The organism is Ensifer sp. VA4 (genome assembly GCF_055710065.1).
The window spans coordinates 113805-227101 of sequence record NZ_JBVQPO010000003.1; the positions used below are offsets into that span (position 1 = coordinate 113805).

The window sequence follows — 113297 nt, forward strand, 5'->3', positions numbered from 1 at the left end:
GTCGATACCCTTGGCTTCCATGGCAATGCGCGTTTTTTGAAGACGCGCTTCATACTCCGGAAGTGAGAACTTCAGGTTCGCTTGTTTCATCGGTTTTTCCTCTATACCCGGCGAAAAGCCGGTCTCAACTCTCGAAGATCGTGCCGGCGCCCGCCGTTGCCGCGCGGGCGGCAGCAAGTGTTGCGATGGCCGTATCCTGAATGCCCGTGCCGGTAAGGTCCGCCACGGTGATCTCATCGGGGCCGCTGCGGCCCGGCTTACGCCCGGCGATGATCTCGCCGAGTTCGGGGAAGATCGCGCTGTCCTTCACAAGGCCCGCCTCTATGGCATGATGCAGTTCGCCGAGCTTGCGCGTCTGCTTGAGGCTATCGGCGACATAGAGGCCGGCGCCGGCAATCACGGCGGGCTCGATCTCATTCTTGTGCTCAGCATCCGAACCCATGGCCGTGACATGCTGGCCAGGCTGGAGCCATTCGGCCTTGAGCACCGGTGTTTCCGAAGGGGTCGTGGTAACGACGATGTCGGCGCCATCGACCGCTGCCCTGCCATCGACTACTGTGCGAACGGGAAAACCGAGGCTCCTCGCCAGCTCCGTTGCCGCGGCTTCGGCCTTTGCTGCGTCCCTCGCCCAGATGCGGGCCTCGCGGATCGGCCGCACCAGCCGTAAGGCTTCGAGCTGAAGCCGGGCCTGCATGCCGGCGCCGAAGATGGCAGCAACCGCGGCATCCGGGCGCGCGAGATGCCGAGCCGCGACCGCCCCGGCGGCCGCGGTGCGCACATCCGTCAGATAGCCATTGTCGAGCAGCACGGCCTGTACCAGGCCGGTCTTCGTCGAAAGCAGCACCATCAGGCCGTTGGTGCTCGGCAGGCCGATCTTCGGATTGTCGAAGAAGCCGGGGCTGATCTTGATGGCAAAACCGTCGAGGCCCGGCACATAGGCGGTCTTCACATCCACTTCGCCGCGCGCTTCGGGCATGTCGAGCCTGAGGATCGGCGGCATGGCGACTGCCTTGGTGGCGAGCGCGTGGAACGCTTCCTCCACACAGACAATGGCTTCAAGATCGAGCGGGACGATGCGCCGGAGTTCCGCCTCGGTGAGAATTTTCATCGTCGTCATGCCGCTGTCTCCTGCAACGCATCGGCACTCCCATTGATGACCCGCCGGTGCAGGTCCATGTCCACATTGCGACCGGAGAGGATCACCGCCACCGGCCCGTCCAGTCGGCCGAGCCGGTCGGAAAGCAGCGCCGCGATGCCGACGGCCCCGGCCCCCTCGATCACCTCGCGCTCCTCGGCATAGGCGTGCCGCATGCCGGCCGCGATCTCGTCTTCCGAAAGCAGGATCACCCCGTCCAGCAGAGCGCGGCACATCTTAAAGGTCACGGCATTGTCAAGGCCGATGCCGCCGCCCAGCGAATCGGCAAGGCTTGCCACTTCCTCGACCTGCACCGGCCGCCTGGCATCGAGGCTGGCCTTCATCGCCGCGCCGCGCTCCATGGTGAGACCGATGACGCGGGTTTTCGGCAAACGTCCTTTCACCGCCGCAGCAACACCGGCCGCAAGCCCACCGCCGGAGAGCGGCACAAGAACCGTTGCCACATCCGGCATTGCCTCAACGATCTCCAGGCCGAGCGTGCCCTGCCCCGCCACGACGGCTCGATCGTCGAAGGGCGGCACCATGACGAGGCCGTCTTCGGCCACCAGCCGGTCGACCTCGACCTGCGCCTCGTCCTGCGATTTGCCGACGATGCGGACATTCGCGCCAAGCCGGCGGATTTCCGAAACCTTGTTGTCAGGCACGAGCCGCGACATGCAGATCATCGCGACCGCGCCTTCCGACTTGGCGGCATGGGCAAGCGCCCGGCCGTGATTGCCTGTCGAAGCGGCGACGACGCCCCTCGCCCGCTCTTCCGGCGTCAGCGAAAGCACCGCGTTCGTCGCGCCGCGCAGCTTGAAACTACCCGTCGTCTGATGGTGTTCGAGCTTGAGGCCGACAGGCACGCCACAGCGTTCGGAAAGCGAAGAGGAAGGCACGAAGGGCGTATGCAGAACCCGGCCCTTGATACGCCGGGCCGCCTGTTCGATATCCGCCAATGTCACGGGAAGGTTCGACATGGGTCACCGGTCCGAATAGGCAAGCGTCATCAGGCGGCCGCGCTCCGGTCGCACCGTCTCGTCGCCGCAAAGGCGCAGGCAGGCCCAGGCGGTGGCAAGGTTGCTGGTGACGACCGGCTTGCCGATCGCAGCCTCGATTTCGGCTGCCACCCCCGCCGCGCGAACCGCCGTGCAGGAGATGAAGAGTGCGTCGCTATCGGGCGCAGTCGCTTCCTTCGCGAAGGCAACGATTTCCTCCGGGGAAATGCGTGCCATCTCCCGATCGTCGGTGAGGCCAAGGCAGGTGAAGCGGGCGAGGTCGAAGCCGAGCGCCAGGAAATAATCGGCCATCGGCTTGCTGGTTTCGATCGTGTAGGGCGTCAGCACCGCAATCCGCTTCGCGCCGAGGGCCCTGAGGCCCGAGGCAGCAGCAGCCGTCGGCGTGACGACGGAGGCGGTGGGCTTGGCGGCCCGGATGGCCGCCCGCACCTCCGCGTCGCCTATGACGACGGAGGCGGAGGTGCAGGAATACATGACGACGTCGAGAGGTTCGTCCGGCAGGATCAACGCAGCCGCCGATGTCAGCGAGGGCTGCATGGCGCGGAGGTTTGCCGGCGTCACCGGGTTGGCGTAGGGGATGCGGGTCGCGTAGACGCCGATCCGCTCGTTCGCCACCATCCGCTGGAAGTCCACTTCCGTCGTGTGATCGGTCGCAAGGGCGATCAGGCCGACGCGTTTGTCAAGCGGGCGATCGTCCAATTTCGGCGCTCGCGCGGCGAGCTTAAGGTCGAGCGTCTGCATCAGTGTTCCTCCACCCGGGCGTAACGGTCCTCCAGCCAGCGCAGGAAGACGACGGAGATCAGGCTCATAATCAGAAAAAACACACCGACCAGCGTCATCGGCTCGATATAGCGATAGCTGCTGTTGGCGACGCTTTTCGCCTGATTCATCAGTTCGAGCACGGTGATGGCCGAGAGCAACGGCGTCTCCTTGAACATGGCGATGAGATAGTTGGCGAGCGCCGGGATCATTGGCGGGATCGCCTGCGGCAGGATGACGTGGATCCAGGTCTGGCGTCCCGTGAGGTTCGTCGCCTTCGCCGCTTCCCATTGACCGCGCGGCACGTTCTCGATGCCGGCGCGGTAGACCTCCGCCGCATAGGTGCCGTAGTGCAGCCCGAGCCCGATGATGCCGGCGAGCAATGCCGGCAGCCGAATGCCGATGTCCGGCAGCACATAGAAGATGAAATAAAGCTGCACGAGCAGCGGCGTGCCGCGAATGAACTCCACGACGAAAGCCGTGGCGCGGGCGATCGGCTTTGGCGCAGTCATGCGCAGGATGGCAAAGACGAGGCCGATGGCGGCGGCGAGCGCCGCACCGAACACGGTGGCCAGAATGGTGATCTTCAGGCCCTCGATAAGGGTCGGCATGATTTCCCAGACGAAGTTCCAGTCCCATTCCATCGTCAGGTCCTCACGCCATCGAGGCCGCGTGTAACCCGGCGTTCCAGCCAGCGCATGCCGTGGGAGATGGCAAGCGCCATCAGGAAGTAGAGCACGAGGATCGTTGCGAAAGGAACGAGCGTGCTGCCGGTCTGGGCGCGCACCACCTGCGCCTGGAAGGTCATGTCGGTCAGCGAAATCAGCGAGACGACGGCCGTGCCCTTCAAAAGTTCGATCGCATTGTTGCAGAAGGTCGGAAGCATCAGCGGCAGGGCCTGCGGAAGAATGACGTAACGCATCGACTGATAACGCGAGAGATTGAGGGCAATGCAGGCTTCGCGCTGCTCACGGCCGATCGCCTTGACGGCGCCGCGTACGACTTCGGCCCCATAGGCACCGACATTCAGCCCCAGCGCCAGGACACCCGCTTGAAGCGGCGACAGCGTGACTCCGGCGAAAGGCAGGACGAAATAGACCCAGAAAAGCTGGACGAAGATCGAAGTACCGCGGAAAAATTCGATATAGGTGGTAGCGAGCGCGCGAACCGCCAGGAAGCGGCTGACGCGCCCGAGGCCGGCGACGAACGCCATGACGAGAGCGAGCACGGAGCCGAGCACGGTGAGCTCAAGCGTCACGAGCGCACCCTGCAGGATCAGTCCTATGTAACCGGGCCAATCGGTCATCGTTCTTCCATATAGCAAGGAGATGGCTGCCTCTCCCCGAACTGGGGAGAGGTCGGATTGCTGCGGCGCTTACTTGGCGGCGCAGAGCTTCTCGCGTGTCGTTGACATCGCGGCCGCAGCCGAGAAGCCATAGGGTTCGATGATCTTGGCGAACTCGCCCGACTTCTTGAGCTTGGCGAGTTCCACGTCGAAGGCGTCGCGCAGCGCTTCGTCACCCTTCTTGAAGGCCGCGCCGTCGCAATAAACCGGCGCGCCTTCGACCGGCGCCACGACTTCGACACCGGGATCGTTCGCCTTGGCGACGAGATCGTTGATCGAAAGCACCGGCAGCGAATAGACGTCGATACGGCCATCCTGCAGCATCTTCAGTCCGCTCTGGCCATCCGGCACGACAATGACGCGTTCGCGCGGCACGCCGGCTTCAAGCGCGAGCTTCTCTTCCGTACCGCCACCGGGCGCCCCGATCTTGGCATCCGGATTGTCGGCGATATCCTTGTAGCTCTTGAGCTTGAGCGGGTTGCCCTTCTTCAGCGCGAAGGCCTCGGCGTCACAGAGGATCGGCTCGGAATAGGCGACGGCGGCGCAACGTTCCGGCTTCATGAAGAGGCCGGCGGTGATGACATCGTGCCGGCCGGCCTGAAGACCCGGGATCATCGCGCCATATTCCGAGATCGAGGCAACGATGTCGTTGACGCCGAGGTGCTTGAAGACCTCACGCGCCACATCAGGTGCAGCACCTGAAACCTTGCCATCGGCGGCGACCGCCGTGAAGGGCGGTTCGTTCGCGATCGCGACACGGGCGAACCCCTGTTCCCGCAGTTCCTCAAGCTTGCTGTCGTCGGCCGAAGCGGGCGCCGCGGCGACAATCGCCGTCAGGACGCCCGCGCCGGCGGTCATGGTCAAAAAGGTCCTCATGCTCATTGTTCCGAACTCCTCTCGCTGTCCCTGTTGTTGTTTGGAGCATTGTTTCCGGGTGGCGAAACCACTCAGACGCGGTGCCCTGCCGCGATGATCTTGCGCAGGAAGGTCTGCGTGCGCTCCTGCTTGGGATTGCGGAAAATCTCGTCCGGCTTGCCTTCCTCGACGATCTTGCCGCGATCAAAGAAGAGGATGCGGTCGGCAAAATCATGGGCGAAGCCCATCTCATGCGTGACGAGCAGCATGGTCATGTCGGTCTCGACGGCGAGCTTGCGCATGACGTTCAGCACTTCTTCGACCAGTTCCGGGTCGAGCGCGGAGGTGACCTCGTCGAACAGCATGATCTTTGGCGAGAGCGCGAGCGCACGGGCAATGGCAACGCGCTGCTTCTGTCCGCCGGAGAGTTGCGCGGGCATGCTCTTCGCCTTGTCGGCCATGCCCACCATGTCGAGAAGTTCCATCGCCCGTTTCTCGGCCGCCGCCCTTGCCACGCCTTTCGTCAACATCGGAGCCAACGTGACATTGTCGAGAACGCATTTGTGCGGGAAGAGATTGAAGTGCTGGAAGACCATGCCAATCTTCTCGCGCATCCTGTGAAGATGGCGGTCGTCGGCGGGCGCGAGGCTGCCATTCTTCGGTATGTGATAGAGCTGGTCGCCATCGACCTCGATATGGCCGCCGCTGATCGCCTCCAGCGTCATGAGAATGCGCAGGATCGTCGTCTTGCCGGAGCCGGAAGGGCCGATGAGCGCCAGCTTTTCGCCTGGCAGCACCTCCATCGACAGACCGTCGAGTACGGTCAAGGGACCGTAGCGCTTGGTGATGTTGTCGATGCGGATGATCGGCGCGACCATGCATGTCTCTCCCTGTTGAGACAAGTGATGGAGCAACGATGCGCGGCAATCAAAATCATGTCAATCCGAATAATAATATCAGTACAATTATTGTTGTACTGCCCAATTGGCAGGCATCTTCCTCAGATCGCGAGCAGCAGCGCCTCCGGGTTTCCGCTGGCCAAAGAGGCGAGAATGCCGAGGCCAGTACGCAGTTCCTGCTCGGTCGTCGAGCCGAGCGAAATGCGCACCGCCGGATGCCAGCCCTGGTCCGCGGTGCGGAAAGAAGAGCCAGGCGCGATCGCAACGCCGCGCAGACGTGCCTGAGAAACGAAACCTTCTTCCGTATGCCCTTCCGGCAGCGGCAACCAGACATGCAGGCTCTGCGGGTGGGAACAGTGAGGCAGGCCCGCAAGGGCCTCCTCCGCAATGGCATGGCGAACGGCGAGCGCCCGGCGTTGCCAGTTGACGAGCTCCATTGCCGTGCCGTCGCTGACCCACAGCGTCGCAATCTCCGCGATCGAGGGCGTCGCCATCCAGTTGGAGACGAGGTGTCGGTTGGCGACGGCCGCGACGTAGCGGTCCGGCGCAGCAAGATAGCCGATGCGCAGGCCCGGCACCGTGATCTTAGTGAAGCTCGTGACGTAGAGAGTGCGCTCCGGCGCATAAGCCGCGATCGGCGGTGCCCGCCCCTCCACCAAGGGCCCCAGAATGTCGTTCTCGATGATCGCGATATCGTGGCGCCGCGCGACCTCCGCGAGCGCCTGCCGACGCTCGGCACTCATCAGCGCCGCGGTCGGATTGATCACCGAAGGCTGGAGAAATACGGCACGGATGACACCCTTGCGGCAGGCCTCGTCAAGCGCCTCAGGAACCATCCCTTCGCGGTCGATCGGCAAACCTTCGAGGTGGAGGCCGAGATAGGTGGACAGCGGAACGAGCGTGTGATGGCTGATCGCCTCCGTCGCAACGGTGGAACCGGGCGGCGCAACGCTCATCAGCGCGACCGTCATGCCCGAGGTGGCACCGTTCGTGAGGCTGATGTTGAGCGGTGAAATATCGAGGCCGCAGCGCGCCAGCCAGTCGGCCGCGACATTGCGATGGCGCGGGAAGACCATGTTCGGCCGGAAGGAGAGCGCCGAACTCGAGGGCAGGTTTTCCGCCAGCCACCCGAAGGCCCCCCGCATGCGCTCCAGGTGGAGCTGCTCGCAGACGGGCTTAAGGATCGAGAGATCGACCAGCTCGCCGAGCCGCTCGGGCAAATAGGGCGGCTCGGGTTCCTTCGGCCTTGTCTGAACGAAGGAACCGCGCCCGATCTCGCCGGAAATGAGCCCGCGCCGAATAAGCTCGTCATAGGCGCGACTGACGGTTTGCACGGAAAGCTTCAGGTCGTCGGCAAGCTTTCGATGCGGCGGAAGGCGCGTCCCGTTCGGCAAATGGCCTTCCTGGATGGCGCGGGCGATCTGCTCGGCAAGGGAGAGATAGGCCGGCCGGCGCAATTGGGATATGTCGGGTCGCCAATTTGTCATGATTTTAACAGTGCGCAAAATCAGTTCAATTGACAACGCCAAAATGCCTTCCCATTGTCTTTTTCTCCACTTTGACGTGATCTTCGCCCGGAGGGCGCCGGAATGAAACTCGACGCCATTGACCTGCGCATCCTCGAAGCGATTCAGCAGAACGGGCGAATTACCAAGCTGGCACTGGCGGAAAAGGCGGGCCTTTCACCAACCCCTTGCTGGCTGCGCCTGCGAAAGCTGGAAAAGGCGGGCATCGTGACGGGCTATCATGCCCGCGTCGCCGTGCGGCGCGTCGCACCGGTCGCCAGCGTGATGATGGAGGTGACGCTCGCCAACCATCGGCAGGCGGATTTCGAACGATTCGAGCGGGCGGTCGCGGCAACGCCTGAGATCGTCGCTTGCTGGTCGGTCGGCGGCGGCGTCGATTACATCCTGAAGATCATGGCGCCCGACATCGACGCCTATCAGCGCCTCGTCGACAGCCTGCTCGACCGCGAACTCGGCATCGACCGTTACTTCACCTACATCGTCACCAAGACGGTGAAGGAGGAGACCGTACTGCCGCTCGAGACGCTGCTTCCCGCCTCTGAATAGAGAGATTGTCTACGACCGCACCTGTCTTTGGCTCAAGTCTCTGCCGACCACCCTGGCTATAGACAATCTGTCGCCGTTGCTCTGGCAGACTTCCTTTACACAACAAGAGGAGGCCGCCATGACCGCCGTATTTGCCCGCACAACCTTTCACGACGCCCTCAGCCGCCTTGCCGACCCGCACCTCTTACGGGAGCTTTCCTATGTCGGGGGCCGCTGGATCGCCGGTCGTGAAGGCGCGAGCTTCAAGGTTACCGATCCTGCGTCCTCGGCAACACTCGCCTGGGTCGCGGCCCTCGATGCCGAGCAGACCGGAGAGGCCATCTCGGCCGCCGCCGATGCGCTTGGCGCCTGGCGCAGCATGCTGCCGCAACAGCGCGCCCAGATCCTTCGCAGATGGCATGCCCTGATGCTGGAAGCCCGCGAGGACCTTGCGCTCTTGATGACGCTGGAACAGGGCAAGCCGCTTGCCGAATCCCGCGGCGAGATCGACTACGCGGCGTCGTTCATCGAGTGGTATGCCGAAGAAGGAAAACGGCTTAACGCCGAAGGCGTCACCAGCCACCTTCCCGGAGCCGAGATGATCATCCGCCGCGAGGCCCTCGGCGTGGTCGGCATCGTGACGCCGTGGAATTTTCCCTCCGCCATGATCACCCGGAAAGCGGCGGCCGCACTTGCTGCCGGCTGCACCGTCGTTGCCCATCCCTCCAGCGAAACACCGCTTTCAGCACTCGCCCTTGCCGAACTCGGCGAACGAGCCGGCATTCCAGCCGGTGTCTTCAACGTGGTGACGGGAGACGCCGCCACGATCGTCAGGCGCATGAATGCCGATCCGCGCATTCGCGCCATGAGCTTCACCGGGTCGACGGAAATCGGCAAGCTGATTGCGAGCCAGTGTGCATCGACCATGAAGCGGCTGATCATGGAACTCGGCGGCCATGCGCCGCTGATCGTCTTTGCCGATACCGACATCGGGAAGGCCGTCGACATGGCAATCGCCGCAAAATTCGCGACGTCCGGTCAGGACTGCCTTGCGGCGAACCGCATCTATGTCGAGCGTTCCGCACTCGCGGACTTCACGGCGGCCTTCAAGGCGCGCGTCGAAGCGCTGAAGGTTGCTTCAGGCCTTGAGCCGGGTGTCGAGATCGGCCCGCTGATGCACGAGCGCGCCATCGCGAAGGTCGAAGAACAGGTCGCCGATGCGGTGAAGCGCGGCGCAAAACTCCTGACCGGCGGCAAGCGCCACCGGACAGGCACGCTCTTCTACGAGCCGACGCTTTTGACTGATGTACCCGACGATGCGCTGATCATGCGTGAAGAGACCTTTGGCCCGGTTGCCGCCATCACCGCCTTCGACAGCGAGGACGAAGTGATCGCCCGCGCCAACGACACCGACTACGGCCTCGTCGCCTATGTCGTGACCGAGAACGGCGCACGCCAGTTTCGCCTTGGCCAAGCGCTCGAATACGGAATGGTCGCGATCAATCGCGTGAAGATCACCGGCGCGCCAGTCCCCTTCGGCGGCTGGAAACAGTCGGGTCTCGGCCGCGAAGGCTCGCGCCACGGCATCGAGGCCTTCACCGAACTCAAATATCTCTGCATCGACACGGCCGCCTGAGCCCGGGCGCCACATCCATACGCGAAAGGAAAGACCATGCTCGACAGAAGCAACGAACTCACGGCCTGGGACCGCGATCACTTCTTCCACCCATCCACGCATATGGGCATGCATGCCCGCGGCGAGACGCCGACCCGTGTTATCGGCGGCGGTGAAGGGGTCTATATCACCGACACGAACGGCAGGACGAGCCTCGACGCCTTTGCCGGCCTCTATTGCGTCAACGTCGGCTACGGCCGTCAAGAGATCGCCGATGCGATTGCCGCGCAGGCCAAGAACCTCGCCTATTATCACGCCTATGTCGGCCACGGCACGGAAGCCTCGATCACGCTTGCCAAGATGATCATCGACCGTGCGCCTGAGGGCATGAGCCGCGTCTATTTCGGTCTCTCTGGCTCGGATGCCAACGAGACCAACATCAAGCTGATCTGGTACTACAACAACATCCTCGGCCGGCCGGAGAAGAAGAAGATCATCTCGCGCTGGCGCGGCTACCACGGCTCCGGCGTCATGACCGGTTCGCTGACCGGCCTCCATCTCTTCCACAACGCTTTCGACCTGCCGCGTGCGCCGATCCTGCACACCGAAGCGCCCTATTTCTTCCGCCGCCCGGACCGCTCGATGGATGAAGAGCAGTTCTCGCAGGATTGCGCCGACAAACTCGAAGAGATGATCCTGGCCGAAGGCCCGGAGACGATCGCCGCCTTCATCGGAGAGCCGATCCTTGGCACTGGCGGCATCGTGCCGCCACCGAAGGGCTACTGGCAGAAGATCCAGGCCGTGCTCGAAAAATACGACATCCTGCTCGTCGCTGACGAGGTCGTCACCGGCTTCGGCCGGCTCGGCACGATGTTCGGCTCCGACCACTACGGCATGCGGCCCGATCTCATCACCATTGCCAAGGGTCTCACTTCGGCGTACGCGCCGCTTTCGGGTACGATCGTCTCGGACAAGGTGTGGCAGGTGCTGGTCCAAGGCTCCGACGAGCTGGGCGCAATCGGCCACGGCTGGACCTATTCCGCCCATCCGATCTGCGCGGCCGCGGGCGTTGCCAATCTCGAGCTGATCGATGAGTTGGGGCTCGTTGAGAATGCTGGCGGCACGGGTGCTTATTTCCGCTCCGAACTGACGAAAGCGCTTGGCGGCCACAAGCATGTGGGCGAGGTGCGCGGCGACGGATTGATGGCCGCGATCGAGTTCGTCGAGGACAAGGACGACCGGATCTTTTTCGACCCGGCAAAGAAGGTCGGCCCGCAGGTCGCGGCAGCCCTTCTCGAACGCGGCGTCATCGGCCGCGCCATGCCGCAAGGAGATATCCTCGGCTTCGCACCACCACTCTGCCTCACAAGCGAAGAGGCAGACATCGTCGTGAAAGCAGCCTCTGACGCGATCACGTCCGTGCTCGGCTCGTAGTAAACCCGGCGAGCACGAAACCGTGACAAATGAGGCGAGGCCCAATGGCGCGATCGTGCGTTCCCAATCCTCGCCTGCCCGGCCGCGCGAGCGGCCGGGCCTAAGCTCGAATCTGGTCGAGACACTCCCGGATTATCCTTCCCCTGAGTCCCCTCCCCGTCTGCTGTATCGCAAGCAACGATATCCATCGCCGCGACGATGACCTATCCGGCGTCTGCAGGACCCGCCCCTCCGGGCGCGCTGCACGATCTTCCCAAAACATCAGGACGAGGGCCATTCCCCCGCTCGTGCCCGCTGCCTGACCAGGCGTCTTGGCAGCGAAAAACTGTCCGTCTTTGCGCTAGTTCAAAGAACCCGGCCCCACTTGCTCTTAGGCTCGACGCCGAGAGTGCCGGATCGAGCTTGCCCAGAGGCGGAAGTGCCGCCACGCAACCTTGGACATGGAACAAATGCAATGCGAACAGCGGACCCTGCGATGACATTGGCCCAAACCAAGGAGGAGATCAGCGGCGCGATTGGGCGCATGCATGGTGCGGTCCTGAGCAGCGCAATCGACTGCGAATGCCGAGACCGCGTGGGCAAGGCGCTGCGCGACCTCGAAAGGCTCGAGCGAGAGCGGATCGAGCGGAACCTGCTCGCCGCGGCCGGCGGGCAACGCCAAAGGATCGAAGCGCTTCTGGAACTGCTTGGTGATTTCGACCCGAACGAAACAGACGCGATTGACGATGGCACCCTGGCTGAGGCGGGCCTGCTCTTCGCCGATATCGCTGCAGCCGCAGAGTTGGGGTCCCATCTGCTACGACAGTCGCGCCAGGTGCGCCATTCATGCGAGGTGATGCAGGAGGCTACCGATCGTGCCGCGTCCGAAGAGTGATCTTCGCACAGTTCAATTTGAAGGGTTTCAGCGACGCGAGGCCTCACAGCGGAGCCGGTTCAGGGACGCGCTACTGGACATCGCCATGTCTCAAACAATTGCACTCGGAGAAATGAGTGTGGTTCTTGAAACGCTGCAAGACGATAGCGGTGCCGGCGGCTCTGACTGGCGCTGACGCGGCCAGCCCTCCGGCGATTGCGCCGCGAATCTGGCGCGCAAAATCAGTTGGCAGCGAGATTCTCATGCCTGCGCACTATCCCCTCAGCGACGTCGATGGGCCTACCAGTGGTCGGGAGTTTCGTACCCATATGACCCGTGCTATCTTCCAGCCAGGGTCGTTGGGGCAGGCGAGTGCAATCGTCTTCAGAGCAATATTTCGAAAAGCTGGATCACGTGCGAGCGTTCGCCGCCTTCATGGTGTTCACTTGGCTTCATCCATGCTGCCGGAGTTCCAGTAGATTACGTCCCGGCTTTGCCGCTGCTCTCATTACTTGAGGAAGGGCATACGGGCGTTTCGCTATTCATGACGCTGAGCGGCTACCTGTTCGCCAAGCTCCTGGACGGGAAACAGATCATCTATAAGAACTTCCTGCGGAACCGGGCCGTCCGCCTCCTGCCCTTGCTGGCAGTCGTCCTGTTGCTTAAGGCAACGATCTGGGTCGCCAACGGAACCCCGGTTCAAGAGGCTGCGGCATGGATCGCGCTTGGAAGCATCCTCCCAAGGTGGCCGAACGGTGCTTGGAGCATCGCGGTAGAATGGCACTTCTACCTGATCCTTCCTGCTCTTCTCTTCGCCGTCGGCATACGACGGGAATCGGCTTTGATGCTGGTCTTTGCGGCGATCGTCTTGCGCCTAAGCCTGTTCATGGCTGGCTGGGAGATCCAGCCGATCGGCTACTGGACAATCATCGGTCACATCGACCAGTTCGTCGCCGGGATATATGCTTGGCATTTCTACCGAGGCGGACGCGTGAGGCCCTTGGTGGTCATTGCGGTCGCCATGGCGTTCGTCACCTGCTATCACTGGTTCAACATCGGCGGCGGTTTCTATGGGACTCAAGCGTCGCCGGTGTGGATCTATCTTCCTGCCGCCGAGGCCGCGTTCTACGCCGTGATGATCGCCCCCCTACGACGGATCGAAATTGACGCTGCCTAAGCGGCTATCGGCCTCGGTCTCCTTCGTGGGCACGGTCTCCTATTCGATCTACCTGCTCCACTTTTGGTACTACGGCCCCGTTGCAAAAGCCGTGATGCATTATGTTGGCCCGCTATCCTTTGGCTTTCGCTTTTGTTTCCCCTGCTGGCTTTTGTGTTCTTCCTGCCTATCGCAGCGCTCAGCTATCGGTGCATCGAACAGCCGTTCTTGAAGCTCCGCACAGATACGCAAGGCGCGGCCCTTCTGCGCCACCAACTCATCACGCCGACGTTTCCGCGCCGATCGTGCAGAAGCTTCCGCTCGCGTTCAGGTTTAAGTATTCCGCCGCAGCCCAGGCGTCGAAAAGTGTGCTGGCATCACCCACCAAGTTGCCGCCTCACTTTCAAGAGTCCGGGTTGAAGCATGCCGACCAGCCGACCGCAAAGAGTTACTCCGGGTTCGTCGCTCATGCTGTTCTGCCTTTCGACAGGTGTTCCTTCCAGGCCCGATTACCCTTTTGCGACGAGAAACAGATGGCGCCCCGCAGGTGTGAAGGATGTTTCACCGAGATGCGCAAATGTGTGGAAGTCTGCCAAGGTCAGGGACGGATGCACGCTGATACGAAGGCGGCCGTCCGTCCCGGTGCGCTCAGCTACCCACCGATGGGCGGCCCTGGCCGGGCCGCGCCACATGGCGCCGGGCGCGTTCCCAACGCCCATCGGCGCGCGAAAGAACGCGGGACCGGCGAACCGGAACCAGCGCTTCCACGTCTGCGGGAGAAAACTAGAAACGGTCGACGTCGACGACTGCCTCGGCGAAGGCGGACGGCGCCTCTTGCGGCAGGTTGTGGCCGATGCCGGCGGTGATCAGCCGATGCTCATACTTGCCGGAGAAACGCTTGGCATAGGCCGCAGGATCCGGATGCGGCGCGCCGTTGGCGTCGCCCTCCAGCGTGATGGTCGGGACGGTAATGGTCGGGAGTTCAGCGAGCTGTTTTTCGAGGTCGTCATACTTTGCTTCGCCCTCGGCGAGACTGAGGCGCCAACGGTAATTGTGGATCGAGATGTCGACATGGTCAGGGTTCTCGAGCGCCTCGGCGCTCTTGTCGAAGGTGGCATCGTCGAAATTCCACTTGGGCGAGGCAAGCTTCCAGATCAGCCTGGCGAACTCCTTGTGGTTCTGCTTGTAGCCGGCATAGCCCCGCTCGGTGGCGAAGTAGAACTGGTACCACCAGGCAAGCTCGGCCTGCGGTGACAGCGGCTTCCTGTTCGCCTCCTGGCTACCGATGAGATAGCCACTGACCGAAACCATCGCCTTGCAACGCTCGGGCCAGAGGGCGGCGATGATGTTGGCGGTCCTCGCACCCCAATCGCAACCGCCGATGACGGCCTTCTCGATCTTGAGGGCGTCCATCAGAGCGACAATATCGGCGGCGATCGCCGCCTGTTGGCCGTTGCGAGGTGTGTCGGCGGAGAGAAAGCGGGTCGTGCCGTAGCCGCGCAGATACGGCACGATCACGCGATAACCGGCATTTGCCAGCAACGGCGCAACGTCCACATAGGTATGGATGTCATAGGGCCAGCCGTGCAGCAGGATCACGACCGGAGCGTCGCTGGCGCCAAGTTCGGCATAACCGACGTTCAAGACACCCGCATCGATCTGCTTGATTGCAGCAAAGGATTTGTTCGTTCCGGGGGTGATGGCCGGCAGGCGCGCAGCCTCGCTGTTTCCCGATTGCGCTTTGGCGACGCTTGCCGAAACGAACTGCGTCGCCGCCAGCGAGAGCGCAATTGCGCTGATGAAACGACGGCGCGGGTGGTTGATTTCGTCGGACATTGGCTGCCTCCAGTGAACTGAACTGTCATCAGATATGGAGCGCCGATGTATCGCGGTCGTGTGCTCAGCGGCTCACATTGAAAGCGCATGTAGAAAAGGCAGGCCTTGGATACACGGCGATACATCATCCTGTAGCGGTCTCTGCCGTCTAAGGTCAGGCGATGCCCTCGCGCGCATTGCGCCGGATCGTCTGCGGTGGCTGTCCGAGCGTGCGCAGAAAAGCCCGACGCATGCGGTCGCTGTCGGCAAAGCCGGTTTCCTCGGCGATCACGTCCATCGAGTGGCGCCCCTGCTCCATCAGCAGGCGCGCCGCTTCCACGCGCAAATGCTCGACCGCTTTCGCCGGCGATTGTCCCGTCTCGGAACGGAAGGCCCGGCTGAACTGGCGCGCACTCAATCCTGCCGCATCCGCCAATTCCTCGACCGACAACACGTTGCGCAGGTTGGCCTTGGCATAGTTGACCGATTTCTGGATGCGATCCGACTTCGGGTCCAGGTCGAGCAAGGCGGAAAACTGCGATTGGCCGCCGGCGCGTCGCTGATAGACGACCAGCTTGCGGGCGACCTGGCGCGCGATGTCTTCGCCGTGATCCTTCTCGATCATCGCGAGCGCCAGATCGATGCTGGCCGTCATGCCGGCTGAGGTCCACACGCTGCCATCGACGATGAAGATGCGATCTTCTTCGACCCGCACCTCAGGAAAACGCTCCCGCAACTGACGCGCGAATACCCAATGGGTCGTTGCTCGACGGCCGTCGAGCAATCCGGACTCGGCCAGGATGAAGGCACCGGTGCAAGGAGCGGCCACCCGCCGCGAGGCCTTGAGCGCGTGGCGTGCGAAGGCGACCAGCCCGGGAGATACCGGTTCGATTTCGGTGCCCGCGCCAAACATGACCGTGTCATAGATCGTCCCGTCGAAGGCTTTCGTCAGGACGCCGAAGCCGGCGGACGACTTGATCTCGCCGCCCCCTTCCGACAGCAATTCGATCTCGTAGGCCTGTTCGCCGAGCGCCAGATTGGCAACCTCGAAGGCGGTGACCGCCGCGAACCCCATGAGCTGGAACCTTGGAAAGACGACGTAGCCGATCCGGTGCATGTCAAACACCCTGTCTGGAATGGTCGTTTATACCATATTTGCGCCATAGCGGAAACGCGACGGTCAAGGCCGCAGCCTATTCGGGAAGTGGCTTTCCGGCCTGCTCCGCTACCATGTATTCGGCATACCAATCCGGCCAATTGTGATCGTGCTCACCGCCATTGCGTTTCTCATGCTCGCCGTGCGCGGCGGCGGCGCGACGCAGTGCTGCTGCAAGATCGGCAACCGAAGCGAAACCCGTGACATCGCCATCGACACGTCCGGGCAAACGCTCGGTCACTTCCTGAAGCAGCCAGCCGTTACCATCGGGGTCGCTGAAGGTCGCGTAGGAGCGGTAGCTGCGGCGCGCCGGATCGCGCCCCGCGATTGGCGGTTTTCCGGGGCCTTCGCGGTGGAAGATCTCGCTCACTTCGGCGCCGCGTTCAACGAGCTCATCACGCGCGGCTTCGATATCCGAGGCGACGAGATAGAGACCATCGGCCGAGCCGGGAGTGGCCGAAGTCAGCCCCGTGCCGAAGTGGATCGACGCCGGCGAGCCCGGCGGCGTGAACTGGACGACGCGAAACGTATCGCCGACGGGAAAGTCGGCATCGAGCCGCCAACCAAGACGACCGTAGAAGGTCTTGGCGCGATCGACGTCCGAGACCGGAATGACGGCGACCTCGAACTTCAGGTCAACCGAAGGCGCTCTGTTGTTGCTATCTGCACGTGTCATGTCACTTCTCCTGTTGTTGCGACGCCGGGCGCGGTTGCGCACGCCCCTTTCCGTCAGCTCGGTTGACGCAATGACTTGAAGGAAGCTCTCAGTTCATCGACCAAGGCCTCCGGTTGTTCCCAGGCTGCAAAGTGTCCCCCCTTGGCGAGGCGATTATAATGGATGAGCTTGGGGAACGCCTTTTCTGCCCAGGACTTTGGTGCCTGATAAAGCTCGTCCGGGAAGGCGCTGACGGCCACCGGGATTTGCACGCCCTTCGGCTGGAAGAAGGCGAGCTTGTTCTCCCAATAGAGACGCGCCGACGATACGGCGGTCTTGGTCAGCCAATACAGCGTGATATTGTCGAGCACATCATCGCGCGTCAGACCCTCTGGCTGGCCATCGAAGACGCGGGCGATCAGTTCGTAGCTGCGGGCGTCATGGTCGAGCATCCAGCTCGCAAGGCCGATCGGGGAGTCTTCGATGCCATAGAGCGTCTGCGGACGCTTGCTCATCTCCTGGGCATAGGACAGCCCGTTCTTGTAGAAGAAATCGAGCTGATCATAGGCACGGCGCTCGTCGGCCGAAAGATCGGATGGTGCCGGGCCGCCAGCATCGAGGCTCTTCTGGATTTCGGTCGGAACGGTCGCCGGCATGTTGGTGTGAATTCCGAGCAAGCCGGCCGGCCGCTGCAGGGCCATCTGCTCCGTGACCGCGTCCCCCCAGTCGCCGCCCTGCGCGACATAGTGGGTATAGCCGAGACGCTGCATCAGCACCGCCCAGGCCCGCGCGATCCGGACGGGATCCCAACCGCGTTCATTCGGCTTGCCGGAGAAGCCGTAGCCCGGCAGCGAGGGAATGACGATGTCGAAGGCATCGGCCTCGCTGCCGCCATGGGCCGTCGGATTGGTCAGGGGATCAATGATCTTCAACTGCTCGATGATCGAGCCGGGCCAGCCGTGGGTGATGATGAGAGGCATCGCATTCTTGTGCTTCGACCGCACGTGAATGAAATGAATATCGACCCCGTCGATGTTGGTGACGAACTGCGGCAGGTCGTTGAGCTTCTTCTCCACCTTGCGCCAATCATACATGGTCGCCCAATAGTCGGCGAGCTTCCGCATGGTGGCGAGTTGCACGCCCTGGGTGCCGTCGTTCACCAACTCGCGGTCCGGCCATCTGGTGGCCGCGATCCGCTGCTTGAGGTCGGCAAGCGCGACGTCACTCGCATGGAACTGGAACGGCCGAATGGATTCGTCGGCCGCAGGCTTTGCGGCCACCACGATCGGAGCGCCGCCCGCCGAGGAAGCACCCGCGGCGTGGGCGGCGAGCGGAGGGAGCAGGATTGCGATCGCTCCCGACAGCGCGAAGGCGGCCAAGCGACTGCCCTTGGCGACTGGCAAATGGCGTCTGGACATCATCATTCTCCTGGTTCGAGTGTTGAGGCGATGCCGACGGCATCGCCATGCGGTTCCGGGATGGGAGGACCCGGAAGGAGATCGGAGCTATCCCCCGACGTTGTAGCGAGCGGCGGGTGCGCTCCTGGAAAGGTTCGGCATGAGTTTCTGCCGGGCCGCCTCATAGGCCGCCCAATCACCGGCATCCGGCAGCGCCGGAATGGTGATCACTTCGCCCTGATCGAGGCCGGCAAGCGCTGCATCGACCATGTCCTCGGCCTGCATGACGATCTCGCTCGGCACGTGGTCGAGCGGCGTACCGGCGATGCCCCAGAAATCCGTCGCCGTCGCACCGGGCAGCACGGCCTGGATACGGATGTTGTTGTCGGCCAGTTCTTTCTGCAGCGACAGAGTGAACGCCAATACGAAGGCCTTCGTACCACCGTAGACGCCGTTCAGGAGTTCAGGCGCAACGCCGACGATCGAAGCGATATTGATGATCGTGCCGGTACCGCGTGCGACAAATCCCGGCGCGGCCGCATAGGTCAGCCGCGTGAGCGCGCTGACGTTCAGCGTGATCATGTCCTCCATCTTGTCGACATCCGACGCCAGTAACGGCGCGGTCGCGCCGACGCCGGCATTGTTGATCAGTACCGTGATGCTCGCGTCGCTCTGAAGCAGAGCTTCGATCCGCTTCAGATCTTCCTTCTTGCCGAGGTCTGCAGGCACGACCTCAATGGCGCGCCCGGTCTCGTCGGCAAGACGATTGGCTAGGTCATTCAGGCGCTCACGGTTACGGGCAACGAGGATAAGGTCGAAACCCCGGCGCGCCAGCCGATCAGCGTAGATCGCGCCGATGCCGGAGGACGCGCCGGTGATCAATGCAGTTCCTTTGGAATTCGTGTTCACTTCAGGCTCCTTTGCCTTGGGTTTGGAGCCTCGATGGTAGGGCCGGATGGCCATGGCTCAAATGTCATAATTCCGGCATTTTCAGCCACTGCGCTCAGCAGTGAGACCGGCTTCATCCGCGAACACGGGAGGCCCTAGAGCCCAGCCTCGGCTTCCTCCTGCAGGACCTCGTCGGGAAAGGCGGCCTCCTGCGACGGCGAGGCATCGCCGCTCGCCACCTCGGACACCGAACTGGCAAAGATCGCCGCCAGGGGCCCGGGCTCTCTCGGGTCACTGTCCCATGCACAGGGCGCTGCTGCGAGCGCGGCAATGGCAAAAGCTGCGATGAAGGTGCGCATGGTCTGCTCCTGTTTTGATATGGGTTCACCGGGCCAAACCGATCTGGCCGCCAGTTTCGGGCTCGCACGTATTGCTGTTGTGTTCGGAGCGCCGCAAAATTGTATCGGCCTGTACGAAGAGAAAGGCGCCGTCGGAAATGCGGACCGCCGTCAGGCCGTGTCCGAGATCATCCAAAAGTGAAAACGAAGGCTTCGGCGCCAGGCTTGAGGAAGCGGATCTCGAAGGTCCGTTCGCGCGCTTCGCCGGATTGGCGAACGAGCTGGTAAAGGCGGGTCTCCGTGACGGTGCCCTTGCCCGCCGCATCGATATCCGAGCCATGGTCTGCGCCGGGCGGCATCCCGTCGATCGTCACCTGAAACGGTACGGGCTTGCCGCCGGCGCGCGGGCCGAGCACCAGGTGCAGGTCGCGGGCACGGAACCGATAGGTGATGCCACCGCCAGCTTCGTTGAGGCTTGCCTGTTCGGCGCCGACCGTCCAGTTGCCGGTAAGACCCCATTCATTGAGGCGCGGTTCGGCGATGGTGTAGCGCTGGGCTGTGTCAGCCGACACACCTTCCGGCGAGACGAAGTTCGCAGCCCGTGCATAGCCGATATAGGTCTCGCCGGAGCCAAGCCGGGCCAGGTCCGGCGACGCTTCGGCGCCCTTCGCATTCGGCGTGACGAACTCGTTTTCGGCCTTTTGCTTGCCTGCAGCTTCCGCCAGCAGATCCTGGATCACCCGCTCGGAACCTTCATAGTCGCCCTCGCCGAAATGGGTGTAGCGGATCTGCCCTTCGCCATCGATGAAGTAATGGGCCGGCCAGTAGCTGTTGGAGAAGGCACGCCAGATGGCGAAGTTGTTGTCGATTGCGACCGGATAGCCAATTTTGAAGTCACGAACCGCCTTTTCGACGTTTTCGATCTGCTTTTCAAAGGCGAACTCAGGAGTGTGCACGCCGATGACGACAAGGCCCTGGTCGCGATATTTTTCCGCCCAGGCCCGAACGTAGGGGATCGTGCGGATGCAGTTGATGCAGGAGTAGGTCCAGAAGTCGACGAGAACGACCTTGCCGCGAAGCTCGGCGGGCGTCAGCGGCTTTGAATTCAACCATTGAACGGCGCCATCGAGCGATGGCAACGTGCCTTCTACCGGAAGGTCGCTGCGAAAGGCCGCCTGGCGCCCATCCTTCGCGGCAAGAGGCAAGCGGGTGCCCGCGACGTCCACAGGGGCGGCATTGCCACGCAACTGATCGAGAATTGCCTGTTCGAAGCCGGTCGTGCCCGCATAGGAAAGGCGTGCCAGTAGCCCGGTATCGAGGCCAAGAGCGATCGCCGCCACGCCGGTAAGGACCGCAACGCCCAAGCCCTGTCGGATGCGGTCACCAACCCCGAGGAAGCGCTTCATCACCGCAAACACCCTGGCGCCGGCAAGAACCGCCAGTGCCAGTGATGTGGCCGTGCCGGCCGCGTAAGCCGTGAGCAGCAAGGTCGTCTGAACATTTGCCCCGTTCAACGCCGCACCGGTCAGCACCAACCCAAGCACGGGGCCGGCACAGGGCGCCCAGAGCAATCCGGTCGCAACGCCGAGGAGGATGGCGCCGCCAACGCTCCCCTTCTCCCCGGTTGCCACTTTCCTGGACAGGCGACTGCCGAGCGCGACGAGCGGGCCCGTCACGAAAGCGGCGGCACGCGTCGACAAAAGCGTCACGCCAAAGACCGCGAGCAACACGATCGCGGCGTAGCGGCCAAATGCGTTCGCCTGTACCGCCCAGTTTCCCCCGAGTGCGGCGAGCGAAGCGATGCCGGCAAAGGTCACGATCTTGGCGAGCAGCATCGGAAGAATGCTCGTGGAAAAGGGCTGCCCTGCCCGCGCAAACACAAATGGCAGAACCGGGAGGATACAGGGGCTGACGATGGTCAGCACGCCTGCGAGATAGGCTACAACGAACAGGATCATCATCGCTCTCCGCACTGGATCGATGCGCCAGGGCATCGATCGCGCTTGATATGCGCGGCAGAGAACCAGCGCGACGTATCGGCGATGTTTCCGATCGGGGCCGATTTGTATCGTAGTGCAGCGGGGCGCCTTGTTCGTCACATGATCCTCAGCACCCGGCTCGACAGCCCTGCCTTCCCGCTTTCCGCAGAATGCCCGATCAACACAGTCGGAGGGACGTAACGCCGTGCCATAGCTGTCGCGACCAGGCCTTCTCGCTATCGTGGAGCGGCACTTTCGCTGCCTGCAGGCAGGAGCGCCTCAATTGCGCAGTTCGATCCATACCGGCGCATGGTCGCTCGCGCCTTCCATACCGCGGATTTCCCGGTCGATGCCCGCGCCGATGAGTTTGCGGGAGAGCTTGCGACTGAGGAGCATATGGTCGAGCCGAAGCCCGGCATCGCGCTGCCACCGGTTCCGGCGATAATCCCAGAACGTAAAAAGCTCCTGCTTCGGATAAATCTTGCGCAGCGCATCGAGCCAACCCTGATCAAGGAGCTCGCGAAATGCTGCGCGGCTTTGCGGCTGGACCAGGGCGTTGTCATCATAGGAGGTCGTCGGGTAGATATCGCGCGGTTCCGGCACGATGTTGTAGTCGCCCGCAAGCACGACCGGCAGGTCGAGGGCGTAGAGCTCGGCGGCATGTTTGGCCAGGCGCTCATGCCAGGCGAGCTTGTAGGCGTATTTCGGGCCGGGCTGCGGGTTGCCGTTGGGCGCATAGAGACAAGCGACCAGGGTGCCGCTGACGGCGGCCTCGATGTAGCGCGCCTGGTTGTCCGACGGATCGCCGTCGAGCCCGATGCGGGTCAAGATCGGCTCGCTGCCGCGGGCGAGGATCGCCACACCGTTCCAGGCCGATTGTCCCTGCCAGACCGCTCCGTAACCGGCCGCCTCGATGGCCGATTGCGGAAACTGGCGGTCGGTCGCTTTCAATTCCTGCAGACAGACGATGTCGGGCTTGGCCTGCCCCAGCCAGGCGATCAGGTTTTCGAGCCTCTTGTTGATGCCGTTGATGTTGAAGGTGGCGATCTTCATCCCGGCGTCAAGATCATTACGTCAGCCGCGCGGCCCAGGCTGCAACCGCGTCGGCCACGGTCCTCAGGTGATCTGCCGTCGAAAAGCCGGAAATGCTCTTGCGCGGCTTGAGATCATGGTCGCCGTCCTCGAGCCACAGGACTTCGATCGCATCGGAAAGCGTATAAGCTTGAACCTCCTCGCAGGTGCCGAACTCGTCGCGGGTTCCCTGGCAGATCAGGGTCGGCGTCTTAAGGCCCGCCAGATGCTTCGTGCGCAACTGATCGGGCTTTGCCGGCGGATGGAAGGGATAGCCGAGGCAGAGAAGCCCGACGATCCTGCCGGACGCATGAAGATCGTCGGCGATCATGCTTGCAACCCGCCCACCCATCGATTTGCCGCCGATGACGAGCGGGCCTTTCGTGCCGAGCGCGTCGACGGCGGCCACATATTCCGGGTTGAGCGTCTCAGCGCGCGGCGGCGGTTTGCGTCCCTCCGACGTTCGTCTTGCCGCCATATAGCCGAACTCGAATCGCGCGACGCGAAAGCCTGCTGCGGCGAGCGCCTTGGCGGTCGCGTTCATCGAAGCGGAATCCATCGGCGCGCCGGCACCATGGGCGAGCAGAATGGTGACGGGCGCATCCTCAGGTCCATCGAACAGGAATTTTTCCCCCATGTCAGCCCGCCGTCCTTGGACGCAGATGCAGATCGACATACTGCACACCGCGTTCGGCCGTTCGCGCCCACTCGCTATCGCTGTCGAGTTCGAGATAGCGGCTCCACCAGCGTCTGGCCTCCGCAAGGTCGCCTGCATCAAATTCGAGTTTTGCCAGATTGAAAACGGCGTCGGCATAGTCACCGTCGAGCTCGATCGCCTTCTTGAGGTGCCTGCGGGCGGCATCGATCCGCCCCCGCTCGCTCATCAGCCCGGCCAAATTGAACCAGGCCTCGACAAAGGATGGATCGAGCTTGATTGCGCGGGCATAGTCATGCGCCGCATCCAAGTCCCGCCCTGCGGCCTTGAGGCAGTTGGCGCGGTTGAAAGCCGCGACTGAATCCGTTCGGTCCATCGCGAGGTAGCGCTGATAAAAGGCGGCGGCTTGCTCATAATCGCCATTCGCCTCCGCCTCCTCAGCGAGATCGAAGAGGTCCTCCAGAGCGGCATCGTCGGGCGTGCCGAGATCGAAGAGCAGTTGTCCATTCAGTTCACTCAAACCCGCGGCGCTGCGAGCATATATCGTATTGGTACCATCGTGATGGAGGGAAAGCGCCGTCAGCGAGGCGACCTGTCCGGAGCGATGCACGGACCGGGCGATTGCACTCCAGTTCGCCCCGCTGGCGATCAGTTCTGCATATTTCCTGGCGAGGATCAGGTCGCGGAACGAATAGGGTTCGCTGTCATGCTCGAAGGCATCGAACAGGGACAACAGATCGAAGACCCGCGGGGAAAGCTTGGCCTGATCAACCAGCGACTGGCGCGTGAGCGCCGATGCCACCGGCACCGACAGCAGCCCCAAGAGGCGGAGAAAGCCGTTCTCGCTGACGAGCCACCGCCCGGCTGCACGCTCCGCCTCGAAGCGGGCTTCGATTTCAGCTTCGCTCCACTTCATCAGCAGACTGCGGCCGAAGACGAGATATGTGGTCTGCCGTGTGACGCCGCGCCGCAAATGCCCGAATTGCCGCTCGACCTCCCGCGCCACGAGCCGTCGTGGGAAGGCCGAGAGAGCACCAACAATTCCGAATGTCTGGCCAGCAATCGCCATCAGGCTTTCTTCTTCGCGGTCGACTTGGCGGCCGTACGCTTGGCCGGGGCTGCCGCCTTGGCGGTTTCCTTGGCCGCCGGTTCGGCCTTGGTCTTGCTCTTTGCCGGCGGCTTCGACTGCGAAAGGCTTGCCTTCAAGGCATCCATGAGATTGATGACGTTGCCGCGTTCAGGCGCTGCCGCGATGATCGGCTTGTGGCCTTTGAGCTTCTCGCGGATCATCTTCATCAGCGCGATCTCGTAACGATCCTCGTAGTTCTTCGGATCGAAGACCGTCATCTTCTGCTGGATCAGCGCCTCGGCGAGTTGCAGCATTTCCGGGTCGGGATTCCCCACAGGGATATTGCCGAAATATTCAGCCGTTCCGCGCACTTCGCTCGGATTCCTCAGTGTGCACACGAACATCCCCGTCTCGCGTGCGCCGATGGTCACCACCCGCTCGCGGCTCGAAAGAACGAGCCGCGCTATCGCCAGCTTGCCGGTCCTCTTCAGCGCCTCGCGCAGGACCACAAAGGTTTCCTCCGCCATCGCGCCATCGGGCGCCAGATAATAGGGCGCGTCCTGGTAGATCACGTCAACGGAGCCTTCATCGACAAAGGCCTCGATGTTCATCGTGTGATTGGATTCGATCCTGACGCTTTCGAGATCGCTGTCCTCGATGATGATGTATTTCTTGTCCTCGTATTCGTAACCCTTGACCAGGTCCGAGCGCTCGACGAGCCCGAGCTCGGGGTCGACCGGCTTCATGTTGATCCGGTTATGGGTGTCCTTGTGAAGCTGATTGAAGCTGATCCGTTCGCTCGAACTGGTCGCCGGATAGAGCCTGACGGGACAACTGACGAGACTGAGTTTGAGATAACCCTTCCAACTTGCCCTGGGCGCCATGATTGTCTCCTACGCGGCCAAACGCGTTATGTCCTCGGTTCGGACAGAAGCGGCAAATCCTTGGCAAAGTCGTCGATATCCGCCCAGGGATCGCCGAAAGTATCCAGAAGTCCAGGCAGCGAAGAATAGTTCAAATCCTCCGGAGCGTCGATAGTCTCCAGATCCGCCCAGTTGAGCGGCGTCGAGGCGGGTAGATTTGTGCGTGCGCGCAGCGAATAGGGTGCGGCCGCCGTATGGCTGCGGGCATTGCGATGGAAATCGATGAAGATGCGCTTGATGCGGTTCTCCTTGCCCATCGTGGTGGTGAAGGTCTGCGGTGCGGTCGCCGCCAGCCGTGTCGCGATCGCGCTCGTCGCCTGATGCGTCTTCTTCCAGTCAAGCTTCGGCGTCACGGGCACGACGACGTGGATGCCGCTGCCGCCGGAAGTCTTGACGAAGGGGACGAGACTGAGCGCTTCCAGTTCGCCGCGGATGTGGATCGCGGCCTCGACCACGTCGCGCCAGGCGATGCCCTGGCCGGGATCGAGGTCGAAGACGATACGGTCGGGCTCTTCCAGCCGCTCGCGCTTTGTGCCCCAGCTGTGAAGCTCGATCACGCCGAACTGTGCCAGTGACAAATACCCCTTCGTGCCTTCGATCGACAGAAAGGACTTGGTTTCGCCTTCGGAATTGGTCGACTTGAAGCTGACGATCGAGGACGGCATTCCGGTAAAGGGATGACGCTGGAAGAAGCAATCCGCGCGTTTTCCTGTCGGGCAACGGAAGAGCGACACCGGGCGCCCGAGAATGTGCGGCAGCATGAAGTCGCCGACGAGCGCGTAGTAGAGGGCAATGTCGAGCTTGGTCGGTCCGGATTTGCCGAATACCCGGCGGTCGGCATTGGTGACCTGGATGCTTGCGAGATCGGCATCGGTGATCAGCCGCTTGCGCGGCGACCGCGCCGGCGCCGAAAGCTCGACATCGCGAAGCCCCTTGAACACCGCATGGCGCAGGAGATTGTCGGGGGTGCGATTGGAGTAATGGATGCGAGCGCTCAGAACCGGCCGAACCCAGGTGATTTCCCTTGGCGCGCCTTCGAGCGCGGCCGCGTCGCCGCATAACGCCTTCAACCGGGTGAGTAACTGCCCGGCGGTTTGCGCATCGAAGCCGGTTCCGACCTTGCCGCGATATTGCAGCTCGCCGTCTTGCCACTCGCCGAGAGCCAGGGAAGCAAGACCTTCAGCCGCCTGCGAGGTCGTGTACCCGGCGATTACGAAGTCACCGATCTGAAGCGCCTTCGTCTTGGTCCAGGTCTGCGTGCGGCCACTTCGATAGGGCGCCGAGGCGCGCTTCGAAACGATCCCCTCCAACCCCAATGCCGAGGCTTGATCGTAAAGCCCGTGCCCGTCGCCCTCGACATGATCGCTGAACTGGATGGCCGAGCGGCTGGATACCTGCCCCTGAAGCAGTTGCGCCAACAGCCCTTTCCGCTTTTCCAGCGGGACTTCGGTCAGGTTCCACCCATCGAGGTAGAGAATGTCGAATGCATAGAAGACCAGCTTACTGTCGGCACCGGTCGAAAGCGCGTCCTGCAAAAGCGCAAAGCGGCTGATGCCGTTGTCGTCGAGAACGACGATCTCTCCGTCGATGATCGTTTCGCGGCAGGGCAGCTTCCGAAAAGCCTCTGGCAGGTCGCCGTAGCGTTTCGTCCAGTCCAGTCCGCTGCGCGTCATCAGCCGGACTTCGCCATCCGAGATATCCGCCATCGTCCGATAGCCATCGAACTTGATCTCGTGCAGCCAGACATGCTTGTCCGTCGGACCGCCCGGCGGCTTCGGCGTCTGGCTGGCAAGCTGCGGCTCGATCCGCTGCGGCTTTGGACCTTTCACCGCGCCTGGCAGCGCGCCGGGTCTGAGAACGATCCGCTTTGCAGGCTTCTTCGGCGGCTGGACCAGTTCCTCGATCCGCCGTCCGCTTTTTACGCTTTCGGGGCGCAACGTCAGGATGTCGACCTCGGGGTCGGCGGCAAGGTCATGCTCCTTGAAGAGCAGCCAGTTGCGCTGCCCCTCCTCACCCGGCTTTGGCTTCAGCCGTGTCAGCATCCAGCCGCCGTTGAGTTTTTCGCCGGCCAGACGAAACTTGAAGGCCCCTGTCCTCAGGCTCTTCTCGATATCGTCCATCGGCGCCCAGACGCCGGTATCCCAGACGATCATCGGCCCGCCGCCATACTCTCCTTCCGGAATGACACCTTCGAAGTCGATATAGTCGAGCGGGTGGTCTTCGGTCTCGACCGCCAGCCGCTTGTCGGCGGGGTTGAGAGATGGTCCCCTCGGAACCGCCCAGCTTTTCAGGACGTCGCCGACCTGAAGCCTGAGATCATAATGATCGGCCGTGGCGTGGTGCTTGTGCACGACAAAATGATTGCCCTCCCCGCCGGTTCTTCCGGCGGGCTCCGGCGTCCTGGAAAAGTCCCGCTTCGCGCGGTAGGCCGTGAGCTTCGACGTCGCCATGTCGCAAAGCTAGGGCGTGTTCGCAAAGGCCGCAATATCCGCCGGAGCGGATGGCGTAGCGATCAAGGGTGCCCGCACGGGCACGTTCGTAAGCCGGCGGCCGGAGTGGGCTCCTTACCCTCAACGCGCCTGCCCTACCTGATCGTGATAACCGCCGACATGCCGGGCCTGAGATCGCCGAGACCGCTCTGCCCCTCGTTCAATGTGACCTTGACCGGGACACGCTGCACGATCTTGGTGAAGTTGCCTGTGGCATTGTCAGGCGGCAACAAGGCGAACTGCGCACCGCTCGCAGGCGAGATGCTTTCGATCTTTCCCTGCAACGTGACGTCCGGCAGTGCATCGACGCGGATTTCCACGGTCCCGCCGAAGCGCACGCCCGGAAGCTGGGTCTCCTTGAAATTTGCAATGATCCATTTGTCCTCGCCGACGAATGGAATGAGCGCGGTCCCCGGGCGCACGAACTGCCCGGACTTTGCCTGGCGCTCGCCGACGGTGCCGTCCGCCGGCGCGCGGATCAAGGTGTTGTCCAGTTCAATCTGCGCCAGTTGAAGCGCCGCGGCCGCGCCATCGGCGTCCGCCTGAAGTTGTGGCCGCTGGCTTTCCAGAACGTCGATCTCGGCCTTGGCCGCGGCCAGATTGGCCACGGCCTCCGAGACGCGTGCGGCCGCGTTGATGTCGGTCGAGCGCGCGGTTTCGAGGCTCGCCTGCGACACCGTGCCGGATTTGGTGAGATTTTCGATCCGGACGAAGTCGCGGGCGGCGCGGTCGGCCTCGGCTCGCGCGCCCTGAAGATTGGCCTCAGCATGTTCTATGTTCGCGCGCTGGACGCTGAGCCGGCTCTCCAGATTGGCGATCGCCGCACGCTTGCTGGCGAGGGCCGCCTTTGCGGAGGCGACGCGCGCCCGGTATTCGTTGTCTTCGATCCGGTAAAGGACCTGGCCCGCCTTGACCGGCTCGTTGTCGGCAACGGCGACCTCGGCGATGTAGCCTGTTATCTTTGGGCTCACGGGCACGACATCGCCGCGAACATAGGCATTGTCGGTCGATTGTCCGGACCAGCCGTCGACCATGGAGATTGATGTCACGCCAAAGACTGCGCCGGCAATTGCCACTGCCCCGATGGATGCTTCAAGCAGTTTCATGTCGTTGATCCTATCCTTCGATTTTTTGAGGCGCCGAATTGTCCGGCACGGCAAAGGCCACGAGTGCGGCAATGACCAAGATGACGCCGACCACCAAAAAGCTGTCGTTGAACGCAAGAACCCACGCTTGCTTGCGGGCAGCGGCGGCGACCAACGAGGCCGCGCCGGCGAGCGACGCATCACCGTCGGCAACCCGGCTGGATAGGTGCATAGCAAGGCCTGTCAGCTGGTCCGAGACCCATGGGCTGTACGGCGAGAGGTGTTCGGTGAGAACGTTGGAATGAAACTTCTCCGCCTCCGTTGCCAGGTTGGAGGCAAACCCGGTGCCGAGCGTAGTGCCGCCGATCGTCGAGATGTTGAAGGCGAACGACGCCGTGGGAAGTTCGGGCAGCTTCAGGGGAAGCGCACCGATTCTCAGATCGGCGGCAAGGAAGAGCGCCACACCGACAACGAAGCAGATCGCCACCCATTGAAGCTCCGGCCCCGACGTCAGGCTCGTGCTACGGGCGGCGGCAATCGCAGACAGACCGCACATCAGCAAGCCAAGCGTCATGATGTTCCGGCCGCGCATGAAACGATGCAGGTGCCAGGCCAAGGGCATGGACAGAAGCTGGAAGAGCACGGCCGAACCCAGCAAAGTTGCGACTTCACCGGGCCGATAGCCCTGAACGGTCGCGAGGAACTGCGGGATCAGGTAGCCGGTCACCACCAGGCCGGCACGCGCAGCAAGGTTGAGCAGGATCGGGATAGAGAAGCCGCGCCTCAGAAACAGCGCGGGTACGAGGATCCCGATCGGCGAGAACAGGGTCACGAAGATGAAGCCGGCAGCCGCCGAAACGGCGCAATTGAACGCAAGCACGATGGTGGCGCTCTCAAGCCAGAACTGACGCGTGCCTTGGCTGAGCACGATCGTCGTCGCCCCAAGCGCTGTGGCGAGAAGCAGGAGCGCGACCCATTCCGCCTTCAGTCCCGGCCAGGAGACCGGCTGGCGCGGCAGGACGAATAAGCCGGCAACCGCCATGACCGCGCCGCTTGCCACTTGCGCAACGAACAGGCTTCCCCAGCCGGCCGCCTCCTGCAGGTATGAAGCCAGCACCGGGCTCAGCGTCGGGGGCAAGACCAACACGAAACTCAGAACCGTGAGCCCCAACGGCAGGCGCTGTTTGGACATCACGATGAAGGTCGAGGCAAAGGCCATCGGGCCGAAAAATCCGGCCGTGAACCCTTGAAGCCCGCGCCACGCCGTTAGCCAAACGAGGTCCGTGGACCTCAGGCAAAGGATAGCCGTGAGCGCGAAGACGGCGGCGGCAGCGACATAGGCTCGCCTTATGCCGAAAGCCTTGACGATCGGACCGGAGAGGATCACGCCCATCAGGCTTGCGGCCAGATAGCTGGTCACCAGCCAGGAGCCTTCGTCCGGCGTCAAGCCGACGCCGCCCTGGACGTCAATGATGTTTGCCGCAACGAGCGGACCCGAGACATTCACCAGGAACGACCCGCTGAGACCAACGACCAGCATCGCCTTCTGCTGCCACGAGAGCGCGACCGATGCCGCGGGCGCCGGCTCGGCAATTGCGGCTGGAGCGGCCTCTATCGCCTTCACGGCATTATCGGCAGTCTCAGGCGGAGGGTCTTCTTCCAGAGTCACGGCAAGCGCAGACATGACCAGAAACCTATTTAGGAAAACAGTTGCTTTCCTAAATAGTCCCGATTAAGAATTTCGTCAAGAGAATTTGGAAAGTCACCATGGTCGAAAAACAGGATGAGACGCCCCGCTCTCGGGGCCGGCCCCAGATCCGCTCGGATGACGAGACCCGTCGGATAATTATCCAGGCGGCCGAGCGGCAGTTCTCGGAACTCGGCTACGGATCGGCCAACATCAACGTCATCGCACAGAACTCGGGCGTTTCTACCAAGACGCTCTACCGTCTGTTTCCGACCAAGGCGGATCTCTTCGAGCGCGTCATTTCCGTCAGGATCACCGAGTTCGTGCTTGAGGCCGACGAGGAGAAGTTGGCGAGGATGGATGTGAAGACCGGCCTGGTGCGGTTGCTGACGGCCTATGGAAACCTCGTGCTTTCGGCGCACACGATAGCCGTCACGCGTCTGGTACTCGCCGAGGCTGAGCGCTTTCCGGAAATCGCCGCCACATTCTGGGAGCGGGCTGTCGAGCGGACAAATGCAACGCTAGAGAACTGGCTCAAAACGCAATCGACTCTCGGCCGGCTTGTGATCGAAGATCCATATCTGGCGGCGGGCATGCTGCGGGGCATGATGGCGATGGAGCCGCAGCGCGCTGTCATGATGGGGCGCCTCAACGCCATCGACGCGGCAACGATCCCAGCCCGGGCCGAAAGCTGCGCCGAGATCTTCCTAACGGGTACGCTGCCACGGTAGGCTGAGACGCGGCGCCTATTTCCACAAGCATTCTTTCGTATTGTCATCCAAACGTCATCAACCTGTAATCTGAGACCGTATAACTCTCCGCGCGGGAACGCTCCCGCCGGGCGCATGAGGCGTCGCGACCAGCCCTTCGGCATGGCCCCTCTCCCTTGAAGCCCGGTGATTGTTATGCGTTTGTCCGCGAAGCTACCTTTCGCAGCGGCGGCTCTGGCTGCCTTCTCCATCGCTGCTACCAGTCTTGCCAGCCTGACGGTGAGCGGCAACCTGTCATCGCGCGCAGCAATCGAAAAGCTGGAGGCGCTCGCCGATGCCCGCCGCAACGAGCTTCGCCATTACCTCACCACGATAGAAAACGACCTGCGCAATCTCCAGGCGCAAAAATCGGTCTCCAAGGCGCTCAGCGATCTCAATGGTGCCGCCGCCAAGCTCGGCGACAGGGCAAGAAGCGAATTGCAGCGCCGTTACCTGACGGAAAACCCCAATCCCGAGGACAAGCGCGCGCTTTACAGCACCGCCGGTGTCGATGATTACGATGCGCTCCATGCACGCTATCATCCGTTCTTCCGCCGCTTCGCGGAGGCCCATGGTTATCGCGACGTCTTGCTCGCCAATCTTAGCGGTGACGTCATCTACTCCCTCAACAAGAAGGGCGACTTTGCCGTCAACCTGAAGGACCAATCCTGGAAGAATACAGGGCTTGGCCACATTTTCCGCGAGACGGCCGAGGGAACGGAAAAGAGCAAGCTGGCCTTCGCCTCCTACGAGGCCTATTCGCCACTCGCCGGCAGCCCCGCGGCATTCATCGCCATCCCGCTGGAATCGATCGACGGCAAGATCGGCACCCTGATCCTCGAGATGCCGGACGCGCGCATTGGCGAGATCGTCGGCAACCGGACGGGCCTTGGCGAGACGGGCGAGACGATCCTTCTCGACGGCAATGGATTTTTTCTCGCCGACAGCGCTGCCACACCGGACAACGATGTGCTCAACGCCCGGATCGTGGCCGATCGACTGGCGGAAGATGGCAGCAGCAAGCTCGCCGATTTCCGCGGTGAGGAAGCGCAGATGGCTGCCACCAGCCTCGATGCTTTCGGCACCCGCTGGACCATGGCCGCGGTCATGACGTCACGGGAAGCCTTTGCCGCCGTCACCGCCTTGCGCAACTGGACGCTTGCGACGGCTCTCGCCGTCCTTGCAGCGGCGCTGTCGATTTCCGTCTGGTATTCACGCCGGCTGACGCGCCCGATCACGGGTCTCGTCCGTGATATGAGCCAACTCGCTGACGGCGATACGACGATCGGCGGCGTCGGCCGGAACCGCAAGGACGAGATTGGCGACATGGCCCGGTCCGTGCTCGTCTTCCGCGATGCGCTTCTCGATCGCGCCCGCCTTGAAACCGAGGCGGCGCAAACGCGAACCATGATCGAAGAGGAACGGCAAGTGCGCGAGACGACCCAGTCCGAAGTGTCGCGCCAGATCAACGAGGCCGTGGAGATGCTGGCGTCCGGGCTGGAGCGGTTGTCTCAAGGCGACCTGACAGCACGCATCGACCGGCCCTTCGGGGCCGGTTTCGATCGCCTGCGCTCGGACTTCAACCTGTCGCTGGAAAGCCTTGCCGTCACCCTCGGCGACGTGAAGGCGAGAAGCGCTGACATCGACGGCGAAACCAGCGAGATGCGCGACGCCATCGGCCAGCTTGCCAAGCGCACCGAACATCAGGCGGCGACATTGGAGGAAGCAACTGCGGCGCTGAGCGCCATCACCGCGACCATCGAGCGCACTGCCGAACACGCCTCATCGGCCACGACGATCGCCGCTGCCGCCAAGGCCAGCTCCGACCGCTCGGGTCACGTGGTCATGAATGCCGTCGGCGCCATGGCCCAGATCGAGAAGGGATCAGCCGCCATTTCCCAGATCATCGGCACGATCAACGACATCGCGTTCCAGACCAACCTCTTGGCGTTGAATGCGGGCGTCGAAGCGGCCCGGGCCGGCGAAGCGGGCAAGGGCTTTGCGGTCGTTGCGCATGAAGTGCGGGAGCTGGCACAGAAATCCGCTCTTGCTGCCCGGGAAATCAAGGCGATCATCACCACCTCGGCCGAGGAAGTGACGAAGGGCGTCTCGTTGGTCCGGGCGGCAGGCGATGCGCTCGACGAAATCTCCGGCCAGATCCATGCGATCAACGAGCAGACGCAGCAGATTGCCGGCGACGCGCGCGACCAGGCGAACGATCTGCAGCACATCAACCAGACCATGCTGTCGCTCGACGCCGTGACGCAGCAAAACAATGCGATGGTCGAAGACAGCACCGCCATGACCCTTCGGCTCTCAAGCCAGGCATCCGGCCTCTTCGACCTCGTCGAGCGCTTCCGCACGACATCCAGCCTACGCGACCAGACGGAGACGGATGCGCGCATCCGGCTGATCGCCTAGGACCTTTACGGGCCACGTGCCGTCGCGGCCCGCATCAGAAGGCGCGATCAGCTCGCCTTGGCGAGCGCCACGGCGTCGGCGCCGGCCGGAAAGTGGAGCTGGCCGGACAGGTCGTTCGCCGCCTGCCAGACAGCCTCCGCCACATCGGCCTCAGTCGTGACCAAGGGCGCGGCCGCGAACTGCGCGAAGATGGGTGCGGCAAAATCGGCGTAGGCCGCCGGGATCAGATCCTCAACGCGCATCGTGGTGTTATGGGCGAAGCGCGTGGTCGGCGCGTAGCCGGGCTCGACCAGTTTGACTCTTACGTTGAAGGCATCCAATTCGTGGGCCAGCGAGCCGGTGAAGCCGGTGATCGCCGTCTTGCTGGCGGTATAGGCTGCGGCAAGCGGCATGGCAGCAAGCGTCACCGTGGACGTAACGTTGACGATCACACCCGTCCTGCGGGTACGAAACTGCGGTATCACCGCCTGCGCCATGGCCATCACCCCGAAGGTGTTGGTGTCGAAAACCTTGCGGATATGGGACATCGGCGTCGCTTCGAAGGCACCCACCACACCGATACCGGCGTTGTTGACGAGCGCGTCAATCGGGCCGCTGTCCTCGATCGCGGCTGAGATGCTTTCGGGATCGGTGACATCGAGAGACAAGACCCGGAGCCGCTCGGATTTCGGCAGAATGTCTCGGCGCGGGGTACGCATCGTGGCGATGACGTTCCAGCCCTCGGCATGGAAGCGCCGCGCCGTCTCCAGCCCGTAGCCGGAGGAGCAGCCGGTAATCAATACGGTCTTCATCGCAATAGCCTCAGTTGTTTCGATGGAGAACGGATAGCGTTCACGACCAGGACGATCTACGGCTTGATGTCCTGATTTCGTTTGCTATCGTCCTGAGATGATCGATCCGCTCTCACAGCTCATCCAGCTTCTTCGCCCACGCACGGTGTTCACCAAGGGCATCAGCGGCGCTGGCCGCTGGGCGGTGCGCTATGCCGAATTCGGAGAGCCGAGCTTCTGCACCGTCGTCGAGGGGGCTTGCCGGCTGGCCGTCGATGGCGAGACACCCATCACGCTGGAGGCCGGCGACTTCGTGCTGTTGCCGACGACCCCGGGCTTCACCCTTTCGGGGTTCGACCCGGTACAACCGACCTTCATCGATCCCAAGGCAGCGCCGGCGCCGGCAGACGAAGTTCGCCACGGCAGGCAACATGGCGAAGCGGACGTGCGCCTGCTCGGTGGCTATTTCGTCCTCGACTCGCCCGATGCCGGACTGCTTGTTTCACTGTTGCCGGCATTGATGCATCTGCGCGGGATCGATCGGCTTTCGACCCTTGTACGCCTGGTTGGCGAAGAGGCGCGTGACGAACGGCCAGGACGAGACCTGGTTCTGGCGCGGCTCGTGGAAGTGTTGCTCGTCGAGGCCCTTCGGTCCATTCAGGGCGAAAGAGCAACACCCGGCCTGTTGCGTGGCCTCGCAGACGCGCGGCTGGCGGTGGCCATTCGCAAAGTCCACGCCGATCCGGCGCATGCGTGGACCGTTGCGGAACTCGCAAACGAGGCGGCGCTCTCTCGCTCGGTGTTCTTCGAGCGCTTCACCCGTGCCGTCGGCGTGCCGCCAATGGAGTACCTGCTCGTATGGCGCATGGCGATCGCCAAGGACCTGTTGCGGCAACGCGATCTTGATCTCGCCTCGGTCGCCGAACGCGTCGGCTACGGTTCGGCCAGTACCTTCAGCACCGCCTTCAGCCGCCATGTCGGCCGGCCACCCGGCCGCTATGCGCGCATGGCAAGAGCCTGAGCGCTTTGGGGTTCAGATGAACACAAAGATGCTCTGGCACCTCCGTTCCGGAGCTGCGGCAAGCTCGAAACGTTCGAGCATCTGAAGGCGTCGGTCGACTCCGAAATGCTGGCCTTGCTGCTCGTCACATCAGGCTTGGCACATCTGCCGCCGATCAAGGTCGCGACCATCCTGTCGGGCGCTGCCAACATCAATCTCGGCTTTTTCATCGTGTCAGCGATCATTGCACGCGGCGCGCGCTTCTTCGTGCTTGCCTGGCTGCTGCGCCGCTTTGGCGAAGAGATCCGTGATTTTCTCGAGAGGCGGCTTGGCGCGCTTGCCGGTGGCAGCGGTCCTGATCTGCCTCTTCGCCGCCCACCGCCTTTTCTACTGATCCTTCCCTGCCCGGACTTCAGGGGCCAACCCATGTTCCGTTTCGCCCTACGCCTTTGCGGAAACGGCAGTGGGCAAGGACAACGGCGCGAGCGTCCGCATCCCGCGGCCCCTCGGGTCGTTCTCGGGCGCCTTGCGGCACGCATAGTCCTGCGCCTCCTGAAGCTTCGCGAGCGCGCCGTCATAATCGATCAGGGTCGGCCGCCCGCCGCTGACGACGCAGGTGCCGTCGACATAGACCCGTTCGATCGCCCGCTCAGCCGCGCAATGCAGAAGGTTGCGCAGTGGATCGTAGATCGGCTGCATCGCGTGATGGCGAAGATCGACCACGAGGAAATCCGCCTTTGAGCCGACGGCGATCCGCCCGATATCATCACGGCCGAGCGCTCTGGCGCCTGCGATGGTCGCGGCTTCCAGGATGTCACCGGTCGCGACGTCGAAGACGGACTTGCCGGCGAGCCGTGCGCAGATCATCGCCTGGCGCATTTCTTCGAGCATGTTGAAGGGATAGCTGTCCGTTCCGAGCGCGACATTGACGCCGGCGCGACGGTAGCGGCCGACCGATTCCAGCGCCATGCCGCTGCGCGAGAAGGTGACCGGGCAATGGGCAACGGTCGTCTTGCGGTCGGTCAACAGTCGCAGATCGACCTCCGTGCGTTGCCGGGTCCAGGAATGGCTGTCGACGAAGATGCAATGGCCGAGGATCAGGTCTTTTCCGAGCAGGCCGAGACTCTCGAGATACTGCACGGCGGTCAACCCGTGGCGACGCAGCAGTTCCTCGTGCTCGGCCATGGTCTGGGCGGCATGGATGGTGACCGGAATGCCGCGCTTGCGCGCGGCCGTCACGGCATCCTGCAGCAGTTCCGGCGAGCAGGTCTCGATCTGCGATGGCGCCACGACGCCGCCAAGGCGACCGGATGGGTGCGCAGCCGCTGCGTCGACGACCTCCAGCGCCCGCGCAAAGGCTTCCCGACCGCGCGCCTTGTCCCAGCGGAAATCGAGGCGGTGGCTGTCTTCGACATGCCATTTCGCCTCGCGGAAGCCGGGCGCGACGAAGGCACGTGCGCCGCTTCGGGCGAGCGTCGGCAGCCAGCTTTCATGCGGGCCCGCGATGTCGAGCAGCGTGGTGACGCCGCTGCGCATCAGATCGCCGACCATGACCGTCAGCGACGCCTCGATCGCGTCGTCGTCGATCTCCAGAAGGTTGGAGTATTCGTAGAGCGCGTTGCCCCAAAGGGCGGCCGTGCCCATGTCCTCGAAAATGCCCTTGGAGATCGGCTCTTCGCCGGAATGGCAATGGACGTTGACGAAGCCCGGCATGATCATCCGGTCGCGGCCGGAACTTTCACTGTCGAATGGCCCGTCGTAGTGACCGCCAACATGGACGAAGCCCTTGTCGTCATAGGCGATGTCGGCGTCGTGCAGATAGACGTGACCATCCCGCTCGCGATCGAAGGCGACGAGCGTGTGCACATTGCGGATGACGTGGATCTCTTTAGTCATGCGTGGTCCTGAAATATTGCTCGAGGAAACGGCTGTAAGCTCCCATGAGAGCGCTGAAAACGAAATAGATGACGGCAGCGAAGACATAGCCTTCCAGTACCGCGATACCCTGCCATTGCGGATCGCGCATGGCGGTACGCACGGTATCCAGGAAGTCGAGCAGGCCGACGATGGTCACGAGCGTCGTATCCTGGAAGAACCCGATAAAGAGGCTGACGAGCGGCGGGATGACCTTCTTCAACGCCTGCGGCAGCACGATCTTCCGCATGATCTGCCAGTAGTGCAGGCCAAGCGAATGGCCGGCCTCCACCTGCCCCTTGGGAACCGCCTGCAAGCCGCCACGGACGATCTCGGCAATATAGGCGGCGGCAAAGAGGATGATCGCCACCTGTGCGCGAATGAGCTTATCGACGGTGATGCCGTCTGGCATGAACAGAGGCAGCATGACCGTTGCCATGAACAGGATGCTGATCAGCGGCACGCCGCGCACGATCTCGATGAAGCTGACCCCCAGGATGCGGATTGCCGGAAGGCTGGACGCGCGGGCGAGCGCAAGCGCAATCCCGAGCGGCAGCGCGAAGGCAAGGCCGATGAAGGAAAGCATGAAGGAGAGCGGGAGACCGCCCCATTGCGCCGTCGGGACAACGGTCAGACCGAAGAACCCGCCTGCCATCAGCACATAGAGCGTCGGCAGGAAGATTGCGATCCAGGCGATGAACAGCGTCCGTCCCCAGACCTTCGGAACCATCGAGACGAGGCAGGCGCCGAGAAACAGGAGCATCGCCGTGAGTGGCCGCCATTGCTCCTCGAACGGATAGAAACCGAAGAAGATGTAGCGCATCTTCGCTGAGAGGAACGGCCAGCAGGCGCCACTCGTCGCCTTGCATTCCGCCGGCGTGCCGGAAAAGGTCGCGTCGATGAACAGCCAGCCGATTGCGAGCTTGGCAAGTGCGAAGATCGTTCCGAGGCAAAGGATGGTGATCAGCGCATTGCCTGGCGTTCCGAAATAGGCGCCGAGCCAGCGACCTTTCGGCACCGGCGGCACTTCACGATGGGCCGTGAGCGTCGAGCCGCTGATGAGGGTATCGATCTGTGTCATGGCTCAGCGCTCCCTCAGCGCGACCTTGGCGTTGTACCAGTTCATCACCAGCGAGATGAGGATCGACAGTCCGAGATAGACGCCCATGAAAATGGCAATGGATTCAATCGCCTGCCCGGTCTGGTTCATAATCGTGTTCGAGACCATCACCAGATCCGGATAGCCGATGGCGATCGCGAGCGAGCTGTTCTTGAAGACGGTCAGATAGGTGTTGGTGAGCGGCGGGATGATGATCCTGAGCGCCTGCGGCAGGATCACCAGTTTCAGGGTGCGCGCGCGTGAAAGGCCAAGCGCTGTCGCAGCCTCCCACTGCCCCTTGCTGACCGCCTGGATGCCGGCTCGCACGATCTCCGCAACGTTGGCCGACACGCTGAGCGTCAGCCCGAGCAGAAGCGCCACGAACTCCGGACGCAGGTGATAACCACCGCTCAAACGAAACCGGCCGAGCACGGGCACGTCCCAGGCAACGGAAATGTTGGCGAACAGCAGCGCCGCCGCGATCGGCAGGAAGAACGCCAGCGTGGCAATCGCGGCCACCGGCATATCCTTTCCGGTGACGACGCGCCTGCGGCCGAGGATCCGCGCGACGAAAGTGGCCGCGACGACAGCGACGATGAGAGCCGTGACCAGTGCCGCAAATCCGCTTTCCCAGTGCAGCGCGGGCATGACCAGGCCGCTGTTCGACAGGAATACCCCCGGGAGCATCTCTATCGCCTGCTTGACCGGTGGAAACGCGGAGATGATCAGCGAATACCAGAGCAGCAGGTAGAGCAGCAGCGGCACGTTGCGGAGCGCTTCCACATAGGCAAGCATCAGCCGCGACAGCACGGGGTTGTGCGACAACCGCCCAATGCCGACCAGCAGGCCGAGGATCGTGCCAAGCAATGCAGCGAGCAGCGAGACTTTGACGGTGTTGGCAATGCCGACGAGGATTGCACGGCCGATCGTATCGGTCGGCTCGTAGGTGATCGCGGTCTCCGTGATGACGAAGCCGACCTGGCGGGCCAGGAAGCCGAAGCCGGTCGCGATATCCTGCTTGGCAAGATTGGCGCTCGCGGTGCTGAACATCACCCAGGCGATGAGCAAGACGATGCCGACGGCGATCGCTTGATAGAGATAGGCGCGAATGCGCGCGTCATAAAACAGGGGCATCGGGCACCCGTCCCTTAGGCAGGACCAACAGCACCGCGGATCTCATCTGGGCGCAGAGGTCGCTTTGGCACATTGAACGTCCGCGGTTCTTCCACAAATCGGCGGCGGTCCAGGGAAACATGCAGCAGGAAGCTGGGCCCGCGCCGAGACGCAGGCCCGTCAATCCTCAACGGAACGGCGGTGCGTAGAGCAGACCACCCTCGCTCCAGCGGGTGTTCGGGCCGCGCGTCAGGCCGAGAGCGGTCTTGGTGCCGAGGTTACGCTCGAACACTTCACCGTAGTTTCCGACACCCTTGATGATGTTGTAGCCCCAGTTGTTGTCGAGGTTCAGCATCTTGCCGAGTTCTTCGTTGACGCCGAGCATGCGCTGGATCTCCGGATCCTCGCTCTTGGCCATCTCGTCGACATTGGCCTGGGTGATGCCGCGCTCCTCGGCTGCCATCAGCATCCAGGCCGACCAGGACACGATGTCGCGCCAGTTGGAATCGTTCTGGCGAACGGCGGGCGCCAGCGGCTCCTTGGAGATGGTTTCCGGCAGAACGACGTAATCGTCCGGGTTGTTGGCGACGGCGCGGATCGAAGCGAGATCCGAACGGTCGGAAGAGATCGCTTCGCAACGGCCGGAGAAAAAGGCGTTGCGGTTTTCGTCCGGGTTTTCGAAGACGACCAGTTCGAACTTGCCGCCGATCGAGCGGAAGAAGTCGCTGAGATTCTGGGCGGTCGTGGTGCCCGGCAGCGTGCAGATCGCCGCGTCCGTCAGCTCCTTGGCGCTGTTGACGCCGAGCGACTTCGCCACCATCAGCCCCTGGCCGTCGTAGAAGACGGTCGGCCCGAAGTCGAGGCCAAGCGAGACTTCGCGCGAGAAGGTAAGGGTCGTCTGGCGCGACAGCATGTCGATTTCGCCGGACTGCAGCGCCTGGAAGCGCGTGTTGATGTTCGTCAGAACGAAGTCGACCTTTTCCGGGTCACCGAAAACGGCGGCGGCGACAGCGCGACAGACGTCGACGTCGAAGCCCTGCATGTGGCCCTTCGCATCCGCGGTGGCAAAGCCCGGTGTGCTCATCGAGACGCCGCAGATCAGCTTGCCGCGCGCCTTGACCGTTTCGAGCGTCGTCGCCGCGTTCGCAGACGTCGCGGCCACCAGCCCGACGGCGATGCCCGCAACGGTCGCGCAAAGCTGTAGGATCCTGTTTTTCATGAATTCCCTCCCTTTGGTTTTTTCCTCGTCCTGACCGGCCCAAGTCGTGCGGTCCTCATCGCACGCCTCCTCCCTGACCGATCGACTCCGGCCCGCAATTGCCGGGGTCATCAGTTGCATACGATAGCAGAATACAAACATCAACATGATTGTATACAATATTGACGACGAAATATTCGGGCGCTATCGAGTCGAACGTTTGGAACAAGCAGCCCTTCAGCATGTCCTACTGAACCGGGCGACCGACTCAGGACCAGGTCTATTCGATCGCCAATCTATCTAAGGCAGAATGGAACGACACGCGCTTCGTCCGCGAGGATTTCGACAAGCTGATCCTCACGGCCCGCGGCGAACCCGACACCGCCACACGCAAGGCGCTGCCGATGTTCAACAACTACATCGACGCGACGAGCGACAAGGTCGGCGGCCGGATGGATGATCCGAACGGCGAACTGATGGGTGGCCACGCGCTGACGAAATGCTGGCTCAACGCTTAGATCACGATGGTTTTGGGAGAACCGACGCAAAACCATAAAGGTGATCGATTCTCATAAGTGAGAGCGGGATGCGGGCGGAAAAACGCAAAACACTTTCCTCATCCCGCTCCTAACCGATGAGACCGAAGCCGAAGGTCGGCGTCGACCTCGGCTTCTTTGTAAGCATTCAGAGCGTCCGGCGGAGTGACAGCATGCCGTCACTAGCAAGCTCCACTTCGATGTCATGGTAGCGGGCAAGCGTCATGTGCGGGGTGTCGGCGGCGGCCTCATGGGCTCCGGTGATGACGACGACGTCGGCGCCGGCCGCAAGGCCTGCCAGGATACCGGCAGGTGCGTCTTCGAATACCAGGCAATCCTCCGGCCGGACGCCCAAACGTTCGGCAGCCATTCGATAGCCCTGCGGATCGGGTTTGCCGGCCGAAACATCTTCACCGGTTATCATCAGTTGCGGCGTCGGGATGCCGGCGGCCGCGAGACGGCGCACCGCCAGGTCGAGCGGCGCTGAGGTCACGATCGCCCATTTCTCCGGCGGTAGGGAATTCAGGAAGGCGACGGCGCCAGGGATCTCGATGATGCCCTCGACATCGGCGATCTCGGCAAGCGCCAGGTCGTAGGCTTCCTTTTCCGGATCGATATCGGGCAGTTGCAGGCTACGGATCGTATCGACAGCGCGCACGCCGTGCACTGCCTTCATCATTTCGACCGGATCGAGACCGTTGCGCACGGCCCAGGCGCCCCACACGCGCTCGACCACGGCCATGGAGTTCAGCAAGGTGCCATCCATATCGAACAATAGGGCAGCAAAATTCTTCGTGAAAACGGATGAAGGCGCGGCGTCCAAGGCAATCCCCTGAGATGGTGAAACGGGCGGCAGCGACATCGCCCCGTGGAGAAGGCACACCTACTACCGGACAGTCAGACGCACAATGCCATTTGCGCCTGTACTGCCAGTAGCGTCGCTCAACTCGCGGCCTGGACACGTGTCGTCATGAGGAAATCGATCGGGCCACCGGGTTGATCGTCATCGAAGACGGCACAGGACAGGACGCCGCTGAAGACCGCGCCGGAGTCGACGTTGGTCCTGTTTCCGATGGTACGGGGATTGGCCGTACTGGGCGTGTGCCCATGACAGAGATGCTTCCCCCAATAGTCGCCGGAATAGTCCTCCGGTTGCCTGATCCAGAGAAAGATCTCGTCGCCCTGCCGCTCCAGCGGCAGTGTCTCATCGACACCCGCGTGCACGAAAATGCGGTGTCGTTCGACTAGGATCGTTGGAAGTTCCTTCATCCACTTCAGATGCCGACCGGGAATGACACCGTTGTAGGAGACCAGCGTCTCCTGGCCACCATTGACGAGCCACCAATCAACGTCGTACTCGCCGCTGCTGGCGCCCCACAGCATGTCTTCATGGTTGCCCTTGATTGTCAGCCAGGTCCAACCGGGCTTGGACGGGCCGGCCATGACCAATTCGACGACACTGCGACTGTCCGGCCCCCGGTCGATCAAGTCGCCAAGAAAGATGACCCTGCCCCCCGGCGCATAGGCTTCAATCTCGCGCAAGAGCACACGCAACTGTTCGAGGCAACCATGAATGTCGCCGATCGCGAAGGTGAGTTGCCGGGCGGCCATGCGTCTACTCTCCACACATATTCCATACCCTCGGACCGGGTTGATCCCAGGGAAAATATCAATAAATCAAAACACTATATCAAGTCTTTCGTCGAAACGTATGCGCGCGATATCGATCGAAACAACCGACTCGCGTCAAAGTGCCCGACAATTTTGCCGATAGTCCGCCGAGGTGGCCGAAACTGGGCGGAGGTACGCTTTCGAACGATATCGCCAAAGCCACGGCTGCCACCCTGATGCGGACGGCGGCATCGCCGCTGAGCCCTCAGCGGCGGGAATTGCCCTTTGCGATCGTCGAGGTAGCGATCGAAACCGGATCGCTCGCCGGAAATGTATCTTCAAGCCCCTCGTCGAGCTGTTCTTCCATCGCATCCCGATCGTGCGCATGACGGGCATTCAGCAGCGGACCTCGAAGCGAACCCGTCGGGGCGCCCGCGGCCTGCAACGCTTCATCTGCGTCGAGCGCCGTCTTGAGGATTTCCTTTGCCTTTGCAACGGCGTTGAGCCGGTTCAACGAGCCGGCGCTATCCTGCGGGCACATCACGGTCACCACTTCCCCGCCATCGCCGACGAACTCGACGCTAAATCCGGTCCGACCGGCCCGTTCCGGGGAAACCTGTATACCGACGACGCGCATCTAATCCTCCTGCAAGCGGATTGGCGCCTCTATCCGCCGGACTGGCATGGCAAAAGGGTCGCCGACCGTCCGTGCGGAGTCGAGGACATGTATGCAAGGAAGCGTCGAAACGCGCTTTTGTTCCGAGAGCCCGAAAAAAAGCGACACGCGACCGGGTTTGTGGTCAGATCAGAGTGCGCCCGGCAAGGCGACGGGGCCCGTTGTACCGGCCGGCAGGTCCTTGGCCGTATCGGCAGACTGGAAAGCCGGGTTGCCGGCAGGCGGCTTCCTCGTGCAGTTTGCGAAAGCATCGAGGTCGCGTTTGTAGACCTTGGTCTCGACATCCATCATGCCGAGCACGGTGTGGAAGAGATTGTCGTGCGACTTCGGCTGCGCCGTGTCCTTGGCGAGACAGGCGGTATCGACACCCATGGACGCCTGATAAGGCTTCGAGAACCAGGCGACGAACGGCACCTGCGTCTGCTCGCGCGGGGCGATCGCATAGGGGGCACCATGCAGATAGATGCCGTCCTCGCCGAGCGACTCGCCGTGGTCGGACATGTAAATCATCGCCCCGGCGACGCGGTCCTGATGCTTTTCCAGAAGGCGGGCGACACTCCCCAGCACGTAGTCGGTGTACAGGATCGTGTTGTCGTAGGCGTTGGTGATCTCGGCGACCGAGCACTTCATCAGTTCCGGCGTGCGGCAATCCGGGGTGAACCGACGGAACCTCTCGGGGTAGCGCAGATAGTAGGACGGACCGTGGCTACCGAGCTGGTGCAGCACGATCACGCTGTTCGAGGTTGTCGCCTGGAGCTTCTTGTCGAGTTCGCCGAGGAAGATCTCATCCAGGCATTCCCCGTTCTTGCACAGCGGACTGTTCTTCTGGTTGGTCATGCTGGCGAAGCTGATGAGGTCGGCGATACCCTTGCTGCCCGTGTTGTTGTCCCACCAGGTGGTCGAGACGCCCGCACGCGTCAGCACGTTCATAAGATTTTCCGTCGACCGCGCCTTCCAGTCGCTATACTCCTTGCGCGGGTAGACGGAAAACATGCAGGGCAGCGAAATCGCCGTCGCCGTGCCGCAGCTCGTCGTGTCGGTGTAGTTGACGACACCAAGCGCCTTCAGTTCCGGATTGGTCTCGCGCGTGTAACCGTTCAATGAGAAATTCATTGCGCGTGCGGTCTCGCCCGCAACGACCACAACGACCACAGGCTTACCGGCGGCTGCGATCCGCGAACCCTGATGCGCATCGGTACCGAGCGGCTGTACGACGATGTTGCGCTCCTTGTAGGTCGAAGCGGCATATCGCACGGCCGCCGACACCGGCCCGGTCGGATTGAACCGCTTCATCAGGTCCTTATGTTCGCGGACCACGTAGGCGACATTCGCGAAATTTGCATAGACCAGCCCGCCGCTGACGAGGAGGCAGGGGATGATCACAGCGAGATTGACCGCGGCATTGGCGAGAAAGCGGCGGCGGCGGACCTTGACCAAGGCGACGAGAAGCGAGGGAAGCACGCCGTAGAGCAACAGATGCATCGCCAGGCTCCCTGTCAGCAGGTGACCGGCTTCCGCCTGCGTGGTCACGGCCGCATTGCCGATCATGTCCTTGTCGATGATGACGCCAAAGGAATCGATGAAATAGGAGGCCGACGCCGACACCATGATGGAGAAGATCAGCACCGGCTTCATCACATATTTGACGGAGGCAGTCGTCAGCGCCGCAAAGGTCAGCAGGCAGAGGGCGGCGCTGAAGGAGAGCAGCGCCACGGCGGAATCGTTGAAATAGGCGACCGCGTGCGTCCAGAAGGATTTGTTGGTAACGAGAAGCAGATAGGCGCTGACGAGCGCGGTGAGAGCGATGCTGCCGATCTCTGGCCGGCGAATTCTTGAAAGTGTCAAAGCGGGTCTCCAGCCGCGACTGCACGGACATCAGAGATGGTCGACACAGGCGCGGGCATTTCGTCGAAGCGGAGACCGCAATAACGGCCACCTGTTCAGTTGCAGCCTCCCCCTCACCTGTCGAGATACGACGGACAAGCTGTCCAAACCCCGTCAAGACCGCGCATTGCCCACTTCATGCACGCGCCGGCGGGAATTGCGACCGGGAGTTGGCAGTCCAGGCGAAAGCCCATATGGTCGACAGCGGCCTCCGTAATATCGAGACGAATCAATGCGCCTGCTCCTGGTTGAAGACAGTCCGCGACTGGTAGAACTGGTCGGAGAAACCATGCGGGACGCTGGCTGGAGGCTTGATGCCGTTTCAACCGTTGCGGACGCTGAGACGGCAATTGCCGGGCGGGAGCATGATCTCGTGCTCCTCGATCTCGGCCTGCCCGACGGCGACGGCTTGTCCCTGCTTCGTCGGCTCCGACATGACTATCCCGGACTGCCTGTCCTGATCATCACCGCCAAGGGATCCGTCGACGAGCGCATCGCCGGGCTCGATGCCGGAGCTGACGACTATCTGGTAAAACCGTTTCACCATCGGGAGCTTCTCTCCCGTTGCCGCGCGATGCTGAGGCGCAACCCGCAGGCCGTCCAGCCGGTGCTGGAGGCAGGCGCGCTGCGCTATGACCCGGCCACCGCAGACCTCACCTGTGACGGCATCGTCGTGCCATTGCCGCCGCGCGAACGGTCGCTGATGGAAATCCTGATGCGGGAGGTCGGGCGCGTGGTGCCAAAGCGAAAACTCGAAACGGCGCTTTCTGAATACGGTCAGGAAGTCACGCCTAACGCGCTCGAGCTCACCGTATCGCGTGTGCGCAAGCGCCTGCAACCGCTTGACACCGGCGTACAGATCGAGACCGTGCGCGGCATCGGCTATCTGCTCAGGCGCGCCTCATGAAAACCCGCAACCCGTCGCTGATCGGCATCGTCGCCCGCCGCATCATCGCCTTCTCGCTGGTGGCCATGGCGATTCAGATCGGCGTCGTCTTTGCCGACTATTGGTTCGACGACGACAAGCTGAGCGTCCTCATGCTCCAGCAGGAAACCGAAAACCTGGCGGCCTACATCCACGTCCGCGACGGCGTCGTGAGCTACGAGCCCAATCACGAGATGCGCGAGCGTTATCAGGACCGCCATGGCGACGATGGCTCGATCTTTCTGCGCATCCGCACGGCCTCCGGCGTGATCGTCTACTCGAACTGCACGAGCGAATGCGCCCGACATTTCCTGCCGGTCAGCATGGATGCACCACAGTTCTGGAAGCGCCTGATCGCGCCCGGCAAACCCTTCAGCGTCGCCGGCGGCCAGACTTTCGAGCGGGGCGGCACCTCCGTGCTCATCGAGCTTGCGATCCTCAACGATCCGAACGGCTTCATGTACCGTGCGCTGCTGCACGAGATGGTCGACTCGATGATCGTGCCGATGACGCTGATGTTCTGTCTCGTCATCGGCGCGACGATCTGGTCGATCCGCAGCGCACTGAAGCCCGTCGCGATGGCCGCCAAGGCGGCCGATGCGCTGGACCCGCGCGACAGCAGCGCACGCCTGCCACTAACACGAATGCCGCAGGAGATTGCCCGCCTGGTCACCGCCGTCAACCGCATGCTCACGCGGGTGGCCGATCTCATCCAGTCGCAGAAGCTGTTTTCGTCCTCGATCGCCCACGAAATCCGCACGCCGGTGTCGATCGCCAAGATGGAGCTGAGCCGCATCAACGATCCGAGGGCTCGCAACGCCGAAAGGGACCTCGACGCGCTGACCCACATTCTCGAGCAGCTCACCTCTCTGGCGCGGGCCGACGCAGTCGATCCCTCCGCCTACCAGCGCACCAGCCTGTCGCAGATCGGAGCCGCCGTTGCGGAGGCCATCGCACCGTTCGTCTTCGACCACGACAAATCGCTCGAGTTCGTCGACGAAGGCTCGCCACCGGTCACCGCGATCCCAGCGCTCGTCGAGAACATGCTGCGAAACCTGATCGAGAACGCGGTGAAACACAATCCGCCGGGCACTCGCATCGTGCTCACCTGCGGCCCCGGTCCGGTCGTCTCCGTCGAAGACAATGGCAAAGGGCTCGTCGATCTGCCCGAGCACCACGAAGACCTCGGCTACGTGAAGAGTTCCGGCCAGCTCGGCCTCGGCCTCAAGATTGTCCGGCGCATCAGCGAGTTGCACCAGGCGACGATTTCGGTCGATACGGCGCCGGAGCGCGGAACCAAGATCTCGATAGACTTTTCCGCCGCGGCCTGAGCCCCGCCACTTGGCCGATCTGGAAACATAGGCTCCTCCCCTCCTGGTCCTGCCCGTCTTTGGGCGCCATGTGCCCATTTGCGCTGATGCCGATGACTGCCACTTTGCGTTGCCACCTCGGTCCCGGCAACAACCGACCGTTCGCCTGTCGTCCGGCGCTACGAGCAAGCAGCTCCCGTTCAGTGTTTTAAAATTCATTCGATTGACTTAATCAATGGAATGATGTAGTTTTGGGACATGATGAAAAATAAATCCACAACACAGACACCCAAGCAGGATCGCGGCGACGTCACGCGCGAGAAGCTTCTGACGAGTTCCATCGATGTCTTCGGACGTTACGGCTTCGACGGCGCCAGCACGCGCATGCTTGCGGAAACCGCCGGGGTGAACCTGCAGGCGATCCCCTATTATTTCGGCGGCAAGGAAGGCCTCTACATCGCTGCCGCAGAACACCTTGCGTCGATCATCGTCGGACATGTCGGTGAACTTAGAAACGTAATCCTCGGGCGCCTGGCCCGCCTCGACGGCGAAGGCAAGGCAATGTCGGCTGAGGAAGCCCGGGACCTGCTGACCCAGATGGCGCAACATATGGTCGCCATCTTCGTCAGCCGGCAGTCGGAAAGCTGGGCGCGCTTCATCATTCGCGAACAGATGGAACCGACCGAGGCGTTCGAGCGGGTCTACACCAATGTCATGGGTCCGATGATCGGCATGGCCGGCAGGCTGGTTGCAACAATCCTCGCCGAGCCGCCGCAATCCGAACATGTCCGGCTGAAGACCCTGTCCTTCGTCGGCAGTATCCTCGTTTTCCGCATGGCCCACGCGGCCATGCTCCGCCAGATGAACTGGCAGGCTGTCGGCCCCGACGAGCTCGACATTCTGCGTCGCCACGTAGAAGAACTCGTCGCGGCACTTGGCGGCCAGCAGGAGCGCCAGCCATGAACAAGCCAGCAATCGCTCTCCTATTGTTCGCAGGCGCCGCCGCCGGCGTGTGGTGGTTCGATGTACCGCGGCAGCTCGGCTGGGCCGCCACGGAACGAACCTCGGTGCTTTACGGCAATGTCGACATCCGCCAGGTCTCTCTCGGTTTCCGCGTCAATGGCCGCATTGCGAGCCTTGGCGTCGACGAAGGCGATGCGGTGAACCCCGGCGACGTTCTCGCCACCCTCGATGCCGTTCCGTTCGAGCAAGCAGTGGCGGCGGCAGAAGCCGAACTCGGCGCGCTCAAGGCCAATCTCGCAAAACTGAAGGCCGGCGCGCGACCTACCGAAATCGCCCAGGCGCGCGCCGTCCATGAGGAACGCCTGGCCGATCTGAAAAACGCCAACCTTGCCTTTGAGCGCGCCCGGCAGTTGCGGCCGAACGGCACCATCTCCCAGGCGAACCTCGACGAGGCGAGCGCCAACAGGGCCGCGGCCGCAGCGCGCGCCACGTCCGCCCGCGAGGCTCTGGCCCTGCTCGAAGAAGGAAGCCGGATCGAAGATATCGAGGCAGCTCAGGCACAGGTGCTTGCGGCCGAAGCCAAGCTCGAGAGTGCCCGAACATCGCTCGCCGACACGCGCCTTCTTGCGCCGAGCGCTGGTACGATCCTCTCGCGGGTACGCGAAGTCGGTGCGATCGTCGCGCCGTCCGACATGGTCTATGTCGTTTCGCTGAACGAGCCCGTCTGGGTCCGGGCCTACGTGACCGAGCCGGACCTCGGACGCGTGCATCCCGGCATGGCCGTCGAGGTCACATCGGACGGCGCCCCGGATCGCCCTTACAAGGCGACGGTCGGCTTCATCTCGCCGGTGGCCGAATTCACGCCGAAGTCGGTGGAAACGCCGGAGCTCAGGACCGACCTCGTCTATCGCCTGCGTATCGTCGTCGACAAGCCTGGCCCGGATCTCAGGCAGGGCATGCCGGTGACCGTGCGCCTGCCGGAACAGGCTGGAGCCAAGCGATGAGCGCCAACGCACCCTTCGTCCGGATCGCGGATGTGGTCAAGCGCTTCGGCGAGGCTCCACCGGCGCTCGACCATATCAATGGCGAGATCCTCGGCGGGCAGATCACCGGACTCGTCGGCCCTGACGGTGCGGGAAAAACCACGCTGATCCGGCTGATGACCGGGCTGATGCTGCCGGACGAGGGAAAGGTCGAGGTGCTCGGTTTCGACACGGTCACGCATGCGGCCGACATCCAGGCGGCCATCGGCTACATGCCGCAACGTTTCGGCCTCTATGAGGATCTTTCCGTTCAGGAGAACCTGAACCTTTCCGCTGACCTGCGCGGCCTGCCGCTCGCCGACCGTGCCTCGACCTTCAACGAACTGCTCGAATTCACCGATCTCAAGCGCTTTACCGCACGGCTTGCCGGCAAGCTTTCCGGCGGCATGAAACAGAAGCTCGGCCTTGCCTGCGCGCTTCTGCGCAAGCCGCGCCTGCTCCTCCTGGACGAGCCGGGCGTCGGCGTTGACCCGATCTCCCGCCGTGACCTCTGGAAGATGGTCGAAAACCTGACGGCCGAAGGCATCGGCGTCGTCTGGTCCACCGCCTATCTCGAAGAAGCCGAGGCCTGCGACAGCGTGCTCCTGCTCAATATGGGCGAGTTGCTGTTTTCCGGCAGCCCCTTAGAACTGACCGATCGCGTCGCCGACCGCGTCTTCAAGGTTTCCGGGATCACACATGGACGCCGCCAGAAGCTTGCGCGCTATCTCGACGAGGACGATGTCGTCGACGGCGTCATTCAGGGTGAAGCGATCCGCCTGGTCATGAAGCCGGCCGCCAAACCGCCAGTTCCGGACGAAGGTTCGTCAGCGCCTGGTGTGACCGTCACCGCGCCCCGCTTCGAGGATGCTTTCATCGATATGCTCGGCGGTGGGCCTGGCGGCCGCTCGCGGCTGGCGGAAACCCAGACACCCTTTGCAATGGAGAACAGCAAACCCGTCATCGAGGCACACGGCCTGACGAAACGCTTCGGCGATTTCACGGCGGCCGACGACATTACCTTCGATATTCCGCGCGGCCAGATCTTCGGGCTGCTCGGCCCGAACGGCGCCGGCAAGTCGACGACGTTCAAGATGCTCTGCGGGCTGCTGAAGCCGTCGGCTGGCGAGGGCCGCGTTGCCGGCTTCGACCTGCGCCGCGACGCGGCCGAGGCACGCAACCGGCTCGGCTACATGGCGCAGAAGTTCTCACTCTACGGCGACCTCAGCGTCGCCCAGAACCTCAGTTTCTTTGCCGGCGTCTACGGGCTATCCGGCGCACGCAAGCGCGAGCGCATCCAGTTGATGATCGAGATCTTCGCCTTCGACCGGCTGCTCGACATGTCGGCCAAGGATCTGCCGCTGGGCCTCAAGCAGCGGCTGGCGCTGGCCTGCGCCGTGCTGCACGAGCCGGAAGCGCTGTTTCTCGATGAGCCGACGTCCGGCGTCGATCCGATCACCCGGCGCGAATTCTGGACCCACATCAACGGCCTGGTCGATAAGGGCGTGACGGTGCTCGTCACCACCCACTTCATGGACGAGGCCGAGTATTGCGACCGCATTTCGCTCATCTACCGCGGCCGGTCGATCGCGCTTGGCTCACCCGACGAATTGAAGGCGCAGGTCGCCAATGACAAGCTGCCGGACCCGACGATGGAGGATGCCTTCATCGCCCTGGTTCAGGGTTCGGAGGAAAAGGAGGCCGCATGAGCGCGCAATCCTCCAACGCCGAAAGCCGCACCGTCCGGGCCCGTCGCTTTGCCGCGCTGGTGCGCAAGGAAAGCTATCAGATCGTCCGCGACCCGAGCAGCATCCTGATCGCTTTCGTGTTGCCCATGATCCTCCTGTTTCTTTTCGGCTACGGCGTCTCGCTCGATACGACCCAGACCCGCATCGGCCTCGTCATCGAGGAGGAGGCACCCCTGACGCGCGATCTCGCCGCGGGTTTCCAGGCTTCACGCTATTTCAAGGTGACGGTCGGCCGCGACCGGCGCGAATTCGAAGAGGACCTTGTGCTCGGCCGCGTGCGCGGCATCGTCGTGATCCCTGCCGGCTTCACGGCGGATCATGCCGCCGGGCGCCACCCGGCGTTGCAGGTGCTCGTCGACGGCTCCGACCCCAATACCGCCAATTTCGTCCAAAACTACGCCCAGGCGACCCTTGCCAACTGGGAGCGCCAGCGCTTGAGCGACGGCGCCGGTCACCCACCGGCGATTTCGGCCGAGCAGCGCTTCTGGTTCAATCCGGAGCTGACCAGCCGGAATTTCCTTGTGCCCGGGTCGATCGCGATCGTGATGACACTCGTCGGCACGCTGCTCACTTCGCTCGTCGTTGCCCGTGAATGGGAGCGCGGCACGATGGAGGCGATGATGGCAACACCCGTATGGGCCGCCGAACTGCTGGCTGGAAAGCTGCTGCCCTATTTTATCCTCGGGCTCACGTCGATGACGCTTTGCGTGCTGCTCGCCGTCTTCCTCTTCGGCGTTCCCTTCCGCGGATCGATCGCGGCGCTCTATGCGCTCTCGGCAACCTTCCTGATGCCGGCGCTCGGCCAGGGCTTACTGATCTCGGCGGCGACGAAGAACCAGTTTCTCGCCTCACAGCTCGCGCTGATCTCCGCCTTCCTGCCGGCCTTCCTGCTCTCCGGCTTTCTCTTCGAGATCAATTCGATGCCGACGGTCATTCAATGGATCACCTTTATCGTGCCGGCCCGTTATCTGATACCGAGCCTGCAGACCGTGTTCCTTGCCGGCGACATCTGGCCAATGTTTACGCGCGCCATCGCCGTCATGCTCTTAATCGGCTGCGTCTTCTTCGCGCTCGCCGCCCGCAGCACCCGCAAGAGGATTGGCTGAGATGTGGTGGACAAGGCTCAAGGCGCTGATCGTCAAGGAATTGCTGGCGGTGCTGCGCGACCCCAAGGGGCGCACCGTGCTGATCGTCCCGCCGATCCTCCAGCTTCTGGTGTTTTCCTATGCCGCGACGCTGGAGGTGACGAATGTCGACGTCATGGTGCTGAACCGCGACAACGGCCACTGGAGTCAGGATCTCGTCCGCGAGATCGACGGCGCGCCGACTTTCCGCAGCATCCGCTTCACCAACAGTCCGGACGAGGTGCGCGTGGCGATAGACACCCAAAAGGTCATTGCCGCAATCGAAATCGGTCCTACCTTCTCGCGCGACATCGAGGCGAGCCGGCCCGCGGAGGTACAGGTCATTCTCGACGGGCGTCGCTCCAACGCCTCGCAGATTGTTTCCGGCTATCTCGGGCGCATCGTCGGAACGCTTGGAGCCGAGACGCCGGCCGGCAAGCGCATGGCCTCCGGCGCCATCACGGTCGTTGCGCGCAACTGGTTCAATCCGAACCTCACCTATCAATGGTTCATGGTGCCGAACCTCGTCGCCAGCATCGCGCTCTTGATCGGCCTGATCGTGACCGCGCTGTCGATCGCGCGCGAACGCGAGCTTGGTACTTTCGATCAGCTCATGGTCTCGCCGCTTCGAACCCACGAAATCCTGATCGGCAAACTGATCCCGCCGATGATGATCGGCCTGTTCCACATCACGATCTACATTCTGGCCGCCGTCTTCATTTTCGGCGTACCGCTGCGCGGCTCGCTGTTCCTGCTCTACGGCAGCGCGGTCTTCTACCTCGCTTCCGTCGTCGGTCTCGGCCTGTTCATCTCGGCGCTGTCGATGACGCAGCAGCAGGCGATCCTCGGCGCCTTCCTCTTCATGGTGCCGGCAATGTTGCTTTCCGGCTTCGCGACGCCGATCGAGAACATGCCCACGTGGCTGCAGCCGATCACCTATATCAACCCGCTGCGCTACTTCCTCGTCATTGTGAAGGGCGTATTCCTCAAGGACATACCGGCAGTCGAGGTGGCGCGACAGACGATCCCGCTGGTGCTGATCGCCATCGTCACCCTCTCGGCCGCCTCGTGGCTGTTTCGCCGCCGGCTGGAATAGCCAGGGTAATTCCGGCAAAGACGCGGTTTTGTGGCCGGAATTGCCTGAAGCGACGCTTTCGGCCGCAAATGCGCTACTCCTTCAGAAACTGTGCGATCGCGGTGATTTCGTTCTGGCGGATGTCGTGTCCGCCCGAGTGCCATTCGGTTTCGGTCGCCGCGCCCTGCCCCTGGAAGTAGTCCGCCAGGGCCTGCGTCAACGGGGCCGGGCAAATGGGATCACGTTCCCCGGCCGTGATCAGCACTCGGCGCCCCTTGAGGCCCGCATTGTCCTTTGGACGAAACGGGATCAGAGGATGCATGAGCGCCGCTTTGTCGAAGACACCCTCTTCGATCAGCACGTTGGCAAGAATGTTCGCGCCATTGGAATAGCCAAGGCCAATCACCGCCGAAGCCTGATGCTCCGCGGCAAGCGCCTTGACGAAAGCCGCCATCTTCTCGGTGGCACGTGCGAGGTCCGCCATGTCGTAGACGCCCTCGCCCGTGCGCTTGAAGAAGCGCGCAGCCCCATGTTCCGACACATCGCCCCGCGGCGAGACTATCGTCGCATCGGGCAAGAGCTCGGACGCGAAGGTGAAGAACTGGTTTTCGTCGCCACCGGTTCCGTGGAAAACGAAGAAGATCGGCTGACCGGGCTTGCCGGCCTTCAGTTTGTGGACATAGCCAAAGTCGACCATTTTTGTCTCCTGGTGCTATTCCGGCGAACTCCTGGCGAGCTCGCTATCGGAAGTGCCTTGTTTCAAAGAGTTAGATCCACTGTTTCGACGAAACTGTGAATGATCTGCCGAGCATTCCAATGCCGCAAAGGGCCCGCCGGCAGGGCGAGCCCTCGGTGTTGACTGCGCTAGTCGTCGATCTTCTGCAGATGGCTCTCCAGGATCGGGCGCAGGTGCTTATGCTGTTGCGGCAGCTTCAACGCCTCGCCGAGATGCGCAAGGTCCTCATCGCGATCAAAGCCGGGCTCGTTGGTGGCAATCTCGAACAGCACGCCGCCCGGCGTACGGAAGTAGATCGCCCAGAAATAATCGCGATCGATGACCGGGGTCACCTGGTAGCCGGTGTCCATCAGGGCCTTGCGCACTTCGAGCTGCTTCTCGCGGTTCTCGACGGCAAACGCGATATGGTGCACCGAACCGGCGCCCTGGGAAGCGCGACCGATATTCGGCATCGTCTCGAGGTCGATGACGCGGGCATCGTTGCCGCCGGGTACGATCAGCCGCGTGACACCGTCCTTGCGGTCGAGTTCTTCGTAGCCCATGAACTTCAGGAGCTCGGCCGTCGCGCCCTCGTCGCGAAGGCGCAGTGCTGCGGAATGGAACCCGCGGATTGCGTGATCCGCCGAGATGCCGCCTTCCGTCCACGGCGTGCGCTGGTCGTCCTTGACCTCGACGAGGGCGAAGCCGTCGCCATCGGGACCGGCAAAGTTCAGGCGCTTCTCGCCGAAGGTCTCTTCATCCTTGAGACCGGTGACGCCCAATGTCGTCAGGCGATCTTTCCAGAAGCCGAGGGAGCCCTGCGGCACCGAGAAAACAGTCGTCCCGACTTCGCCGGTGCCGGCCCGGCCGCGCGGCATTTGCGGGAACGGAAAGTAGGTCATGACCGTGCCGGGCGTGCCGACCTCGTCGCCGTAATAGAGGTGGTAGACATCGGGGGAATCGAAGTTGACCGTCTTCTTGACGCGGCGCAGGCCGAGCGACTTGGTGAAGAACAGATTATTTTCGCGCGCATCGTCGGCCATCGAGGTGACGTGATGCAGACCCTTGATCTGATTGAGCATTGCCGTGATCCTTTCTCTCTGGCGCCGCCGGGCGCTCCGTTGCGTCATAGATGCGCTCTTCCAGCCCGCAGCGAAAGCCGGCCGCGGCCAAACGCATTGTCAACGCTTCATTGACGACGCTGATTACTCGTCAACAAACGCCGACCTGGCAGCGCCTACGCTTGTGACGCGTTGCGCCGATGCTTAAGATCACCACGCGGCAAGTGGTCGTAAGCACGTGAGGAGGCGGGCGGACATTCCGTGAAATATCGCTTGGTCTCTGGATTGTTGCTGTTGCCGTTGCTTGCGGCGATATTGGCCTGGAAAGGCTATGCGGTCGCGACCGACAGCTATCTGCGCGAGGCGACCGCTCAGGCGAACACCGCTCTCAGGCTCGCCGTCACGGCACTCGACGGCCATCTCAATCGTTATCAGGCATTGCCTGCCCTGATCGCCGATCATGAGGATGTCCAGGAACTCGTTACCCGCCCGCGCGACCGGCGACTGCGGGAGGCGGTGAACGCCTACCTCAAAGACATCAACGGCCTGCTCCGCTCCTCTGATATCTATGTGATCACGCCGGACGGCGATACGATCGCGGCCAGCAATTATGACGGGCCGACGAGCTTCGTCGGCCAGAATTTCAGCTACCGCCCCTATTTCCAGCAAGCGCTTCGCGGACAGCAGTCGCGGTTCTATGCGCTTGGCACCACGTCGCTGAAGCGCGGCTACTATTTCGGCTCGCCAATCCAGATCGGCGACGAAATCCGCGGCGTTATCGTCTTCAAGGTCGATGTCGAAAGCATCGAGGCCTCCTGGCAAGGCGGCGAATACAGGATCTTCGTTTCCGACCCCGAAGGCATCATCTTCATGTCCGGCGACCCGGGCTGGCTCTATTCCTCCATCTTGCCGCTGACAACGGAACGCCTTGGACGCACCGAAGCCTCGAGGCGGTACGCCGACGCCACCTTGCGCCCGCTCCCCATTGCGGAGAGCAGCTCGCTCGACCACCGCTTCATGAGCGTCTCCTCCGACGGTTCAAGCCGTGAGTATCTCGTGCTTTCGCAATATATGCCCGATGCCGATTGGACCGTGAACGTCCTGGTGGATACGGCCTCGGCCTATGCGCAGGCGCGGACGACAGTCGCCGCCGCGCTTCTGTTGATCTGCCTGGCCGGCCTCGGCGTGGCCATTGTCCTGCAACGGCGTGCCCGCCTCAACGAACGCATCTCGATGCAGGCGGAAGCGCAGGTGGAACTTGAACGCCGTGTCGACGAACGGACCGCCGATCTTGCGCGCGTCAACGCCCAGATCGAGGAGGAGGTCGCCGAGCGCCGACTGACGGAACAGCAGTTGCGCCGCACACAGGCCGATCTGATCCAGGCAGGCAAGCTGGCGGGCCTCGGGCAAATGTCCGCGGCCCTCTCGCATGAATTCAACCAGCCGCTTGCCGCCGCCAAGACCTATGCCGATAGCGCCGCATTGCTGATCGAACGGGGCCGCTCCGACGAGGCGAGCGACAATATCCGGCGAATTTCCGCGCTTGTCGATCGCATGGCGGCAATCAGCAAGCACCTGCGCAACTTCGCCCGCAAGCCGAACGAGAAGCTTGGGCCGGTCCCGATCGAGGAGGTGGTGCGTGATACGATGGAGATCGTATCGGTTCGGCTGAAGGCCGCAGCGGCAAGCATCGACATCGACCTCGGCGACGCACCGCTCGTCGTGCGCGCCGGGTCCGTCCGCCTGCAGCAGGTGCTTGTCAACATCATCTCCAATGCGGCCGATGCGGTCGAGGGGCTTGATGACCGGACCATTCGCCTTCGTGCCCGGCGGGAAGACGGCAAGGTGGTTCTGACGATCAGTGACCGAGGGCCGGGTATTCCCCCGGCGATTGCCGAGCGCATCTTCGATCCGTTCTTTTCCACCAAGGGCGTCGGCAAGGGGCTGGGCCTCGGCCTCTCGATTTCCTATAACATTATCAAGGATTTCGGCGGCAGCCTTGTCACCACCAATCTTGCGGAGGGTGGCGCCGAGTTTCGCATCGAACTCGCCGTCGAAAACAACGATGCCCGGGAGGCTGCCGAATGATCGAGAGCCGGATCCTGCTCGTCGATGACGAAGAGGATGTGCGCCATTCGAGCGCGCAAGCGCTGGAACTGGCGGGCTTCCGCGTCGAGACCTTTGCAGCAGCCGAACACGTTCTGGAATTCATCAGTTTCAGTTTTGCCGGTGTCGTCATCAGCGATATCCGCATGCCCGGCATGGATGGCATGACCCTCCTGCAGCGCATCCGCGAGATTGATGCCGAAGTGCCGGTCATCCTCGTCACCGGTCATGGCGACGTTCAGCTTGCCGTACGCGCGATGCGCGAAGGCGCCTATGATTTTGTCGAGAAACCCTTCGCAGCCCAGATGCTTGCCGGCACGATCCGCCGGGCGCTCGATTGGCGGACCCTGGTTCTCGAGAACCGGCGACTGAAGGCAGTGGCCGGCAAGCGCGACGACATCGAGCAGCGGCTTCCCGGCCGAAGCCAGGTCATGGTCGATCTGCGCTATCGTATCCGCGCAATCGGCGCCGCCGACGCCGACACACTGATCATCGGCGACACCGGCGTCGGCAAGGAAGTGCTCGCCCGCACGCTGCATGATCTCAGCGCCCGGGCCAACAACCCGTTCATCGCCATCAACTGTGCAGCGCTGCCGGAAAACCTGATCGAAAGCGAACTCTTCGGCCATGAGCCCGGTGCCTTCCCCGGTGCCATCAGACCGCGCTACGGCAAGTTCGAGCATGGTCGCGGCGGCACGATCCTGCTCGACGAAATCGGCTCGATGCCCTTCGATCTGCAGGCGAAATTTCTGCGCGTACTGCAGGAACGCGTCATCACCCGGCTCGGATCGAACGAAGTCGTGCCGTTGGACGTGCGCTTCATCGCCACCAGCAAGGTCGATCTCGAAAGGGAAGTTGCCGCAGGGCGCTTCCGGGCGGACCTACTCTATCGCCTCAACGTCGCGACCCTTCGGGTTCCTTCGCTCGCTCAACGCCGCGCCGACATCCCGCTGCTCTTTCTGCAACTGATCAGGGAATCTGCGGCCCGTTACGGCCGAGACGAGGTGGAGGTCTCGCAAGCCATGCTGGCGGAAATGGCAGAACGCGACTGGCCGGGCAATGTGCGCGAACTGCGCAACGCCGCCGAGCGCCTGGTCCTCGGGCTCGATGCGGCGCCGCACGATGCGGCGAAGGAAGAAAGCGGGCGTCTTGCCGACAAGGTCGCCGCCTATGAAAAAAGCCTGATCGCCAGCGCCATTGCCGCCCATGGCGGTGCCCTGAAGCCGGTCTATGAATCGCTCGGCATCTCGCGCAAAACGCTCTACGAAAAGATGCAGAAGTTCGGCCTCGACAAGAAGCTTGTCGCAGCCGACTTTTCCCTCGACAGCGAGAGCTGACAGGTTCGTTCCTCAAATACAGAAACAAAAACAGGGACGCGATCGCTCGCGTCCCTGCAACAGTGTCGGTGACCGACCTCAGACGTTGAAGGCTGCGCCTATCAGCGTCTTGGTATAGGGCTGCTTCGGTGCCTCGAAGATCGCGTCGGTCTCGCCTTCCTCAACGATCTTGCCGTTCTTCATGACGATCACATAGTCCGACATCGCCTTCACGACAGAGAGATCGTGGCTGATGAAGATGTAGGAGAGCCCGTACGAGCGCTGCAGGTCGCGCAGCAACTCGATCACCTGTCCCTGGACCGAGCGGTCGAGTGCCGAGGTCGGCTCGTCGAGAATGACGACCTTCGGCTTCAGGATCATCGCGCGGGCAATGGCGATGCGCTGCCGCTGGCCGCCCGAGAACTCGTGCGGATAGCGGTTGCGCGACGCGGGATCGAGCCCCACTTCCTTCAGCGCCTCGGACGCCCGGCGGTCGCGCTCGGCGCGGCTGAGCTCGGGCTCATGCACATAGAGACCTTCGGTGATGATCTCGCCGACGGTGCGGCGCGGCGACAGCGAGCCGTAGGGATCCTGGAAGACAAGCTGCAAGGTGCGGCGCAGCGGCCGCATCTGCCCGCGGTCGAAACCGGAAATATCCGTGGTTCCGAAGCGATAGTGACCGCTGCTCGGCAGAAGTCGGAGAAGCGCGCGTCCGAGCGTCGATTTGCCCGAGCCGGATTCGCCGACGACACCGATCGTCTGTCCTTCCTTCAAACGCAGGTTGACGCTGTCCACGGCGCGGAAGACCGACTTGCCACCCCGGAACAGGCCACCGCCGATCTGGTAATCGACGCAGACGTCACGACCTTCGAGAATGATCGGTGCGCTGTCGGCCGGCGATGCCTTGCGACCGCTGGGTTCAGCGGCAAGCAGCATCTTCGTATAGTCGGCCTGCGGCCGTTCGAAGATGTCAGCCGTCGCGCCTCTCTCCACCACTTCGCCGCGGCGCATCACGGCAACGCTATCGGCAAAGTGCTTGACGATGCCGAGGTCGTGGGTGATCAGCACGATCGCCATGCCGAAGCGCTTCTGCAGCGATTTCAGCAGATCGAGGATCTGTGCCTGAATCGTCACATCGAGCGCCGTCGTCGGCTCATCCGCAATCAGGAGATCCGGCTCGTTGGCAAGCGCCATGGCGATCATCACGCGCTGACGCTGGCCGCCCGATAGCTCATGCGGATAGCTGTCGATGCGGCGTCCCGGTTCCGGGATACCGACGAGCTCAAGCAGTTCGAGCACACGGGCTCGCGCCTGTTTGAACGTGCCGCCACGGTGGTGCACGATCGGCTCGGCGATCTGGCGACCGATCGGATAGAGCGGATCGAGCGAGGTCATCGGCTCCTGGAAGATCATGGTGACCTTCGCGCCGCGCACCTGGTTGAGCCCCTTCGGCGGCAGGCCGACAAGCTCCTGCCCACGGTAGCGCGCCGAACCCGTGACCTCACCGTTCTTGGCGAGCAGCCCCATGATGCCCATCATCGTCTGGCTCTTGCCGGAGCCGGACTCGCCGACGACGGCAAGCGTTTCGCCGCTACGGACATCGAGATCAATGCCCTTGACCGCTTCCACGGTACCGTCAGGCGTCGAGAAGTTCACCTTGAGGCCGCGCACGGCCAGGATGGTTTCCTTGGTATCTGCCATGTCAGCGATCCTTCGGGTCGAGCGCATCGCGCAGGCCATCGCCAACGAAGTTCAGCGAGAACAGCGTCAGGACGAAGAAGATGGCCGGGAAGATCAAGAGCCACGGCGCCGACTGGATGTTGTTTGCGCCTTCCGAGATCAGCGCCCCCCAGCTCGTCAGCGGCGCCTGAACGCCAAGGCCGAGGAAGGAGAGGAAGCTCTCGAGCAGGATCACCTTCGGCACGACGACGGTCACGAAGACGATGACCGGGCCGATCGTGTTGGGGATGATGTGCCGACGGATGATCTGCCAGTCTGTGAGGCCGAGCGCCTGCGCGGCACCGACGAATTCGCGACGCTTGAGCGCCAGCGTCTGGCCGCGCACGATGCGGGCCATGTCGAGCCATTCCACCGCGCCGATCACCAGGAAGATCAGGATGAACGAGCGGCCGAAGAACACCACGAGCACAACGACGAGGAAGACGAAGGGCAGAGAGTAGAGAATCTCCACGAGGCGCATCATGACGTTGTCGACGCGGCCGCCGATATAGCCCGATGTCGCGCCATAAACGACGCCGATGCCGAGCGAGACCAAGCTTGCGAGGAGACCGACGGCAATCGAGATCTGTCCGCCGAGCATGACACGCACCAGAAGGTCGCGGCCGTTGGAATCGGTGCCGAACGGGAAGTATTCACGGTCGACCTGGCCGGTCACTTTCAGCGTCCGCCCATCGTCTTCGGTTGCGACCACTTGCGTGTCGCGGAATTCGTTGGCGCGGTCGAAGTAACGCGTTGCACGGGCGTCGATCGGCTGTTCGGAGGTGACGGTCGCGGTGAATGTCTGACCCTCGACGTTGAACTCCTTCAGCGTGACGCGAGCGCGGGTCGCAACACCTTCCATCACGTCCTGAAGCGTGGATGTATCGGGGCGCGGCTCGAGGCTTGGGCCGATCGACACGTAGGACGGAAAGACCTGATCGTAGGTGTGCGGGACGAACAGCGGCCCGAGGAACGAGAACAGTGCGATCAAGGCCAGCATGAGGCAGCCGGCCATGGCAGCGCGGTTGCGCCTAAAGCGCATGGCCGCGAGCTGGAAGAGGCTTCGCCCCTTCGTTTCCGGTGTCGCCACCGGTGTCTGGACGATATCAGTCATGGCGAACCCTCGGATCGAGCAGGCCGTAGAGAATGTCGACCAGGAGATTGAAGACGATGACGAAGATGGCGACGAGGATGACCGTGCCCATCACCAACGTGTAGTCGCGGTTGATGGCGCCGAGCACGAAGTAGCGGCCAACACCCGGAATGGTGAAGATCGTCTCGACGACCGCCGAGCCGGTCAGAAGTGCTGCTGCGCAAGGCGCGAGATAGGAGACGACCGGCAGCATCGCACCGCGCATGGCGTGGGTCACGACAACGGTGCGTGACGGCAGGCCATAGGCCTTGGCGGTTCGAATATGGTCGGTATGCAGCGCCTCGATCATCGAGCCGCGCGTCAGGCGCGCGAAGACTGCGAGCTGCGGCAGCGCCAGTGCGATCATCGGCAGGATCAGGAAGCGCAGGGAACCGTCGCCCCAGCCGCCGGCCGGCAGCCATGCGAGCACAATCGCAAAGACGAGCGTTAGCACCGGGCCAACGACGAAGTTCGGCACGGTGACGCCGATCGTCGAGAACGACATGATCGTGAAATCGAGGACGCTGTTCTGCCTAAGCGCGGCGATCGTGCCAGCCGTGACGCCGCCGATCAGCGCGACGAGAAGCGCGTAAAAGCCGAGTTCCATCGAATAGGGCAGGCCTTTGCCGATCAGTTCGGCAACATTGTTGTCTTTATAGACATAGCTCGGGCCGAAGTCGCCGGTCACCGCATTGCTGAGATAGTGCGTGTACTGGCGCCAAAGCGGCTGGTCGAGCTGATACGTCTTCATCAGGTTCGCCATCGTCTGTGGCGGAAGAGGACGCTCGAGGTTGAAGGGGCCACCAGGGGCGAACCGCATCAGGAAGAAGGATATGGTGACGACGATAAACAAGGTCGGCACCGCACTCGCCAATCGGCGAAGGATGAAGGAAATCATGGACGTACTCCGGAGGCGACGCGCGGCCTGTCACCGCGCGTCGTTCCTGTTCGTTATTCGGCGATGCTCAGGAACTTGCTGAGGTGCTCGTTCGGCGCATTGTCCGCCCAGCCCTTGACGCGGCTGGCGACCAGCCACAGATCGGCCTGGGTCAGAAGCGGAGCGATCGGCTGTTCCTTCATCAGCAGCGCTTCGGCTTCATGCATCAGCTTCGAGCGAGCAGCCGGATCCTGCTCGTCGTAGGACTTCTTCATCAGGCTGTCGAATTCGGCGTTTTCGAAGTGGCCGTAGTTGAAGGTCTTGTTGGAGCTCACGCTGAGTGCCAGGAAGTTCTCTGCGTCCGCATAGTCCGCCTGCCAGCCGGCGCGGGCAACGTTGAACTTGCCGCCTTCCTGCAGGTAGGCGTAGTGCGAGGACACGTCGAGGTTCACCAGCGACACCTTGGCGCCGAAGGTGTTCTTCCACATGTCGGCGACAGCGGTCGCAACACGCTCGTGGTTCGGGTTGGTGTTGTAGCGCAGCTCAATTTCGAGCGGCTTGCCACCTTCGCCGTAGCCGGCTTCCTTCATGAGCGCGATCGCCTTGTCTTCGCGGTCGAGCTGCGACATCGAAGCGAACTCGGCCTTCGACGGCTCACCGTAGCTTTCGATGCCCGGGGGAACCATCGAATAGGCGGGGAGCTGCGAACCGGCATAGATTTCCTTGGCAAGGAAGTCGCGGTCGACGGCCATCGACAGTGCCTGGCGGACGCGCACGTCGTTGTAAGGCGCCTGTCGGGTGTCGAAGGCATAGTAGTAGGTCGCAAGTGACGGCGAAACGTGGACCTGATCGTCATAGGACTTGCGCAGACGATCGATCTGGTCGGCCGAGAAGTTGTAGACGAGGTCCATTTCCTTGGCTTCGAAGCGGCGGACCGAGGCAGCCTGGTCGTCGATCGGGTAGAAGATGACCTTGTCGAGCTTGACGTTGGCCGCATCCCAGTAGTTGGCGTTCTTGACGACGGTCAGGCTGTCGTTCGGAACGTGGGCGGTCAGCGTGAATGCGCCGTTGGAAACCATCACACCCGGCTTGACGAAGTCGTTGCCGTTCTTTTCGACGCTCGCCTTGCTGACCGGAAGTGCGGTCTGGTGCGCCAAAAGCTCCAGGAAGAACGGGGTCGGACGCTCGAGGGTGATTTCGACCGTCTTTTCGTCGACCGCCTTCACGCCGAGCTGATCTGTGGGCAGCTCGCCCTTGTTGACCTTTTCAGCATTCTTGATCGGGAAGAGAATGTTGGCGTAACCGGCTGCAGTCTTCGGGTCCTCGACGCGCCGGAAGGAGAAGACGAAGTCTTCTGCCGTCACCGGCGAGCCGTCCGACCACTTCGCATCAGCGCGCAGCTTGAAGGTATAGACCGTACCATCGTCCGAAAGCTCCCACGTTTCGGCCACACCGGGAATGATCTTGCCGGCGGCGTCGTAGACCGTCAGGCCTTCGTAGAGATCCTTGAGGATGAACGCCTCGATGTTGATCGACGTATGGGCCTGATCCAGGGTCTGCGGCTCACCCGCATTGCCGCGATGCAGGACAGCTTCGGCCAGCGCCGGGCTTGCTCCGATGAGCAGCGAGCCGATCAGCGCGGCAGCGCTAAGGTTGAGTTTCAGTGAAGCCATTTTGTTTCTCTCCTTCCCCTTGTTTTGGGTTTGTGATCGCAGGAGAGAAGTGCAAATCGTCCTTAAACGCAAGGCGGATTCTGCGGCTGTCTGCATCTTTATCTATAGGACAGAATTCCTTCTATTCCATAGGTTGTATTTCGTTTGCGATTCTTTTCGTCGCCTTTGCGACGGACATATGACGAAAGCAGGGCAATTTCGGGAAATCTCCTGCAACGTTTTAGGTCGGAAAATTTTGTCGGCAAAACAAGGCCGGAGCCACCATCGAATCAGGCCTCCTGCAAAGTTTGTGAATTTTGCCGGCAGTTTACGTAATGTGCGCAAAGAATGGCGCCGTTTGCCGCAATCTTCTTGCGGCCCGTTCCCTTCCTGTCGACAGATCGTTTCTAACACCCACGCGACCGTTGTAGTGTGCAGCGCGAAATCGACACCCACTGGTTGCAATCGCGACGCCCGCCTCCCGCGCCTCACCGGCACCACCAGAGAGTGAAACCAGTTCACAGGAAGGGTGTTGCTTCCAGTCCACAGTAAAATCGATTGAAGCGACTTTCGACCTCTGGCAACCTCCCTTTTGCCCGGTTGTCAAACCACTTCGATCAACTATTGTGCGCCGGACTTCGGTGGGCGCGACCAATTCGCGTGCGCTGTCACGCCGCACGGAAATACCGGCCATCGCCTGCCTGCGATGATGTCCATGCGGCGCTTCAAGCCGGATTGTTTTTGTGGCGTACCGGGAAGGTTGCGCCAAGCACCAAGGGAGATAGCGAATGGCATTGATCACATTGCGGCAACTGCTCGACCATGCGGCGGAGAACGACTACGCGCTGCCGGCGTTCAATGTGAACAATCTCGAATACATTCAGGCCGTCATGCGCGCCGCCGATGCCACCGATTCCCCGGTGATCCTTCAGGCAAGCCGTGGCGCCCGTTCTTACGCGGGGGACGCGTTCCTGCGCCACCTGATCCTGGGTGCGGCGGAAGAATATCCGCATATCCCCGTCTGTCTGCACCTCGACCACGGCGACCAGCCGTCCACCTGCATCTCGGCGATCACCAACGGCTTCACCTCGGTCATGATGGACGGCTCGCTGGAAAAGGACGGCAAGACCGTCGCCAGCTATGAATACAACGTCGCAGTCACCGCAGAGGTGGTGAAGATCGCCCACGCTGCCGGCGTTTCGGTCGAAGGCGAACTCGGCTGCCTCGGCAACCTCGAAACCGGCGCGGGCGACAAGGAAGACGGCCACGGCTTCGAAGGCAAGCTGTCGCGCGAAGAGCTTCTGACCGACCCGGACCAGGCTCTCGACTTCGTCACCAAGACCGGCGTCGACGCTCTGGCCGTTGCGATCGGCACCAGCCACGGCGCCTACAAGTTCACCCGCGAGCCCGATGGCGACATCCTGTCGATCGAGACCATCGCCAAGATCAACAGGAAGCTGCCGAACACGCACCTCGTGATGCACGGCTCTTCTTCCGTGCCGAAGGATCTGCAGGACCTGTTCAACACCTATGGCGGCAAGATGAAGCCGACCTGGGGCGTTCCGGTCTCGGAAATCCAGAAGGCGATCCCGCTCGGCGTGCGCAAGGTCAACATCGACACCGACCTGCGCCTCGCCATGACCGGCACGATCCGCAAGAACTTCGCCGAGAACCCGGAGAACTTCGATCCGCGCAACTACCTGAAGCCGGCCACCGCACTGATGACAGAGGTCTGCAAGGAGCGCTTCGAAGCCTTCCGCACCGCCGGCAAGGCATCGAAGATCCGCGCCCTGCGCCTGCCGGAAATGGCAAAGCGCTACGCGGCCGCCTGATTCCTGAGAACCCGCCCGCTTTTCGTTGAGACCACGGGAAGCGGTTTCCTACGAAAGACAAACCGGCGCGCGGCCCGTGACCGGACGGGCGCGCGCCGATTGCGTTTCACTCATCGCAAGCTGGGAGCGGCCAAGCTACCGAAGATACGGCCGACAGGGCCCTCAAGCCCGCCGCTCTTCCACGGTTTCGTGCTCATAAAGCTGGTCCATGGTCAGGCTGGCGACGTCGGCGAAAGGTGCCTGGCTTTTCACCTGACCGCCACCGAGGATGACGACCTCGTCGCAAAACGCGATCGTGCTGCGGTGATGGCTGATGACGATCGTCGTGCGACGTCCCGCTCTCGACTTCAGGGTCTCGACGATGGCCGCCTCTGATAAGCCGTCGACCGCGTTGGTGGCTTCGTCCAGGATCAGGATATCCGGATCGCGCACCAGGGCCCTTGCGAGTGCCACCCGCTGCCGCTGCCCCGCCGAGAGGCTGGCGCCTCGATAGCCGACGACGGTTTGATAGCCCTGCGGCAAACCTTCGATGAAGCCATGCGCTTCGGCCATCCTGGCCGCATGCTCCACTTCGACAATTGTGGTTTCCTCCCGGCCATAGGTGATGTTTTCCAGGATCGTCCCATCAACCAGTTCCAGATCCTGGCTCGCGAGCGCAATCCGGCTTCGCCATTGCACCGGGTCGATCCGGTTCAGCGGGACACCATCGACGAGAATGTTCCCCTCGTCCGGCTCAACGAAGCGGCATAGCAGATTGACGATCGTCGTCTTGCCGGCGCCGGACCGGCCAATGAGCGCCGTCGAACGACCGCCGCGGATTTCAAATGCTGCCGACTGCAGCACGACATCACGGGAACCCGAGTTCGGATAGCGGAAACTGACGTCATCAAATCTCAGTTGCCGTCGCAAGCCGCTGAAGGGCTCCCTTCCCTCCGGCGGCCTTGGCTTGTCGGACGGATCCAGCAGCCAGCGCACCTCCTCGAGCGAACCGCTCCAGCCCTGGATCTGGCTCCAGGACATTTGCAGTGCACGCATATGCGGCTGCAAGCGATAGAGCAGGACCACGAAGGCGACGATGACGGGAAAGGTAACGCCGACGGACCAGGCGCCGACGACCACCGCCAGGAAGAGCGCGGAGTGGAGCGTCTCTGTCAGCGGCGGCAGCAGGCCTTGGCGGGCCTGGAGCGCGAACGCGGCGCGCCGAACTGCATCCGACGCCCCGTCGAACGCGACTTTTTCCCGTGCCTCCTGACCGAATATCCGTATCAAGCGGCCGGCGTGAACCAGATGGAGCATGCGCGCCGCCAATTCGCCGTTGAAGGCGGTGACATCGCGGCTCGGGGCCTTAAGCGTTGCGGACAGAACATAATGTAGCAGCTGGACCAGGACGAGGCCGAGCGCCACGAACAAGGTCATCTGCCAGGACAAAAGCAGAAGGAACGCGAGCAGGATGATGGCGGCCGAGCCATTTACCAACGCCGCAAGCACGGTTTGCACCGCATCGGAAGCCCGCCAGGACTCGTTTGAAATGATGTTGAGCAATCGCCCCGGATTCTCCTTCATCAAGAAGGGATAGCCAACCTTGAGGAGCTGAGACGACAGAGCGCCGCGGATCGAATGGCCCGCTTTGCCGTAAATGAAGGTCGCAAGCACCGTATTGGCGAAAGCCAGGACGTTCTTGAGAGAAATCAGGGCAAAGGCGGCAGCCGCGATGACGATCAGCCGCTGACGATCGTCCATGCCCGATCCAACTTGCTGGAAGAGAGCGGAGATGCCGCTCAACGCCGCCGGGTCCTGATTGCCGGCGATGATTCCCAGCATCGGAATGATGAGGCCGATGCCGACGCCCTCCAGCGCCGCACTGCAAAGGCCGAGGATCGTCACGACCGGAAGCAGACGCAACTGCCCCCCCAATGCATCGCGCAACAGCTGCAGGCTCGGCACGAGGATACGGAACATGATGGTGTCTCCTCAGCCCTGGAGTTGTTCTTTGGCCCGCTGCTCGACGTGGCCCGCCGTTCGTGCGGCTACGACGAGGCCGAGGAACTTGAGAGCGCCAAGCAGGTTCATCCAGGCAATCGGCCAGTGAGAGAGGTGCAACACGGGGTCAAACCGGGGGCCACCGAAGATTTCCGCGCAGGCAGACCGGAGGGTCCAACAGAAATGCCGCAGCAGCCATGGCGCGCTGCGGATGTGTTTCACGCAGAGTGCGCCGTTGCCGAAGCTATAGTTGCGATGAAGCGTCTCGATGGTCGTGCGCGCACGGCGGCCGTGGTGATGGAAGACGGCCATGTCGGGGACATATTCGACCGGAATGCCGAGCCGATAGGCGCGCACCAGATAATCCGTGTCTTCGGCCGACCGCAGCGGGGCGCCGGCACCGAAACGTTCATCGAAAGCACCGATCCGCAGCGCGACCTCCCGGCGCATCGTCATGTTGCAGCCCAGGATGAATCCACCCGGATGAACGTCACTGGTCAATCGTTCGCGTACGCTCGAGCGCTTGATCGTGAAGGGCAGGTCGCTGGCGTCTCCGAGTTCGACGCGGCCACCGCGGATGATGGCGCCTTCATCGCCCGCGTAGTGGCGCTCCAGGTCGCGCAGATAGTTCGCATCGACTTCGCAATCGTCGTCGATGAAGATCAAGATGCCGCCGCGGGCGCGTGCCATGGCGGCGTTGCGCGCAGCAGCGAGCCCCGGCCGTCTCTCGACCACGTGCGTGACAGTCAGCGGTGATGCGGTAATAATCCGAGCAATTCGCTCCGGCGTGTCATCGGTCGATCCGTTGTCAACGACAACCAATTCCCACCGGACGGCAGCATGGACACCACAAGCCGCCTCGATCGATCGGATGCAGGTCTCGAGCGCCTCGGCGCGGTTGCGCGTGCAGACGATAAAGCTTGCGAAAGGCGCGTCGCGTGACGTGGGCGCCAACGCAGCCGACGTCTCCGCCACGCCGCTCCGCTCCATCGCATTCCACTTCAGGCCCTCGACGGTCATGCTAGTGCATCCCTTCGGCTGGGAGCACGCTCGCCGCCGGCACGGAACGCAGATATCGCGACAAAGCGTCCAGCCGGCTGGTGGCCGCCAGCGACAGGCGGCTGCACCACGGGGCACGGGCCCCCGTGATAAGGCCATATCGTTCCCGGCGACGAATGAGCCCCCATTTGTCCGTCTGCGTCAAAAACGCATGGGTGAGTTCCGGCCGCCGTTCGTCGCTGACGAGCTGATAGAGAAAATAGAAGAGATTCAACGCGCCCGCCTCGTAGCCCGCACGGGTTTGCGGAGGAAGCGCCGAGACCCTCTCTTCGAGTGAACGGATGCACCCGGCCGCTTGCTGGATCGTTTCAGGCGTCAGCGCAAGCCCGATGTCGTTCAAGACGCCGGGATTGTGACAAAGACCTTCGCGCTCGAGGTTTTCGGCAACGATCGCCAGATGCGTGCGGCGCATCTGGCGCTTGTGCGTATTCGTTACGCTGTTGCCGTGGATGCGGTAAGCGATCAGCGCCTCGTCGATCATCTTCGCGGGATAACGGTCGGTGACACGCCGGAAGAGATCGAAATCCTCCGCATGCACATAATGCGCGTCGTAGCTCAGCATATCCTGCGGGATGACGTGCCTGTTGTAGACGACGGTCGAGTGGATGAAGATCGTGAAGAACTTCGACAATGCCCTGAGGCTTGCCGGCTGATAGATCGGATTGGGCGTGCCGCGGATGATGCGGTCGCCAAGGAGCGTGTCGATGCCCGTGCCGCAGAGTGCGAGCTCCGGCTGCTCAACGAACGACGACACCTGGCGCGACAGTCGCGACGGATAGGAAATGTCGTCGGCGTCCATCCGGGCGATGAGATCGCCCTTTGCCAGGGCGAGACCCTCGTTCAAGGTTGCTATCAGCCCGCGATTTTCGCGCGAGACGATGGTGATACGACCGTCCGCTTGCTGATAGCGCCGCATGATTTCCAGCGAGCGATCGCGCGAACCGTCGTCGATGGCGATGATCTCGAGCCGCTTGTGGTCCTGCCTCAGGATGCTTTCGAGCGCCGCGCCGAGATAGGGCTCGGCATTGTAGACGGGCAACAGGACGGAAACCAACGGAACGGTCATGGGCAACCTCGAACGTTATTGCAGATCGGACGCCTGAAGCGTCTTTCCCCGGGCACCGGCACCCGGAAGGTAAACAGGGCGCAGCCCCTCGTCGGTTCGCCCGAGAAGCCAATCGTCGGCTTGCACGGTACTCATCGGGACGGCGCCGAAGCCACCGTTCGGGCGCACATAGGGGAAATGCCGTTTCAGCGCATTGAGCGGCTTTTCGAATGCGAACCAGGAAAGAGCAGCCATGATCAATGTGGCGGAGCCGGCGACGAGCAAGCGCCCGGACCCTTGCTCGGCAACGTTGATCGGTATCCACCCCTGCGCCTTGACGACCAGCGCAAGCACGACGGGATGAAACAGATAAACGCCATAGCTGACGCGCCCGAGCGCGTTCAGCGGCTGAAGTTCGAGCAGCCTGCCGACCCCACCGCTGAAGCCGGTGGAAGCGTGCCCCACCAGCATCGCAAGCGGGATGAGCGGAAGGGCTTCGAGACCGATCCAGACGAGCCAATCAAACACCGGCCCCATCGACGTCAATCGAACCCAAAGGAGCGCAAGAGACACGATGGAAAGCGGCAGCCAGCTGACCGTCATCCACCGCGGCCAAGACATGGTCGCCGAACGGTGGGCGGCGAGGAGCGCTCCCGCCGCCAGTGCATCCATCGAGGCCGGAGGCAGCAGATCGCGCGCAAGCGACGGTTCTCCCGTTAGCGGCCAATAGAAGCGGTAGGCCAGCGAAGCGGCGATGACGCCGATGCATAGCCGCCCAAGCAGATGGCGCGGCGTCAGCAGAACGAGCAACGGCCAGACGATGTAGAATTGCTCTTCAATGCTTAGGCTCCAGGTGTGACAGAGCACCCACGGCGTCCACGCGTCCCTCAGCGCATACCAGAAGTTCGAGAGGTAGAGCGCATGCCAGGCCCAGCCTTCCCTGGCGCCTTCCAGGTTGACCAGCCACAGGATACCCAGCATGGCGAAATAGGGTGGAAAGATCCGCAAGGCGCGACGCGCGTAGAAGGATTTGAGAGCCGTCGCCGGCTTGAACTGAGCGGCAGAACGGGCGTCGAGCAGGAGCCGCGTGATCAGAAAGCCGCTGAGAACGAAGAACAGCCGCACGCCGATGTGTCCCCAATGGGAATCGTCCGCGGCAAAAAAATGCGCGTACAGAACCATTGAAACGGCAGCGGCTCGCAACCCGTCCAATTGACGGTCGCGTATATTCGGCATTGAACATCCCCTCGGAGTTTCGACCCTTGCAGGCCTCGTTCCTTGTGGAGCCAACTCTCTGGTCAGCTACGATTTTTGCCGCGAGGTTGCCATTTGCTTCGAAAGAAGCGTGGAAGGTCTGATCGTCGCACTGTGCGTTGAAGGCGGCCCTTAAAAATCTAGGGTCGAATAGGGGCCAAACTTTGACCTCTGATCAGCAACGAGCCGTGGTGCCACCTGGATGGATGAGTGTTGGGACGCCGACGAGTCCGGCCGTCGCCGCGCACCAATGTCGCAAACCTTTGTTTTGCTCCAGCTTCGCGGTTTAGAACGTCGGGGGCGTGTTGACCCAAAGCAACACGGTTTCGCCGTCGTGCCGGTTCGACCAGGCATGACGCCTCTTGCTTTCGAAGTAGAGCGAGTCCCCGACACCGAGGTCATAGAACTGGTCGCTGTCGAGAATGAACTCAACGCGGCCGGAGAGGACGTAGACGAATTCCTCGCCCTCATGCCGATAGGCGCCCTCGCTGGAAGCGCCTGGCTCCAGCACGAAGCGGTGGCAGTCCATCTGATTGCGGCCATCGGCCAGCAGTTGCACGGTGACGCCGGGCGTCGTGCGCGGCCAGGTCCGCCATTCGCCGGCCCGCACCACGGCGCGTGCATCCGCCTCCTCCTCACCGGAAAGGCTGGAAACGGTCGTTCCGAAATATTCGGCGATGTTATGAAGCACGGCCACCGAAACGCCCTGCGACGTGCGCTCCAAGGTCGAAAGCACCGATGCGGCGATGCCGATGTCGCCGGCCACCTGCTCCAGGGTCTTGCCGGCCGCATGCCTGAGGCTCCTGAGCTTGCGTCCCACCTGGTTGTCGGTGCCGTCACCGGTCGTCGTTCCGCTGTGGTCTTCCGCGGCACCTTCCGCTTCGAGCGCCTGGCGGATCGCCGCCGGATTGAGGCCGCGTTCCGCGCGAAACCAGGCGATGCGCTTCAACCGGGCAAGATCGCTCTCGGTATATTGCCGATGCCCCGTCGGCGAGCGCTCGGGCACGACAAGCCCTTGCGTCTCCCACAGCCTCAGCGTCGAAGCGGAAACCCCCGCCAGACGTGCTGCTTCGGCAACCTTGTAGCGCACCGCGCCCATTCTCCGTTTCCTTCACTAACCGTCGGCGCCTGCACGAATCCGTGCCGTGCCGAAGCGTCGGCAACCTTAGCCGCCGCGATCGAGATATGACAAGAACAGCGCATCAGCGCCCGTGTTCTCTCGATCACCAAATTTGATTTGCAATCGACAGTGAAAGGTGTACCACTTCCTGAATAAACTTGCAGAAAAAATGCAACATATTGACTCCAGACGTAACAGGAACGCGCCATGACCAGCCTTACCGACCGCAAGAATGCCGCCATTTCCCGTGGCGTCGGCATGACCACCCAGATTTATGCCGATCGCGCGGAAAACTCGGAAATCTGGGATAAGGAGGGCAATCGCTACATCGACTTCGCCTCCGGGATTGCCGTCGTCAACACGGGTCATCGTCACCCGAAGGTCGTCGAAGCGGTCAAAGCGCAGCTCGATCGCTTCACGCATACCTGCCATCAGGTCGTTCCCTACGAATCCTATGTACACCTCGCCGAGCGCCTGAACGCATTGACCCCCGGCAACTTCGCCAAGAAGACGATCTTCGTGACCACCGGTGCGGAGGCTGTCGAAAACGCCGTCAAGATCGCCCGCGCCTCGACCGGACGCCAGGCGGTCATCGCCTTTACCGGCGGCTTCCACGGCCGCACCTTCATGGGCATGGCGCTCACCGGCAAGGTCGTTCCCTACAAGGTCGGCTTCGGCGCGATGCCGGGCGACGTCTTCCACGCCCCCTTCCCGATCGAGTTGCACGGCATCACCGTCGAACAGTCGCTGGCGGCGCTGAAGAAGCTCTTCGCCGCCGACGTCGATCCGGGCCGCGTCGCCGCCATCATCCTGGAGCCGGTACAGGGCGAAGGCGGTTTCTACCCCGCTCCCACCGCCTTCATGAAGGCGCTGCGCGAAATCTGCGACCAGCACGGCATCCTGCTCATTGCCGACGAAGTCCAGACCGGCTTTGCGCGTACCGGCAAGATGTTCGCAATGGAACACCACGACGTCGCGCCCGATCTCATCACCATGGCGAAGAGCCTCGCCGGCGGCTTCCCGCTGGCCGCCGTCACTGGCCGCGCCGAGGTCATGGATGCGCCGGCCCCCGGCGGCCTTGGTGGCACCTATGGCGGCAATCCCCTCGGCATTGCAGCTGCGCATGCGGTGCTTGACGTCATCGCCGAGGAGAAGCTCTGCGAACGGGCCGAGCAACTCGGCGGCCGGCTCAAGCAGCGCCTCGCCGCCATCCGCGAGCAGGCACCGGAGATCGCCGACATCCGTGGGCCCGGCTTCATGAACGCCGTCGAGTTCAACGACGTGAAGACCAACCTGCCGAGCGCCGACTTCGCCAACAAGGTGCGGCTAATCGCTCTGGAAAAAGGCCTGATCCTCTTGACCTGCGGCGTGCACGGCAACGTCATTCGCTTCCTGGCGCCGATCACCATTCAGGACGAAGTCTTCGCCGAAGCGCTCGACATTCTGGAAGCATCGATCCTCGCGGCGCGTGGTTGACGCCCGGCCGGGCGACCGCTAACGCGGTTGCCCGGTGCATAATTCCTTGGATCAGGATCGACTTAGGGACAAAATTATGCAGCAATTCAACGGACTACAGCAGCGACCTTAGCGCGTATTGAAAGACGCGCCGCGCTGTGGGTGCCGTGCGCCAATTCAGGCGCGCAAAGCTCGGGTGCCGGCGTCGATCGGCACTCGCAAGAACAAGCAAAAGCGGGCCTGCCGCCTCGCGGTGGGCCATCGCCGGAGGATGCCCGCCAATGACCTTGACCCCCGCCTTGACCAAGCACTTGCGCGCCGTCGAACTGTTCGCGCCGCTTCCCACAATCGCGCATGCCGCCAAAGGCTGGACCGGCGCAACCTTCGACGTCTTCAATCCGTCTACCGGCGAACTGCTGGCAACCCTTCCGGACATGGGCATCGAAGAGGCCCATGTGGCGATCGAGGCTGCCGCAAGGGCGCAAATCCTCTGGGCGGCAAAACCTGCCAAGGACCGAAGCGCCGTGCTTCGGCGCTGGCATGACCTGATCGTCGGACACGCCGACGATCTCGCCGCTATCCTGACGGCCGAGATGGGCAAGCCGATCGCCGAATCGAAGGGCGAGGTGCTGCACGCGGCGGCCTATGTCGAATGGTACGCGGAAGAGGCGAAGCGCATCTATGGCGAGACCTTCCCGGCACCGGCAAACGACCGCCGCATGCTCGTCATCAAGCAGCCCGTCGGCGTCGTCGGCACCATCACGCCCTGGAACTTCCCGGCCTCGATGGTGGCACGGAAGATCTCGCCGGCGCTTGCCGCCGGCTGCACCATCGTCTTGAAGCCCGCCGAGCAGACCCCGCTCGTTGCCGGCGCCATGTTCGTACTCGCCGAAAAGGCCGGCTTCCCCGCGGGCGTCGTCAACCTTATCTATGCCGCGGAAGGTGCCGCGATCGGACGCGAACTCTGCAGCAATCCAAAGGTCCGCAAGATCAGCTTCACCGGCTCGACCGAAGTCGGGCGGCTGTTGATGCGACAATGCTCCGACCAGATCAAGAAGGTCAGCCTTGAGCTTGGCGGCAACGCCCCCTTCATCGTTTTCGACGACGCCGATATCGACGAAGCCGTAGATGGCGCAGTCCAGGCGAAGTTCCGCAATGCCGGCCAGACCTGCGTCTCGGCCAACCGCATCTATGTGCAATCGGGCGTGCATGACGCCTTTGCCGAGAAATTCGTCCGGCGCGTTGCCGAATTGAGTGTCGGCGATGGCTTCACCCCGGACATCACCATCGGCCCGATGATCGACAAGCACGCGATCGAGAAGATCGAGGCCCATGTCGCCGACGCCGTTGCCAAGGGTGCCAAGGTGCGCGCCGGCGGCCACCGGATCGGCACGTCAGGCACCTTCTTCGAGCCGACCGTCCTCACCGGCATTTCGACCGACATGCGTGTTGCTCAGGAAGAGACCTTCGGTCCGATCGCCCCGATCATCCGCTTCGACACGGCCGAGCAGGTGATCGCCGAGGCCAACGACACGATCTATGGTCTCGCGGCATACTTCTATGCCGAGAACCTGAAACGGGTCTGGCATGTGGCCGAGGCGCTGGAATACGGCATGGTCGGCATCAACACCGGCCGCATGTCCTCGGAGGCCGCCCCCTTCGGCGGCATCAAGCAATCGGGCATCGGCCGCGAGGGCTCACGCCACGGGCTCGAAGACTATCTCGAGATGAAATATCTCTGCATGGGCAACATCTGATCTACCCCGCAAACAGGCGGGCAAGAGCTGAAGCACGAGACATCTACCTTGCAGTTCTGGAATTAAACTCCATAAATGCAAGGATGTTCGAGCGCCGGATAACCACTGGAAACGCTTCTGGAGTTGTGCCCTACGGCGTCACGCAAATGAACGTATAGCGTACGGCAGCAGGCGCCGAAATCGATCTCCTGATAACGCCCGCGGGTCGGCGGCCGTGGGCAATCGAGATCAAACGTACCCTCACCCCAAAACTCGCTTCCTGCAAACCGGCAGGGCGTGGACAGATATTGCTCCCAGCTTTGCGGCCGCCGATGCCGACGTCTACCGGACCAGCCAGCCGCCGTCGACGGGTAACACCGTTCCGGTGACATAGCGGGAGGCAGGCGCGGCAAAGAACAGCACGGCGGTTGCCAGGTCGTCTGGCGTCCCCCAGCGCCCCATGGGGATGCGCGCGGAGATCTGCGCGTTACGATCAGGATCGTTGCGAAGCGCCTCGGTATTGTCGGTCGCCATGTAGCCCGGCGCTATCGCATTGACGGTTATGCGCTGCGGCGCCAGTTCGTTGGCCATGGCCTTGGTAAGGCCGGCAATTCCGTGCTTCGAGGCGGCATAGGCCGGCACGCGGATGCCGCCCTGGAAGGTCAGCATCGAGGCGACATTGACGATCCGGCCTTCCCGTCCGGTCTCCACCATGTGGCGCGCAACGGCCTGCGACAGCAGAAAAGCCGCCTTCAGGTTGACGTCGAGCACACGGTCCCAATCCTCCTCGGAATAGTCGAGCAGGTCGGCGCGACGGATGATTCCGGCATTGTTGACGAGGATGTCGATACCGCCGAGCGTGGCGGTGATTTCGGCGACGATCCTGGCTGCATCGAAGCGCTTGGAGAGGTCGACCGTCAGTTCGTGAAAGCGCACGCCCGCGTCCCGGACCAGCGCCGCCGTCTCGGGCATCGGCGAGGAACCGAGGGCGGCGATATCGGCGCCGGCGCGTGCCAGTGCGAGCGCCATGCCCTGGCCAAGGCCAGTTCGGGCGCCTGTAACGAGAGCGGTCTTGCCGGTGAGATCAAACAGCGCGTTCAAGGCGAAGCCCCTTGTCGTTGAAGAGATGGATGGGGGCGGCGGTCAGCGACAACCTGATATCGGCGCCGGGTGCCAAGTCATGCTGGCCGGGAGCGACGACCAGCAGCTTCTGACCGGCGACATCGGCGTGCAGCACGGTTTCTGAGCCGAGCGCTTCGACGAGGCGGATCTTCGCGGGAATGCTATTTTCGCCGGCATCAAGCGTGATGTGCTGCGGCCGAACACCGAGGGTGATCGGAGCGCCGGCTGCGAACGCGCGGTTCTCGATCGGAACCTGCAGCTGATGACCGCCCTTCAGCGTCGCGACAGCCGTGCCGGAACCGGCTGCTTCGAGCGTACCTTCAAGGAAGTTCATGTGCGGAGAGCCGATGAAGCCGGCAACGAAACGGTTTGCGGGCCTGTTGTAGAGTTCGAGCGGCGTGCCGATCTGCTCGATGCGGCCGGCACGCAAGACGACGATGCGGTCGGCGAGCGTCATCGCCTCGACCTGATCGTGCGTCACGTAGATCATCGTTGCCGAGAGACGTGCATGCAGGGCCGCGAGTTCGGCGCGGGTGGAGCCGCGCAGTTCTGCGTCGAGGTTTGACAACGGTTCGTCGAGCAGGAAAGCGACCGGGCGACGAACAATGGCGCGACCGATTGCGACGCGCTGGCGCTGGCCGCCCGAGAGCTGCCCGGGGCGGCGCTCGAGATAGGCTTCGATTTCCAGCATGCGCGCGGCTTCCGCGATGCGCTCGGCGATTTCCGCCTTCGGCATGCGGGTGTTTTCGAGGCCGAAGGCGAGGTTCTGGCGCACGCTCATATGCGGATAGAGCGCATAGGACTGGAACACCATGGCAAGGCCGCGGTCGGCGGCCGGTACGTCGTTGACCACCTTGCCGTCGATCGAAAGTTCACCACCAGTCGGCTTTTCCAGCCCGGCGATCATGCGCAGGAGCGTGGATTTGCCGCAGCCGGATGGGCCGACGAAGACCACGAACTCGCCGTCTTGGATCTCCAGGTTGATGTCATGAAGCACGTCGACGGCGCCGAACGACTTGGTCACACTGGTTAGCTTGATGTGGCCCATGGTGCCCCCCTTATTTCAGTCCGGTGCCGGCGATGCCGGTGGTGATGAAGCGTTGCAGGAAGATGAAGACGAGCACGACCGGGATCATGGTCACGACCGTCATGGCGAGAATGAAATGCCACTGCACGTTCAGCTCGCCAGAATAGATACTCAAGCCCACCTGCAGTGTGTAAAGTTCCTTGCGCGAGAGCACGATCAGCGGCCAGAGGAAGTCGTTCCAGCGCCAGACAACCGAGAAGATCGCGAGCACGGCGAGCGCCGGTGCCGTCAGCGGCAGAATGATGCGCCAGTAGATCTGCCACTCCGACGCCTTGTCCATCCGTGCCGCGTCGATCAACTCGTCTGGGATGGTCAGCATGTATTGCCGTAGAATGAAGACTCCGGTCGGTGTGGCGACCGTCGGCAGGATCACGCCCCAGAGATTGTTGAAGAGGCCGAGCGCCGAGACGATCGAATAGAGCGGCACCATGATCACCGAGAGCGGCACCATGAGGGTGGCGAGGATCAACAGCATCGCGAACGTCCGGCCGCGGAATTCGTATTTGCTGAGCGCGAAGGCAGCCATCGAGTTGACGATGAGCGTGATCAGCGTCGCCGTCACCGTCACGAACACGGAATTCCAGAGATAGCGGACGAAGTCGAAATGGGTGAAGGGCTCGCTGTAGTTCGACGTCGCGAAGGACATCGTGCGCACCGGCGTACGCTCGGCGATCTTGACCTTGACGATCTCGGTCGGCTTCTCGGGTGAAACCATCTGGCTGACAATGCCGATGCGGCGGACCTCGGCGAGCACCTTCTTGCTGCCATCCGGCATGGTCACCTCGTAGAGGTCGAGCGGCTTGTCGTAGCCTTCGATCGTCGCCTTCTGGGTCACATAGGGCATGATCGAAGGCGGGAATTCGGCAAGGGCCGCCGGCGACTTGAAGGAGGAACCAACGAGCCAGACAGCCGGGCCGAACATGATGAAGAGACCGCCGATCAGCCAGACCCAGGTGAAGATGTCGGTCCAGTGCCAGCCGTTGCGGCCGCGGCGGCGAAAGATGAATTCGGCAAGGCGGCTCATTTGCGGGCTCCCTTCTTCTCGCCTTTACGGCCAAGGCCGAGCTGGACCAGGGTGAGCACAACCAGCACGCCGCCCATCAGGATCGATGCGGCTGCGGCAAGCCCGGGATTACGCAACTGAGTCGCGAAGCCGGTCTCGTAGATGTATTGCGTGATGTAGAGCGTGCTGGTGCCTGGGCCGCCTCCGGTCAGCACGTAGACCTCGTCGAAGATCTGCACGGCGCGGATCAGGACGAGCACGATGACGACGAGCAGGTTGGGCATCAGGAGCGGCAAAGTGATGCGCCAGAAGGCACGCGCCGGACGGGTGCCGTCCATCTCGGCCGCCTCATAGAGATCCTTCGGGATCGCCTGCAGGCCGGCAAGCAGGATCAGCGTGTAGAAGCCCATATGCGCCCAGATCGAAACGCCGACGGTTGCGGCAAAGGACCAATTGCGGTCGTTGAGCCAGGTGTAGGGCCCAAAGCCCAGGCCGTAGAGACCGAAGTTGAGCAGGCCCTGGCGCTGCAGGATCCACTTCCAGATCAAGCCGACAACAACGGGCGACAGCAGCACCGGGAAGAAGAACACCGCTCGCCAGAAGCTGCGCGCCATCAGATCGCGATTGAGGATCAGGGCGGTCACCAGCGAAAAGAGGATCATCAGGGTGACCTGCAGCACCACAAACCAGGCCGTGTTGCCGACGGCCGTCCAGAAGGTGTCTTCCGCGCAGGAGTTCGGGTCGGCGTAGTTCGCGCAATCGAAGAGGCGCGCATATTGATCGCCTCCAACGAAGCTCCGGTCGGGCAGGAAAAGGGCCGTGCCGCCGGTCATGGAATAGGCGAAGTTGATGAAGAAGGGCAGCAGCACGAATATGCCGAAGATCAGCATGTTCGGCAGCAGGAAAAAGGTCGCCATGCCGCCGATGCCGAGCCGGCGCTGCACGAAGCGCAGTGGCGCATCGATGGCGGCCATCGCCAGACGAACGGGCACCATCGCCGTTTCCCCCAGGCCGGATCCGCTTCCCTTTGGAACATCTGCCTTCATTCCTGGCTCCTCCCCCACCGATCACGCGCTACTATGTATGCAGCTATCGCTGCCGGGATAACTTTCGCCTCGCCGAAGGGCGGGCTGCCGGGGCATGTTGCTTCGTGCGCTTGCGCAAGAACGCGACGCTGCCCGCTGTGATACGCGAGGTGACCCCGCCGGCACGATGCTTCATGCCGGCGGACATCGGGTATCGATGGCTCCGCTTCAGTTCCCGCTATCTTTCACCTTCGTGGCGATATCCGAGTCGATGCGGGCAAAGGCCTCGTCTACCGTCATCTCGCCAGCAGCCGCCTGGCTGACACGGGTGACCAGCGCGCCATAGACGGCATCGGACCACAGCCAGCCGGGTAGCTTGCGCGCAACGTCGGAAAGCGACGTGCTCGCTTCGACGAAGGCATTGAGCGCGGCCTTCGCCTGGGCGTCATCGGTCTTGAAGTCGAGCCCCTTGGCGAGAACACCCTTATGCGCAGGCAGGAACAGGGTTCGCTCGGAAAACTCCTTCACGATCGGCTCGCTCGCAAGGTAGTCCATCACCTTGGCGACTTCCTTCGGGTTCTTGGTGTACTTGACCGCAACCAGACCGGCGCCGCCGGTCATGCCGGTGCAGTTCGCCGGGCCGCAGGGGCTGCCGGTGGCCACCCAATCGAAGTTGGTGCCGATCTTGGTCGAGAAGTTCGGAACTTGCCAGGAACCGGAATAATAATAGACCAGCTGGCCGTTGATGAAGTCGTCGGCGGCCGCTCGGTAGGTCGAGCCTGCGGCCGAAACCCAGACGTCCTTGCTCATCGTGCCGTCGGCAACCCAGCCGACGAAGGTCTTCAGGAAGTTCTTCGTGCCTTCGTCCAGCGGCGCCGGCTTTCCGTCAGAGCCGATATAGTTGCCGCCATAGGCGAGGTTCGGGCCGCTGAGGCGATGGCCGGAGCGGTCGAGCGCCATCGGGAACGGCACCTGCTGGTTTTCGGCCACCTGCTTGGCCGCCTTCGCCCAATCGTCCCAGGTCGCGTCCTTGCCGGGGATCGCGACGCCGGCCTGCTCGAACAGCGTCTTGTTGGCAAAACCGCCGGCGATCGTGATCTGGGTCATGAAGCCGGAGATCTGGTTCGAGCCGTCGGGGCGCATCCAGTCGGCCTGCGCGCCGAAATTTTCGTCCCAATAGGCGGGATCAGCAACCAGTGGGCGAAGATCGAGCCAGTGCTGGCTCTGGGCCTTGAGGTTGGTGACGCGGGCGATATCCGGGCCGTTGCCGGCTTCGAGCTGTACCGGCAGCTGCTCCTTGACGACGCTGTAGGAGACGTTGTCGAGGATCACGTTGATCCCGGGGTTCTCCTTCATGAAGCGATCTAGCAGGTCCTTCAGCACCTCGCCCTCGACGCCATCGGAATACCACATGATGCGCACGTCGCCAGCCATTGCCGCCGTCGACGTCAGAAGCCCGACGGCAAGCGCCGCGAGCATCGTTTTGGTCTTCTTCATTGTCCTTCTCCTCCACTTATCCATAGACGAGCGTCCTCCCGCTCGTTTGGGACGGCGCCGGCTCTCCCGGCCGGCGCAATTCCTGGTACCGTTACCGGGCGGCGAGCATGGTCGCCTCGCCGGCAACGGTGAAATCCTTGGTGGCGATCGTGCGCCCTTCCGCTTCGATCGAACCGTCCTGGCGGAAGACGACGCGGCCATAGTCGGGATCGTTGACGACAAGAGATCCGTTACCGGCTTCCTCGACCGCAAGAGCAGCAAATCTGGCTTCCGCGCCGGCGAGATCGGTGGCCTCGCAGACCCGGACAATCCAGCGCGTCCTGTGTCCGGCCTGGTGCAGCTCCGCATTGGCTGATGGGCCCTCGACAACCGGGACCAGTTCATTGCCGCCGATCAGGACAACGGCGCCGCGGCCGCTGCGCGCCAACGCCAGCCTGCCCTCGACCTTGCTTTCGTCGAACTCGGCGACCGGGAACCACGCATGGGTGAAATCCGGCTGCTCGCTGACGGTCGCAAAGTCGAGTACGGCCAGCCCCCTGTACTGGTGGGCACGAGGGAGGGTGCCGCAACCACCCCAATAGGATGGCCGGCCGTACCCGAACTGAATGGTTTCGCCCGGATGATTGATCCAGATCGCCGCCTCGGGGCGCTGGCCAAGGCGCAGGTGCAACACCGTTTCCTGGTAGCCCCACTCGTTCCAGCGATAATGCGCAGCCGAGCCCATGGCGAAGTGGCGGCCCTTGTAATGATAAAGCGCAGCAAAGCGGTTTTCTCCCTGGGCGAAACGCCATTCCTGGTGGCGAGCCTCGTCCTGGTGGCAGGCGACCGCAGCCAGTGTTTCCGGCACGACGAGGCCGTGGTCACGCAGGCAGACGGCAAGCTGTGGCAGCGAGTGGACGCGACGCCCGTACCAGCCCTTGCCCCAGAGCAGGCGGGCAACGCCCGAAAGTTCAAGCGAGCGGCCGGCGCAGAGCGTGTGCTCGTAGGAGCGACCTTGGGCTGCCGTTACCATGCCATGATGGGCCGAGCGGGCGATGATCTCGCAGAGACGGACAATACCGTTCTTGGAGCGGTCGGCGATATCGGCATCCGGCGATAGTGCGGCGAGCGCCGTCAGGCCCTTGAGGTCGATCGGGAAATAGGGCGCGGAGTTGAATTCCGCCATTTCCCAGGCCTCGAAGTGATCGAGCCAGGCGCGAACGCGGGCAGCACCAACGGCGCTCTGCTCGCTTCCCTTGCGGCCCGAGCGGCGGAAGGTCGCCTCGGGGAAGAGGTGGCCGGCAAGATAGGCCGCGGTGTGGAACAGCAGCGCGTGGTTTTCGGAGAAGTACCACTGCACGTCGTTGCCGGGTTCATCCATCCAGTAGCGGAAGTTCAAGATCGCTTGATCGATGCGGCCGCGGGTCGCCTCTCCAATGTCGCCGCCCCAGGCGGTGCGCGACCAGATGAGCGGTACCAGCGAGAAGTCGGCGCAGTCATGGCAATCCTCGATCGAGGGCAGAATCTCCTCGATCATCGCGTCCGTGTCGGCACCGCCGCGGCCGCTGGCGAGCCGCGCAAAGGCGCGGACCGTGTCACGTTCCGAGAAATCGGAAATCTCATCAAGCGTCTCGGTGATGCGGGCGGCGAGCGTTTCGGGAGATTTTCCCTGGCGGCCGGCATGGCAGATCTCGACACCGAGCGAGCGCGAGGCGACGAAGCCGTCGGCGTTGAGCGTGATGCGGAAATGGCGGAAATCCGCCGGGGTGTCCTCGGATGGGCCGATCGTCAACTTCTTGTCGCCGGCCTTCATCACGAAGTCGTGGTCGAAGCGTTCGGTCGACATGAAGTCACCTTCGACCGCGACATTGACCTTCACGTCGAGCGGCAGGGCGGCGGCGAAGAGAAGCGTGATGTCGCCCTCGAAATAGGCGGTACGGTCAAAATGCATGCCGTCGAGTGCAGCTTCGATGTCGGCGGCCGCTTCGCTCGGGCATGGGACAGGAAGCGCCACGCGCGCCGCCGGGCCGGAGAGATAATCGAACTGGAAGAAGTAGCGCGCGTCGCGTTCGGCGAGGTCGTCGAAGAAGATCGTGACCTCGTTGAGACCGGCGTCGAGCGGCAGCTCGAATTCGGCCTTGGCCTCGAGGTTGCGGCTATAGGGCGCCATCCAGCCGATCTCGGTGCCGTTCAGGAAGAGCACCGCGCCACCGCAGGTGCCGAGGCGGATCTTGGCGGTGCCCGCCGTTTCTGCCTCGATCGAGGTGCGGGCCCAGGTCGCAAGTCGTGTCGGCCGGAACCAGAAACCGGAGAGATCGAGCCGCGGCGAGCCGAAGGGCAGCCACCAGCGCGTGGCTTCGAACGCGCCGCGAACCTCCGGCCGCTTGCCGCGATAGGTCTCAGCGAAGATCGTCCGGCAGGGATACTCGTGCGGAATGAAATTCTTGTGTTTGGTCAGGAAGAAGAAGGGGTCCATTTCGCCCTTCATCGGCTGATCCGGCACGTCGAAGCGTTCCTCGGCGATCGCACCAAGCTGCCAGTAGCCGATGGCCTGGCCCGGAACGAGGCTCTTCTTCAGATGGAAAATCGTATCGCTCATTTCAGCTCAGCCAAGGCTACGGGGGTGACGTCGTTGTATTCCTGGTTTTCGCCGGTCATACCCCAGACGAAGGCGTAAGGGCCGGTGCCGGCGCCCATGTGGATAGACCAGGCCGGAGACAGCACCGCGTCACCGTCGGCGACGATCAGGTGCCGCGTTTCGTCAGGCTCTCCCATCACGTGGACGATCCGGTCCTCGGGGGCCATGTCGAAGTAGCAATAGGCTTCCATCCGCCGCTCGTGCACATGCGGCGGCATGGTGTTCCAGGCGCTGCCCTCGGCCAGATCGGTAATGCCCATCAAAAGCAGGCAGGAAGGCATGACTTCCGGATGGATGTACATGACGAGGCGGCGCTTGTTCGAGCGCTTGACGTCGCCAAGCTCCAGCGCCTTTGCTTCCGCCCTCTTGATCAGCCGGTGCGGCAGATCGGCGCCGGCGGGCACGGAGTTCATGTAGAAGCGTGCCGGTTTATCGGCGGTTTCGCTCGAAACGACGATCTCCTTCGCGCCGCGCCCGATATAGAGCACGTCGCGATTTTCGAGCACGAAGCTCTTGCCGTCGACGGTAATCGTGCCGGTGCCACCGAGATTGGCAATGCCCATCTCGCGGGCCGTAAGCAGATAGGGCGTGCCGATATCGGCGCCGGAGCCGAAGGAAACGCTTTTCGTCTTCGGCATCGCGCCGCCGAGGATCAGCCGGTCGACATGGGTATAGGTGAAGTTCACCGTATCAGCGGCAAAGAGGTCGCTGATCAGGAACTCGCGCCGAAGCCGCGCCGTGTCGTAAGCCTTGATGTCTTCGGGATTGGCCCCGTAGAGAACCTTCATCGTCATGCTGCCTGTCCTTCCGCGCCGACATGCTGCAGGGCCTCGCAGAGGCACAGGATTGCCAGTGCCTGGCCGTAGCCGGTCGGCTGAATTGGGATGTCCTTGTAGAATTGCAGGTCGTGGCCCATGCGCGTTCCATAGGAGACGTTGAGCACAGTGCCGCTTTCATCGATGTTGTGCATTACCGCCTCAAGCGCACGCATGCCGGCGGCTCTCCAGGCGGGCGTGCCGTAACCGAGGCGGTAGCCCTTGAGCAGGCCGTAGCCGATGCCAGCCGTTGCAGAGATCTCTTCATAAGATGAAGCGTCGTCGAGCAGCGTACGCCATGCCCCGGAGGTCGTCTGCAGCGGCAGCAGCGCCTCGACTTGAGTGACGAGCACCCCGCGCAGGTACTCCTTGACCGGAGCGGCGATCTCCGCGAGGTCGAAGAGGTCGAGTATGCCGGCGGTGATCCAGGCATTGCCGCGAGCCCAGCGGGCGCGGGCGAAATTGTGCCGGCCATCGAAGGTCCAGCCGTGGAACCAGAGACCTGACTGGGTATCGGCGAGATAGCGGGCATGGACAAGGAACTGCCGTGACGCCTCGTCGACGAGTTCCCGCCGGCCGCTTACCTGGCCGTAGGAAGCGAGGAAGAGGGCGACCATGTAAAGCGTGTCGTCCCAGAGCTCGTTGTCGTTGACCTTGTCGGAGACGTGATGCTCGAAACCGCCTTCGGGCGTCCGGCCCATTTCGTTCACGACCCGGTTCGCCCACTCGTCGAGCAGCGGCTTCCAGCGCGGGTTTCCGGTTTTAGCCCAGAGCACCGAGAGGCCGAGCATGGGTGCGGTCGTGTTGACATTGAGCTCCGGAAGGCCGGCGGCAAGGCGCCCTTCGTACCAGCTCTCGATGAGCTCCCGGATGTCGTCGCGGCCGGTAAACAGCCAGAGCTTGATCAGGCCGTAAAGGCCGACGCCCTGCGGCCACTCCCAACTGTCGAAACTGATGTAGTCGCCCGCTGTCCCGTCGAGATTCGGTTCGTCGAAGCGGCCGTCGTGCTTGAGACCGGTCATGCCGCCGACAAGGCGATCGAGACCCATGCGAATATCGTGGGCGTTGAGGCCCATGGCACTCCTCCTCCTTAAGCCGCTCTTCCCTCGGCTTCTTGAGGAGATAAAGGCATGACGTTTCTTCTTGCGCAACATGAAAATTTTTCCCATTATCGCGACTATGGAGGATCGCATGGTCGCAAAACCGCTGCCGGGCAAGCGTGGCAAGAAAAGCAAGAAGGTTCGGCTGGAGGATATCGCCGAAGCCTGTGGTGTTTCCTTGAGTACCGCTTCCCGGGCGCTTGCCGGGGAAAAGGGCGTGCGCGCGGAAATCCGCCAGCGGGTGCTGGAGGCGGCGAAGAACGCGAACTACATGATCCCGACGGCCGTCGCCGGACAGAAGGTCATCGTTGCCGCATCGAGCGCTGCGATGATCGACTATGTGCGCAACCAGTTTACCCACTACGTGCTGGAAGGCTTGAAGGAGCGGGCCCAGGCGCTCGACCTAGAAATCGTCACCCGGCCTATCGCGAACCAGAGCGAAGAACTGGCGGTACTCGCCGAGGCAGAGGAGGACGAACAGGTCGCGGGCCTTCTGTTTCTCACGATCGACGACGAGGGGATGCTTGCCGCCACCCGCAGTTTCGACAAGCCGGTCGTGCTGTTGAACAGCGACGACCCATATATGCGACTATCGAGCGTCACCCCCTGCAATCGCTCGAGCGCGCGGCTTGCGACCGACCATCTGATCGAGCTTGGGCACCAGCGCATCCTGTTCCTGATGCGGCCGGGGCGCCGCACGATCGAGCGGCGGTACGAAGGCTGGCGCGATGGACTGCTGGCGAAGGGCTTGCCTGTCGATGACGACATGCTCGTCACCGTCGAAGACTGGCTCCCGGAACTGGCAATGCAGGCGATCATGCAGCGGATCGGCGACCGGGGCCTGGATTTCACCGCGGTGCTCGCGGCCGGCGACAGCTTGGCCGTCGGCGCCATGCTGGGCATTCAGCAGAAGGGCTTTTCGGTTCCGGGCGACGTCTCCGTCATGGGCATGGACGACCTGCCACAAGCGGCGTTCCTCAACCCGCCATTGACCACAATGCATATCCCGATGCGCGAGATTGGTTCGGTCGCACTCGACCTTTTGCGCGACACACTCTCTGGCATTCCGGCACCGCCGCGGCGGGTGGAGCTTGCCTGTCATTTGGTCGAGCGCTCGTCTACCGGCACCGCTCGGTCTATTGGACCCCTGGCCCGCCGATCCTCAGGTGCCTAAGGTCTTCGTGCGTCCTTACAATCTGGGCGCCCGCTCGATCCATGGCACACCTCGTCTCGCGAATGCGGAGGACGGTCTTAGTTGCCTGCGCCACCCTTCACCATTTCGCGCAACGCATCTTCACCTCGCACGCCGGTTCGAAAGAGCTCTATCAGCGTTCGGGCAAGCATGTCCGCTTCGTCACTGTCGCTTGCTATGCGTCTCGCTTCCAATTCACGATCCAATATTCGTTGGAGCGTATCGAGATCATCAGACGAGAGTGGAAGGGAATAGAAGCCGGTGCTGGGGCACATAACGCTACCTCCCTCTGGTCGATCGAATTGCGCGCTGCGCACGCCAACCCCGTTTCGATCTCGCGTTGTTCGATGGGGAAATCAGCGCTTTGTCCTCCAGCAGCCCGGCGCGGCGGGCCGCCCTCACAAATACGCGCCTTGCTTCGTGCGGCTGCCTCCAGCCGTCCAGGACGTCGCGGCAGACCCGATAGGCTGCGCGATAGGTTTGCCCTCTCGCGCCTTCGGGCCACTGGTCGCGAAGACATTCCAGTGCTTCCCAGGAATTGGCGACAACCCGCTCGCCGGTTGAGCTCAGGCGCAGTCTCACTGGAACGGGAAACTGAATATCGCTCATCGTCTACTTCGCCCCAAAGGTTACATCGTTTTGCTGTTTCCGGTTTGCGCACGCGCACCGACTTCGCTACCGGCGACGATCGCCTCCGCGTCTGGTGCGAGAAGATTGGCCCGTTGCGCGAAGGCGACAAATGTTGCGCGAGCGGTCTCGACATCGATTTCGCCGGCAAGTGCTGCTTTGCAAGCATTGAGCGCTACGGCGTGCTTCGCATTTCGCTTCGATGGCGGCCACTCGTGCAGCCAGGCATAGGCCTCTCTCACGCTGCGGATCTCAGCCGGAAATCCGAGCCCCACGAGGATTGTGACTGGGTGTTGAAAGCAATCGAGTTTCATCGTTCTTCTCCACGCGACATTGAATTCGACGTCGTGCATTGACCAACCACCTACCAGGTCACCGGCAAGTGATCCGACCCGGCGAGACAGATCGAGCGTTATCGTGCCACTGGCTGCCGGCGGCATTCCGGCTCCCGCCGCACCAAAGAATCAGGCGCAGCGCATCTTGCAACGGTGCTACCGACTATCCGCCCCATCGGGCGCGCACGTTTCGTTTCCGTCAGAAGTCCATGCCGGCTGCCGGCATCGGCGGCACGGGCGCCTCCTTCTTCGGCTTCTCGGCGACCATTGCCTCGGTGGTAATCAGCAGGCCAGCGATCGAGGCCGCGTCCTGCAGCGCGGTGCGAACCACCTTGACCGGGTCGATCACGCCCTGAGCATAAAGATCACCGAACTCGTTGGTCTGGGCGTTCCAGCCATAACCAAATTCGGTCTTTTCACGCAGCTTGCCGACAATGATCGAGCCTTCGGCACCCGCGTTCTCGGCGATCTGGCGCACCGGCGCCTCGATTGCGCGGCGAACTAGGTCGATGCCGTGCCTCTGGTCGGCATTCTCGGCCCGGGTGTTGTCCAGTGCTTTGACCGCCCTCAGCAAAGCGACACCACCTCCCGGCAGCACGCCCTCCTCGACGGCCGCCCGCGTGGCATGCATCGCGTCGTCGACGCGGTCCTTACGTTCCTTCACCTCAACCTCGGTCGAACCGCCGACGCGGATGACGGCAACGCCGCCAGCAAGCTTGGCCAGTCGCTCCTGCAGCTTTTCGCGATCGTAGTCCGACGTGGTTTCCTCAATTTGCGCCTTGATCTGGGCGACACGGCCCTGAATGTCGCTCTTCGAGCCAGCGCCGTCGACGATCGTGGTGTTGTCCTTCTCGACCACGACGTTCTTGGCACGGCCAAGCATGTTGAGCGTGACGTTTTCGAGCTTGATGCCGAGGTCTTCGGAGATGACCGTGCCACCCGTCAGGATGGCGATGTCTTCGAGCATGGCCTTGCGGCGATCGCCGAAGCCCGGAGCCTTGACAGCAGCGATTTTCAGGCCGCCGCGCAGCTTGTTGACGACGAGCGTCGCCAGCGCCTCGCCCTCGACATCCTCGGCGATGATAAGAAGAGGTTTTCCGGACTGAACAACCGCTTCGAGGACCGGAAGCAGTGCCTGCAGGTTCGAGAGTTTCTTCTCATGGATGAGCACGTAGGGTTCTTCGAGCTCAACCCGCATCTTGTCGGGGTTTGTGATGAAATACGGCGAGAGATAACCGCGGTCGAATTGCATGCCTTCGACGACTTCCAACTCCGTCACCGCGGTCTTGGCTTCCTCGACGGTGATCACCCCTTCGTTGCCCACCTTTTCCATCGCTTCTGCGAGGAAGCGGCCAATCTCGGTGTCGCCATTGGCTGAGATGGTACCAACCTGGGCGATTTCGTCGTTCCTGGTGACTTTGCGGGCGTTCCGCCGCAGTTCCTCGACTAGAGCTTCGACTGCTTTGTCGATGCCGCGCTTCAGATCCATCGGGTTCATGCCCGACGCCACGGCCTTGGCACCTTCCTTGACGATCGCCTGCGCGAGGACTGTTGCGGTCGTGGTACCGTCACCAGCGACGTCACTGGTTTTCGACGCTACTTCGCGCACCATCTGGGCGCCCATGTTCTCGAACTTGTCCTCAAGCTCAATTTCTTTGGCAACGGTTACGCCATCCTTAGTGATACGGGGCGCGCCGTACGACTTGTCGATGACGACGTTGCGCCCCTTAGGGCCGAGCGTGACCTTGACGGCATTGGCGAGAATATCGACGCCGCGCAGCATCTTCTCACGGGCGTCGGAATGGAATCTCACTTCCTTGGCAGCCATTTTTCTACTCCTTTCTGATGCGACATTCCGCTTCTGGCATGGGCCCGGATCGGCATTAGGCCGCGTTTCTCGCTGCGGTGTCGACCTCGATCACGCCCATTACGTCGGATTCCTTCATGATCAGGAGATCCTCGCCATCGAGCTTGATCTCGGTGCCCGACCATTTGCCGAAGAGAATGCGATCCCCCACCTCGACATCGAGCGGTCGCAGTTGTCCGCTGTCGTCGCGCGCGCCCGGGCCGGCGGCAACGACCTCGCCCTCCTGCGGCTTTTCCTTCGCGGTGTCTGGGATGATGATGCCGCCGGCCGTTTTTTTCTCGGCCTCGAGGCGACGAACCAAGATACGGTCATGCAAGGGACGGAACATCATGTCGGTCTCCTCATAGACAAAGAGAATTTCAAGAGGTCCTCCGCGCCGCATTCGGAACGAAACCGACGCGGGGAGCTGATGCTTTCGGCATCGCTCGAACAACGATCTGGTTTCTGATTTTTCGAGTTTCAAGAGGGTGGCTCGAGTTTTTTAGCACTCGCTCCTATCGAGTGCTAACACTATGAATTCACAGCGCCATTTTACGGCGATCCCGCTCGACTTTGGCTTATCTCCCCCCTTGACGCCGTAAAATGGCATCCCCAAATCATTTTTGTCGACGCCCATGTGGGGTCGGCATGGTCAGGGAGCGCCAAGCTTCTTGGCGTTCCCTCGTATCTATGTTGCTCTACGGAGGATGTAGCTATGAGAACAAATCTCGACTTTACCCCCTTCTACAGGTCAAGCATCGGCTTCGACCGCATGTTCGACCTGCTCGAAAACGCCAGCCTCAACGCTGACAACTGGCCGCCTTACAACATCGTCAAACTCGGCGAAGACGCATACCGCATCGTCATCGCGGTGGCTGGTTTTGCCGAGGATGAACTGACGATCACCCACGAGGCGAACATGCTCGTGGTCAACGGCGCGAAGTCGGAGGATGAGCAAGTCCAGTACCTGCACCAGGGCCTCGCTGTGAGGCCGTTTGCGCGCCGATTTGAACTCGCCGATCATGTCATCGTCGAGGGGGCAAAGCTCGAAAACGGGCTTCTGGTCATCAATCTCAAAAAGGAAGTCCCTGAGGAGATGAAGCCGCGTCGGATCGCCATCCAGGCCGAGCCGACGAAGCCCGCTTCGAAACAGATCGAAGGCGACAAGGCAGCTTAGTGTTACGCGCCCTGCTCGATCCTCGGTTGTTGCCGAACGACCGAGGAAGCAGGTGACAAAAGGAGACAAGGAAACCGAAGAAAGGGTCAAGCCATGAGTGTACGTGATCTGATCCCTTGGAGCCGTGGCAGCAGCCAGGTTCCGAACGTGTATCGCGGCGATGACATGGATCCATTCCTGTCGCTGCACCGCAATGTCAACCGTCTGTTCGACGAAGTCTTCCGCGGTTTCGGCTCGCCATCGTTGTTCGGTGATACGCCCTTCAATGGCGCGTGGCCGCACGTGGAGATCGAGGAGAATGACAACGAGATCCGGATCACAGCTGAGGTTCCGGGCACCGATCCAGACGCCGTTGAGGTGCTGCTGGAAGACGGTTTGCTTACGCTTCGCGGCGAAAACAAAAGGGAGACCGAGGACAAGGATCGCCGCTTTAGCGAGCGCTACTACGGGCGCTTCGAACGGCGGCTGGCTGTTGGTCGTCAGGTCGATGAGGATAAGGTTACCGCTACGTTCAAGAACGGTCTGCTCGCAGTGACCCTGCCCAAGACCGAAAAGGCGCGAGCCAACGTCAAGCGGATCAAGATCGATCGCACCAAATAATACCGCTCGCCGCATGCCAGCCGGGTGGAGACGTGCCCGGCTGGTTACTGGTGCGAAGCGACGACGTCGATGCCGTAACCACTTGCTACAGATAGACATTCGATCGGGCGGTAGTACACATTATTCGCCTGTCACGTTATTCGCCTGTCACGCTCGAAGACCCTAATTGCTGGCTTTCGAAACAATGCTCTGCACTATCGGCGTATCCACCGCACAGCGAAGGAAGGCCCCTCTGGGCGGACCCCGCTAGTCCCCAGACAGGGTAAAGGCAGCCGAAGGCGAATTTTGACGTAATGGATCGCCGCGCGGCCTTACGACCTATCAAGTGCGACGGCGAACCGCGCTGGCGCGGCACGGGGCGGATACTCGAAAGGCTGGGGCAGTAAGCATGCCCAGCCCGAGCCATTCTAGGCCGGCGAGTGGTGACCGCCGGCGCCGGTCGTCGTCCCGAGTTGTTCATCCGCGGCCGTCGACATGCCCGCATCTCGGCACGCGTCAATGAACGCCTCGCGCGCAATAGCAACTGGCGTCATTCGATTTAGAGCGCGGCGGCACGTTTGAACTGCCCGATTGTATTTTCTGCCTCGATAGATATTCCAATCGCCTTCAAGGAAATCGAGCACGTCGTTGACAGAAGCGAAGACCTGTCGCGTCCCATCCTTCATTTGAACGGTAACGGACGTCATCCATACCAATTCCGGGTTGACCATGATGTCCTCCTTTCGCATTCAACCGGATGAAAAAGAAGTGAAGAAAATATCGGGCCGATCAGCGCGGATTTCAAGAACTTACCGTATCGCCGCCTTGACGCGAGCATGCGCTCCCGTCGCCCCGACTTCCCCGAGAAAACAGCAGGTCACAGCGGACCGCTAGTCGACGATGTGGTAGCCGCCGTCGACATAGAGCACCTGGCCCGTTATCAGCCGGGCGGCATCGTGGGCCAGGAAGGCCGTGGCAACGCCGACATCGTCGATGTCGACGAGTTCGCGCGACGGCGACTTGACCTTCGTCTTTTCGAGCAGCGCGTCGAATTCCGGGATACCGGAGGCGGCGCGGGTCGCAAGCGCTCCCGGCGAAATCGCATGGACGCGAATCCCCTTCGGACCGAGTTCCGAGGCAAGATAGCGGACCGCGCTTTCGAGGGCCGCCTTGGCGACGCCCATGATGTTGTAGTTTTCCACCACCACTTGTGAGCCGTAATAGGTCATGGTGAAGAGCGTGCCGCCGTTCTTCATCAGCGGCTCGGCGAGATGGGCCATGCGGATGAAGGACCAGCAGGATATATCCATGGTCTTCAAAAACCCCTCGCGCGGGACATCGACCACGCGGCCGCCGAGCGTATCCTTCGGTGAAAAGGCGATCGAGTGCACAAGGAAATCGAGCTCTCCCCAGGTCCTGCCGATTTCCTCGAAGACCGCCTCCATCTGACCGGGAACGGCAACGTCGAGCGGCAGGAAAATCGGCGCTTCGATCTCATGCGCCAAGGGCTCCACATGGGGCTTTGCCTTGTCGTTCAGATAGGTGACGGCAACTTCCGCTCCGAAGGCACGAAAGGCGCGGGCGCAGCCCCAGGCGATCGACCGATCGTTGGCGATGCCGACGATCAGACCTTTGCGGCCGTCCAGTAGTTTGGCCTTTGCGACAGGAATGGACATGAATTGCCTCCGATGGATCAGGCAGAACGAGTTTTAAGGAGTGCCAGCGTGTGGCGCGCGATCATCAATTCCTCGTCGGTCGGGATGACATAGAGCGCGACGCGGCTTGAAGGCGTGGAAATCAGCGTGGCACCCGCCTCGTTCGCGGCCGAATCGAGTTCGGCGCCGAGCCAGGCGAGGTTCTGAGCGATACGCGCGCGGATTCCGGCGGAGTTCTCACCGACACCCGCCGTGAAGACGAAAGCATCGATGCCGCCGAGCGCAGCGGCAAGCATCCCGGCATTGAGCCCGCAGCGATAGAGGAAGTGATCGATAGCGAGCTTGGCGTGCGGATCCTCGCTTGCTAGAAGATCGCGCATGTCGTTCGACACGCCGGACAGCCCCTTGAGGCCTGCCTCATGATAGAGCAGATCTGAAACAGCCTTTGCGCTCATGCCGCGCTGTAGGATCAGGTAGAGCACCACGCCCGGATCGAGCTGGCCAGGCCGCGTTCCCATCGGCAAGCCGTCGAGCGCGGTGAAGCCCATGGTGCTCTCGATACTATGTCCATCGCGCAGGGCACACATCGACGCACCACTGCCGAGATGCGCAACGATGACGCGGCCGTCTGCTACCTGAGGTGCGACATCGCGCAGGCGCTCCGAGATGTACTCGTAGGAAAGTCCGTGGAAGCCATAGCGCCGGACGCCGTCATCGTAGAAGCTGCGCGGCATGGCGTAGCAGTTCACCGCTTCCGGGTGGCCGTGGTGGAAAGCGGTATCGAAGCAGGCCACCTGCGGCACGTCCGGATTGATCGCCATCGCCTGGCGGATCGGCGCCAGGTTGTTCGGCTGGTGCAGCGGGGCAAGGTCCTGGTAGCTCGCAAGGCGTTCGAGCACGGAGGCGTCGATCAGCACCGGCTCGGCAAAGTCGGGGCCGCCATGCACCACCCGATGGCCGACTGCACGCAGCGTGAAGCCTTCGAGGGTCAACAGCCAGTCCCGCGCCGCTGCAATGGCCGCCGGCAGGTCGCCAACGACGTCGGCTTTATAGCTTCGGTCGACGAGCACGGTTCCATCAGCCGCTTTCGCCTGCAGGCGTGGTTGCGTACCGATGCCGCCGATCTGCCCCTTCACCCGGCGTTCGAGGCCAGCATCGGTGATCTCGAAAACCTGAAACTTCAGGCTTGACGATCCGGCATTGACGACGAGAAGCGCGTCCATGGTCACACCGCCGCGACTTTTGGCGTGCGGCGCCGCGCCGCATAGAGCGAGGCGACGGCACAGGAGGCGAGGCGCGTCCGCACCGAGTCCGCCCGCGAGGTCAGCACGATCGGCACCCGCGCGCCAAGCACGATGCCGGCGGCGTCGGCATGGGACAGGAAGGTGAGGTTCTTCGCCAGCATGTTGCCGGCCTCGAGATCGGGCACCACCAGGATCTGCGCTCGCCCGGCAACAGGGGAAACTATGCCCTTAATTTTCGCGGCCTCCGGATCGATCGCATTGTCGAAGGCAAGCGGGCCCTCGAGAACGCCGCCGGTGATTTGGCCGCGCTCCGCCATCTTGCAGAGCGCAGCCGCCTCGATCGTCGAGGGGATCTTCGTTGTCACGGTCTCGACGGCCGAAAGAATGGCGACGCGCGGCTCGCCAAGACCGATCGTCACCCAGAGGTCGATGGCGTTCTGCACGATGTCGCGTTTGGCTTCGAGGTCCGGGAAGATGTTGATGGCGGCATCGGTGATGAAAAGCGTCTCGGCATGGCCCGGCACGTCCATGATGAAGACGTGGCTGATCCTTCGATCGGTCCTGAGGCCGGTCGCAGAGGCCGCGACCTCGCGCATCAACTCGTCCGTATGCAGGCTTCCCTTCATCAGCAGCTCGCCGCGCCCCTCGCGGATCATCGCCACCGCCTTTGCCGCCGCCGCATGGCTGTGCGGCACGTCGACGATCTCGTAGCTTCCGAGCTCGAGCCGGTGTTCGGCAGCGACGCTACGGATCTTCGCTTCCGGGCCGACGAGCACGGGTTTGATCAATCCCGTTTCGGCGGCTTCAAGCGGCCCACGCAGCGAGGTCTCGTCGCAAGGGTGTACGACGATGGTGACCGCTGGCGTCTCATCTCGCGCGGCGGCAATCAGGCGATCGTATTTGGACTGCTCAAGTGGCAGTGCGGCTACCTCGGACACGTCGAAACTCCTTCTTCAATCAGGATGCGGCGCGAGTGCGGGCGGGTTTGCCGCCATTGATCGCAACCGGCGGCTCGCTTTCCAACTGGAAAAGCGACGCCACTCGTTGCAGCCGCTCGGCTGCGAGACCTGTCAGCGCACCGGAGGCTTCCAGCACCTCGCGAAGGGCGGTGAAGGCGGCGCGACGCTGCTCGACTGCTTCCGGCAGCAACTTCGGAAGCGCCGCAAGGGCGGCGTCCTCGTCGATCAGCAGCATGAAGTATTGCTCGCGCATCACCGCCTTGAATTCGGCAAGGGTCAACTGCCTGGCCGAGGGGTGCGCACGGCGAAGCCTGCGAACGGCCTCAAGTCCGCGTTCGTCCGCACCGCCACGCGCCATGCCGACGAAGATCAACGCCCGGGCAAGCGCTTCACATGTGGCGCCGTCTGCCAACTTGGCCCTAAGCTCGGCGATCCGCGCCTCGACGAGCGCTTGATGCAGCAGGCTCTTCTCGGCCTTGCGCGGCGGCTGGTCCGAATTCCTGTCGATCCCGAGTGCGGCCTGCAGGGTCGGCGAACCGTAGATGGCGTGGAAACTCTGTTCCGAAAGGTACTCGGCCGTCCGCCGCCAAGCGTCGAGGCCGTCCACGATCTGATGCGACAGAGCCTCCTGCCAGGCAATGAACGGGTTGCCCGCGTCCGCCGGTTCGCGGTTTTCGCGAACGAGGTCCGCAAGCGCTGAAGTCCAGGCCATGAAGGGATTGTCCGGCCCGAACAGCGCATATTGCAGCCGCAACGGATGCATGTTCCGCATCGCCTCGGCGACGGGTGGCGTCGCTGCTGCCTTGACCATCGGCTGCAGATAGGTGCGATAGAGCGCCAGATTGACTTCCGAAAGCTTCGCGGCGGCGGCGAAACGACGCTCGTCCTCGATGTCGTTGCCGCCAAGCGCCCGGATATCGTCGAGCGTTCTCGCCTCGCAGCGCATCAGCCATTCGCCGGAGACGAGATCCCTGCCCTCCGCGACATTGCCCGCCGGCGTCAGCACCGCTTCATATAGGCCGGGGGGCAGCACGTCGATGAAATCGATGTTGGAGGCAAATTCGTCATGTTCCTTCCGGGCGACGCCGGCGGACACGAAAATGCCGAGATGCCCGACTGTCTCGTGAACGGTATAGACGATCGTCTGGCCGTAGGCGCGGATCTCGTCGACGCTGTCGTAGAGGTCGAGGATCCAGCCGAGCGCCTGCTGCGGCGGGGTGATGTTGTCTCCCTTCGAGCAGAACACGACGATTGGCGAACGGATGTTGCGAAGGTCTATCGCGGTGCCGTCCGACGTGCGGATTTCGCCGGCGGCGAGCTTGTTGCCGACGAAGAGTTCATCGACGATGAACTGCATCTCCTCGGCATTCAGCGTCACGTGCCCGCCCCACCAGCGTTCGAAGCCGAGGTAGCGGGCGGCCTCCGTGTCGATCTTCGAATAGAGATTGTATTGTTTGGTCCAGAGCGTATTGGCCGGGTTCTGGTTCTCGAAATTCTGCACCAGCCAGGCCCCGTCGAAGACACCGGCGCCGAGATCGCCGGTCAGTGCCGTCAGCCAGCTTCCCCCCAGAAGCCCGCCGGAATAGCGCATCGGGTTCTGCCCTTTAACGCCGGCCCAGTAAGAAAGCGGCGCGCCGGCAATGATGATCGGGCCGAAGAGCTCCGGCCTCAACGCGGCAACCATCATCACGGCCCAGCCCGCCTGGCAATTGCCGATCACACAGGGCTTTCCATCCGCGTCCGGATGGCGAGCGATCACGGTTTCGAGGAAGTGGGCTTCGGCAAGAACGATATCCTCGATCGTCTGCCCAGGAACCGGATCGGGAAGGAAGCCGATGAAATAGCAGGGATGGCCCGCCTTCATCGCCACGCCGATCTCGCTGTCCGCCTTGAAACCGCCGATTCCCGGGCCATGACCGGCACGGGGATCGACGACGACGAAGGGGCGCTTCGACGGATCGATCACGACGCCGTCGGGCGGAACGATGCTGACCAACGCATAGTTTACCGGCCGTGCGAGCGTGCGTCCGTCGCGAACGAGCCGGGCCTCGAACTCCAGCACGTGCGGCGCCGTCTGCGTCCTGTGCTCCTCGTATTGCGCACCGCGCTGCCGCATCACGTCAAGAAAGAGGATCGAGCGCTGCCAAGCATCGAGCGAATAGGAATAGGCATCGGCAAACGTCGGTATTGTCGGGATCGTGGGATGCTTGGGCATGGTGTCCACTCCTCGGTGCAATTGAAGGTCGGCCCCGTCGCCAAGGCCAATAGAACAACGCAATTGGTCTCGCATTGACCTTAGTCAAAGAGACAGGCGGCATGGCCGCAATATGAACTCGACATAGATGACCCGAGAACGTTTAACCGGGCCGCAGGAGCATATCAGTGGAGTATTACGGCGATTTGTCGCCGTAGCGATTTCTTCGCCCCTAAACCCGTCGAAGACGCATACGCATCGCCAACCGTTGGCGTTTCTTCGCAGTGCAGCATCATACAGAAAACGGCACCAGGCAAGACGGCCCTTGAAATTCAGGACGGAGCTTGCCAATTGGGGCAAAAACCACAAGGAGTTGCCAAGGCAATGAGCGAAACCGAAATGTCCGTAGAGAAACATGTCTTCGAAGCCGATGTGGCACGACTGCTCCATTTGATGGTGCATTCGGTCTATTCCGACAAGAACGTCTTCCTCCGCGAACTGATTTCGAACGCCGCGGATGCCTGCGAGAAACTGCGCTATGAAGCGATCGTCTCGCCCGAGCTGCTTTCCGGCGATCCGACCCCGCGCATCACCCTGACGCTCGATGAAGCGAACAGCCGCCTTGTCGTCGAAGACAATGGTATCGGCATGAGCCGCGATGAGCTCGTCGAGGCACTCGGCACGATCGCTCGCTCGGGTACCCGCGCCTTCATGGAACGCATCGAGGCCGCGCAGGGCAAGGAAGGCGCACAGCTTATCGGTCAGTTCGGTGTCGGCTTCTACTCCGCCTTCATGGTCGCCGATAAGGTCGACGTCGTGTCGCGCCGCGCAGGTTCTGAACACGCCTGGATGTGGTCCTCCGACGGCAAGGGCAGCTACACCGTTTCTGCGGCCGAACTTGCGGATGCTCCGGCGCGCGGCACGCGCATCACGCTCCATCTGATGGAGGATGCCAAGACCTATACGTCGCGCTGGACGGTCGAGCGCATCGTCAAGGATCAATCCGGCCACGTGCCGGTGCCTATCTCCATTCTGGAAAAGCCCGGCGCGGAACCCGTTCAGGTCGGCGACGGCACCGCGCTCTGGACCAAGCAGAAGAGCGAGATCAGCAAGGAAGACTATGCGGACTTCTACCGCGGCGTAGCCGGGCAGTATGACGACCCTGCCCTGACGGTACACTTCCGCGCCGAAGGCCGGCATGAATATACGGCCCTTGCCTTCGTGCCCGGCTCGAAGCCCTTCGACCTCTTCGATCCGGACCGCAAGGGAAGGATGAAGCTCTACGTCAAGCGCGTCTTCATCACCGACGAGGCGGAATTGCTGCCGCGCTACCTGCGCTTCGTGCGCGGCCTCGTCGACACCTCGGATCTGCCCTTGAACGTCTCGCGCGAGATGATCCAGGAAAGCCCGCTGCTCGCAAGCATCCGCAAGGGTGTCACCAACCGCGTGCTGACTGCGATCGAAAAGCTGGCGGAGAGCGAGCCAGAGACCTTCGACAAGATCTGGGAAAATTTCGGCAGCGTGCTCAAGGAAGGCATCTACGAGGATTACGAGCGCCGCGAACAGCTGGTCGCGCTGTCACGCTTCCGGACCACCACCTCGGACGAGGGCCGGCGCAGTCTCGCCGACTACGTCAAGGACATGAAGGAAGGCCAGTCGGCAATCTATTATCTGACGGGCGACAATCTCGGCCAGCTCAAGGCCTCGCCTCAGCTCGAGGGCTTTCGCGCTCGCGGCATAGAAGTGCTGCTTTTGACCGATCCGGTCGATAGCTTCTGGGTGACGTCCGCCCCCGACTTCGAGGGTAAGCCCTGGAAGTCGATCACCCAAGGTGCTGCCGATCTCAGCAATATCGCCAAGCCCGAAGGTGGCAAGGAAGAGGCGCCGCAGGCCAGCCAGTTGGTCATCGACTTCGTCGCCTTCGCCAAGGAAACGCTCGGTGCGGCCGTCTCCGACGTCCGCACGTCCGACCGTCTGACGGAAAGCGCCGTCTGCCTGGTCGCGCCGGAGCACGGTCCCGATCGCCAGCTCGAAAAGATGCTTCAGGGCGCCGGCCGTCTCGAAGACGCGGCCAAGCCGATCCTCGAAGTCAATCCGAACCATGCGCTGATCACCGCAATGGCCGCCAGCCCCGCCGGCGATACCGCGTTTCGGACGGACGCGGTTCAACTCCTGCTCGACCAGGCGCGCGTGCTCGACGGCGACAAGCCGCAGGATCCGCGCGCCTTCGCCGAACGGCTATCGCGCGTCTTCGATCGCGCACTCAAAGCCTAAAACAAAGATCCCCGGAAATCTCCGTGATTTCCGGGGCTTCTTGCCGTTTCCTTCAGCAGCGCCTTAACTTGCGCCTTTGCCGCCTTACGTAGCGCTAGTTCGCCTTCGCGACTTGCATCCCGATTTCCGCCAGCACCTCGTCGGTGTGTTCTCCTAGCCGCGGCACGCCGCGGTCAAGCGCAAGTTCGGCACCGGAAAAGCGGATCGGAGTCCTGACACCCGGTGATGTACCGGCAGCAGCGCCCGAATGCGGCGTATCCACTCGCATCTGCCGATGCGCGATCTGCGGATCGGCAAAGACGTCGGCGACCGTGTTGATCGGCCCGCCGGGCACGCCGGCATCTTCCAGCATCTTCAACAGCGCGTCGCGTTCGATCTTTGCGGTCTCCGCGGCCAACTCCGGGGTCAGCGTCTCCCGGTTCTGCACCCTGAGCGCATTGGTCAGGTAACGTTCGTCGGCCGCGAGGTCGGAACGCCCGAGCAATGCGCAGAACTTCACGAACTGCCGGTCATTGCCGACAGCGACGATCAGGTGGCCGTCGGAGGTCGGGAAGACCTGATAAGGCGCTATGTTCGGGTGCGCATTGCCGAGCCGGCGCGGCGCCTTGCCGGAAACCAGGAAGTTCAGCGCCTGGTTGGCGAGCACGCCGGTCATGCAGTCGAGCAGTGCCATGTCGATCTGCTGCCCTTCGCCGGTGCGTTCGCGCTGGGCTAGGGCCGCCTGGACGGCAATCACGCCGTAGAGGCCGGTGAAGATATCGGCGAAGGCGACGCCGATCTTCTGCGGCTCGCGATCCGGTTCGCCGGTCAGGTCCATGATGCCGCTCATACCCTGGACGATATAGTCGTAGCCGGCACGATGGGCATAGGGACCATCCTGGCCGAAGCCGGTGACCGAGCAATAGATCAGCCGTGGATTGATCTTCTTCAGGCTCTCATAATCGAGGCCATATTTGGTGAGCCCGCCGACCTTGAAGTTTTCCAGCAGAACATCCGACTGCGCCGCCAGCCGGCGCACCGCCTCCTGCCCCTCCTCCGTCGTGAAGTCGAGCACCACGGAGCGCTTGCCGCGGTTGCAGGCATGAAAGTAGGCGGCGTCGAGCTTCTCGCCATCCTCGCCCGCGACGAAGGGCGGGCCCCAGGTGCGGGTGTCGTCACCTGCCGGGCTTTCAACCTTGATGACGTCGGCACCGAGATCGGCCAGCGTCTGACCGATCCAGGGGCCCGCGAGGATGCGGGCGAGTTCCAGGACACGAATGCCTTTCAGCGGCGCTTCCATGATCGTGCCGCTCAGAAGAAGGCCTGGAGGCCGGTCTGGGCGCGGCCGAGGATCAACGCATGAACGTCATGCGTACCCTCGTAGGTGTTGACGGTCTCGAGGTTCACCATATGGCGCATGACCTGGTATTCCTCGGAGATGCCGTTGCCGCCGTGCATGTCGCGCGCCATGCGGGCGATATCGAGCGCCTTGCCGCAGTTGTTGCGCTTGACGATCGAGATCATCTCCGGGGCCATGCGGCCTTCGTCCATCAGCCGACCGACGCGGAGTGATCCCTGCAGGCCGAGTGTGATCTCCGTCTGCATGTCGGCGAGTTTCTTCTGGAAGAGCTGCGTCTGTGCGAGCGGACGGTTGAACTGCTTGCGGTCGAGGCCGTACTGGCGCGCGGCGTGCCAGCAGAACTCAGCGGCGCCGAGCGCGCCCCAGGAAATGCCGTAGCGCGCGCGGTTGAGGCAGCCGAACGGACCCTTGAGGCCTTCCACATTCGGCAGCAGCGCCTCTTCGCCGACTTCGACATTGTCCATGACGATTTCGCCGGTGATCGACGCGCGCAGCGACAGCTTGCCCGCGATCTTCGGGGCGGAAAGGCCCTTCATGCCCTTTTCGAGCACGAAGCCGCGGATGGCACCCCCATGGGTTTCCGACTTCGCCCAGACGACGAAGACATCGGCGAGCGGCGCGTTGGAGATCCACATCTTCGAGCCGACGAGGCGGTAGCCGCTCTCCGTCTTGATGGCGCGGGTCTTCATACCGGCCGGATCCGAACCGGCATCCGGCTCGGTCAGGCCGAAACAGCCGATCCACTCGCCGCTGATCAACTTCGGCAGATACTTTTGCTTCTGCTCTTCGGAGCCGTAGGCATAGATCGGATAGATCACCAGCGAAGATTGTACGCTCATCATCGAGCGGTAGCCGCTGTCGACGCGCTCGACTTCGCGTGCAACGAGGCCGTAGGCGACGTAGGAAGCGCCGACGCCGCCATAGGTGTCGGAGACGGTGACGCCGAGCAGGCCGAGTTCGCCCATTTCGCGGAAGATCTCCGGGTCGGTCGATTCTTCGCGGTAGGCGTCGATGATGCGCGGCTGCAGCCGGTCCTGCGCATAGGCCCGCGCGGTGTCGCGGATCATACGCTCGTCCTCGGTCAACTGATCTTCGAGGAGGAACGGATCATCCCATTGAAATTGCGTCTTGCCGGCCATGTTTCTCTCCCATCGGATTATTCGGCTGATGTTATCGCAAGGGGTGCAGGCCGTTTCAAACGAAATTGAGGCACCGCCTCATGCGCCCAGGGAATGGCCCCTCCTCCGACCCGGAACACCCCCGTGTTGCAAAATCGCTAAAATATGACGACAAGAGCTGAAGTCCTTCGGGCCGCCAATTCTCGCTGCCGAGCGGCCCAGTCAACGCAAGAGACCAAAAGCAAGCCACGACCATGGCCAACGACCGCCTCGAACGCTTCGCCCACAATCTCGACTGGAATCTGCTGCGCACCTTCGTCGTGCTTGTCGAGGAAGGCAGCATTACCGCAGCGGCAAACCGGCTGCTTCTGCAGCAGCCGGCCGTCAGCATGGCGCTGAAACGATTGGAGCAAACGGTTGGCCAGAAACTCATCGACCGGCGTCCCGGGCGCTTCAACCTGACGGACGCCGGCGCCCGTCTGCACGCTCAATGCCGCGACATCTTCGCCGCCGTCATACGCCTGCCGAACGTTCTGGAAACCGCCGGCGAGGAAATCACCGGCCACCTCAACATCCATTCCGTCAGTCACGCCCACAATCCTGCCTGGGACCGCAAGCTCGAAAGCTTCTTTCGGCTGCACCCGAAAGTGACGCTGTCGGTCACCATCGCGACGACTGTCGACGTACTGAGCGCGGTCGAGCGCAACGTTGCGACGATGGGCCTTTGCGACGGCAACATACCCGACTGGCTCAACAAGCGCTTCCACGTGCGCGAGCGCTATGCCCTCTATTGCGGGCGAAGTCATCCGCTGTTCGGCGTCGACGGCATCGACTTCAACGACCTCAGGGGCAATCCCTATATCGCCTTCATCGCCGACGTGCTGGGCGGCCAGCACATGAACTCGGTGACGGCGGTGCGCGCAATCGGCTCCTTCGGTCAGCAGGTCCGCGCCGTTTCCTGCAACGTCGAAGAGGTCATGCGGCTGATCGCCTCCAATGTCGGCATCGGCATGTTGCCCGATCACCTGGCGGCGCCGGCCGCGGCGGAGGGCCAACTTTGGCAGTTGCCGCCCTACACAGACCTGCCGACGACCGACGTCTTCCGCATCTCCAACCCCAACGCGATCCTCAATCCGGCTGAAGCCGCGTTTCTGGCCCATGTCGCCGACACGGAGCCACTCGACCACTGCGTCGATGAGATCGTCTGACTATCATCAGAATTGATAGCCACCTTTCCGGTTATAAATTTGAACGCAGATGGCAGCTTGCCTATGGTCTCGCCCACAACCAACGGAGGCGGGACATGCGCGAATACGATGTGGCAATCATTGGCGGCGGCATCGCCGGACTGTCGCTCGCCTATTTCCTGGCGCCACATCGCTCCGTCGTGGTGATCGAGCGGGAGGAAGGGCTCGGCTACCACAGCACCGGACGCTCGGCAGCAGAGTTCGTGCTGCGCTACAACGCGCCCGACGTTTGTGCGCTCGCGACCATATCCAAGTCCTTTTTCGACAATCCGCCCGAAGGATTCTCAGAGGTGGCGCTGCTCAAGCAGCGCGGCGGCGTCATGATCGCCAATGCCGAGAAGGTTGACCGCTTCGAGGAGGTCCTCCGGGCGGAACACCGCGCCAATCCTGAAATCCAGAGGCTGACCGTCGACGAGGTGATCGCGCGCGTGCCAATCCTTCGGCCGGACTATGTTGCCGCCGCCTACTACGATCCGCATTTCTGGGACATCGAGGTGGAAAACCTCGTGCAAGGCTATGTCCGGGGCGCGCGCCGCCATGGTGCGGCGATCATCGAGCGCTCGGACGTGCTGGCACCGCGCCGCGATGGCGACCGCTGGGTGCTGATGACGAGTGCTGGTGATGTCAGCGCACAGACGATCGTCAACGCCGCCGGCGGCTGGGCTGATCCGGTTGCCGACCTGTTCGGCGTTGCCCCCGTCGGCATCGTCCCACATCGCCGCACGGCGATCACCGTCGATCTTCCCGAAGGGATCGACGCGCTCACCTTGCCGGAAATCAACGAGATCGATGAAGACTTCTACATGAAGCCCGAGGGTGGGCGACTGCTCGCCTCGCCGGCCGACGCCACCCCTTGCGAGCCGGCCGACGTCCAGCCCGAGGAAATCGATGTCGCCTGGGCGGCGCATTATATCGAAGAGGCAACGACCGTCCCGGTTCGCCGCATCTTCAAGAGCTGGGCCGGCATGCGCAGCTTCTCACCCGACAAACTACCGGTCATCGGTTTTGCCCTCGACCGACCGGATTTCTTCTGGCTCGCCGGTCAGGGCGGCTATGGCATCTTGACCTCGCCCGCGCTTGGCGCCCTTGCCGCGAACCTCGTCATCGGCGCCACGGCGCCGGAAGGCTTTGACGCCGTCGGCCTCGACCCATCGAAATTCAGCCCGGCACGCTTCGAGAAGTACGGGATCGGTTCGTCGTCGGTCACGAGCCGATCGCCAGCAACCGGCGACGGCCGGCCGGATCACTTGCGCGCCAGGCTGAAGGAAAAATGGCTGCCGCGGTGATAGTCGAGCGCGTAGACCACCGGCAAGCCTGCCGCATTGAAACAGGTCTCGCGGATCAGCAGCGCCGGCCCGAAGTCGCGCAAATCGTTGCGCTCCACCACATCATCGGGAAGCATGACGGCAGAGACGATCGCAGCCGACATCCTGGGCCTGCTCCTGTGCTGATCCAAAAGATCGAGCAGTGAGCCGGTCCAATCGACATCATAGAGGCGCAACGGGATGATGCTGCGCGGGATGAAGTCGACGCAATAGAGGATCGGCTCGTCCTTGTGCAGCCGCAGCCGTTCGAGGCGGATCACCCGCTCGCCCGGCTGGAGCCGCAATTGCTCCGCCGTGATCGCATCAGGTGTTTCTTCCGCTACGGAGAGAACCTTGTTGGCCGTGGCGTAGCCATAGTGCCGGGCCATGTCAGTGACGCTTTCAAAGACGGTGATCGGGCGATCGACCCTGACGGCGGACATGGCCGAGACGAAGCGTCCCCGCCCGTGCTCGACATAGATGATGCTGTCCTGCTCGAGCAGCTTCAGCGCTTCGCGCAGCGCCGGACGCGAGATCTTGAAGCGCTGTGTCAACTGCGCCTCGGTCGGCAATTTGTCGCCGGGATTGAGCCCTTCGTCGCGAATCAGATCCGCGATGCGGTCGCGAAGCTGAATCACCAGTGTGCGCGTATCACGAAGGGGTTCGTCCAATTCCTCTCACTCCGCTGAACAATCACAAGCACGTTCTTGTCTGACAAATCCTGGAAGGTCAAGTGCGCCCAGTTCGCCCGGGTTATCGACGCTTCTCCGCGCCCATCACGATGTGCAGCGGTGCCGGCGAGATATCGCCGGAGACATCTCCCTTGACACCGCCTCGCATTGTTGTCAGTTGTCTTACAACAGTGAAGAGAACGGCGGACACCAAGACCGTCGGCCGAGGCAACCACCGGGAAAACGTGTCATGCTGAACTTTGACGAACACAGATTTCTTCGCATCCAGTCGGGCGCGGTCGCGCTGCGCCAACAACTAGACGCCACGATCGCGGCCTGTCTCGCCGCCGGAGCGGAGAACATCTTCTTCACGGGAACCGGCGGCGCCGCCATCCTGATGCAGCCGGCCGCCCAGCTCCTTCAACGCCGGTCCCGCTTTCCCACCTTTATCGACCTGCCGGCAGAACTCGTCCTTTCCGGATCGGCGAACCTGAATTCCAGGTCCATCGTCGTCATTCCCTCCCTGTCCGGAACGACGAAAGAAAGCGTGGCGATGCTCGAGAAGGCAAAGGCGGTTGGCGCGACCGTCTTGACGCTCGTCGGGCATCGGGACACACCGCTCGGCCAAGGCGGCGACCACGTTTTCGTCAACTTCGCCGAAGACGACACCTCCTGCGAATCCTTCTATCTGCAATCGCTCTTCATCGCACTTTCGATCATCCGCCACCGCGGGGAACTCGAAGGTTACGAGCGGATCGCGAGCGAACTCGAAACCCTGCCGCAATCGCTGCAGAAGGTGAAGCGCGGCTTCGAAGCCAGGGCGGAGGAATTCGCGAAGGTTCTTGCCGGTTCGAACTATCACATCATCACCGGCGCCGGTAACGCGTGGCCGGAGGCCTTCTACTACGGCATGTGCATTCTCGAGGAGATGCAATGGATCCGTACCCGTCCGGTGCATGCTTCCGACTTCTTCCATGGTACGCTCGAACTGGTTGAACAGGACGTCAGCGTCATCCTGTTCAAGGGCGAAGATGCGATGCGTCCCCTTGCCGAGCGCGTTCAGAACTTCGTGCCGAACTACACAAGCAAGCTGACCGTCCTCGACACCGCGGAGTTTACCCTCCCCGGGCTTTCTCCCGACGTGCGTGGTCTCGTCTCACCGATCGTGCTTGCAACCGTGCTCGAGCGCATCAGCGCTCATCTGGAGGTGATGCGCAATCACCCTCTGACGACGCGGCGCTACTACAAACGCGTTGCCTACTGAGCATTCGAGACGTAATCGTTCGCCTACAGCGCCGCGCGTCTTAGCAGACGCGCAAAGGTCGCTGTAGGACTTTGATTTGCTGCATGTCTTCGTCCTCAAATCGGGGTCGATTTAAGGAGACATGCAGAGCGGTCGCGGATGCGAGAACGCGTTCGCGACCTTTCCATGCGGCTGCCAGGAGACGCCATGACCACCTTCCGCCTTGCCGCCGTCGGCGACAATTGCATCGACCGTTTCCAGGCGCCGGTGGGCGAAACCTATGTCGGCGGCAACGCGATCAATGTCGCGGTGCAGTGGGCGCTTCTTGGGCAGCAGTCATTCTACTTCGGCGCCGTCGGCCTTGATCGCAACGGCGCGCAAGTGCGGCAGCTTCTTAAGCAGAACGGCGTGCGGCTCGACGGCCTCAAGGAGCGCGACGTCCACACCGCCTATACCGACATCGGCATCACGCCGGAGGGCGACCGCGTCTTCCTTTATGAGGATTTCGGCGCCTGCGCCGGTTACCGACCCGAGGCAGACGACCTCGCCCTCCTGAAGACCATGGATCACGTGCATATCGGCTGGCTCGACGACGGTGGCGCGCTGCGCAAGAGCCTTGCCGCCGCCGGCGTCAGTGTCTCGCAAGACGTCTCCGTCAATGCCGCCCCTGCCGACCTTGGCGTAGAGGGGCTCAGCATCGCCTTTGGGTCAGGCGGCGACGGCGATAAAGACGCGGAACGATTGGCCGGAGATTTCCTCTCTCGCAGTGCGGAGTTGGCCGTCGTCACGCGAGGCGCCCTGGGGTCGCTCGCAAGCGACGGCGCCGAACTGGTATCGACCGGCAGCCGTCCGGTGGATGTCGTCGATACCACAGGCGCAGGCGACAGCTTTATCGCCGGGTTCATTCTCGCTCATCTCGAAGGCCGCCCGCTCATCGAACGGCTGGAGGCCGGGCGCGACCTTGCTGCGCGCACCTGCACCCATGTCGGCGGGTTTCCGCAGCAACCGCACCCGCTTTGACGCAATTCGCCCCCCTACCCGGCCCGGTTCAACACCGGGCCGGGTATATGGCGGGCGCCTTCAATCTTTTCACCGCAAGGAATTAGCGCGCTCTGTACTCAGCGCACATCGAAGCGCCCGAAGCGGGCTTCGACACGCGACTGCAGGTATTCGAGGCCGATCGAGAGGATCCAGTAGATCATCGAGGCGGTGATCAGCATCTCGATGTGGCGGAACTCGGTCTGGCCCTGGGTGCGGGCGAGATACATGATCTCCCAGACTCCGACGACGGAAACGAGCGAGGAGTCCTTCAGCATGGCGATGAACTGGTTGCCGGTCGGCGGGATGATGACCCGCATCGCCTGCGGCATGATCACCAGCGCCATCGTCTGGCTCGGGCTGAGGCCAAGCGCGGTCGCGCCTTCCGTCTGGCCGCGCGGAATGCTCTCGATGCCGGCGCGGAAGATCTCGGTCATATAGGCGCCATAGCACAGCGACAGCGCCAGGATGCCCGCCGGCACCGCACCGATGACGTAGCCGACCTGCGGCAGGCCGAGATAGATGATGTAGATCTGCATCAACAACGGCAGGCCGCGGAACAGCGAGGTGTAGAACGTGGCCAGCCCATAGACCACGCCGTTCTTCGACAGCTTGGCAATGGCGCCGACGAGCGCAATCAGCGTGGCGATCGCGATCGAGAGCACCGAGATGTAGAGCGTCGTGACGACGCCTTGCGAGACCAGGTAGCCGATCTTCTTGGCGATGAAGGCGAAGGACAGATCGAACGAATAGAAGAACAGCATCAACAGCACGAAGAGTTCGACCCAGACGCCGATCACCTGTCCGCCTTGCGGCAATTGCCGCAAGGCCTTCCAGTTCGCCGCCGCGATCAGGGCGACCATCAAGGCACTCGTCAGCCGGCCGAGCGCCGGGTTGGCTTCCAGCCAGCCGGCCGAGGTCGGCAGCAGATGGCCGATCCAGGCAGGGCTGATGCCGAGCCCGTAGATCGCCAGCGTGACGAGCGCCAGCATCAGAAACATGCCGGACCGTCGCGCGACATCCGGATAAGTCAGTATCAGACGACCAATCATCTCAAAATCTCCGGCGTTCAGGCCGCGCGCTCGCGCCACCAGTCCTGTGCCTGCAGTTTCCAGTAGGTGAGTTGCGCCACCGCCAGCCCGGCATAACCACCGGCCCAGACCAGACCGAACGGCCGGAAAAGCTTGTAGCGGTCGGACTGGCCGAGAATGCCTTCGGCCACCAGCTTGCCGCCGATCGCCGTCGTGTTGAGCCCGTGGCCGCCAAAGGCGGTGCAATGCCAGACTCCCGGCCGCATCTCGCCGATCTGGGGCATCAGGTGGCGGGCGTAGGACATCAGCCCCGACCAGGCGAGTTCGGTCTTGAGTTCCTTGAGCTGCGGATAGGTGCCGGTCATCTCGCGCCGCAGTTCGCCGGCAAGGGCCGCGGGCGACGCCGCCCGCGTGGTGATCCGCCCACCCCAGAGCAGCCGCTTGCCGCCATCCACCAGCCGGTAATAGTCGCCGGCGCGGCGGTTGTCGCCGATCGCGTCGCTGGTGGCGATGGCCGAGCGGATCAGATCCGGCGCCGCCTCGCTCAGCATCACGTAGGTTGCGATCGGCAGGAAGGCGCGCTTCAGCCGGCCGTTGAGCGGCCCGGTGTAGCCACCGGTCGTGAAGACGACCTGGCGTGCCTTGACGCGACCACGGGCCGTCGACACCGTCTTTTCTGCACCGTCGAGCATGCTTGCCGTTGCCGCCGAGCCCTCATAGATCCGCCCACCCAGCCGCTCGATCTCCTCCGCAACGGCGCGAAGGTAGTTGAGCGGGTGCATGTGGAAGGCTCGGGGATCGCGCAGACCCTGAAAATAGCGTTTCGACTTCAATACGGAGCGCACGCGCTCGGTGTCGAAATATTCCAGTTCGTATCCGTAGTCTTGGCGCGTCGCGTCGGCATGTGCCTTCAAGCTGCCACCGTCGTCGTAGCGCAGCACGCTGGTGATGCCGGGCTGCGCATGGGCGCTATCGATCTTCAGTGCCGCAATCGTATCGCGAACGAAATCGACGCCTTCGATCGACAGCCGATGGATCTGCCGTGCACCTTCTGCACCGGCCATCCGCGCGATATTCTCGCCACCAGTCGCAAATCCGGGGCTGACAAAGCCGCCATTTCGACCGGAAGCCCCGAAGCCGACGCTTTCGGCTTCGAGCACGACGACCGATTGTCCGGCGCGTGCAAGCTGAAGCGCCGTTGTCAGACCGGCAAGCCCGCCTCCGACGACGACCGTGTCACATTCGATCGTTTCCGAAAGGACTGGTCTGACCTGACGATCGACCATCGTCTTTTTGTAATAGGTATCCGGATAGGACATTTTCTCTCGCCCCGCAGACAGCGATTAAGGGTTGCGGGCGGCACGGCTGCCGCCTCGCAGACGTGTCGAGGTCAATCGGCGCTGTAGTCCTTGCCGTACCATTTGGTGGTAAAGCTCGCGAGCGTGCCGTCCTTCTTCATCTCCGCGATGACGTCGCCGATCTTTTTCGTCCACTCCGGATCGGTCTTTTCCGCGATCACGACGAGCGGCTCCTTGAACGCGTATTCGCCTTCAAGCACCTTGAGCGGATACCCGTTCTTGATCGCATTCAGTGCGGTCTGTTCCGGCGCGATGACAGCATCGAGGCGCACGCCATTGCCGAGGCGCAGGTCGTCAAAGGGAAGCATGGAGTCGGCGAAGGTGCGGATCTCGCCCGGTTCCAGCTTGTATTCGATCGGCGGCAGCCCCGGAGCATCGATTTCCAACTGCCGGCGAATGAAGTCTTCCGATGTGGTGGCGGTTTCAACGCCGACGACCTTGCCGTTCAGATCGGCGATCGACTTCGCCTCGCTGTCCTTGTGCAGCACGTAGACATAGGGGCTGTAGTAGTAGATGCCGGCAAAATCGATGACCTGGGCGCGTGCCTTGGTGGGGGTGACGGAGCCGACGCCGACGTCATAACGCCCCTGCCAGCGGCCGCCGGTCAACGTGGCCCAGTCCGGCGTCTCGAAGCTGACCTCGACGCCGAGGCGCTTGCCGATCTCCCGGGAGACGTCGATGTCGAAGCCCACCAGCTGGTTGCTGTCGTCGAGATAGCTCTGCGGCGGCCACCCGCTGTTGGTGGCAACCACCATGGCCTTCTTGCTCATGACCCGGTCGAGCGTCTCGCCTGCCTGTGCGGCTGTGGCAAGCGCCAGCGCGGCAGCGCCGACGGCGAGCTTTAGAACCAGTTTCCTCACGCGATCCTCCTGTTTGAACGTCAGCAATGGTTCCCAATTATGTAAGATGTCTGACAACATAAGTTAGAAAAGATCGATAAAGATGAGTCAAGGGCGGAAGCACGCTCACTCCATGAAACGAAGTGATGGGACCATGCGTCTGCGTGATGAATGAGCCAACGAAGCGCGTTCCAGCACCGAGGTGCGGTCATGCCGGCAGCAAGCACCGGACCACCGCCATTTCCGACTTCGGCCATGCGTGCAAAAGCCATCGACCTCGCCGAGCCGATTGAAGCCTTCGGCGAAACCTGACAGGAATACGTCCGGGAGGACGGTCCATGTATTACGCGATCTTGGCTTATCATACGGCAGGTGTGGTCGAATCGTGGAGCAAGGAGGAGGACGCGGCCTTGATGTCCGACCTGCTCCAGGTTCACGATCGCTTCGTTCAACAGAAATCCTTTGGCCCGGCCGCGCGGCTCGGCCCCGTGGAAGGCGCGGTGACGCTGAGGGGCAAGGGCGAAGGCATCGTCACCGACGGCCCTTTCGCCGAAACCAAGGAGCAGCTCTTGGGCCTTTACGTCGTGGACTTCCCGACGATCGAGGCAGCCATCGCGGCAGCGCGCGAGTTGCGACGCAGTAATCCGACGGCGATCTACGAGATCCGGCCGATTGCGCTCTATATTCCCGGAACGACTTTGGAACCTGGCCCGTAGCGCCGCCAGGCTTTCTGGCCTCCGGCCTTAAAACTGCATGTCTCCTCTAATCGACCTCGATTTAAGGACAAAGACATGCAGTAAATCAAAGTGCTACAGCGCCGAGTAGACTTCGAGGCAGCGCGCGGCACGGGGAAAGTCGCTGCATTTCCTTTACCAGCCACAACCTGCCCGGCGTCGTGGCATCGGCGGCTTGCCGCACTCGCAGTCAACATCGCCCGCTTCGGCAGCTCCATGCGGACCAAGCCGAAGCGCCCATTTGAGCCTCGGCCTTCTTGCGCGGAACAAATGGATTTGCCTCGCCGTTGGGCTTTGAACCGGCCGGCAGACATGCGCAGAAACAGAACAGGAAGTCTCCTATGGCCCGCACGATCAAAGCTGAGAAGGCCCAGAAGATTAACCTCATGTTGAGCCAGGCCGTCACGGCGATGCGCGTTAACGAAAGGTTGCTATGCGAATTGTTACGGTGGACCGACAGTATGACCTCTTTGATCGCGACGCATGAAGCGCTCGAATATCTTCATCATCTCGCCGCGGAGATCCATGAGACGGGGACGAACGGCCCCGCGGCCGAAAATGTCGGTGAGGTGCAAGCGCCATCTCCCAGCTACCCACGTTCCGCCTCCATGACTTAGACCGTCGCCTGGCTCATGAGCCTGCATTGAAGGGTGCGAGCGGCATCGAGGGTTCATGAGCGGCCGTCCGGAACGCACGAAGACTCGCGATCCGGAACAAACCTCAAGTTTGAAGGTTCGGTCGGCGTTAAAAGGGAGACCGCGATGAAAGAACCACGTACGGGCAGGCCCGGTACGACGGACCAGTCACCACGTTGGGAAGGGCCTAAGGAAACGCGACCTCGCGGCTATTTGCCGCCGACCGACGATCCCGAGGAGGACCGGGATGCCGTTGGTGAGAACCTGAAGGACCCGCACCGCGGCAAACTGTCGGATGCGGGTAAGACCAAGGGTGATTGAGACGGACAGGAGATGAAACTCGTCTGTTAACGGCCGACGCTCGAGCTGACTTCCTCGGAGACAGTGACTGAGTCCGATAGCTTCCCTGGCGCGTTAATGAGAGCATCGACCTACGGAGAACACGGAGTGAATCACTTTCTCTTTCAGATGGCTGATTTTCTATCTCGTCCTCCCGGCTTTTATTTCGTGATTCTGGCGATGGCTGGCAGCACCGCCCTGGTGCCTTTCGGCCTCACAGACGTCGTCACCTATGCTCTGTCGGTCGCAGCGATCGTGATCACCAGCGTCGTTCTGATCCAAGGCTATCGCGACACGGCGGCAATCCACGCCAAGCTCGACGAAATCATCGTATCAATGCATGAAACCCGAAACGGGGTGGTCGGCCTCGAGCATGAACAGCCGGAGCGCATCACGGCAGCGGTCGAGCAACTCGAAGCGGAAGCTGACGAGCAAGACGGAGCCACTCACCAGGCTCCCGTGTGAGGGACTTCGCGTATGCACCAGCGGCACTTGTGCAGCTTCGCGCCTTGGCACCCTCGTGCGGTG

99 protein-coding genes and 2 pseudogenes (1 of these 101 only partly in view) are annotated in these 113297 nt (G+C 62.5%); 35 read left to right on the forward strand and 66 right to left on the reverse strand.

The annotated features are described in order from the left end of the window. The 9 genes from doeA to ehuR all read right to left on the reverse strand — a co-directional run. Positions 1-90 carry the 5' portion of an ectoine hydrolase DoeA gene (gene doeA, locus AC0C6X_RS05745; RefSeq protein ID WP_173518500.1) on the reverse strand. It extends 1092 nt beyond the left edge of the window, so the window shows 90 of its 1182 coding nt (coding positions 1-90); it begins with the start codon at positions 88-90; its stop codon lies beyond the left edge, outside the window. Between the two features lie 34 nt (positions 91-124). Beyond that, a complete protein-coding gene (gene eutC, locus AC0C6X_RS05750; protein WP_472952191.1) occupies positions 125-1117 on the reverse strand; it encodes an ectoine utilization protein EutC in 993 nt (330 codons plus the stop codon). After that, positions 1114-2115, reverse strand: coding sequence for a hydroxyectoine utilization dehydratase EutB (gene eutB / locus AC0C6X_RS05755; protein WP_472952192.1), 1002 nt, complete (start codon positions 2113-2115; stop codon positions 1114-1116). The genes eutC and eutB overlap by 4 nt, the downstream gene beginning before the upstream one ends. Positions 2116-2118: 3 nt before the next feature. Continuing rightward, entirely contained in the window at positions 2119-2895 is a 777-nt protein-coding gene (gene eutA, locus AC0C6X_RS05760) for an ectoine utilization protein EutA (RefSeq protein WP_472952193.1), read from the reverse strand. Continuing rightward, on the reverse strand, positions 2895-3557 hold the full coding sequence (ehuD, locus tag AC0C6X_RS05765) for an ectoine/hydroxyectoine ABC transporter permease subunit EhuD (RefSeq protein ID WP_173518504.1): 663 nt from the start codon (positions 3555-3557) through the stop codon (positions 2895-2897). Before ehuD ends, eutA begins: the two co-directional genes overlap by 1 nt. A 2-nt stretch (positions 3558-3559) precedes the next feature. Beyond that, a complete protein-coding gene (gene ehuC, locus AC0C6X_RS05770) occupies positions 3560-4219 on the reverse strand; it encodes an ectoine/hydroxyectoine ABC transporter permease subunit EhuC (protein WP_247959678.1) in 660 nt (219 codons plus the stop codon). A gap of 69 nt (positions 4220-4288) precedes the next feature. Next, positions 4289-5134: an ectoine/hydroxyectoine ABC transporter substrate-binding protein EhuB gene (ehuB, locus tag AC0C6X_RS05775; RefSeq protein ID WP_376741711.1), complete on the reverse strand. Its 846-nt coding sequence runs from the start codon at positions 5132-5134 to the stop codon at positions 4289-4291. Between the two features lie 71 nt (positions 5135-5205). Beyond that, a complete protein-coding gene (ehuA, locus tag AC0C6X_RS05780; protein ID WP_173518507.1) occupies positions 5206-5991 on the reverse strand; it encodes an ectoine/hydroxyectoine ABC transporter ATP-binding protein EhuA in 786 nt (261 codons plus the stop codon). Between the two features lie 122 nt (positions 5992-6113). Then, positions 6114-7499 carry a MocR-like ectoine utilization transcription factor EhuR gene (gene ehuR / locus AC0C6X_RS05785; protein ID WP_173518508.1) on the reverse strand — a complete coding sequence of 462 codons (1386 nt, stop codon included), beginning with the start codon at positions 7497-7499 and terminating at the stop codon, positions 6114-6116. A gap of 102 nt (positions 7500-7601) precedes the next feature. Between ehuR and AC0C6X_RS05790 the strand changes: the two genes are divergently transcribed. From AC0C6X_RS05790 to AC0C6X_RS05810, 5 genes are all read left to right on the forward strand, one after another. Further along, on the forward strand, positions 7602-8084 hold the full coding sequence (locus tag AC0C6X_RS05790) for an Lrp/AsnC family transcriptional regulator (RefSeq protein WP_173518509.1): 483 nt from the start codon (positions 7602-7604) through the stop codon (positions 8082-8084). 118 nt (positions 8085-8202) lie between these two features. Further along, positions 8203-9699 carry an NAD-dependent succinate-semialdehyde dehydrogenase gene (locus AC0C6X_RS05795; RefSeq protein ID WP_472952195.1) on the forward strand — a complete coding sequence of 499 codons (1497 nt, stop codon included), beginning with the start codon at positions 8203-8205 and terminating at the stop codon, positions 9697-9699. Positions 9700-9735: 36 nt separating this feature from the next. Further along, on the forward strand, positions 9736-11112 hold the full coding sequence (locus AC0C6X_RS05800; RefSeq protein WP_472952196.1) for an aminotransferase: 1377 nt from the start codon (positions 9736-9738) through the stop codon (positions 11110-11112). A 475-nt stretch (positions 11113-11587) separates the two neighbouring features. Beyond that, the gene (locus AC0C6X_RS05805; RefSeq protein WP_246304485.1) at positions 11588-11986 is read left to right on the forward strand and encodes a hypothetical protein; all 399 of its coding nucleotides are present in this window, start codon (positions 11588-11590) and stop codon (positions 11984-11986) included. Positions 11987-12419: 433 nt separating this feature from the next. Next, positions 12420-13142 carry an acyltransferase family protein gene (locus tag AC0C6X_RS05810; RefSeq protein ID WP_376741712.1) on the forward strand — a complete coding sequence of 241 codons (723 nt, stop codon included), beginning with the start codon at positions 12420-12422 and terminating at the stop codon, positions 13140-13142. A 762-nt stretch (positions 13143-13904) separates the two neighbouring features. On the opposite strand, the gene AC0C6X_RS05815 is transcribed toward AC0C6X_RS05810, so the two are convergent. The 6 genes from AC0C6X_RS05815 to AC0C6X_RS05840 all read right to left on the reverse strand — a co-directional run bounded on the left by AC0C6X_RS05815 (position 13905) and on the right by AC0C6X_RS05840 (position 19391). After that, positions 13905-14957 (reverse strand): alpha/beta fold hydrolase, encoded by a 1053-nt coding sequence (locus AC0C6X_RS05815; RefSeq protein ID WP_173518514.1) that lies wholly within the window; start codon positions 14955-14957, stop codon positions 13905-13907. A 154-nt stretch (positions 14958-15111) separates the two neighbouring features. Next, complete coding sequence (locus AC0C6X_RS05820) at positions 15112-16053, reverse strand: GlxA family transcriptional regulator (RefSeq protein ID WP_173518515.1); 942 nt, start codon at positions 16051-16053, stop codon at positions 15112-15114. Positions 16054-16129: 76 nt separating this feature from the next. Next, positions 16130-16768 (reverse strand): VOC family protein, encoded by a 639-nt coding sequence (locus tag AC0C6X_RS05825; RefSeq protein ID WP_472952197.1) that lies wholly within the window; start codon positions 16766-16768, stop codon positions 16130-16132. A 53-nt stretch (positions 16769-16821) separates the two neighbouring features. Further along, entirely contained in the window at positions 16822-18168 is a 1347-nt protein-coding gene (locus AC0C6X_RS05830; protein WP_472952198.1) for an epoxide hydrolase family protein, read from the reverse strand. 84 nt (positions 18169-18252) lie between these two features. Continuing rightward, positions 18253-19053: an SDR family NAD(P)-dependent oxidoreductase gene (locus AC0C6X_RS05835; protein WP_472952199.1), complete on the reverse strand. Its 801-nt coding sequence runs from the start codon at positions 19051-19053 to the stop codon at positions 18253-18255. 134 nt (positions 19054-19187) lie between these two features. Next, complete coding sequence (locus AC0C6X_RS05840) at positions 19188-19391, reverse strand: hypothetical protein (RefSeq protein ID WP_173518519.1); 204 nt, start codon at positions 19389-19391, stop codon at positions 19188-19190. Here AC0C6X_RS05840 and AC0C6X_RS05845 point away from each other — a divergent pair. Further along, a complete protein-coding gene (locus AC0C6X_RS05845; RefSeq protein ID WP_173518520.1) occupies positions 19378-19572 on the forward strand; it encodes a hypothetical protein in 195 nt (64 codons plus the stop codon). The two genes, AC0C6X_RS05840 and AC0C6X_RS05845, sit on opposite strands and share 14 nt — an antisense overlap. On the opposite strand, the gene AC0C6X_RS05850 is transcribed toward AC0C6X_RS05845, so the two are convergent. The 8 genes from AC0C6X_RS05850 to AC0C6X_RS05885 all read right to left on the reverse strand — a co-directional run bounded on the left by AC0C6X_RS05850 (position 19559) and on the right by AC0C6X_RS05885 (position 30325). Beyond that, on the reverse strand, positions 19559-21328 hold the full coding sequence (locus tag AC0C6X_RS05850) for a cytochrome c biogenesis protein DipZ (RefSeq protein ID WP_472952200.1): 1770 nt from the start codon (positions 21326-21328) through the stop codon (positions 19559-19561). The two genes, AC0C6X_RS05845 and AC0C6X_RS05850, sit on opposite strands and share 14 nt — an antisense overlap. A gap of 300 nt (positions 21329-21628) precedes the next feature. Next, positions 21629-22402: an exodeoxyribonuclease III gene (xth, locus tag AC0C6X_RS05855; protein ID WP_173518522.1), complete on the reverse strand. Its 774-nt coding sequence runs from the start codon at positions 22400-22402 to the stop codon at positions 21629-21631. Between the two features lie 16 nt (positions 22403-22418). Then, positions 22419-23057 (reverse strand): alpha/beta hydrolase family protein, encoded by a 639-nt coding sequence (locus AC0C6X_RS05860; protein ID WP_472952202.1) that lies wholly within the window; start codon positions 23055-23057, stop codon positions 22419-22421. Between the two features lies 1 nt (position 23058). Further along, the gene (locus tag AC0C6X_RS05865) at positions 23059-24144 is read right to left on the reverse strand and encodes a tetratricopeptide repeat protein (RefSeq protein ID WP_472952203.1); all 1086 of its coding nucleotides are present in this window, start codon (positions 24142-24144) and stop codon (positions 23059-23061) included. After that, entirely contained in the window at positions 24144-25028 is an 885-nt protein-coding gene (ku, locus tag AC0C6X_RS05870) for a non-homologous end joining protein Ku (protein ID WP_173518525.1), read from the reverse strand. Before ku ends, AC0C6X_RS05865 begins: the two co-directional genes overlap by 1 nt. A 26-nt stretch (positions 25029-25054) precedes the next feature. Beyond that, positions 25055-27517, reverse strand: a complete 2463-nt coding sequence (ligD, locus tag AC0C6X_RS05875) for a DNA ligase D (RefSeq protein ID WP_472952205.1) — start codon at positions 27515-27517, stop codon at positions 25055-25057. A 134-nt stretch (positions 27518-27651) separates the two neighbouring features. Beyond that, on the reverse strand, positions 27652-28662 hold the full coding sequence (locus AC0C6X_RS05880) for an HlyD family secretion protein (protein ID WP_173518527.1): 1011 nt from the start codon (positions 28660-28662) through the stop codon (positions 27652-27654). A gap of 10 nt (positions 28663-28672) precedes the next feature. Next, positions 28673-30325, reverse strand: coding sequence for an MFS transporter (locus AC0C6X_RS05885; RefSeq protein ID WP_472952206.1), 1653 nt, complete (start codon positions 30323-30325; stop codon positions 28673-28675). Positions 30326-30408: 83 nt separating this feature from the next. Here AC0C6X_RS05885 and AC0C6X_RS05890 point away from each other — a divergent pair, with 83 nt between their 5' ends. After that, the gene (locus tag AC0C6X_RS05890; protein ID WP_472952207.1) at positions 30409-31059 is read left to right on the forward strand and encodes a TetR/AcrR family transcriptional regulator; all 651 of its coding nucleotides are present in this window, start codon (positions 30409-30411) and stop codon (positions 31057-31059) included. Between the two features lie 174 nt (positions 31060-31233). Beyond that, the gene (locus AC0C6X_RS05895) at positions 31234-33498 is read left to right on the forward strand and encodes a methyl-accepting chemotaxis protein (protein WP_472952208.1); all 2265 of its coding nucleotides are present in this window, start codon (positions 31234-31236) and stop codon (positions 33496-33498) included. A gap of 47 nt (positions 33499-33545) precedes the next feature. On the opposite strand, the gene AC0C6X_RS05900 is transcribed toward AC0C6X_RS05895, so the two are convergent. Beyond that, positions 33546-34289: an SDR family oxidoreductase gene (locus AC0C6X_RS05900; protein WP_472952209.1), complete on the reverse strand. Its 744-nt coding sequence runs from the start codon at positions 34287-34289 to the stop codon at positions 33546-33548. Between the two features lie 97 nt (positions 34290-34386). Here AC0C6X_RS05900 and AC0C6X_RS05905 point away from each other — a divergent pair, with 97 nt between their 5' ends. Next, positions 34387-35289, forward strand: a complete 903-nt coding sequence (locus AC0C6X_RS05905; protein WP_472952210.1) for an AraC family transcriptional regulator — start codon at positions 34387-34389, stop codon at positions 35287-35289. A gap of 54 nt (positions 35290-35343) precedes the next feature. After that, a pseudogene (locus AC0C6X_RS05910) lies at positions 35344-35613 on the forward strand (YqaA family protein); the annotation flags it as partial. Between the two features lie 96 nt (positions 35614-35709). On the opposite strand, the gene AC0C6X_RS05915 reads toward AC0C6X_RS05910, so the two are convergent. The 4 genes from AC0C6X_RS05915 to AC0C6X_RS05930 form a co-directional block, all read right to left on the reverse strand. Further along, on the reverse strand, positions 35710-37164 hold the full coding sequence (locus tag AC0C6X_RS05915; RefSeq protein ID WP_472952211.1) for an amidohydrolase family protein: 1455 nt from the start codon (positions 37162-37164) through the stop codon (positions 35710-35712). Further along, the gene (locus AC0C6X_RS05920; RefSeq protein WP_173518535.1) at positions 37157-38263 is read right to left on the reverse strand and encodes an amino acid ABC transporter permease; all 1107 of its coding nucleotides are present in this window, start codon (positions 38261-38263) and stop codon (positions 37157-37159) included. The genes AC0C6X_RS05915 and AC0C6X_RS05920 overlap by 8 nt, the downstream gene beginning before the upstream one ends. 3 nt (positions 38264-38266) lie before the next feature. Next, a complete protein-coding gene (locus AC0C6X_RS05925) occupies positions 38267-39415 on the reverse strand; it encodes an amino acid ABC transporter permease (RefSeq protein ID WP_472952212.1) in 1149 nt (382 codons plus the stop codon). A gap of 166 nt (positions 39416-39581) precedes the next feature. Beyond that, positions 39582-40613 carry an amino acid ABC transporter substrate-binding protein gene (locus AC0C6X_RS05930; RefSeq protein WP_472952213.1) on the reverse strand — a complete coding sequence of 344 codons (1032 nt, stop codon included), beginning with the start codon at positions 40611-40613 and terminating at the stop codon, positions 39582-39584. A 191-nt stretch (positions 40614-40804) separates the two neighbouring features. On the opposite strand from AC0C6X_RS05930, the pseudogene AC0C6X_RS05935 reads away from it, so the two are divergent. Further along, positions 40805-41110, forward strand: a pseudogene (locus AC0C6X_RS05935) (ABC transporter substrate-binding protein); the annotation flags it as partial. Between the two features lie 166 nt (positions 41111-41276). Here the strand turns inward: AC0C6X_RS05935 and AC0C6X_RS05940 are convergent. The 4 genes from AC0C6X_RS05940 to AC0C6X_RS05955 form a co-directional block, all read right to left on the reverse strand. Beyond that, a complete protein-coding gene (locus tag AC0C6X_RS05940) occupies positions 41277-41990 on the reverse strand; it encodes an HAD family hydrolase (protein ID WP_472952214.1) in 714 nt (237 codons plus the stop codon). An 80-nt stretch (positions 41991-42070) separates the two neighbouring features. Continuing rightward, positions 42071-42739: a metallophosphoesterase family protein gene (locus tag AC0C6X_RS05945; protein WP_173518539.1), complete on the reverse strand. Its 669-nt coding sequence runs from the start codon at positions 42737-42739 to the stop codon at positions 42071-42073. Between the two features lie 265 nt (positions 42740-43004). After that, entirely contained in the window at positions 43005-43376 is a 372-nt protein-coding gene (locus tag AC0C6X_RS05950) for a hypothetical protein (RefSeq protein ID WP_173518540.1), read from the reverse strand. Positions 43377-43544: 168 nt separating this feature from the next. Next, positions 43545-45260 (reverse strand): phosphoethanolamine transferase, encoded by a 1716-nt coding sequence (locus AC0C6X_RS05955; protein ID WP_472952216.1) that lies wholly within the window; start codon positions 45258-45260, stop codon positions 43545-43547. A gap of 271 nt (positions 45261-45531) precedes the next feature. Here AC0C6X_RS05955 and AC0C6X_RS05960 point away from each other — a divergent pair, with 271 nt between their 5' ends. From AC0C6X_RS05960 to AC0C6X_RS05990, 7 genes are all read left to right on the forward strand, one after another. Beyond that, on the forward strand, positions 45532-46206 hold the full coding sequence (locus AC0C6X_RS05960) for a response regulator transcription factor (RefSeq protein WP_472952217.1): 675 nt from the start codon (positions 45532-45534) through the stop codon (positions 46204-46206). After that, a complete protein-coding gene (locus AC0C6X_RS05965) occupies positions 46203-47555 on the forward strand; it encodes a sensor histidine kinase (RefSeq protein WP_472952218.1) in 1353 nt (450 codons plus the stop codon). Before AC0C6X_RS05960 ends, AC0C6X_RS05965 begins: the two co-directional genes overlap by 4 nt. Positions 47556-47792: 237 nt before the next feature. Further along, complete coding sequence (locus tag AC0C6X_RS05970) at positions 47793-48497, forward strand: CerR family C-terminal domain-containing protein (protein WP_173518544.1); 705 nt, start codon at positions 47793-47795, stop codon at positions 48495-48497. After that, complete coding sequence (hlyD, locus tag AC0C6X_RS05975) at positions 48494-49501, forward strand: secretion protein HlyD (protein ID WP_173518545.1); 1008 nt, start codon at positions 48494-48496, stop codon at positions 49499-49501. The genes AC0C6X_RS05970 and hlyD overlap by 4 nt, the downstream gene beginning before the upstream one ends. Further along, positions 49498-51228 (forward strand): ATP-binding cassette domain-containing protein, encoded by a 1731-nt coding sequence (locus AC0C6X_RS05980; RefSeq protein WP_472952220.1) that lies wholly within the window; start codon positions 49498-49500, stop codon positions 51226-51228. The genes hlyD and AC0C6X_RS05980 overlap by 4 nt, the downstream gene beginning before the upstream one ends. Beyond that, positions 51225-52373, forward strand: coding sequence for an ABC transporter permease (locus AC0C6X_RS05985; protein ID WP_472952221.1), 1149 nt, complete (start codon positions 51225-51227; stop codon positions 52371-52373). The genes AC0C6X_RS05980 and AC0C6X_RS05985 overlap by 4 nt, the downstream gene beginning before the upstream one ends. Before the next feature lies 1 nt (position 52374). Continuing rightward, positions 52375-53487, forward strand: coding sequence for an ABC transporter permease (locus AC0C6X_RS05990; RefSeq protein WP_472952222.1), 1113 nt, complete (start codon positions 52375-52377; stop codon positions 53485-53487). Between the two features lie 73 nt (positions 53488-53560). Here AC0C6X_RS05990 and AC0C6X_RS05995 read toward each other — a convergent pair whose 3' ends face one another. Beyond that, complete coding sequence (locus AC0C6X_RS05995) at positions 53561-54163, reverse strand: alpha/beta hydrolase (protein WP_173518549.1); 603 nt, start codon at positions 54161-54163, stop codon at positions 53561-53563. Between the two features lie 167 nt (positions 54164-54330). Then, positions 54331-55263, reverse strand: a complete 933-nt coding sequence (locus AC0C6X_RS06000; protein ID WP_247959652.1) for a VOC family protein — start codon at positions 55261-55263, stop codon at positions 54331-54333. Between the two features lie 240 nt (positions 55264-55503). Between AC0C6X_RS06000 and AC0C6X_RS06005 the strand changes: the two genes are divergently transcribed. After that, positions 55504-57330, forward strand: a complete 1827-nt coding sequence (locus tag AC0C6X_RS06005) for a sensor histidine kinase (RefSeq protein WP_472952223.1) — start codon at positions 55504-55506, stop codon at positions 57328-57330. Beyond that, on the forward strand, positions 57327-58685 hold the full coding sequence (locus AC0C6X_RS06010; protein ID WP_173518552.1) for a sigma-54-dependent transcriptional regulator: 1359 nt from the start codon (positions 57327-57329) through the stop codon (positions 58683-58685). The genes AC0C6X_RS06005 and AC0C6X_RS06010 overlap by 4 nt, the downstream gene beginning before the upstream one ends. Before the next feature lie 78 nt (positions 58686-58763). On the opposite strand, the gene AC0C6X_RS06015 is transcribed toward AC0C6X_RS06010, so the two are convergent. Genes AC0C6X_RS06015 through AC0C6X_RS06030 form a run of 4 tightly spaced genes read right to left on the reverse strand, consistent with a single transcriptional unit; the run spans position 58764 to position 64065 of the window. Further along, positions 58764-60365, reverse strand: coding sequence for an ABC transporter ATP-binding protein (locus tag AC0C6X_RS06015; RefSeq protein WP_472952224.1), 1602 nt, complete (start codon positions 60363-60365; stop codon positions 58764-58766). A 1-nt stretch (position 60366) separates the two neighbouring features. Continuing rightward, entirely contained in the window at positions 60367-61497 is a 1131-nt protein-coding gene (locus tag AC0C6X_RS06020; RefSeq protein WP_472952226.1) for an ABC transporter permease, read from the reverse strand. After that, positions 61490-62413 (reverse strand): oligopeptide ABC transporter permease OppB, encoded by a 924-nt coding sequence (gene oppB, locus AC0C6X_RS06025; protein WP_247959647.1) that lies wholly within the window; start codon positions 62411-62413, stop codon positions 61490-61492. The genes AC0C6X_RS06020 and oppB overlap by 8 nt, the downstream gene beginning before the upstream one ends. A 53-nt stretch (positions 62414-62466) precedes the next feature. After that, the gene (locus AC0C6X_RS06030; protein WP_247959646.1) at positions 62467-64065 is read right to left on the reverse strand and encodes a peptide ABC transporter substrate-binding protein; all 1599 of its coding nucleotides are present in this window, start codon (positions 64063-64065) and stop codon (positions 62467-62469) included. Between the two features lie 767 nt (positions 64066-64832). On the opposite strand from AC0C6X_RS06030, the gene fba reads away from it, so the two are divergent. Next, positions 64833-65876 carry a class II fructose-bisphosphate aldolase gene (fba, locus tag AC0C6X_RS06035; protein WP_247959645.1) on the forward strand — a complete coding sequence of 348 codons (1044 nt, stop codon included), beginning with the start codon at positions 64833-64835 and terminating at the stop codon, positions 65874-65876. 162 nt (positions 65877-66038) lie between these two features. Here the strand turns inward: fba and AC0C6X_RS06040 are convergent, their stop codons facing one another. The 5 genes from AC0C6X_RS06040 to AC0C6X_RS06060 form a co-directional block, all read right to left on the reverse strand. Beyond that, a complete protein-coding gene (locus AC0C6X_RS06040) occupies positions 66039-67835 on the reverse strand; it encodes an ABC transporter ATP-binding protein (protein WP_472952227.1) in 1797 nt (598 codons plus the stop codon). 12 nt (positions 67836-67847) lie between these two features. Continuing rightward, positions 67848-68846, reverse strand: a complete 999-nt coding sequence (locus tag AC0C6X_RS06045) for a glycosyltransferase family 2 protein (RefSeq protein ID WP_472952334.1) — start codon at positions 68844-68846, stop codon at positions 67848-67850. A 31-nt stretch (positions 68847-68877) separates the two neighbouring features. Then, positions 68878-69981 (reverse strand): glycosyltransferase family 2 protein, encoded by a 1104-nt coding sequence (locus AC0C6X_RS06050; RefSeq protein WP_472952228.1) that lies wholly within the window; start codon positions 69979-69981, stop codon positions 68878-68880. A 15-nt stretch (positions 69982-69996) separates the two neighbouring features. Beyond that, positions 69997-71196 carry an acyltransferase family protein gene (locus AC0C6X_RS06055; RefSeq protein WP_472952229.1) on the reverse strand — a complete coding sequence of 400 codons (1200 nt, stop codon included), beginning with the start codon at positions 71194-71196 and terminating at the stop codon, positions 69997-69999. A 304-nt stretch (positions 71197-71500) separates the two neighbouring features. After that, positions 71501-72313 (reverse strand): MerR family transcriptional regulator, encoded by an 813-nt coding sequence (locus AC0C6X_RS06060; RefSeq protein WP_173518561.1) that lies wholly within the window; start codon positions 72311-72313, stop codon positions 71501-71503. A gap of 228 nt (positions 72314-72541) precedes the next feature. On the opposite strand from AC0C6X_RS06060, the gene AC0C6X_RS06065 reads away from it, so the two are divergent. Further along, positions 72542-73810: a 4-aminobutyrate--2-oxoglutarate transaminase gene (locus tag AC0C6X_RS06065; protein WP_173518562.1), complete on the forward strand. Its 1269-nt coding sequence runs from the start codon at positions 72542-72544 to the stop codon at positions 73808-73810. A gap of 260 nt (positions 73811-74070) precedes the next feature. Next, positions 74071-75546, forward strand: coding sequence for an NAD-dependent succinate-semialdehyde dehydrogenase (locus AC0C6X_RS06070; RefSeq protein WP_472952230.1), 1476 nt, complete (start codon positions 74071-74073; stop codon positions 75544-75546). A gap of 321 nt (positions 75547-75867) precedes the next feature. On the opposite strand, the gene kduD is transcribed toward AC0C6X_RS06070, so the two are convergent. The 8 genes from kduD to bglB all read right to left on the reverse strand — a co-directional run bounded on the left by kduD (position 75868) and on the right by bglB (position 85767). Then, complete coding sequence (kduD, locus tag AC0C6X_RS06075; RefSeq protein ID WP_173518564.1) at positions 75868-76626, reverse strand: 2-dehydro-3-deoxy-D-gluconate 5-dehydrogenase KduD; 759 nt, start codon at positions 76624-76626, stop codon at positions 75868-75870. Then, positions 76610-77695 carry an ABC transporter ATP-binding protein gene (locus AC0C6X_RS06080; protein WP_173518565.1) on the reverse strand — a complete coding sequence of 362 codons (1086 nt, stop codon included), beginning with the start codon at positions 77693-77695 and terminating at the stop codon, positions 76610-76612. Before AC0C6X_RS06080 ends, kduD begins: the two co-directional genes overlap by 17 nt. Before the next feature lie 10 nt (positions 77696-77705). Then, positions 77706-78758 (reverse strand): carbohydrate ABC transporter permease, encoded by a 1053-nt coding sequence (locus tag AC0C6X_RS06085; protein ID WP_173518566.1) that lies wholly within the window; start codon positions 78756-78758, stop codon positions 77706-77708. Beyond that, a complete protein-coding gene (locus AC0C6X_RS06090) occupies positions 78755-79783 on the reverse strand; it encodes a carbohydrate ABC transporter permease (protein ID WP_472952232.1) in 1029 nt (342 codons plus the stop codon). Before AC0C6X_RS06090 ends, AC0C6X_RS06085 begins: the two co-directional genes overlap by 4 nt. Positions 79784-79990: 207 nt before the next feature. Beyond that, a complete protein-coding gene (locus tag AC0C6X_RS06095) occupies positions 79991-81259 on the reverse strand; it encodes an ABC transporter substrate-binding protein (RefSeq protein ID WP_173518568.1) in 1269 nt (422 codons plus the stop codon). 91 nt (positions 81260-81350) lie between these two features. Further along, entirely contained in the window at positions 81351-83837 is a 2487-nt protein-coding gene (locus AC0C6X_RS06100) for a hypothetical protein (protein ID WP_472952233.1), read from the reverse strand. Further along, on the reverse strand, positions 83834-84670 hold the full coding sequence (gene kduI / locus AC0C6X_RS06105; protein WP_173518570.1) for a 5-dehydro-4-deoxy-D-glucuronate isomerase: 837 nt from the start codon (positions 84668-84670) through the stop codon (positions 83834-83836). Before kduI ends, AC0C6X_RS06100 begins: the two co-directional genes overlap by 4 nt. After that, complete coding sequence (bglB, locus tag AC0C6X_RS06110) at positions 84667-85767, reverse strand: beta-galactosidase BglB (protein ID WP_472952235.1); 1101 nt, start codon at positions 85765-85767, stop codon at positions 84667-84669. The genes kduI and bglB overlap by 4 nt, the downstream gene beginning before the upstream one ends. Before the next feature lie 115 nt (positions 85768-85882). Between bglB and AC0C6X_RS06115 the strand changes: the two genes are divergently transcribed. Continuing rightward, on the forward strand, positions 85883-86965 hold the full coding sequence (locus AC0C6X_RS06115) for a LacI family DNA-binding transcriptional regulator (protein WP_472952236.1): 1083 nt from the start codon (positions 85883-85885) through the stop codon (positions 86963-86965). Positions 86966-87262: 297 nt separating this feature from the next. On the opposite strand, the gene AC0C6X_RS06120 is transcribed toward AC0C6X_RS06115, so the two are convergent. The 4 genes from AC0C6X_RS06120 to AC0C6X_RS06135 form a co-directional block, all read right to left on the reverse strand. Continuing rightward, complete coding sequence (locus AC0C6X_RS06120) at positions 87263-87592, reverse strand: DUF982 domain-containing protein (protein WP_173518573.1); 330 nt, start codon at positions 87590-87592, stop codon at positions 87263-87265. Positions 87593-87612: 20 nt separating this feature from the next. Beyond that, positions 87613-87924 (reverse strand): DUF982 domain-containing protein, encoded by a 312-nt coding sequence (locus tag AC0C6X_RS06125; RefSeq protein ID WP_173520109.1) that lies wholly within the window; start codon positions 87922-87924, stop codon positions 87613-87615. A gap of 220 nt (positions 87925-88144) precedes the next feature. Beyond that, complete coding sequence (gene groL, locus AC0C6X_RS06130; protein WP_173518574.1) at positions 88145-89773, reverse strand: chaperonin GroEL; 1629 nt, start codon at positions 89771-89773, stop codon at positions 88145-88147. 55 nt (positions 89774-89828) lie between these two features. Beyond that, on the reverse strand, positions 89829-90143 hold the full coding sequence (locus AC0C6X_RS06135) for a co-chaperone GroES (protein WP_247959632.1): 315 nt from the start codon (positions 90141-90143) through the stop codon (positions 89829-89831). Positions 90144-90506: 363 nt separating this feature from the next. Between AC0C6X_RS06135 and AC0C6X_RS06140 the strand changes: the two genes are divergently transcribed. Beyond that, complete coding sequence (locus AC0C6X_RS06140) at positions 90507-90968, forward strand: Hsp20 family protein (protein WP_472952237.1); 462 nt, start codon at positions 90507-90509, stop codon at positions 90966-90968. 93 nt (positions 90969-91061) lie between these two features. Beyond that, positions 91062-91568, forward strand: a complete 507-nt coding sequence (locus AC0C6X_RS06145) for an Hsp20/alpha crystallin family protein (protein WP_472952238.1) — start codon at positions 91062-91064, stop codon at positions 91566-91568. 407 nt (positions 91569-91975) lie between these two features. Here AC0C6X_RS06145 and AC0C6X_RS06150 read toward each other — a convergent pair whose 3' ends face one another. The 5 genes from AC0C6X_RS06150 to AC0C6X_RS06170 all read right to left on the reverse strand — a co-directional run bounded on the left by AC0C6X_RS06150 (position 91976) and on the right by AC0C6X_RS06170 (position 97620). Further along, positions 91976-92278, reverse strand: a complete 303-nt coding sequence (locus AC0C6X_RS06150; protein ID WP_472952239.1) for a DUF982 domain-containing protein — start codon at positions 92276-92278, stop codon at positions 91976-91978. Positions 92279-92437: 159 nt separating this feature from the next. Further along, the gene (gene fabI, locus AC0C6X_RS06155) at positions 92438-93223 is read right to left on the reverse strand and encodes an enoyl-ACP reductase FabI (protein WP_173518579.1); all 786 of its coding nucleotides are present in this window, start codon (positions 93221-93223) and stop codon (positions 92438-92440) included. A gap of 17 nt (positions 93224-93240) precedes the next feature. After that, complete coding sequence (locus AC0C6X_RS06160) at positions 93241-94425, reverse strand: acetate/propionate family kinase (protein ID WP_173518580.1); 1185 nt, start codon at positions 94423-94425, stop codon at positions 93241-93243. A 2-nt stretch (positions 94426-94427) separates the two neighbouring features. Continuing rightward, a complete protein-coding gene (locus AC0C6X_RS06165) occupies positions 94428-95384 on the reverse strand; it encodes a phosphate acetyltransferase (RefSeq protein WP_173518581.1) in 957 nt (318 codons plus the stop codon). 19 nt (positions 95385-95403) lie between these two features. Further along, positions 95404-97620 carry a DUF3141 domain-containing protein gene (locus AC0C6X_RS06170; RefSeq protein WP_173518582.1) on the reverse strand — a complete coding sequence of 739 codons (2217 nt, stop codon included), beginning with the start codon at positions 97618-97620 and terminating at the stop codon, positions 95404-95406. 363 nt (positions 97621-97983) lie between these two features. Between AC0C6X_RS06170 and htpG the strand changes: the two genes are divergently transcribed. Further along, positions 97984-99873 (forward strand): molecular chaperone HtpG, encoded by a 1890-nt coding sequence (gene htpG / locus AC0C6X_RS06175; RefSeq protein ID WP_247959629.1) that lies wholly within the window; start codon positions 97984-97986, stop codon positions 99871-99873. Between the two features lie 94 nt (positions 99874-99967). On the opposite strand, the gene AC0C6X_RS06180 is transcribed toward htpG, so the two are convergent. Then, a complete protein-coding gene (locus AC0C6X_RS06180; protein ID WP_173518584.1) occupies positions 99968-101152 on the reverse strand; it encodes a CaiB/BaiF CoA transferase family protein in 1185 nt (394 codons plus the stop codon). Between the two features lie 11 nt (positions 101153-101163). Then, on the reverse strand, positions 101164-102351 hold the full coding sequence (locus AC0C6X_RS06185) for an acyl-CoA dehydrogenase (protein ID WP_247959627.1): 1188 nt from the start codon (positions 102349-102351) through the stop codon (positions 101164-101166). Positions 102352-102584: 233 nt separating this feature from the next. On the opposite strand from AC0C6X_RS06185, the gene AC0C6X_RS06190 reads away from it, so the two are divergent. Together AC0C6X_RS06190 and AC0C6X_RS06195 are read left to right on the forward strand one after the other, a co-directional pair. After that, positions 102585-103538 carry a LysR family transcriptional regulator gene (locus AC0C6X_RS06190; protein WP_472952240.1) on the forward strand — a complete coding sequence of 318 codons (954 nt, stop codon included), beginning with the start codon at positions 102585-102587 and terminating at the stop codon, positions 103536-103538. 95 nt (positions 103539-103633) lie between these two features. Next, the gene (locus AC0C6X_RS06195) at positions 103634-104863 is read left to right on the forward strand and encodes an NAD(P)/FAD-dependent oxidoreductase (RefSeq protein ID WP_472952241.1); all 1230 of its coding nucleotides are present in this window, start codon (positions 103634-103636) and stop codon (positions 104861-104863) included. Here the strand turns inward: AC0C6X_RS06195 and AC0C6X_RS06200 are convergent. After that, positions 104821-105552, reverse strand: a complete 732-nt coding sequence (locus AC0C6X_RS06200) for a GntR family transcriptional regulator (protein WP_173518588.1) — start codon at positions 105550-105552, stop codon at positions 104821-104823. The two genes, AC0C6X_RS06195 and AC0C6X_RS06200, sit on opposite strands and share 43 nt — an antisense overlap. Before the next feature lie 250 nt (positions 105553-105802). On the opposite strand from AC0C6X_RS06200, the gene AC0C6X_RS06205 reads away from it, so the two are divergent. Further along, positions 105803-106816 carry an SIS domain-containing protein gene (locus AC0C6X_RS06205; protein WP_247959624.1) on the forward strand — a complete coding sequence of 338 codons (1014 nt, stop codon included), beginning with the start codon at positions 105803-105805 and terminating at the stop codon, positions 106814-106816. A 186-nt stretch (positions 106817-107002) separates the two neighbouring features. Next, positions 107003-107815 carry a PfkB family carbohydrate kinase gene (locus AC0C6X_RS06210; protein WP_247959623.1) on the forward strand — a complete coding sequence of 271 codons (813 nt, stop codon included), beginning with the start codon at positions 107003-107005 and terminating at the stop codon, positions 107813-107815. Between the two features lie 98 nt (positions 107816-107913). On the opposite strand, the gene AC0C6X_RS06215 is transcribed toward AC0C6X_RS06210, so the two are convergent. The 3 genes from AC0C6X_RS06215 to AC0C6X_RS06225 form a co-directional block, all read right to left on the reverse strand. Next, positions 107914-108885, reverse strand: coding sequence for an amino acid ABC transporter permease (locus tag AC0C6X_RS06215; protein WP_472952242.1), 972 nt, complete (start codon positions 108883-108885; stop codon positions 107914-107916). Positions 108886-108902: 17 nt separating this feature from the next. Then, the gene (locus AC0C6X_RS06220; RefSeq protein ID WP_472952243.1) at positions 108903-110183 is read right to left on the reverse strand and encodes an NAD(P)/FAD-dependent oxidoreductase; all 1281 of its coding nucleotides are present in this window, start codon (positions 110181-110183) and stop codon (positions 108903-108905) included. Positions 110184-110254: 71 nt separating this feature from the next. After that, positions 110255-111082 (reverse strand): transporter substrate-binding domain-containing protein, encoded by an 828-nt coding sequence (locus tag AC0C6X_RS06225; protein ID WP_247959621.1) that lies wholly within the window; start codon positions 111080-111082, stop codon positions 110255-110257. Positions 111083-111399: 317 nt separating this feature from the next. Here AC0C6X_RS06225 and AC0C6X_RS06230 point away from each other — a divergent pair, with 317 nt between their 5' ends. The 4 genes from AC0C6X_RS06230 to AC0C6X_RS06245 all read left to right on the forward strand — a co-directional run bounded on the left by AC0C6X_RS06230 (position 111400) and on the right by AC0C6X_RS06245 (position 113234). Further along, a complete protein-coding gene (locus AC0C6X_RS06230) occupies positions 111400-111777 on the forward strand; it encodes a YciI family protein (RefSeq protein WP_173518594.1) in 378 nt (125 codons plus the stop codon). Between the two features lie 359 nt (positions 111778-112136). Next, on the forward strand, positions 112137-112412 hold the full coding sequence (locus tag AC0C6X_RS06235) for a hypothetical protein (RefSeq protein WP_472952244.1): 276 nt from the start codon (positions 112137-112139) through the stop codon (positions 112410-112412). 144 nt (positions 112413-112556) lie between these two features. Next, positions 112557-112751, forward strand: a complete 195-nt coding sequence (locus AC0C6X_RS06240) for a hypothetical protein (protein WP_173518596.1) — start codon at positions 112557-112559, stop codon at positions 112749-112751. 126 nt (positions 112752-112877) lie between these two features. Beyond that, on the forward strand, positions 112878-113234 hold the full coding sequence (locus AC0C6X_RS06245) for a low affinity iron permease family protein (RefSeq protein ID WP_472952245.1): 357 nt from the start codon (positions 112878-112880) through the stop codon (positions 113232-113234). Positions 113235-113297 lie beyond the last annotated feature (63 nt).

Excerpts from the sequence above, each read along its gene's own strand:
- eutC (WP_472952191.1), bottom strand. The coding sequence starts at position 1,117 with ATGACGACGATGAAAATTCTCACCGAGGCGGAACTCCGGCGCATCGTC.
- eutB (WP_472952192.1), bottom strand. The coding sequence starts at position 2,115 with ATGTCGAACCTTCCCGTGACATTGGCGGATATCGAACAGGCGGCCCGG.
- eutA (WP_472952193.1), bottom strand. The coding sequence starts at position 2,895 with ATGCAGACGCTCGACCTTAAGCTCGCCGCGCGAGCGCCGAAATTGGAC.
- ehuD (WP_173518504.1), bottom strand. The coding sequence starts at position 3,557 with ATGGAATGGGACTGGAACTTCGTCTGGGAAATCATGCCGACCCTTATC.
- ehuC (WP_247959678.1), bottom strand. The coding sequence starts at position 4,219 with ATGACCGATTGGCCCGGTTACATAGGACTGATCCTGCAGGGTGCGCTC.
- ehuB (WP_376741711.1), bottom strand. The coding sequence starts at position 5,134 with ATGAGGACCTTTTTGACCATGACCGCCGGCGCGGGCGTCCTGACGGCG.
- ehuA (WP_173518507.1), bottom strand. The coding sequence starts at position 5,991 with ATGGTCGCGCCGATCATCCGCATCGACAACATCACCAAGCGCTACGGT.
- ehuR (WP_173518508.1), bottom strand. The coding sequence starts at position 7,499 with ATGACAAATTGGCGACCCGACATATCCCAATTGCGCCGGCCGGCCTAT.
- AC0C6X_RS05790 (WP_173518509.1), top strand. The coding sequence starts at position 7,602 with ATGAAACTCGACGCCATTGACCTGCGCATCCTCGAAGCGATTCAGCAG.
- AC0C6X_RS05795 (WP_472952195.1), top strand. The coding sequence starts at position 8,203 with ATGACCGCCGTATTTGCCCGCACAACCTTTCACGACGCCCTCAGCCGC.
- AC0C6X_RS05800 (WP_472952196.1), top strand. The coding sequence starts at position 9,736 with ATGCTCGACAGAAGCAACGAACTCACGGCCTGGGACCGCGATCACTTC.
- AC0C6X_RS05805 (WP_246304485.1), top strand. The coding sequence starts at position 11,588 with ATGACATTGGCCCAAACCAAGGAGGAGATCAGCGGCGCGATTGGGCGC.
- AC0C6X_RS05815 (WP_173518514.1), bottom strand. The coding sequence starts at position 14,957 with ATGTCCGACGAAATCAACCACCCGCGCCGTCGTTTCATCAGCGCAATT.
- AC0C6X_RS05820 (WP_173518515.1), bottom strand. The coding sequence starts at position 16,053 with ATGCACCGGATCGGCTACGTCGTCTTTCCAAGGTTCCAGCTCATGGGG.
- AC0C6X_RS05825 (WP_472952197.1), bottom strand. The coding sequence starts at position 16,768 with ATGACACGTGCAGATAGCAACAACAGAGCGCCTTCGGTTGACCTGAAG.
- AC0C6X_RS05830 (WP_472952198.1), bottom strand. The coding sequence starts at position 18,168 with ATGATGTCCAGACGCCATTTGCCAGTCGCCAAGGGCAGTCGCTTGGCC.
- AC0C6X_RS05845 (WP_173518520.1), top strand. The coding sequence starts at position 19,378 with ATGAAGGTGCGCATGGTCTGCTCCTGTTTTGATATGGGTTCACCGGGC.
- AC0C6X_RS05840 (WP_173518519.1), bottom strand. The coding sequence starts at position 19,391 with ATGCGCACCTTCATCGCAGCTTTTGCCATTGCCGCGCTCGCAGCAGCG.
- AC0C6X_RS05850 (WP_472952200.1), bottom strand. The coding sequence starts at position 21,328 with ATGATCCTGTTCGTTGTAGCCTATCTCGCAGGCGTGCTGACCATCGTC.
- xth (WP_173518522.1), bottom strand. The coding sequence starts at position 22,402 with ATGAAGATCGCCACCTTCAACATCAACGGCATCAACAAGAGGCTCGAA.
- AC0C6X_RS05860 (WP_472952202.1), bottom strand. The coding sequence starts at position 23,057 with ATGGGGGAAAAATTCCTGTTCGATGGACCTGAGGATGCGCCCGTCACC.
- AC0C6X_RS05865 (WP_472952203.1), bottom strand. The coding sequence starts at position 24,144 with ATGGCGATTGCTGGCCAGACATTCGGAATTGTTGGTGCTCTCTCGGCC.
- ku (WP_173518525.1), bottom strand. The coding sequence starts at position 25,028 with ATGGCGCCCAGGGCAAGTTGGAAGGGTTATCTCAAACTCAGTCTCGTC.
- ligD (WP_472952205.1), bottom strand. The coding sequence starts at position 27,517 with ATGGCGACGTCGAAGCTCACGGCCTACCGCGCGAAGCGGGACTTTTCC.
- AC0C6X_RS05880 (WP_173518527.1), bottom strand. The coding sequence starts at position 28,662 with ATGAAACTGCTTGAAGCATCCATCGGGGCAGTGGCAATTGCCGGCGCA.
- AC0C6X_RS05885 (WP_472952206.1), bottom strand. The coding sequence starts at position 30,325 with ATGTCTGCGCTTGCCGTGACTCTGGAAGAAGACCCTCCGCCTGAGACT.
- AC0C6X_RS05890 (WP_472952207.1), top strand. The coding sequence starts at position 30,409 with ATGGTCGAAAAACAGGATGAGACGCCCCGCTCTCGGGGCCGGCCCCAG.
- AC0C6X_RS05895 (WP_472952208.1), top strand. The coding sequence starts at position 31,234 with ATGCGTTTGTCCGCGAAGCTACCTTTCGCAGCGGCGGCTCTGGCTGCC.
- AC0C6X_RS05900 (WP_472952209.1), bottom strand. The coding sequence starts at position 34,289 with ATGAAGACCGTATTGATTACCGGCTGCTCCTCCGGCTACGGGCTGGAG.
- AC0C6X_RS05905 (WP_472952210.1), top strand. The coding sequence starts at position 34,387 with ATGATCGATCCGCTCTCACAGCTCATCCAGCTTCTTCGCCCACGCACG.
- AC0C6X_RS05915 (WP_472952211.1), bottom strand. The coding sequence starts at position 37,164 with ATGACTAAAGAGATCCACGTCATCCGCAATGTGCACACGCTCGTCGCC.
- AC0C6X_RS05920 (WP_173518535.1), bottom strand. The coding sequence starts at position 38,263 with ATGACACAGATCGATACCCTCATCAGCGGCTCGACGCTCACGGCCCAT.
- AC0C6X_RS05925 (WP_472952212.1), bottom strand. The coding sequence starts at position 39,415 with ATGCCCCTGTTTTATGACGCGCGCATTCGCGCCTATCTCTATCAAGCG.
- AC0C6X_RS05930 (WP_472952213.1), bottom strand. The coding sequence starts at position 40,613 with ATGAAAAACAGGATCCTACAGCTTTGCGCGACCGTTGCGGGCATCGCC.
- AC0C6X_RS05940 (WP_472952214.1), bottom strand. The coding sequence starts at position 41,990 with ATGTCGCTGCCGCCCGTTTCACCATCTCAGGGGATTGCCTTGGACGCC.
- AC0C6X_RS05945 (WP_173518539.1), bottom strand. The coding sequence starts at position 42,739 with ATGGCCGCCCGGCAACTCACCTTCGCGATCGGCGACATTCATGGTTGC.
- AC0C6X_RS05950 (WP_173518540.1), bottom strand. The coding sequence starts at position 43,376 with ATGCGCGTCGTCGGTATACAGGTTTCCCCGGAACGGGCCGGTCGGACC.
- AC0C6X_RS05960 (WP_472952217.1), top strand. The coding sequence starts at position 45,532 with ATGCGCCTGCTCCTGGTTGAAGACAGTCCGCGACTGGTAGAACTGGTC.
- AC0C6X_RS05965 (WP_472952218.1), top strand. The coding sequence starts at position 46,203 with ATGAAAACCCGCAACCCGTCGCTGATCGGCATCGTCGCCCGCCGCATC.
- AC0C6X_RS05970 (WP_173518544.1), top strand. The coding sequence starts at position 47,793 with ATGATGAAAAATAAATCCACAACACAGACACCCAAGCAGGATCGCGGC.
- hlyD (WP_173518545.1), top strand. The coding sequence starts at position 48,494 with ATGAACAAGCCAGCAATCGCTCTCCTATTGTTCGCAGGCGCCGCCGCC.
- AC0C6X_RS05980 (WP_472952220.1), top strand. The coding sequence starts at position 49,498 with ATGAGCGCCAACGCACCCTTCGTCCGGATCGCGGATGTGGTCAAGCGC.
- AC0C6X_RS05985 (WP_472952221.1), top strand. The coding sequence starts at position 51,225 with ATGAGCGCGCAATCCTCCAACGCCGAAAGCCGCACCGTCCGGGCCCGT.
- AC0C6X_RS05990 (WP_472952222.1), top strand. The coding sequence starts at position 52,375 with ATGTGGTGGACAAGGCTCAAGGCGCTGATCGTCAAGGAATTGCTGGCG.
- AC0C6X_RS05995 (WP_173518549.1), bottom strand. The coding sequence starts at position 54,163 with ATGGTCGACTTTGGCTATGTCCACAAACTGAAGGCCGGCAAGCCCGGT.
- AC0C6X_RS06000 (WP_247959652.1), bottom strand. The coding sequence starts at position 55,263 with ATGCTCAATCAGATCAAGGGTCTGCATCACGTCACCTCGATGGCCGAC.
- AC0C6X_RS06010 (WP_173518552.1), top strand. The coding sequence starts at position 57,327 with ATGATCGAGAGCCGGATCCTGCTCGTCGATGACGAAGAGGATGTGCGC.
- AC0C6X_RS06015 (WP_472952224.1), bottom strand. The coding sequence starts at position 60,365 with ATGGCAGATACCAAGGAAACCATCCTGGCCGTGCGCGGCCTCAAGGTG.
- AC0C6X_RS06020 (WP_472952226.1), bottom strand. The coding sequence starts at position 61,497 with ATGACTGATATCGTCCAGACACCGGTGGCGACACCGGAAACGAAGGGG.
- oppB (WP_247959647.1), bottom strand. The coding sequence starts at position 62,413 with ATGATTTCCTTCATCCTTCGCCGATTGGCGAGTGCGGTGCCGACCTTG.
- AC0C6X_RS06030 (WP_247959646.1), bottom strand. The coding sequence starts at position 64,065 with ATGGCTTCACTGAAACTCAACCTTAGCGCTGCCGCGCTGATCGGCTCG.
- fba (WP_247959645.1), top strand. The coding sequence starts at position 64,833 with ATGGCATTGATCACATTGCGGCAACTGCTCGACCATGCGGCGGAGAAC.
- AC0C6X_RS06040 (WP_472952227.1), bottom strand. The coding sequence starts at position 67,835 with ATGTTCCGTATCCTCGTGCCGAGCCTGCAGCTGTTGCGCGATGCATTG.
- AC0C6X_RS06045 (WP_472952334.1), bottom strand. The coding sequence starts at position 68,846 with ATGGAGCGGAGCGGCGTGGCGGAGACGTCGGCTGCGTTGGCGCCCACG.
- AC0C6X_RS06050 (WP_472952228.1), bottom strand. The coding sequence starts at position 69,981 with ATGACCGTTCCGTTGGTTTCCGTCCTGTTGCCCGTCTACAATGCCGAG.
- AC0C6X_RS06055 (WP_472952229.1), bottom strand. The coding sequence starts at position 71,196 with ATGCCGAATATACGCGACCGTCAATTGGACGGGTTGCGAGCCGCTGCC.
- AC0C6X_RS06060 (WP_173518561.1), bottom strand. The coding sequence starts at position 72,313 with ATGGGCGCGGTGCGCTACAAGGTTGCCGAAGCAGCACGTCTGGCGGGG.
- AC0C6X_RS06065 (WP_173518562.1), top strand. The coding sequence starts at position 72,542 with ATGACCAGCCTTACCGACCGCAAGAATGCCGCCATTTCCCGTGGCGTC.
- AC0C6X_RS06070 (WP_472952230.1), top strand. The coding sequence starts at position 74,071 with ATGACCTTGACCCCCGCCTTGACCAAGCACTTGCGCGCCGTCGAACTG.
- AC0C6X_RS06080 (WP_173518565.1), bottom strand. The coding sequence starts at position 77,695 with ATGGGCCACATCAAGCTAACCAGTGTGACCAAGTCGTTCGGCGCCGTC.
- AC0C6X_RS06085 (WP_173518566.1), bottom strand. The coding sequence starts at position 78,758 with ATGAGCCGCCTTGCCGAATTCATCTTTCGCCGCCGCGGCCGCAACGGC.
- AC0C6X_RS06090 (WP_472952232.1), bottom strand. The coding sequence starts at position 79,783 with ATGAAGGCAGATGTTCCAAAGGGAAGCGGATCCGGCCTGGGGGAAACG.
- AC0C6X_RS06095 (WP_173518568.1), bottom strand. The coding sequence starts at position 81,259 with ATGAAGAAGACCAAAACGATGCTCGCGGCGCTTGCCGTCGGGCTTCTG.
- AC0C6X_RS06100 (WP_472952233.1), bottom strand. The coding sequence starts at position 83,837 with ATGAGCGATACGATTTTCCATCTGAAGAAGAGCCTCGTTCCGGGCCAG.
- kduI (WP_173518570.1), bottom strand. The coding sequence starts at position 84,670 with ATGACGATGAAGGTTCTCTACGGGGCCAATCCCGAAGACATCAAGGCT.
- bglB (WP_472952235.1), bottom strand. The coding sequence starts at position 85,767 with ATGGGCCTCAACGCCCACGATATTCGCATGGGTCTCGATCGCCTTGTC.
- AC0C6X_RS06115 (WP_472952236.1), top strand. The coding sequence starts at position 85,883 with ATGGTCGCAAAACCGCTGCCGGGCAAGCGTGGCAAGAAAAGCAAGAAG.
- AC0C6X_RS06120 (WP_173518573.1), bottom strand. The coding sequence starts at position 87,592 with ATGAGCGATATTCAGTTTCCCGTTCCAGTGAGACTGCGCCTGAGCTCA.
- AC0C6X_RS06125 (WP_173520109.1), bottom strand. The coding sequence starts at position 87,924 with ATGAAACTCGATTGCTTTCAACACCCAGTCACAATCCTCGTGGGGCTC.
- groL (WP_173518574.1), bottom strand. The coding sequence starts at position 89,773 with ATGGCTGCCAAGGAAGTGAGATTCCATTCCGACGCCCGTGAGAAGATG.
- AC0C6X_RS06135 (WP_247959632.1), bottom strand. The coding sequence starts at position 90,143 with ATGATGTTCCGTCCCTTGCATGACCGTATCTTGGTTCGTCGCCTCGAG.
- AC0C6X_RS06140 (WP_472952237.1), top strand. The coding sequence starts at position 90,507 with ATGAGAACAAATCTCGACTTTACCCCCTTCTACAGGTCAAGCATCGGC.
- AC0C6X_RS06145 (WP_472952238.1), top strand. The coding sequence starts at position 91,062 with ATGAGTGTACGTGATCTGATCCCTTGGAGCCGTGGCAGCAGCCAGGTT.
- AC0C6X_RS06150 (WP_472952239.1), bottom strand. The coding sequence starts at position 92,278 with ATGGTCAACCCGGAATTGGTATGGATGACGTCCGTTACCGTTCAAATG.
- fabI (WP_173518579.1), bottom strand. The coding sequence starts at position 93,223 with ATGTCCATTCCTGTCGCAAAGGCCAAACTACTGGACGGCCGCAAAGGT.
- AC0C6X_RS06160 (WP_173518580.1), bottom strand. The coding sequence starts at position 94,425 with ATGGACGCGCTTCTCGTCGTCAATGCCGGATCGTCAAGCCTGAAGTTT.
- AC0C6X_RS06170 (WP_173518582.1), bottom strand. The coding sequence starts at position 97,620 with ATGCCCAAGCATCCCACGATCCCGACAATACCGACGTTTGCCGATGCC.
- htpG (WP_247959629.1), top strand. The coding sequence starts at position 97,984 with ATGAGCGAAACCGAAATGTCCGTAGAGAAACATGTCTTCGAAGCCGAT.
- AC0C6X_RS06180 (WP_173518584.1), bottom strand. The coding sequence starts at position 101,152 with ATGGAAGCGCCGCTGAAAGGCATTCGTGTCCTGGAACTCGCCCGCATC.
- AC0C6X_RS06185 (WP_247959627.1), bottom strand. The coding sequence starts at position 102,351 with ATGGCCGGCAAGACGCAATTTCAATGGGATGATCCGTTCCTCCTCGAA.
- AC0C6X_RS06190 (WP_472952240.1), top strand. The coding sequence starts at position 102,585 with ATGGCCAACGACCGCCTCGAACGCTTCGCCCACAATCTCGACTGGAAT.
- AC0C6X_RS06195 (WP_472952241.1), top strand. The coding sequence starts at position 103,634 with ATGCGCGAATACGATGTGGCAATCATTGGCGGCGGCATCGCCGGACTG.
- AC0C6X_RS06205 (WP_247959624.1), top strand. The coding sequence starts at position 105,803 with ATGCTGAACTTTGACGAACACAGATTTCTTCGCATCCAGTCGGGCGCG.
- AC0C6X_RS06210 (WP_247959623.1), top strand. The coding sequence starts at position 107,003 with ATGACCACCTTCCGCCTTGCCGCCGTCGGCGACAATTGCATCGACCGT.
- AC0C6X_RS06215 (WP_472952242.1), bottom strand. The coding sequence starts at position 108,885 with ATGATTGGTCGTCTGATACTGACTTATCCGGATGTCGCGCGACGGTCC.
- AC0C6X_RS06220 (WP_472952243.1), bottom strand. The coding sequence starts at position 110,183 with ATGTCCTATCCGGATACCTATTACAAAAAGACGATGGTCGATCGTCAG.
- AC0C6X_RS06230 (WP_173518594.1), top strand. The coding sequence starts at position 111,400 with ATGTATTACGCGATCTTGGCTTATCATACGGCAGGTGTGGTCGAATCG.
- AC0C6X_RS06235 (WP_472952244.1), top strand. The coding sequence starts at position 112,137 with ATGGCCCGCACGATCAAAGCTGAGAAGGCCCAGAAGATTAACCTCATG.
- AC0C6X_RS06240 (WP_173518596.1), top strand. The coding sequence starts at position 112,557 with ATGAAAGAACCACGTACGGGCAGGCCCGGTACGACGGACCAGTCACCA.